98 protein-coding genes and 3 tRNA genes (2 of these 101 cut by a window edge) are annotated in these 111,372 nt (G+C 72.3%); 51 read left to right on the forward strand and 50 right to left on the reverse strand.

Translation table 11 applies throughout. From position 1 onward, the window contains the following. Window positions 1–3, reverse strand: partial view of a DUF1877 family protein gene (locus tag ACFYZB_RS24880; RefSeq protein WP_388762445.1) — the 5' portion only. 459 nt of this gene lie to the left of the window's left edge; only the first 3 of its 462 coding nucleotides appear in the window; the start codon lies at window positions 1–3; its stop codon lies off the left edge, out of view. A gap of 423 nt (window positions 4–426) precedes the next feature. Between ACFYZB_RS24880 and ACFYZB_RS24885 the strand changes: the two genes are divergently transcribed. Then, window positions 427–1,059 (forward strand): RNA polymerase sigma factor, encoded by a 633-nt coding sequence (locus tag ACFYZB_RS24885; protein WP_388762447.1) that lies wholly within the window; start codon window positions 427–429, stop codon window positions 1,057–1,059. Window positions 1,060–1,210: 151 nt separating this feature from the next. Beyond that, window positions 1,211–2,032, forward strand: coding sequence for a hypothetical protein (locus ACFYZB_RS24890; RefSeq protein ID WP_388762450.1), 822 nt, complete (start codon window positions 1,211–1,213; stop codon window positions 2,030–2,032). A 116-nt stretch (window positions 2,033–2,148) separates the two neighbouring features. Here the strand turns inward: ACFYZB_RS24890 and ACFYZB_RS24895 are convergent, their stop codons facing one another. The 3 genes from ACFYZB_RS24895 to ACFYZB_RS24905 form a co-directional block, all read right to left on the reverse strand. Continuing rightward, the gene (locus ACFYZB_RS24895) at window positions 2,149–3,345 is read right to left on the reverse strand and encodes an NAD(P)/FAD-dependent oxidoreductase (RefSeq protein ID WP_388762453.1); all 1,197 of its coding nucleotides are present in this window, start codon (window positions 3,343–3,345) and stop codon (window positions 2,149–2,151) included. 105 nt (window positions 3,346–3,450) lie between these two features. Further along, window positions 3,451–4,398, reverse strand: a complete 948-nt coding sequence (sigJ, locus tag ACFYZB_RS24900) for an RNA polymerase sigma factor SigJ (RefSeq protein WP_388762456.1) — start codon at window positions 4,396–4,398, stop codon at window positions 3,451–3,453. A gap of 10 nt (window positions 4,399–4,408) precedes the next feature. Continuing rightward, a complete protein-coding gene (locus ACFYZB_RS24905; protein ID WP_388762459.1) occupies window positions 4,409–4,837 on the reverse strand; it encodes a winged helix-turn-helix transcriptional regulator in 429 nt (142 codons plus the stop codon). A gap of 99 nt (window positions 4,838–4,936) precedes the next feature. On the opposite strand from ACFYZB_RS24905, the gene ACFYZB_RS24910 reads away from it, so the two are divergent. Beyond that, window positions 4,937–5,878 carry an NADP-dependent oxidoreductase gene (locus tag ACFYZB_RS24910; protein ID WP_388762461.1) on the forward strand — a complete coding sequence of 314 codons (942 nt, stop codon included), beginning with the start codon at window positions 4,937–4,939 and terminating at the stop codon, window positions 5,876–5,878. A gap of 160 nt (window positions 5,879–6,038) precedes the next feature. Continuing rightward, entirely contained in the window at window positions 6,039–6,548 is a 510-nt protein-coding gene (locus tag ACFYZB_RS24915) for a DUF2269 domain-containing protein (protein WP_388762463.1), read from the forward strand. 11 nt (window positions 6,549–6,559) lie between these two features. Here ACFYZB_RS24915 and ACFYZB_RS24920 read toward each other — a convergent pair whose 3' ends face one another. Continuing rightward, complete coding sequence (locus ACFYZB_RS24920) at window positions 6,560–7,333, reverse strand: VOC family protein (protein ID WP_388762466.1); 774 nt, start codon at window positions 7,331–7,333, stop codon at window positions 6,560–6,562. A gap of 191 nt (window positions 7,334–7,524) precedes the next feature. Here ACFYZB_RS24920 and ACFYZB_RS24925 point away from each other — a divergent pair, with 191 nt between their 5' ends. Then, a complete protein-coding gene (locus ACFYZB_RS24925; RefSeq protein ID WP_388762468.1) occupies window positions 7,525–8,349 on the forward strand; it encodes a hypothetical protein in 825 nt (274 codons plus the stop codon). Window positions 8,350–8,363: 14 nt separating this feature from the next. On the opposite strand, the gene ACFYZB_RS24930 is transcribed toward ACFYZB_RS24925, so the two are convergent. Next, complete coding sequence (locus ACFYZB_RS24930) at window positions 8,364–13,211, reverse strand: DNA repair ATPase (RefSeq protein ID WP_388762470.1); 4,848 nt, start codon at window positions 13,209–13,211, stop codon at window positions 8,364–8,366. A 151-nt stretch (window positions 13,212–13,362) separates the two neighbouring features. Next, window positions 13,363–15,552, reverse strand: coding sequence for a flotillin family protein (locus ACFYZB_RS24935; protein ID WP_388762472.1), 2,190 nt, complete (start codon window positions 15,550–15,552; stop codon window positions 13,363–13,365). A gap of 310 nt (window positions 15,553–15,862) precedes the next feature. Between ACFYZB_RS24935 and ACFYZB_RS24940 the strand changes: the two genes are divergently transcribed. The 3 genes from ACFYZB_RS24940 (at window position 15,863) to ACFYZB_RS24950 (ending at window position 17,851) form a co-directional block, all read left to right on the forward strand. After that, a complete protein-coding gene (locus tag ACFYZB_RS24940; protein WP_388762474.1) occupies window positions 15,863–16,942 on the forward strand; it encodes a PucR family transcriptional regulator in 1,080 nt (359 codons plus the stop codon). A gap of 94 nt (window positions 16,943–17,036) precedes the next feature. Further along, a complete protein-coding gene (locus ACFYZB_RS24945; protein ID WP_388762476.1) occupies window positions 17,037–17,510 on the forward strand; it encodes a hypothetical protein in 474 nt (157 codons plus the stop codon). Further along, window positions 17,507–17,851, forward strand: coding sequence for a transcriptional regulator (locus tag ACFYZB_RS24950; RefSeq protein WP_351213071.1), 345 nt, complete (start codon window positions 17,507–17,509; stop codon window positions 17,849–17,851). Before ACFYZB_RS24945 ends, ACFYZB_RS24950 begins: the two co-directional genes overlap by 4 nt. A 6-nt stretch (window positions 17,852–17,857) precedes the next feature. Here the strand turns inward: ACFYZB_RS24950 and ACFYZB_RS24955 are convergent, their stop codons facing one another. The 3 genes from ACFYZB_RS24955 to ACFYZB_RS24965 form a co-directional block, all read right to left on the reverse strand. Further along, entirely contained in the window at window positions 17,858–18,805 is a 948-nt protein-coding gene (locus ACFYZB_RS24955) for an MIP/aquaporin family protein (protein ID WP_388762478.1), read from the reverse strand. A 107-nt stretch (window positions 18,806–18,912) separates the two neighbouring features. Then, the gene (locus tag ACFYZB_RS24960) at window positions 18,913–19,578 is read right to left on the reverse strand and encodes an SDR family NAD(P)-dependent oxidoreductase (protein WP_351213075.1); all 666 of its coding nucleotides are present in this window, start codon (window positions 19,576–19,578) and stop codon (window positions 18,913–18,915) included. A 51-nt stretch (window positions 19,579–19,629) separates the two neighbouring features. Next, window positions 19,630–20,331, reverse strand: a complete 702-nt coding sequence (locus tag ACFYZB_RS24965; protein ID WP_388762481.1) for a DUF4328 domain-containing protein — start codon at window positions 20,329–20,331, stop codon at window positions 19,630–19,632. Window positions 20,332–20,521: 190 nt separating this feature from the next. Here ACFYZB_RS24965 and ctaD point away from each other — a divergent pair, with 190 nt between their 5' ends. Beyond that, the gene (ctaD, locus tag ACFYZB_RS24970) at window positions 20,522–22,240 is read left to right on the forward strand and encodes a cytochrome c oxidase subunit I (protein WP_388762484.1); all 1,719 of its coding nucleotides are present in this window, start codon (window positions 20,522–20,524) and stop codon (window positions 22,238–22,240) included. Further along, entirely contained in the window at window positions 22,237–22,581 is a 345-nt protein-coding gene (locus ACFYZB_RS24975; protein WP_388762487.1) for a cytochrome C oxidase subunit I, read from the forward strand. Before ctaD ends, ACFYZB_RS24975 begins: the two co-directional genes overlap by 4 nt. Before the next feature lie 7 nt (window positions 22,582–22,588). On the opposite strand, the gene ACFYZB_RS24980 is transcribed toward ACFYZB_RS24975, so the two are convergent. Continuing rightward, complete coding sequence (locus tag ACFYZB_RS24980; protein ID WP_388762489.1) at window positions 22,589–23,275, reverse strand: DUF6445 family protein; 687 nt, start codon at window positions 23,273–23,275, stop codon at window positions 22,589–22,591. Window positions 23,276–23,518: 243 nt separating this feature from the next. Between ACFYZB_RS24980 and ACFYZB_RS24985 the strand changes: the two genes are divergently transcribed. After that, window positions 23,519–24,247 carry a DUF4142 domain-containing protein gene (locus ACFYZB_RS24985; RefSeq protein WP_388762681.1) on the forward strand — a complete coding sequence of 243 codons (729 nt, stop codon included), beginning with the start codon at window positions 23,519–23,521 and terminating at the stop codon, window positions 24,245–24,247. On the opposite strand, the gene ACFYZB_RS24990 is transcribed toward ACFYZB_RS24985, so the two are convergent. From ACFYZB_RS24990 to thrS, 3 genes are all read right to left on the reverse strand, one after another. Beyond that, window positions 24,244–25,902 carry a glycoside hydrolase family 13 protein gene (locus ACFYZB_RS24990; protein WP_388762491.1) on the reverse strand — a complete coding sequence of 553 codons (1,659 nt, stop codon included), beginning with the start codon at window positions 25,900–25,902 and terminating at the stop codon, window positions 24,244–24,246. The genes ACFYZB_RS24985 and ACFYZB_RS24990 overlap by 4 nt on opposite strands. Window positions 25,903–26,173: 271 nt before the next feature. After that, window positions 26,174–27,142 (reverse strand): nucleoside hydrolase, encoded by a 969-nt coding sequence (locus ACFYZB_RS24995; RefSeq protein ID WP_388762493.1) that lies wholly within the window; start codon window positions 27,140–27,142, stop codon window positions 26,174–26,176. A 50-nt stretch (window positions 27,143–27,192) separates the two neighbouring features. Further along, complete coding sequence (gene thrS / locus ACFYZB_RS25000; RefSeq protein ID WP_388762495.1) at window positions 27,193–28,428, reverse strand: threonine--tRNA ligase; 1,236 nt, start codon at window positions 28,426–28,428, stop codon at window positions 27,193–27,195. A 409-nt stretch (window positions 28,429–28,837) separates the two neighbouring features. Between thrS and ACFYZB_RS25005 the strand changes: the two genes are divergently transcribed. After that, window positions 28,838–29,620, forward strand: a complete 783-nt coding sequence (locus ACFYZB_RS25005) for a hypothetical protein (protein WP_388762497.1) — start codon at window positions 28,838–28,840, stop codon at window positions 29,618–29,620. 12 nt (window positions 29,621–29,632) lie between these two features. On the opposite strand, the gene ACFYZB_RS25010 is transcribed toward ACFYZB_RS25005, so the two are convergent. Next, window positions 29,633–30,976: a tetratricopeptide repeat protein gene (locus tag ACFYZB_RS25010; RefSeq protein WP_388762500.1), complete on the reverse strand. Its 1,344-nt coding sequence runs from the start codon at window positions 30,974–30,976 to the stop codon at window positions 29,633–29,635. Between the two features lie 136 nt (window positions 30,977–31,112). Then, window positions 31,113–31,289: a hypothetical protein gene (locus ACFYZB_RS25015; RefSeq protein WP_388762503.1), complete on the reverse strand. Its 177-nt coding sequence runs from the start codon at window positions 31,287–31,289 to the stop codon at window positions 31,113–31,115. A gap of 22 nt (window positions 31,290–31,311) precedes the next feature. On the opposite strand from ACFYZB_RS25015, the gene ACFYZB_RS25020 reads away from it, so the two are divergent. Beyond that, on the forward strand, window positions 31,312–32,079 hold the full coding sequence (locus ACFYZB_RS25020) for a polysaccharide deacetylase family protein (RefSeq protein ID WP_388762506.1): 768 nt from the start codon (window positions 31,312–31,314) through the stop codon (window positions 32,077–32,079). 114 nt (window positions 32,080–32,193) lie between these two features. Further along, a complete protein-coding gene (locus ACFYZB_RS25025; RefSeq protein ID WP_388762509.1) occupies window positions 32,194–33,438 on the forward strand; it encodes an amidohydrolase in 1,245 nt (414 codons plus the stop codon). A gap of 9 nt (window positions 33,439–33,447) precedes the next feature. Here the strand turns inward: ACFYZB_RS25025 and ACFYZB_RS25030 are convergent, their stop codons facing one another. Then, the gene (locus ACFYZB_RS25030; protein ID WP_388762512.1) at window positions 33,448–34,620 is read right to left on the reverse strand and encodes a hypothetical protein; all 1,173 of its coding nucleotides are present in this window, start codon (window positions 34,618–34,620) and stop codon (window positions 33,448–33,450) included. Between the two features lie 83 nt (window positions 34,621–34,703). Beyond that, window positions 34,704–35,867: a PP2C family protein-serine/threonine phosphatase gene (locus tag ACFYZB_RS25035; protein WP_388762683.1), complete on the reverse strand. Its 1,164-nt coding sequence runs from the start codon at window positions 35,865–35,867 to the stop codon at window positions 34,704–34,706. 164 nt (window positions 35,868–36,031) lie between these two features. Here ACFYZB_RS25035 and ACFYZB_RS25040 point away from each other — a divergent pair, with 164 nt between their 5' ends. The 5 genes from ACFYZB_RS25040 to metG all read left to right on the forward strand — a co-directional run bounded on the left by ACFYZB_RS25040 (window position 36,032) and on the right by metG (window position 43,195). Then, window positions 36,032–36,511: a hypothetical protein gene (locus ACFYZB_RS25040; protein ID WP_388762515.1), complete on the forward strand. Its 480-nt coding sequence runs from the start codon at window positions 36,032–36,034 to the stop codon at window positions 36,509–36,511. Window positions 36,512–36,788: 277 nt separating this feature from the next. After that, window positions 36,789–37,790, forward strand: coding sequence for a hypothetical protein (locus ACFYZB_RS25045; protein WP_388762518.1), 1,002 nt, complete (start codon window positions 36,789–36,791; stop codon window positions 37,788–37,790). Window positions 37,791–37,909: 119 nt separating this feature from the next. Continuing rightward, window positions 37,910–39,853, forward strand: coding sequence for an FUSC family protein (locus ACFYZB_RS25050; protein ID WP_388762520.1), 1,944 nt, complete (start codon window positions 37,910–37,912; stop codon window positions 39,851–39,853). A gap of 73 nt (window positions 39,854–39,926) precedes the next feature. Continuing rightward, a complete protein-coding gene (locus tag ACFYZB_RS25055; protein ID WP_388762522.1) occupies window positions 39,927–41,345 on the forward strand; it encodes a VWA domain-containing protein in 1,419 nt (472 codons plus the stop codon). A gap of 134 nt (window positions 41,346–41,479) precedes the next feature. Further along, window positions 41,480–43,195, forward strand: a complete 1,716-nt coding sequence (gene metG / locus ACFYZB_RS25060; protein ID WP_388762524.1) for a methionine--tRNA ligase — start codon at window positions 41,480–41,482, stop codon at window positions 43,193–43,195. A 193-nt stretch (window positions 43,196–43,388) separates the two neighbouring features. On the opposite strand, the gene ACFYZB_RS25065 is transcribed toward metG, so the two are convergent. Then, the gene (locus tag ACFYZB_RS25065) at window positions 43,389–43,736 is read right to left on the reverse strand and encodes a DoxX family protein (RefSeq protein WP_388762527.1); all 348 of its coding nucleotides are present in this window, start codon (window positions 43,734–43,736) and stop codon (window positions 43,389–43,391) included. 190 nt (window positions 43,737–43,926) lie between these two features. Between ACFYZB_RS25065 and ACFYZB_RS25070 the strand changes: the two genes are divergently transcribed. The 3 genes from ACFYZB_RS25070 to ACFYZB_RS25080 are packed head-to-tail and all read left to right on the forward strand — an operon-like array spanning window position 43,927 to window position 45,611. Then, complete coding sequence (locus tag ACFYZB_RS25070; RefSeq protein WP_388762529.1) at window positions 43,927–44,151, forward strand: hypothetical protein; 225 nt, start codon at window positions 43,927–43,929, stop codon at window positions 44,149–44,151. 42 nt (window positions 44,152–44,193) lie between these two features. Then, complete coding sequence (locus ACFYZB_RS25075) at window positions 44,194–44,844, forward strand: hypothetical protein (RefSeq protein ID WP_388762532.1); 651 nt, start codon at window positions 44,194–44,196, stop codon at window positions 44,842–44,844. A 59-nt stretch (window positions 44,845–44,903) separates the two neighbouring features. After that, on the forward strand, window positions 44,904–45,611 hold the full coding sequence (locus ACFYZB_RS25080; protein WP_388762534.1) for a hypothetical protein: 708 nt from the start codon (window positions 44,904–44,906) through the stop codon (window positions 45,609–45,611). 25 nt (window positions 45,612–45,636) lie between these two features. On the opposite strand, the gene aspS is transcribed toward ACFYZB_RS25080, so the two are convergent. Next, window positions 45,637–47,400 (reverse strand): aspartate--tRNA ligase, encoded by a 1,764-nt coding sequence (gene aspS / locus ACFYZB_RS25085; RefSeq protein ID WP_388762536.1) that lies wholly within the window; start codon window positions 47,398–47,400, stop codon window positions 45,637–45,639. A 221-nt stretch (window positions 47,401–47,621) separates the two neighbouring features. Here aspS and ACFYZB_RS25090 point away from each other — a divergent pair, with 221 nt between their 5' ends. After that, window positions 47,622–50,027, forward strand: a complete 2,406-nt coding sequence (locus ACFYZB_RS25090; protein ID WP_388762539.1) for a SpoIIE family protein phosphatase — start codon at window positions 47,622–47,624, stop codon at window positions 50,025–50,027. Here ACFYZB_RS25090 and ACFYZB_RS25095 read toward each other — a convergent pair. Then, window positions 49,934–51,043: an AI-2E family transporter gene (locus ACFYZB_RS25095; RefSeq protein ID WP_388762541.1), complete on the reverse strand. Its 1,110-nt coding sequence runs from the start codon at window positions 51,041–51,043 to the stop codon at window positions 49,934–49,936. The two genes, ACFYZB_RS25090 and ACFYZB_RS25095, sit on opposite strands and share 94 nt — an antisense overlap. Before the next feature lie 181 nt (window positions 51,044–51,224). On the opposite strand from ACFYZB_RS25095, the gene ACFYZB_RS25100 reads away from it, so the two are divergent. Beyond that, entirely contained in the window at window positions 51,225–51,350 is a 126-nt protein-coding gene (locus tag ACFYZB_RS25100; protein ID WP_351213129.1) for a hypothetical protein, read from the forward strand. Window positions 51,351–51,495: 145 nt separating this feature from the next. Here ACFYZB_RS25100 and ACFYZB_RS25105 read toward each other — a convergent pair whose 3' ends face one another. The 3 genes from ACFYZB_RS25105 to ACFYZB_RS25115 all read right to left on the reverse strand — a co-directional run bounded on the left by ACFYZB_RS25105 (window position 51,496) and on the right by ACFYZB_RS25115 (window position 53,500). Beyond that, window positions 51,496–52,473 carry a pirin family protein gene (locus ACFYZB_RS25105; protein ID WP_351213131.1) on the reverse strand — a complete coding sequence of 326 codons (978 nt, stop codon included), beginning with the start codon at window positions 52,471–52,473 and terminating at the stop codon, window positions 51,496–51,498. A 119-nt stretch (window positions 52,474–52,592) separates the two neighbouring features. Beyond that, the gene (locus tag ACFYZB_RS25110) at window positions 52,593–53,057 is read right to left on the reverse strand and encodes an SseB family protein (RefSeq protein ID WP_031172737.1); all 465 of its coding nucleotides are present in this window, start codon (window positions 53,055–53,057) and stop codon (window positions 52,593–52,595) included. A 65-nt stretch (window positions 53,058–53,122) separates the two neighbouring features. Next, window positions 53,123–53,500 carry a hypothetical protein gene (locus ACFYZB_RS25115; protein WP_388762545.1) on the reverse strand — a complete coding sequence of 126 codons (378 nt, stop codon included), beginning with the start codon at window positions 53,498–53,500 and terminating at the stop codon, window positions 53,123–53,125. A 122-nt stretch (window positions 53,501–53,622) separates the two neighbouring features. Between ACFYZB_RS25115 and ACFYZB_RS25120 the strand changes: the two genes are divergently transcribed. From ACFYZB_RS25120 to ACFYZB_RS25130, 3 genes are all read left to right on the forward strand, one after another. Continuing rightward, window positions 53,623–55,449, forward strand: a complete 1,827-nt coding sequence (locus tag ACFYZB_RS25120; protein ID WP_351213135.1) for an acyl-CoA dehydrogenase — start codon at window positions 53,623–53,625, stop codon at window positions 55,447–55,449. A 76-nt stretch (window positions 55,450–55,525) separates the two neighbouring features. Further along, on the forward strand, window positions 55,526–56,824 hold the full coding sequence (locus ACFYZB_RS25125) for a M18 family aminopeptidase (RefSeq protein ID WP_388762548.1): 1,299 nt from the start codon (window positions 55,526–55,528) through the stop codon (window positions 56,822–56,824). A 67-nt stretch (window positions 56,825–56,891) separates the two neighbouring features. Then, window positions 56,892–57,143, forward strand: coding sequence for a DUF6458 family protein (locus tag ACFYZB_RS25130; protein WP_388762550.1), 252 nt, complete (start codon window positions 56,892–56,894; stop codon window positions 57,141–57,143). Here ACFYZB_RS25130 and ACFYZB_RS25135 read toward each other — a convergent pair. Together ACFYZB_RS25135 and ACFYZB_RS25140 are read right to left on the reverse strand one after the other, a co-directional pair. Further along, entirely contained in the window at window positions 57,131–58,972 is a 1,842-nt protein-coding gene (locus ACFYZB_RS25135) for a thioredoxin-like domain-containing protein (RefSeq protein WP_388762553.1), read from the reverse strand. The two genes, ACFYZB_RS25130 and ACFYZB_RS25135, sit on opposite strands and share 13 nt — an antisense overlap. A gap of 100 nt (window positions 58,973–59,072) precedes the next feature. Then, on the reverse strand, window positions 59,073–59,465 hold the full coding sequence (locus ACFYZB_RS25140; RefSeq protein ID WP_388762555.1) for a cupin domain-containing protein: 393 nt from the start codon (window positions 59,463–59,465) through the stop codon (window positions 59,073–59,075). A 51-nt stretch (window positions 59,466–59,516) separates the two neighbouring features. Between ACFYZB_RS25140 and ACFYZB_RS25145 the strand changes: the two genes are divergently transcribed. Both ACFYZB_RS25145 and ACFYZB_RS25150 read left to right on the forward strand, forming a co-directional pair. Further along, entirely contained in the window at window positions 59,517–60,557 is a 1,041-nt protein-coding gene (locus tag ACFYZB_RS25145) for a GlxA family transcriptional regulator (RefSeq protein WP_388762558.1), read from the forward strand. Window positions 60,558–60,588: 31 nt separating this feature from the next. Beyond that, a complete protein-coding gene (locus tag ACFYZB_RS25150; RefSeq protein ID WP_351213147.1) occupies window positions 60,589–61,083 on the forward strand; it encodes an LURP-one-related family protein in 495 nt (164 codons plus the stop codon). A gap of 7 nt (window positions 61,084–61,090) precedes the next feature. On the opposite strand, the gene ACFYZB_RS25155 is transcribed toward ACFYZB_RS25150, so the two are convergent. Further along, a complete protein-coding gene (locus ACFYZB_RS25155) occupies window positions 61,091–61,891 on the reverse strand; it encodes a carbon-nitrogen family hydrolase (protein WP_388762562.1) in 801 nt (266 codons plus the stop codon). Window positions 61,892–62,073: 182 nt separating this feature from the next. On the opposite strand from ACFYZB_RS25155, the gene ACFYZB_RS25160 reads away from it, so the two are divergent. Further along, window positions 62,074–62,898 carry a maleylpyruvate isomerase family mycothiol-dependent enzyme gene (locus ACFYZB_RS25160; RefSeq protein ID WP_388762565.1) on the forward strand — a complete coding sequence of 275 codons (825 nt, stop codon included), beginning with the start codon at window positions 62,074–62,076 and terminating at the stop codon, window positions 62,896–62,898. 132 nt (window positions 62,899–63,030) lie between these two features. Here ACFYZB_RS25160 and ACFYZB_RS25165 read toward each other — a convergent pair whose 3' ends face one another. Together ACFYZB_RS25165 and ACFYZB_RS25170 are read right to left on the reverse strand one after the other, a co-directional pair. Continuing rightward, window positions 63,031–64,338 (reverse strand): nitrate/nitrite transporter, encoded by a 1,308-nt coding sequence (locus tag ACFYZB_RS25165; protein ID WP_388762567.1) that lies wholly within the window; start codon window positions 64,336–64,338, stop codon window positions 63,031–63,033. Then, window positions 64,335–65,009 (reverse strand): GntR family transcriptional regulator, encoded by a 675-nt coding sequence (locus ACFYZB_RS25170; protein WP_351213155.1) that lies wholly within the window; start codon window positions 65,007–65,009, stop codon window positions 64,335–64,337. Before ACFYZB_RS25170 ends, ACFYZB_RS25165 begins: the two co-directional genes overlap by 4 nt. Window positions 65,010–65,197: 188 nt before the next feature. On the opposite strand from ACFYZB_RS25170, the gene ACFYZB_RS25175 reads away from it, so the two are divergent. The 5 genes from ACFYZB_RS25175 (at window position 65,198) to ACFYZB_RS25195 (ending at window position 70,000) form a co-directional block, all read left to right on the forward strand. Then, the gene (locus ACFYZB_RS25175; RefSeq protein WP_388762572.1) at window positions 65,198–66,109 is read left to right on the forward strand and encodes a D-alanyl-D-alanine carboxypeptidase family protein; all 912 of its coding nucleotides are present in this window, start codon (window positions 65,198–65,200) and stop codon (window positions 66,107–66,109) included. 273 nt (window positions 66,110–66,382) lie between these two features. Then, window positions 66,383–66,457 (forward strand) — tRNA-Arg (locus tag ACFYZB_RS25180). A 7-nt stretch (window positions 66,458–66,464) separates the two neighbouring features. Beyond that, window positions 66,465–66,536: transfer RNA gene (locus ACFYZB_RS25185), tRNA-His, on the forward strand. Between the two features lie 2 nt (window positions 66,537–66,538). Next, window positions 66,539–68,890, forward strand: coding sequence for a hypothetical protein (locus ACFYZB_RS25190; RefSeq protein ID WP_388762574.1), 2,352 nt, complete (start codon window positions 66,539–66,541; stop codon window positions 68,888–68,890). 111 nt (window positions 68,891–69,001) lie between these two features. Beyond that, window positions 69,002–70,000 carry a Bro-N domain-containing protein gene (locus ACFYZB_RS25195; RefSeq protein WP_388762577.1) on the forward strand — a complete coding sequence of 333 codons (999 nt, stop codon included), beginning with the start codon at window positions 69,002–69,004 and terminating at the stop codon, window positions 69,998–70,000. 83 nt (window positions 70,001–70,083) lie between these two features. On the opposite strand, the gene ACFYZB_RS25200 is transcribed toward ACFYZB_RS25195, so the two are convergent. The 4 genes from ACFYZB_RS25200 to ACFYZB_RS25215 all read right to left on the reverse strand — a co-directional run bounded on the left by ACFYZB_RS25200 (window position 70,084) and on the right by ACFYZB_RS25215 (window position 75,211). Continuing rightward, a complete protein-coding gene (locus ACFYZB_RS25200) occupies window positions 70,084–71,475 on the reverse strand; it encodes a dihydrolipoamide acetyltransferase family protein (protein ID WP_388762580.1) in 1,392 nt (463 codons plus the stop codon). Between the two features lie 10 nt (window positions 71,476–71,485). Beyond that, the gene (locus ACFYZB_RS25205) at window positions 71,486–72,463 is read right to left on the reverse strand and encodes an alpha-ketoacid dehydrogenase subunit beta (protein WP_351213165.1); all 978 of its coding nucleotides are present in this window, start codon (window positions 72,461–72,463) and stop codon (window positions 71,486–71,488) included. Between the two features lies 1 nt (window position 72,464). Further along, a complete protein-coding gene (gene pdhA / locus ACFYZB_RS25210; RefSeq protein ID WP_388762584.1) occupies window positions 72,465–73,673 on the reverse strand; it encodes a pyruvate dehydrogenase (acetyl-transferring) E1 component subunit alpha in 1,209 nt (402 codons plus the stop codon). Between the two features lie 389 nt (window positions 73,674–74,062). Next, window positions 74,063–75,211 (reverse strand): hypothetical protein, encoded by a 1,149-nt coding sequence (locus tag ACFYZB_RS25215; protein WP_388762587.1) that lies wholly within the window; start codon window positions 75,209–75,211, stop codon window positions 74,063–74,065. Window positions 75,212–75,464: 253 nt separating this feature from the next. Between ACFYZB_RS25215 and ACFYZB_RS25220 the strand changes: the two genes are divergently transcribed. Continuing rightward, a complete protein-coding gene (locus ACFYZB_RS25220; RefSeq protein ID WP_388762590.1) occupies window positions 75,465–76,481 on the forward strand; it encodes a phosphotransferase in 1,017 nt (338 codons plus the stop codon). A gap of 60 nt (window positions 76,482–76,541) precedes the next feature. On the opposite strand, the gene ACFYZB_RS25225 is transcribed toward ACFYZB_RS25220, so the two are convergent. Next, the gene (locus tag ACFYZB_RS25225) at window positions 76,542–78,206 is read right to left on the reverse strand and encodes a protein kinase (RefSeq protein ID WP_388762593.1); all 1,665 of its coding nucleotides are present in this window, start codon (window positions 78,204–78,206) and stop codon (window positions 76,542–76,544) included. Window positions 78,207–78,549: 343 nt separating this feature from the next. Here ACFYZB_RS25225 and ACFYZB_RS25230 point away from each other — a divergent pair, with 343 nt between their 5' ends. Further along, window positions 78,550–80,202, forward strand: coding sequence for a protein kinase (locus ACFYZB_RS25230; protein ID WP_388762596.1), 1,653 nt, complete (start codon window positions 78,550–78,552; stop codon window positions 80,200–80,202). A 166-nt stretch (window positions 80,203–80,368) separates the two neighbouring features. On the opposite strand, the gene ACFYZB_RS25235 is transcribed toward ACFYZB_RS25230, so the two are convergent. After that, a complete protein-coding gene (locus ACFYZB_RS25235; protein WP_351213177.1) occupies window positions 80,369–80,914 on the reverse strand; it encodes a bacterial proteasome activator family protein in 546 nt (181 codons plus the stop codon). A gap of 494 nt (window positions 80,915–81,408) precedes the next feature. Between ACFYZB_RS25235 and ACFYZB_RS25240 the strand changes: the two genes are divergently transcribed. Beyond that, window positions 81,409–81,807 (forward strand): hypothetical protein, encoded by a 399-nt coding sequence (locus ACFYZB_RS25240; protein ID WP_388762599.1) that lies wholly within the window; start codon window positions 81,409–81,411, stop codon window positions 81,805–81,807. 278 nt (window positions 81,808–82,085) lie between these two features. On the opposite strand, the gene ACFYZB_RS25245 is transcribed toward ACFYZB_RS25240, so the two are convergent. The 6 genes from ACFYZB_RS25245 to pdhA (ACFYZB_RS25270) form a co-directional block, all read right to left on the reverse strand. Next, window positions 82,086–83,066, reverse strand: a complete 981-nt coding sequence (locus ACFYZB_RS25245; RefSeq protein ID WP_351213181.1) for an NAD(P)H-quinone oxidoreductase — start codon at window positions 83,064–83,066, stop codon at window positions 82,086–82,088. Between the two features lie 132 nt (window positions 83,067–83,198). Then, window positions 83,199–84,548 carry a molybdopterin molybdotransferase MoeA gene (locus ACFYZB_RS25250; protein ID WP_388762602.1) on the reverse strand — a complete coding sequence of 450 codons (1,350 nt, stop codon included), beginning with the start codon at window positions 84,546–84,548 and terminating at the stop codon, window positions 83,199–83,201. Beyond that, complete coding sequence (locus tag ACFYZB_RS25255) at window positions 84,545–85,477, reverse strand: NTP transferase domain-containing protein (protein ID WP_388762605.1); 933 nt, start codon at window positions 85,475–85,477, stop codon at window positions 84,545–84,547. The genes ACFYZB_RS25250 and ACFYZB_RS25255 overlap by 4 nt, the downstream gene beginning before the upstream one ends. 69 nt (window positions 85,478–85,546) lie before the next feature. After that, window positions 85,547–87,007, reverse strand: coding sequence for a dihydrolipoamide acetyltransferase family protein (locus ACFYZB_RS25260; protein ID WP_388762608.1), 1,461 nt, complete (start codon window positions 87,005–87,007; stop codon window positions 85,547–85,549). Further along, on the reverse strand, window positions 87,007–88,011 hold the full coding sequence (locus ACFYZB_RS25265; protein ID WP_388762610.1) for an alpha-ketoacid dehydrogenase subunit beta: 1,005 nt from the start codon (window positions 88,009–88,011) through the stop codon (window positions 87,007–87,009). Before ACFYZB_RS25265 ends, ACFYZB_RS25260 begins: the two co-directional genes overlap by 1 nt. Next, complete coding sequence (pdhA, locus tag ACFYZB_RS25270; protein WP_388762613.1) at window positions 88,008–89,162, reverse strand: pyruvate dehydrogenase (acetyl-transferring) E1 component subunit alpha; 1,155 nt, start codon at window positions 89,160–89,162, stop codon at window positions 88,008–88,010. Before pdhA (ACFYZB_RS25270) ends, ACFYZB_RS25265 begins: the two co-directional genes overlap by 4 nt. 190 nt (window positions 89,163–89,352) lie before the next feature. Here pdhA (ACFYZB_RS25270) and ACFYZB_RS25275 point away from each other — a divergent pair, with 190 nt between their 5' ends. Continuing rightward, window positions 89,353–89,871 (forward strand): Lrp/AsnC family transcriptional regulator, encoded by a 519-nt coding sequence (locus ACFYZB_RS25275; protein ID WP_388762686.1) that lies wholly within the window; start codon window positions 89,353–89,355, stop codon window positions 89,869–89,871. Between the two features lie 100 nt (window positions 89,872–89,971). Here ACFYZB_RS25275 and ACFYZB_RS25280 read toward each other — a convergent pair whose 3' ends face one another. Beyond that, entirely contained in the window at window positions 89,972–90,562 is a 591-nt protein-coding gene (locus tag ACFYZB_RS25280) for a TetR/AcrR family transcriptional regulator (protein WP_388762615.1), read from the reverse strand. Continuing rightward, window positions 90,559–92,076 (reverse strand): 3-hydroxyacyl-CoA dehydrogenase, encoded by a 1,518-nt coding sequence (locus ACFYZB_RS25285; protein WP_351213196.1) that lies wholly within the window; start codon window positions 92,074–92,076, stop codon window positions 90,559–90,561. Before ACFYZB_RS25285 ends, ACFYZB_RS25280 begins: the two co-directional genes overlap by 4 nt. A gap of 160 nt (window positions 92,077–92,236) precedes the next feature. Between ACFYZB_RS25285 and paaN the strand changes: the two genes are divergently transcribed. Continuing rightward, on the forward strand, window positions 92,237–93,934 hold the full coding sequence (gene paaN, locus ACFYZB_RS25290; protein ID WP_351213198.1) for a phenylacetic acid degradation protein PaaN: 1,698 nt from the start codon (window positions 92,237–92,239) through the stop codon (window positions 93,932–93,934). On the opposite strand, the gene ACFYZB_RS25295 is transcribed toward paaN, so the two are convergent. The 3 genes from ACFYZB_RS25295 to ACFYZB_RS25305 are packed head-to-tail and all read right to left on the reverse strand — an operon-like array spanning window position 93,931 to window position 96,889. Continuing rightward, window positions 93,931–94,686 (reverse strand): TrmH family RNA methyltransferase, encoded by a 756-nt coding sequence (locus ACFYZB_RS25295; protein ID WP_388762619.1) that lies wholly within the window; start codon window positions 94,684–94,686, stop codon window positions 93,931–93,933. The genes paaN and ACFYZB_RS25295 overlap by 4 nt on opposite strands. After that, the gene (locus ACFYZB_RS25300; protein WP_388762621.1) at window positions 94,683–95,927 is read right to left on the reverse strand and encodes an HTTM domain-containing protein; all 1,245 of its coding nucleotides are present in this window, start codon (window positions 95,925–95,927) and stop codon (window positions 94,683–94,685) included. The genes ACFYZB_RS25295 and ACFYZB_RS25300 overlap by 4 nt, the downstream gene beginning before the upstream one ends. Further along, window positions 95,924–96,889: a DUF5819 family protein gene (locus tag ACFYZB_RS25305; protein WP_388762624.1), complete on the reverse strand. Its 966-nt coding sequence runs from the start codon at window positions 96,887–96,889 to the stop codon at window positions 95,924–95,926. The genes ACFYZB_RS25300 and ACFYZB_RS25305 overlap by 4 nt, the downstream gene beginning before the upstream one ends. A 355-nt stretch (window positions 96,890–97,244) precedes the next feature. Between ACFYZB_RS25305 and paaA the strand changes: the two genes are divergently transcribed. The 6 genes from paaA (at window position 97,245) to ACFYZB_RS25335 (ending at window position 102,277) form a co-directional block, all read left to right on the forward strand. Beyond that, a complete protein-coding gene (gene paaA, locus ACFYZB_RS25310) occupies window positions 97,245–98,303 on the forward strand; it encodes a 1,2-phenylacetyl-CoA epoxidase subunit PaaA (RefSeq protein ID WP_388762627.1) in 1,059 nt (352 codons plus the stop codon). Next, complete coding sequence (gene paaB, locus ACFYZB_RS25315; protein WP_190016117.1) at window positions 98,300–98,587, forward strand: 1,2-phenylacetyl-CoA epoxidase subunit PaaB; 288 nt, start codon at window positions 98,300–98,302, stop codon at window positions 98,585–98,587. The genes paaA and paaB overlap by 4 nt, the downstream gene beginning before the upstream one ends. Continuing rightward, entirely contained in the window at window positions 98,584–99,303 is a 720-nt protein-coding gene (paaC, locus tag ACFYZB_RS25320; RefSeq protein ID WP_388762630.1) for a 1,2-phenylacetyl-CoA epoxidase subunit PaaC, read from the forward strand. Before paaB ends, paaC begins: the two co-directional genes overlap by 4 nt. After that, the gene (gene paaD, locus ACFYZB_RS25325; protein WP_388762633.1) at window positions 99,297–99,848 is read left to right on the forward strand and encodes a 1,2-phenylacetyl-CoA epoxidase subunit PaaD; all 552 of its coding nucleotides are present in this window, start codon (window positions 99,297–99,299) and stop codon (window positions 99,846–99,848) included. Before paaC ends, paaD begins: the two co-directional genes overlap by 7 nt. After that, window positions 99,848–100,912 (forward strand): 2Fe-2S iron-sulfur cluster-binding protein, encoded by a 1,065-nt coding sequence (locus tag ACFYZB_RS25330; RefSeq protein WP_388762636.1) that lies wholly within the window; start codon window positions 99,848–99,850, stop codon window positions 100,910–100,912. The genes paaD and ACFYZB_RS25330 overlap by 1 nt, the downstream gene beginning before the upstream one ends. 222 nt (window positions 100,913–101,134) lie before the next feature. Then, a complete protein-coding gene (locus tag ACFYZB_RS25335) occupies window positions 101,135–102,277 on the forward strand; it encodes an acyl-CoA dehydrogenase family protein (protein ID WP_388762639.1) in 1,143 nt (380 codons plus the stop codon). 37 nt (window positions 102,278–102,314) lie between these two features. On the opposite strand, the gene ACFYZB_RS25340 is transcribed toward ACFYZB_RS25335, so the two are convergent. The 3 genes from ACFYZB_RS25340 to ACFYZB_RS25350 form a co-directional block, all read right to left on the reverse strand. Beyond that, a complete protein-coding gene (locus ACFYZB_RS25340) occupies window positions 102,315–102,644 on the reverse strand; it encodes a rhodanese-like domain-containing protein (RefSeq protein ID WP_351213232.1) in 330 nt (109 codons plus the stop codon). A 69-nt stretch (window positions 102,645–102,713) separates the two neighbouring features. Then, window positions 102,714–103,526, reverse strand: coding sequence for a hypothetical protein (locus tag ACFYZB_RS25345; RefSeq protein WP_388762642.1), 813 nt, complete (start codon window positions 103,524–103,526; stop codon window positions 102,714–102,716). A 351-nt stretch (window positions 103,527–103,877) separates the two neighbouring features. Beyond that, the gene (locus ACFYZB_RS25350) at window positions 103,878–105,275 is read right to left on the reverse strand and encodes a DUF2252 domain-containing protein (protein ID WP_388762689.1); all 1,398 of its coding nucleotides are present in this window, start codon (window positions 105,273–105,275) and stop codon (window positions 103,878–103,880) included. A 499-nt stretch (window positions 105,276–105,774) separates the two neighbouring features. Between ACFYZB_RS25350 and ACFYZB_RS25355 the strand changes: the two genes are divergently transcribed. Next, complete coding sequence (locus ACFYZB_RS25355; RefSeq protein ID WP_388762645.1) at window positions 105,775–106,563, forward strand: Fpg/Nei family DNA glycosylase; 789 nt, start codon at window positions 105,775–105,777, stop codon at window positions 106,561–106,563. A 292-nt stretch (window positions 106,564–106,855) separates the two neighbouring features. Here ACFYZB_RS25355 and ACFYZB_RS25360 read toward each other — a convergent pair. Further along, window positions 106,856–106,939 (reverse strand) — tRNA-Leu (locus ACFYZB_RS25360). Between the two features lie 562 nt (window positions 106,940–107,501). Between ACFYZB_RS25360 and ACFYZB_RS25365 the strand changes: the two genes are divergently transcribed. The 4 genes from ACFYZB_RS25365 to ACFYZB_RS25380 form a co-directional block, all read left to right on the forward strand. Then, on the forward strand, window positions 107,502–108,371 hold the full coding sequence (locus ACFYZB_RS25365) for a DUF3662 and FHA domain-containing protein (RefSeq protein ID WP_351213222.1): 870 nt from the start codon (window positions 107,502–107,504) through the stop codon (window positions 108,369–108,371). Window positions 108,372–108,381: 10 nt separating this feature from the next. Next, complete coding sequence (locus tag ACFYZB_RS25370; RefSeq protein WP_388762648.1) at window positions 108,382–108,915, forward strand: FHA domain-containing protein; 534 nt, start codon at window positions 108,382–108,384, stop codon at window positions 108,913–108,915. Window positions 108,916–109,047: 132 nt separating this feature from the next. Further along, window positions 109,048–110,592, forward strand: coding sequence for a Stp1/IreP family PP2C-type Ser/Thr phosphatase (locus tag ACFYZB_RS25375; RefSeq protein ID WP_388762692.1), 1,545 nt, complete (start codon window positions 109,048–109,050; stop codon window positions 110,590–110,592). Window positions 110,593–110,619: 27 nt separating this feature from the next. Then, window positions 110,620–111,372: the 5' portion of an FtsW/RodA/SpoVE family cell cycle protein gene (locus tag ACFYZB_RS25380; RefSeq protein WP_388762651.1), read on the forward strand. Its footprint extends 699 nt past the window's final position; 753 of the gene's 1,452 nt are visible here — the first part of the coding sequence; it begins with the start codon at window positions 110,620–110,622; its stop codon lies beyond the right edge, outside the window.

The raw sequence follows: 111,372 nt of genomic DNA on the forward strand, positions 1-111,372 counted from the left end.
CATGACCGAAGGAGCGCAGGGGGACGCCGAAGCATCACAGGGCGGGGACGGGGCGCTGCGCGCGGGGCGGCCGGGACCCTGGGCAGTGGTCGGGGTCCCCGGCCGCCCCAGCCCTCTCCGTGCCACCCAAGGGGGGAGAGGCGGGGACACGGAGAGGGGTCCGGGAAGGGCTGCGGCACCGGCGCCGGTGAGCGGCCGGCCGGCGCGGTACCGCACCCGGCACTCACCCAGCGCGCGGCCCGCGGGAAACGTCACCCGACCGCGGCCACCTGTCACCTGCGGCCCTCACCAGCGGCCCCTGGTACGTTGTGACACTTCTGTGCGGGCAGACGCTGAGCACCATGGGGCCGTCGATGCGACCGGTGCGCGACTGACGGCACGAACGGGCCACGAACGGGCCACGAACCGGCGTGAACGAGGACAATCTTGGGCCAGGTACGGCAACCCCGGCGCGTACAGGCGTACGACGGGGAACTGGGCGCGGCGGTCGCGCGGGCCCAGGAGGGCGACGAGGCCGCCTTCGCGGTCGCCTACCGGTTCGTGCAGCCCGGCCTGCTCGGCTATCTCCACGGCATCGTCGGCGACGACGCCGAGGACGTGGCTGCCGACGCCTGGCTGGACATAGCCCGCGACCTCGGACGCTTCAAGGGCGACGGCGCCGGCTTCCGCGGCTGGACCGCGACCATCGCCCGGCACCGGGCGCTGGACCATCTGCGCCGCCAGCGCGTGCGGCCCCGGGCGGGCGGGACCGAGCAGGACGTACTGGACCTGCCCGGTCCGCACAGCACCCATGAGCAGGCGCTGGAGTCCCTCTCCACCGAGCGGGCCCTGGAACTGGTCCGTGGCCTGCCGCAGGACCAGGCCGAGGCGGTGCTCCTGCGGGTCGTGGTCGGCCTCGACGGCCCCGCCGCCGCACGCGTCCTCGGCAAGCGCCCCGGAGCGGTGCGCACCGCGGCCCACCGAGGCCTGAAACGGCTCGCGCGCCAACTGGGCATCGGCGGCGAGACGGAGAAGGGTGTGACGGATGGGGCCTGCCGGACGCTGGGGGAGTCGACATGAACGACTCCTGCGACAGCGGCCGGCGGACCGGCAGCGGGGCGGGCGCACCGAAGGAACCGGTGCCCCGGACGACTTGGTGCACCGCACGCGACCTGGTGCACCGCACGAGACGAAACGGCCGGACAGGAACGGACGGGAACGGAAGACGGACATGGGTGAACGGCTGAGCGGCGACGGACGACCGGGCCGTCGACGTGGGCAGTCCGGCGCCGTGTCCAGCGCGCCGGACACGGCTGACGCCGCCGCGCTGGAGACGGCACTGGCCGCCGTCCTGCGCCCCGGCGATCTCGACCCCGGGGCCGAGCAGCGGGCCCTGGCGGCCTTCCGGGACGCCCGCGCCACGGGCGCGCACCACGCGCGTACCCGGCGGCGGGACGACTGGCGCCCGGCCGCGGAGCGGCGTACCCGACGGCCCCTGAAGATGACGTTCGGCGCGGTGTTCGCGAGCCTCGCGCTGGGTGGCGTCGCCGTCGCGGCCATCGGCTCCGTCGGCCCGTCGACGCACCGGACCGATGCCGGCTCGCAGGGCGGGCACCGCTCGGCGGTCGCCCCGGTCCGGCCGGGCGGTGCGGATCCGTCGGCTCCCCCCGGCGGCTCCCGGCGTTCGGGCCCCTCGGCCCACGCCCAGGACATCGAGGCCCACTGCCGTGCCTACGAGCAGGTCCAGGGCCGGGGCCGGGCGCTCGAGGCGCGCGCCTGGCAGCGGCTCCTCACGGCCGCCGGCGGCGAGGACAAGGTCGCCGCGTACTGCGCGGAGCAGCTGAAGCGGGCGGGCGCCGAGCCGAGCGCGCCGGCCCACAAGGGCAAGTCCGGGGCGAGCACGGGAGACGCCGGCAAGGGCACGGCGGGCGGCACCGGCACCTCGGGCCACGGCGCCTCCGGAACCGGCACCTCCGGAGACAACTCCGGCGGCACGGACGGCTCGGGCGGGAAGAGCAGGCCGAGCGGCGGAAAGAGCGGCGGGAAGCACTAGGTGTACTGGGCCCTGTCGTCGAACTCCCGCCGTCCGCCCGGAGGGCGGGCCTCGCGAGCCCCGCGATGGAGGTGCCCGGCCGAAGGCGCCGGCGGTGTGGGTGCCATGCGGCGGGGTCAGCCCCGTGCCGCGACCGTCGCGCCCGCCGCGGCCGGCTCCCGCACCACGCGGCGGCGCCGGGTCGGCATCCCGAAGGTCGGGTGGGCGACGCTCCAGGCCGCGCCCTTGCAGACCAGTTCCTTGTAGACGGCGGCGAGCCGTCCGGTCAGGGCCGCGCCGACGGCGCGGTCGTCGGCGGTGACGTACTGGATCAGGCCCTCCCTGCGGCCCAGCGAAATGCACTGGTTGTAGTAACGGATCGGTACGTTCGGGACCTTGCCGCCGGTCAGGCGGGCCGCGATGGCGTCCGCGGCCTGCCACGCGGTGAAGCCGCCCGAGGCGCACGACATCCGCAGCGGCTTGTCGCCGGGGCCCATCGCCATGGCCGCGTCGCCGACGGCGTACACATCCGGGTGCGAGACCGAGCGCATGGTCCCGTCGACCACGATCTGCCCCGTGCCGGTGACCTCCAGGGCGGTGGCCCGCGCGATCGGGTGGACGGCGAAGCCGGTGGTCCACACGGTGACCGCGGCAGGCACCCACGCACCGTCGGCGGTGGCCACGCGGTCGGCCTCGACGCCGGTGACCGCCGTGTGCTCGTGCACGGTGATGCCGAGCCGGTCGAAGACCTTCCGCAGGTGCCGGCGGCCCTTGGGCGAGAGCCAGTCGCCGAGGCCGCCCCGGGCGACGAGGGCGACGTCCAGGTCCGGACGGGCCTCGGCGATCTCGGTCGCGGCCTCCAGGCCGGTGAGGCCGCCGCCGACCACGACCACCGGCTGCCCGGCGTCCAGGCGGGCCAGGCGCTCACCCAGCCGGAGCGCTCCGGAGCGGCTCGCGATCTGCTCGGCGTGCTCCGCGGCGCCGGGGACACCCTGGTCGTCCCAGCCGCTGCCGAGGGCGTACACGAGGGTGTCGTACGGCAGTTCCTCGGCTCCGTTCGCGCCGTCGACGGCGACGGCCCTGCGGTCGACGTCGACGCCGGTGACCCTCGCGAGCTTCAGCGCGACGCCGGTGCCCGCGAACATGTCGGCGAAAGGAAGGGACGTGAGGTCCTGGCCGACCGCGAGTTGGTGCATCCGGACGCGTTCGACGAAGTCCGGTTCGGCGTTGACGAGGGTGATGGCGACGTCTTCGCGGCGCAGCCGCCTGGCGAGGCGCCCGGCGGCGACGGCTCCGGTGTATCCGGCTCCGAGAACGACGATGCGGTGCTGCATGTCCCTGCTCCTGTCCTGTCTCCTGTCCTGCGCGGACTCGCCCCTTGAACCGGGCGGCCCGCCGTTTCCTGACAGGCAGGCGATGTGAAGCACCTCACATCGGGATCAGAAGGCCTCCTCGAGCAGGGGGTCGCCGTGGTCGGTGGCCGCCCACTGCCGGGTCGCGCGTTCCAGCTTGTCGGGGTTGACCTGGTTGCGGACGGCGGCGATGCCCTCGGCGGTGACCTCCAGGCACATGACGCCCACGACCCGGCCGCCGACGACGGCGACCAGGGCGGGGCCGCCGTTGGCGGTCGTGACGTAGACCTCGGACGGGCCGCCGACCAGACGGCGCTTGGCCTCGCTGGGCTTGAACAGCCCCCGCAGGAACTTCGCGACGGCGAGGGCGCCCTCGAACGCCTTGGCACGGGCCGGGACCTTCCCGCCGCCGTCGCCGACCGAGACGGCGTCCTGGGTGAGCAGCCGCACGAGCGGCTCGGTCCTTCCGCTGGTCGCGGCCGCGAGGAACTCCTCGACGACCCGCCGGGCGGCGGCCTCGTCGACCTCGGCGCGGGCCCTGCCGTCCGCCACGTGCCTCTTGGCCCGGTGGAAGATCTGCTGGCTGGCGGCCTCGGTGAGGTCGAGGATCCCGGCGATCTCCCGGTGCGAATAGCCGAAGGCCTCCCGCAGCACGTACACCGCCCGCTCGCCCGGGGACAGCCGCTCCAGCAGGGCGAGGACCGCGTACGACACCGACTCGCGCTGTTCGGCCGTGTCGGCCGGCCCGAGCATCGGGTCCCCGGCGAGCAGCGGCTCGGGCAGCCACTGGCCCACATAGGTCTCGCGCCGCGCGCGGGCCGAGGCGAGCTGGTTGAGGCACAGGTTGGTGAGCACCTTCGTCAGCCATGCCTCCGGCACCTCGATACGCCCGACGTCGGCACCCTGCCAGCGCAGAAACGCCTCCTGCACGGCGTCCTCGGCCTCACTCGCGGAACCCAGCAGCCGATAGGCGATGGCCTCCAGCCGCGGCCTGCACGCCTCGAAGCGGTCCACGTCGTCCACGGTGAGCACCATGCCCGCGATCCTAAGACCTGATCCGTGATTCACCAGAGGGTGAACAACGAGCCGTGCGCGCGTCGAACTCCTCTCGCGCGGCCCGGATCGCGGCGATGTTCGTCTGCGACCAGTCCGTGATCTGCTGGATCAACCCGCCCACCTCCCGGCCGAGTCCGGTCAGCCGGTACTCCACGCGCGGGGGCACGGTCGGATACAGGGTGCGGGTCAGCAGGCCCTCGCGTTCCAGGGCGCGCAGGGTCTGGGTGAGCACTTTCGGGGTGACGCCGTCCAGGCGGCGGCGCAGTTCGGCGAAGCGCATGGGACGGCCGTCCTCCAGCGCCACCAGCACCAGCATGGTCCATTTGCCGGCGATCAGTTCCAGCACGGCACGGGTGGGGCAGTCGCGCAGGAAGACGTCCACGCCACCGTGTTTCCTGAGGTCGAAGCCGGTATCCATGAGGAACCTCGATATCAGACAGGTGCGTTCTTCCGCAGGTGATCGCTCGGGCCGAGCATGGAACCACCGCGAACTGCGTTCCCCTGACGAGGAGTTCCGATGCCCGGCCGCCGCATGCACGCCATCGTCCAGTCCGCCTTCGGCGGTCCCGAGGTGCTCGCCCACACCGAGACCGACGTGCCCGAACCCGGCCCCGGGGAGGTGCTGCTGCGGGTCGCCGGCGCCGGGGTGAATCCGGGGGACGCCGTCATCCGGGCGGGCAGGGTGCCGGGACTGGTGGAACTGCCGTGGACGCCGGGCAACGACGTCTCCGGCGTCGTCGAGCGGCTCGGCGAGGGCGTGACCCGGTTCGCGCCGGGTGACAAGGTGTACGGCATGCTCCCGGTCGGGCGGCGCGGTCCGTACGCCGAGTTCACCGTGGCACCGGCCGGAGCGCTGGCTCCCGCGCCCGCCAACCTCGACCTGGTGCACGCGGGGGCCGTACCCCTGGTGGCGTTCACCGCCTGGCAGGCGCTCGCCGAGCTGGCGCGGGTCCGGCCCGGCGACCGGGTGCTGATCCATGCGGCGGCGGGCGGCGTGGGGCACGTCGCGGTGCAACTGGCCAAGGAACTCGGCGGGTACGTCATCGGCACCGCGCGTGCCGCCAACCACGGCCTGCTGCGCGAGCTGGGCGCCGACGAGCTGATCGACTACACGGCCGCCGACTTCCGGACCACCGTGGCTCCTGTGGACGTCGTCCTGGACCTGGTCGGCGGCGCCTACGGGCCGCGCTCCCTCGACGTGCTCCGGCCGGGCGGCCTGCTCATCGGTGCGTCGATCGACCCGGGCACGGACGAACGGGAGGCCGCCGCGCGGGGGCTGCGCTACGTCTGGGTCACCGCCGAGCCCTCGGGGGAAACGCTGGAGCACATCACCGAACGCATCGAGACGGGCCGGCTGCGGGTCCTGCTCCAGGGAACCTACCCGCTGTCCGAAGCCGCCGCGGCCCACCGCGCGATCGAGACCGGGCGCACCATCGGGAAGATCGTCCTCGTGCCCTGACCGGAGAGCGAGCACGGTCGGGTCGCCGGGGGCCGGGGTGTCCGCCGCGTAGGCGTACTCGGCCGGGCGCAGCGGACGTTACTTCCCCCGTCGGACGCGCCGGGGCGGTGCGGCGGGCGAGTCTGGTCGGGCGCCCGGACCCGGACCTGGAGGAAGCGAAGTGAGCCGTCGATTGTCGCCACGGGCCCGCAAGAGCTGGGTCGTCGTCCATGTGGTCGCCTCGGTCGGCTGGCTGGCGCTGATGCTCTGCCTGCTCACCCTGGGGGCGACGGCACTGGCGACGGACGACGCCGGCACGCTGCGGACGGCGTACCGGGCGATGGGGATGCTGGGCGACGCCCTGGTCGTCCCGCTGAGCCTGCTCACCCTGGTCAGCGGGGTGGTGCTGGGCCTCGGCACGCCCTGGGGCCTGTTCCGCCACTACTGGGTCGCCACCAAGTTCTGGCTGACCCTCGCGGCGACGGTGGCCTCGGTCTTCGCCCTCACCGCCCGGCTGCACGACGCGGTGCGCGCGGTCGACCGGCATCCGGCCGGATCGATCGCGGCCATGCACCTGGGGGCCGTCCGTTACAACACGGTGATCGTGCCGTCCGTCGCGCTGCTGCTGTATCTGGCGCTGGTCGTGCTGTCCGTCTTCAAGCCGTGGGGGCGGCGGGGCACCGGGAGCTGAAGGAGCCCGTGTCACGGCTGCCGCGGGTCCGGCCTGAGGACCGCGAAGACCGCCTGTGCCGGGTCCGCCAGCCAGGCGATGCGGCCGACGCCGGGGACGTTCGCCGTCGGCATCAGGACCGTGCCGCCGCTGCCGCCGACGCGTGCGACGATCGCGTCCGCGTCGGCCACGGCGAAGTACGGCACCCAGCGGGCGTCCTCCCGGTCGTCCCGCAGCGGGGCCACACCGCCGAAGGAGCCCTCCTGCTGGTCGCCCTCCCCGATGCTGAGCACCTGGTACGTCATGCCCGGCGCCTCCATCTCCTGCGACCGCCAGCCGAAAAGGCCGCGGTAGAAGCCGATGGCCGCCTTCGGGTCGGGGACGTGCAGCTCCACCCACACCAGCGCGTCGTCCTCGGACGCCCGCTGCAGACCCTGCCCGGACTGCAGCACCGCGAACTGCGCGCCCTGCGGGTCGGTGAACTGGGCGAAGGTGACCCCGCCCATGCTCACCGGCTCGGCGCGCAGCCTGCCGCCCGCGTCGGTCACGGCCCGGGCGGTGGCGCGGGCGTCGTCGGTGCGGAAGTACGTCATCCAGGCGGATCTCGCCCCCGGTTCGGTCAGCGGGCCGAGGCCGGCCACCGTGCCGCCGTTCTTCTGGAAGTACCCGTAACCGCCCGCTTCCGGACCGGCGGAGGCGAAACGCCAGCCGAAGACGGCGCCGTAGAAGTCCACGGCCTCCTGTGTGTCGGGGCTGCCGAGGTCGATCCAGATGGGCGATCCGGTGCGGAACTCTGTGCCGAGCATGCGTCTCCTCCTGCCGGTCCGGTGCGGAAGCCGCCCGCCACTATGCCGACGGAAACGGCCCGGACCCGCCCGGGACACGGGAAGAGGGACCCGCAAATCTGCGCAGGAGTGCCACACGGGCTGCACACAGCCTTTCGAAAGGCTCGTTAGCGTGACCGTGGCCCGCCCCCCTGGACTCAGGAAGACCACAGATGGACTACTGCTCCTCGTGCCGTCGGCACCTCAACGGCGCCCTGGTCTGTCCCGGGTGCGGTGCCTACGCCCCGGACATAGCCCCGCCCCGCACCGACACCGGTGGCACGGCCGCACCGCTCGCGGCCGGCAGCTGGTTCGGCACCGGGGAACCGCCCACCGAGCCGGCCGCCGGTCTCGCGGACACGGACGCGGCCACGGACGTACCGTCCGCCGACGTCACCGACGCCCCGCCCGCCCCGCAGGGACGCGCGGCCCGGCGCCGGCAGCGGGCCCGCTGGAAGAAGAGCCAGCGGCGGGCCGTGGTGGCGACCGCCGTCGCGCTGGTCGGCGGCGGCCTGACCCTCGCCTCGCTGGACCGCGGCAACGGCGACCGGGCCCAGGCGGCCGGCGCCCCGGACCACCACAGCATGAGCCTGACCCAGGACCCGTCGGCCGCGCCCAGCGGCCTCGCGTCCACACCGGCACCGCCCGCCGCGACGCACCGGCACACGCCCGCCCCGCCGACGGCACGGACGGCCGCCGTCGACGTCCCCCGCACGCAGACCCTCGCGCCCGCGTCCCGCACGGCCCGGTCCGCGGTCGCCCCGCACACCGCCGCGGCACCCGCGCACCCGGCCGCGACGGCCGCACCGGCGGCCCCGGCCGTCCCGCAGCCCGCAGGCACCCCGTCGACCTCCTCCGGCACGACCGGCACGACCGGTTCCAGCGGTACGGCACACACGCCCTCCACCGGCACGGGCAGCGGCACCTCCACCTCGTCGACGTCCCCGTCGTCGACCTCCCCCAACCAGCTCTGCCTGGTCGTGGTCTGCCTCGGCTGACCGCGACCCTCCTCTCACCGCTCCCGCGCACGCTCGATGGCCGACTCCACCGCCGCGATCCGGTCCGCCAGCAGCCCCAGCGCGGCCACCGCCCGGATCACGGGGTCCTCCTCGGGACCGCCGAGGGTGCGGGCGCGCACATGGGCCGACTTCACCTCGGCCCAGCGCGCCGCCCGCCCGGCGTCGAGCGTGCCGCGCAGCTCCGCCAGTTTCAGCAGGTTGGCCTCGGCCCCCGTGGTGAGGGTCTGGGCCTCGGCCGTGTAGTGGTCGTCGACGACGGCCTCGCGCTCGGTGTCGTTCATGACCGGGCGCAGCCGTCCGGCGATCCTGTTCATGTCGCGGTAGGAGCCCTGGAGGCGGAACGGGGGTTCCGTGCGGGCGGCCTCCGCCTGGGCGGCGGAGGCGATGTAGGCCTGGTTCACCTTCAGCACCGTCTCGCGGACCGCCATCACATGCCGCAGCACGGCCACCACGCCCTCCAGTTCGGCCGCCGGCATCGGGTGGGTCAGCCGGTCGGCGTGGGCGGGCGCAGCGAGATGGGGGTCCCCCCGGACGAGGTCCGGGGGAGGTTCGGCGGCGGCAAGCCGGATGAGGAGGTCCAGGTCGGCGCGGTCACGGGAGGCGAGCGGGGCCAGCACCGGGTTGGCGGTGAGGGCGTTCTCGACGAAGCTGAGCGCGAAGGCGTCCTCCTTGCCGGTGAGGACGTCGCCGAGGTTCCACACGTCGGCGCGGTTGGCGAGCATGTCGGGGACGCGGAAGCGCTCACCGGACTCGGTGTAGGGGTTGCCGGCCATGCAGACCGCGAACCGCTTGCCGCGCAGGTCGTAGGTGCGCGGCTCGCCGTCCCACACGCCGTCCACGCGCCGGGTGGAGTCGCACAGCGGGATGAACTTCTGCAGCAGCTCGGGCGAGGTGTGCTGGATGTCGTCCACGTACAGGAGCGTGTTGTTGCCGGCCGCCAGCGCGAAGTTGATCTTCTCGATCTCGCGGCGGGCGGTGGCGTCCGGGGCGTCCGCCGGGTCCAGTGAGGTGACGGTGTGGCCGAGCGCGGGCCCGCTGACCCTGACCAGCATCAGGCCGAGCCGGTCGGCGACGTACTCCATGAGCGTCGTCTTGCCGTATCCGGGCGGGGAGACGAGGAGGAGCAGGCCGCCGGTGTCGGTGCGCTTCGACTCGCCGGTGGTGCCGAGCTGCCGGGCCAGGCTGTCGCCGATCAGCGGCAGGTACACCTCGTCGACGAGGCGGCCCCGGACGAACGCCGGCATCACCCGGGGGCGGTGGTCGTCCAGGCGGAGCCGGTCGCGCTCGGCGGACACCAGGGCCGTACGGCGGCGCTGGTAGGCGCGGAAGGCGGGCACCTCGTCGGCCGCGAAGCGGGCGGTCCGGGACAGGAACTCGTCCAGGCGCAGCGTGAGTCGGCCGCCGGTCACCCGGGGGTGGGTGCCCAGCAGGCCCTCCGCCGTCGCGGTGAGCGGGGCGTCGCCGTCGTAGCGCGGCAGGCCGGGGCAGAGCTCGGCGGCGACCGCCTCGGCCAGTTCGCCGGGCCCGGCCTCGGTGCCGGTGGCGTTGGCGTACGCGGCGAGCCAGGCGTGCACAACCTGCCGGCGCGCGGGCAGGTCGGTCAGCCCCTCCAGATCCCTCCGGTAACTCCCGTCCGCGTGCCGGAACTTCTCCAGCAGGGTGCGCGCCGTGACCCCGAGGACGAAGCCCGCCGGGCCGCCGGTCAGCTCCTCGAAGAGGTACGCGGCGGCCGGCCCGCCCGCCGTCTGCGCGTCCCAGGCCTCGATCGCCCCGGCCAGCTCCCGCTGGAGCTCCCCGATGGCCGGTACGGCACCGAAGGCGTCCCGGGCGCGGGCCAGCGACACCGCCCGCCGGGACCAGGCCGTGCGGGCCTCGTCGGTCGTGCCGTGGGCCCAGAACAGCTGGGCGGCGGCGCGGGCGGCGGGCTCGTGGCGCAGCGTGCCGGCGCCCTCGTGGAGGGGCAGCAGGGCCTGGAGCACGAGCGTCGCGTCGTGGTCGTGGACCCCGCGCTCGTAGCCCTCGTCGTACGCCTCCTGCGCCGCCCGGCGGACCAGGTCCGGCAGGTCGTCGGCGGCGGCGAGGGCGGCCGGGCCGTGCTCGGCGAGCAGGCGGGCGGCGAGGTGCTCGGCGCGGTAGACCTCGGGGGACTCGGAGGGCAGGTGGCGGTCCCAGTAGGGGCGGTACGCGGCGAAGTCCGGGTCGGCGACCGGGGCGCGGTAGTCGGTGCCGGTGACCGCGAAGGCGAGGCCGTCGCCGTGCGGGACGAGGGTGAGGTCGAGCGGCTGGGTGTTGACGGCGAAGCGGTGGCCGCCGAGCAGCAGGGTGCGGCCGTCCTCGGCGTACAGGTCGGCGCGGTCGCGCAGGGCGCGGGCGGCCTCCTGGCGGGCGGACTTCAGCCGGCCGTCGAGCTCCTCGGCGCGCACGCTGTCGCCGAGGGCGCGCAGCTCGTCGGCGGTGCGGCGGACCTTGGCGACGAGCGGGTCGGAGGCGAAGTACGTGGTGATCGCGTCCGTGTCGGACAGGGTGGCGGCCCGGCGGGCGACCGTCTGCAGCATGCGCCCCGCCGAGAGGGCGAGCTGCTCGGCGCGGCGGGCGCGGGCGTCGGCGAGGGACTGCTTGCGGGCGGCGAACGCCTCGTAGATCTCGGTGCGCCGGTCGGCGAGGTCCGCGAGGAAGTCGTCGAACTCGGCGAACCGGCCGTCCAGGTCCTCCAACCGGGCCAGTACGGAGGTGAGTTGGTCGTCGCACTCCTCGGGCGTGCCGGACGCGGCGAGCGCGGCGGTGACGGCCTGGGCGAGCAGCGCGGTCTCGGCGCCGAACTCGGCCCGGCCCTCGCTGTCCTGGAGGCTGCGGCGGCGGGCGTCCAGGGTCGCCCGGGCCCGGTTGACGCCGCCCAGCACCTCGGCGATCCGCTCCAGCACGGCCGTACGGACGACCGCGTCGGCGATGTCGAGGCCGGTCACCACCTCGGTGACCGTGCGCAGCCCGTCGGCGAGCTCGTCGAGCCGGGCGGCGACGGGCGCGCCCTGGGCCACGGTCTCGACGGCCGCCGCCTGACCGACCAGCCGCTCGACCTCCTCCTGCTGCCCCGCGAAGGCGTCCTCGCGCGCCAGGAACTGCACCGCGCGCCGCCCGAAGGAGGCGAGGTCGTCCTCGGCGGCGGCCGCCAGCTCCGCCAGCCGGGCGGCATCGACGTACCGCAGCTCCCGCAGCGTGAGCAGGTGCCCGTGCGCGTGCCGGAGTTCGGTGAGCCCGCTCACCCAGGCGGCGGCCTCGCGCGGCGCCTCGCCGCGCAGCCGGCGCACCACGGCGGCGATCCGCGCCTCGGCCTCGCCGAGGGCGTCCGCGGCGTGCCGGGTCAGCTCGCGTACGGTCTCGAACTCGCCGAGCACCTGCTCGGCAGCGGTACGGACCTCGCCCAACGGATCGGCGAGGGCGCCGAGTTCGGGATCGGTGAGCCAGTGGTGGGCGTCGGCGGCGCGTACACAGGCGGCGGTGAGGGCCCGATAGCCCTCACCGGTCTCGATGCCGTCGGTGACCAGCCGGGCCACGGACAGGCAGTCGGCGAGTCCGCGCACGAGATCCGCGTTGCCGACCCGCGCGAACGCGCCGGTGCCGGTGCGCAGCGCGGCCGCATGCGTGTCGGAGACGTACGGCGAGGTCCACCACTGCACCGGATGCGTGTGCGCGGGCTCCTCGCCGCCGTCGCGCAGCACCGCGAGCGCGCCGTCCTCGAACAGCGCCCAGCCCCGGCACGGCAGCGGGTTCGCGACCTCCTTGCGCAGGGTGTTGTACGACAGCAGCAGCGTGCGCCCCCCGGTCCGGGACCGGAAGGCGTACAGCACGTCCTCGCCGTTCGGCGCGCGGACCTCCCGCTCGAACTCCAGCCCGCTGACGTCGAGTTCGTACGTCTTGTGGGTCCCGCCCGCCAGGCAGTACCCGCCGGGGAAGACGATCCCCTGCTCCTCGGGCAGCCGCCGGCAGGCCTGCCCGATGCCGTCCAGCCGGACGACGGTCCCGGACAGCGTGTCGAACACGAGGTACCGGTCGTCCTCCTCCTTGTACGGCCGTACCCGCAGCAGCACCAGCGGGCCCACGCGGGCGTGCGAGACACCGGCGTCGGCGAGCGCCTGCAGCGGCTCCTGCACGGGCTCGGCGTACAGCTCCTCCCCTTCCGGGGTGCGCACGGTGAGGGTGCCGCCGACGGTCGACACCCCGAGCCCGCCGGGGACGGCGACGTACGGCCTCCCGCGTTCGAGGACGTGGTCCTCGCGGGTGGTCTCCGCCCAGGTCACGTCCTGGGCCGGCGGGAAGACGTCGTCGCGGTCGCCGCGCGCGTCCAGGAACGCCACCCGGCCGTCCTCGGCGAGGCTCCAGCGCAGGACACGGACGTCCTCGGCCTTCTCGCCGGTGCGGAACACCGCCAGCAGCCGGCCGTCGACCCGGCGCAGCCGCAGCAGGCTCGCTTCGCGGTAGTAGCGGTGCAGCGCGCTGATCTCTTTTGCGAACGCCGGGTCGTCGAGGAGTCCGGGTACGGCGTCCTCGGGCAGCCGCGCGCCGTCACGGTCGTACAGCGCGAGGACGTCCGCGGCTGTGCCGGTCGCGCCGAAGAGGAGCGCGTTCCCCACGGCCACGATGTCGCTCGGCACGCACGCGTGCGGCGTCCCCAGCCGGGCAGTGGCGACGAGGTCCAGTTCGGCCGACCCGAACTCCTCGCTCCGCCGCGCGTTGAGTGCGTCCGCCCTCCGGGCGAGGTCGGCGGCGTGCGCGGCGAGCCGGTCGCGGAGCACCTCGTAGGTACCGGTCTCTACGGTTGCCTGCGGCGCCTCGGCGGTGGCCATCGGGTGTTTCCTTTCATGGCTGTGCGGCTGACGGCTCGGGGCTGCGAGTCGTAGGCCGGGTGCGGGTGCGTCGTGGCTGATCGCGCAGTTCCCCGCGCCCCTGGGGAGCTGCGGTGCCCGAGCCTGCGGGGCACCGCAGCCGCGCCCCGTCTCAGCTCCCCGCACCGCTCCCGTTCAGAGCTGCGAGGGGAGTGTCGGACAGGCCCAGTTCGCTCGCCCTGTCGAGGAGTTTCTGGAGCTGTCCCGCGTTCGGGCCGCCGCCCTTGATCTGCTTCATCAGCAGGGCCGACACCGTGAGGTTCCGCACGTCGGCCGAGCCGAGGGAGCCGAGAACGCGGCCCACGTCCTCCGTGAAGCTGCCCGTGCCGTCCAGCCAGGGTCCCGCGAGGGCCTGCGCGGTGTGGGAGTTGTCGACGAATCCGTCCACGCCCTTGCCGAGGGAGATGGCGGACACCAGCCGGTCGAAGAAGACGGACTCGCCGCCGACGATGTCGATGTCGGCGTTCTCCAGACCGGTCGCCAGGACCGTCGCCTGCGCCTCGGCCACCTGCCGCTGGGTCTCCAGGCCGGCCAGCCGGATCTCCTTCTCCGCCTGGAGACGCAGCCGGTACTCCTCGTGACCCCGCGAGGCCTCGTCCAGCGCGGCCATCGCCGCGGCCTTCTCGGTCAGACCGGCGGCCTCGGCCTTCAGCTTCTCGCCGATCGCGGTGGCCTCCGCGAGCGCCCTCGCCTTGGTGCCCTCCGCCTCGGCCAGGCCCTTGGCCCGCGCGCCCTCCGCCTCGGCCTTCAGCCGCGCCTCGGTGGCCTCCGCGGCCGCTCGTGCGCCCTCGGCCTCCGCGAGGCCCTTCGCCCGCGCGCCCTCGGCCTCCGCGAGCGCCTTGGCCTGGGCGCCCTCGGCCTCGGCCCGCAGCCGTGCCTCGGTGGCCTCCGCCGCCGCGCGCCCGGCCTTGACGGTGACCTCGGCCTCCTTGTCGCGGACCTGCACGGCGGCCAGACCCTCGGCGGCGGCCTCGGCCTGGACGCCCTCGGCGAGCCGCAGCTTGGCGCGGGCGTCCATGTCGGCGGTCTTCAACCGGGCCTCGGCGAGGGTGAGTTCCTCGGCGGCGCGGTGCGTGGCCGCCTGTTCCGCCGCCTCGGCGGCCTTGATGTCCTTGACCAGCTTCTCCTGCGCCTCCGCCTCGGCGGCGATGACGAGCGCCTGCCGCTCGCGCTCCGCCTCCTCCACCACGCGCAGCTTCTTGATGGACTCCTCCTGCTCGGCGACCGTACGGTCCACCGCCACCCGCTCCCGGATGACCTCGGCGATCTCCCGCTTCTCCGCCTCGACCTCCTTCTCGGCGGCGATCTTCGTCAGCTGGGTCTCCCGCTCCCGCGCGATGACCTCCAGCAGCCGGTCCTTCTCGATGCGCTCGTTCTCGACGGCGAGGACCCGCTCGCGGTTCTTCGCGGCGACGGCGATCTCGCGGGCCTGGTTCTCCCGCTGGACCCCCAACTGCTCCTCGGTGCGCAGGAAGGCGCCCTGGGCGCGCAGCCGTTCCTCCTCCACCACGCGGGCGGTCTCGGCCTCCTCACGGGCCCGGGAGGTCTCGATCTCCCGCTTCTGCTTGATCTCGGCGTCCGCCTGCCGGCGCTCCAGCTCCAGGATGGCCTCGCGGGCGTCGACGTCCTGGCGGGTGATCTCCTTCTGCTCGTTGCGCTTGGCCTCGTTGGTGCGCACGTGCTCGATCGCCGTCAGCTCGGTGATCTTGCGGATGCCCTCGGCGTCGAGGACGTTGGCCGGGTCCATCTGGGAGAGCGGGGTCTGCTCCAGGTAGTCGATCGCCGCGTCCTCGAGGTGGTAGCCGTTGAGGTCGATCCCGATCAACTCGATGATGTGGTACCGGAGTTCCTCGCGCTTGGTGTACAGGTCGGTGAAGTCCATCTGCTTGCCGACGGTCTTCAGCGCCTCGGAGAACTTCGCGTGGAAGAGCTCCTGCAGCGTGTCCTGGTGGCTGGCGCGCTCGGTGCCCACGGTCTGGGCGACCTTGATGACGTCCTCGACGGTCTTGTTGACCTTGACGAAGAACAGGATCCGGATGTCGGCGCGGATGTTGTCCCGGCAGATCAGGCCGTCCCGCCCCGAGCGGCTGATCTCGATGGTCTTCACCGAGATGTCCATGACCTCGGCCTTGTGCACGATCGGCAGCACGACCTGCCCGGTGAAGGACACGTCGACCCGCCGCGTCTTCGACACGATCAGGGCCTGGCTCTGGTCCACCTTGCGGTACAGCCGGGAGAACGCCAGCAGCGCGAGCAGCACGGCGAGGAGACAGGCGGCGGCGAGCACGCCGAGGACTTCCATGGCACACGTCCTTGCGTCAGACGATGAAGTACGGAGCCCCCCGGGATCGCGGTGCCGGACCATGTACCGGACCCCCGTACCGGTCCTTGACCCACCGGTCGTCCGCCGGTGTCCGGCACCGCGATCCTCCGTAGTGCTCCCCGCGGACGATGGTGCGACCGGGGCGTACACCTGCGCATTGCCGGTATCCGGCAGTGTTCACTAGGGTCTTGATGCCGGACAGGCGCTAGGAAAACGTCACCGGCGCGTCAAGATCGCGTGGCACGGGGGCACGCGGCACGGGGGACAGGGACGGGGGCCGGGGCCGGCTATGGGGGACAAGCACGACATACATGACGCGTCCGAACAGTATCTGGACGGTTTCACCCGGACCCTGGCCGAGGTCTCGGCCACCGGCCGGCGGCTGACCAGGGAGGAACTGAAGACCCGGCGGACGCTGGGCGAGCAGGCCGCCGAGGCCGGGCACGGACTGCGCGCGCTGATCGTGGCCCACCTGGCCGCCACCCGCGCCGCCTGGCCGGCCATGCCCGGCTCGGCGGAGAGCGGCCTGGCCACGCTGGCCGCCGTCGAGCAGGCGATCGACGCGTTCGCCGAGGGCTACGAACGCGCCCAGCGGCTCTCCGTGCGCCGCGAGGAGGCCGCGCGCCGGGAGTTCATCGACGACCTGCTCTACGGCCGCAGCGACCTGGGCCGCCTCGTCGAGCGCGCCGAACGCTTCGGCCTGCACCTGTCCCGGGCGCACGCGGTGGCCGTCGCCGAGGGCCCGTCCGCCTACGTCGAGGGCGGCACGATCGCCCGCCGGGTCGAGGCCGCCGTGCTCGCCCGCTTCGACTCGCGCAGCATCCTGCTCACCACCAAGAACGGCCGGCTGCTGTGTGTCGCGCCCGGCGACGAGGACGAGATCCTCCTGCACTTCGCCAAGCAGGCGTACGCGGCGACGGACGGCGTCCGGGTCGCCGTCGGCCGCCCGCAGCACGGCGCCGGCGGGGTCGTGCAGTCGTACGAGGAGGCCCTCGCCGCACTGGAGATGGCCGCCCGGCTGGGCCTCGCCGGGCCGGTGCTGCGCGCCGCCGACCTGCTCGTCTACCCGGTGCTGGCCCGGGACCGGCAGGCGCTGGTCGACCTGGTGACCCACACCCTCGGCCCGCTCACCAAGGCCCGCGGCGGAGCCCTGCCCCTGCTGGAGACACTCGACGCCTACTTCGACTCCGGCTGCGTGGCCGCCGAGACCGCCCGCCGGCTCTCCCTCAGCGTCCGCGCGCTCACCTACCGCCTGGAACGCATCCACAAACTCACCGGCGCCGACCCCGCCGACCCGGCCCAGCGCTACATGCTCCAGACGGCCGTGATCGGCGCCCGCCTGCTGGACTGGCCGAGCCAGCCACTCTGAAAGTACTTGCATTTACGGAAAGTACTGTCCATGATGACACCATGACCGAGGGGCGGACCGACCAACCGCCCCTCCCCATACCGGAGGTGCACACATGGACAGCACGGGGGAACCGATGGATGCCCGGCAGGCACGAGAGGCGCTCGCCGCCGCCCGTGCCGCTCGCACAGCGGCGCGCGCGGCGGGCGAGGCGAACGAGCGCAACCGGCCCCGCGGTTACGCCATCGGCCAGGGCCTGACCTTGGCAGCCGGCTTCACGGCGCTGGGCATGGCCGACCTCGAGCCGCAGTGGGGGATCTGGCTCACGATCGTCGCCCTGGTACTCCTGACCGGCTTCTTCGTGCTGGTGTGGCTCGGCGCGCACCACGGCGGAGTGACACGCTGGATCCGCCGGGACTGCGGGCCCGGCCGCCCCACCTGGCATGCCTGGGTAATACCCTTCATCCCCCTGGCCATCAGCCTCCCGGCCGCGATCGTGTACGGCACGCCCGGCTGGCTCGTCGCCTTCGGCCTGACCCACGGCGCGGACCACATCCTGCGCGCGACCTGGCAGGCGGACACCGCATGACCGGCCCCGCACGCGGCGAGCCCCCCGCCCTCGACCGCGAACTCCACCACCCGACCCGGCTGGCCCTCGCCGCCTACCTCTCCGCGTGCGGCGAGGCGGAGTTCGCCGTCCTGCGGGACTACTGCCAGGTCTCCGACTCCACGCTGAGCAAGACCCTCTCCGCGCTGGAGAAGACGGGGTACGTCAGCATCCGCAAGGGCCACCTCGGCAAGCGCCCGCGCACCTGGGCCGCGCTCACGCTCACCGGCCGCAGGGCGCTCGCCCGCCATCTGGCGGCGCTGGAGGAGATCGCGGCGACGGCCCGCCGGGCGGCCACCGAAGCCGACAGCGGCTGCGGCTGACCCCGGTCACCCCTCGTCGGCCTCGATCACCTGCCGGGTGCGGCCCGGCTCGGGCAGCGCGGCCGACTCGGCCCGCACGAGCAGGACGTCCCCGATGAAGAGGTCGTACACGACGATCCCGACCACGCCGCCGACCAGCGGCCCGACGATCGGGATCCACCAGTAGCCGCTGTACACGCCGGACACGCTGCCCGGGAAGGCGAGGCTGCCCCAGCCCTCCGCATAGGTGAGCAGGCGCGGCCCGAAGTCACGGGCCGGGTTGATGGCATAGCCGGCGTTGGCGCCGTAGGACATGCCGATGGCGGCGACGACGAAGCCCACGACCAGCGGCCCGAGGTTGGCCTGCACGGCCTGGTTGCGCACGTCGAGGACGGCGGCGATCAGCATCAGCAGGAACGCCGTACCGACGATCTGGTCGATGAGCGGACCCCAGATGCCGCCGTGGAAGTACGCCGCCGGGAAGGTGGCGAAGATCGAGAAGGTGGCGTTCGTGTGCCCGTTCACCTTCGGCGCGGGCGAGGCGTGGTCGTAGGCGCTGATCGCGTCGTGGTACACGAGATAGACCAGCGCCGCACCGGTGAGCGCGCCCGCGACCTGCGAGAACCAGTACGGCAGGACCTTGGCCCAGGAGAAGCCGCGGCGCACTGCCATGGCCAGGGTCACCGCCGGGTTGATGTGGGCACCGCTGACCCCGCCGGCCACGTACACGCCGAAGACGACGGCGAACGCCCAGCCCCACGTGATCAGCAGCCAGTCACCGGCCGCCAGGAAGATCGTGGTGGGCGTCGCGGCGCGGCCCGAACCGGGCAGCGCCGCGACCGCCATCGCGACCACGCCGCAGCCGAAGGCGATGAGCACGAGGGTCCCGAGGAACTCCGCGAGGCACTCACCCAGCAGTCCGCCCCGCCTCCTGAGCCGGGACGGCTTGATGATCGCGGGGATTTCGACAGCCATGCCAGGCCCCCTAGAAGAGAGCAATACGGCCAACATCACCATGTTGGCGCACAAACCACCACCCCGCAGTCTGGCGGTGCCCCGTCAGACCCCGGGACCGCCGGCGGTCAGCTGTCGAGATCGTCGGCGAAGTGCCGGAAGCCGTGCCGGTCCCGGTGCATGCCCCACAGCGTCTCCGCCAGCACGGCCGGATCCTTGCGCGCGTGCCCCGGAGTGATCGCCCCCGGGATCACCAGCTGCGCGACATGGATCCCCTCACCGGCGAGCCGCTCGTGCAGCAGATGGCCGTACGCGCTCTCCGCGGCGAACGCGATGGACGTCCCGGCCCGCTCGGTGTGCGGCACGACGGCGGTCCCGCCGTTGACGAAGAGGATCGTGCCCCGCCCCAGCCGGCGCATCCCCGGCAGCACCTGCTGCACCGCGGCGACGGGACCGTACACGGAGAACTCGATGGGCCCGACCAGATCCCGGTACCGGGTCTCCAGCACGGGCCGCATGAAGTCCCGGTGCGGCACCGGACTGTACTGCAGCACCTCGACGGTCCCCACCTCGGCCGCCGCCCGCCCCAGGGCCGCGGCCAGTTCCTCCGGTCTGCGCACGTCGGCGACGAAACCCCGGGCCGCCACCCCGCTGTCCTCGAGCTCCCGCACCAGCGTGTCGAGCCGGTCCCGTTCCCGGGCGAACAGGGCCACCGCGAACCCCTCCCGCCCGAACCGCCGCGCGACGGCGGCCCCGAGCCCGGGCCCGGCGCCCACAATCGCGATACTGCTCATGCCAGACATCAGTACCGCGCCCTGCCACGCCCCACACACGGGGCCCGGCCGCTACACGGTCTCGGGCACCTGGGTGCCGGCCGTCCACTGCGCGCGGATCCGCTCCACCTGGGCGGCGGTGACGGCGTGCACGGCGAAGGCTCCGGCAACGGCAGCTGCCACGACGGCGGCGTCGGACAGCAGCAACGGCCACCCCTCGGTGTAGGCGCGCTCGATGATCCGGTCCGTGGAGTCGCGGGAGACGATCCCCACCCCGGTGATCATCCCGACCAGCCACAGTGCCCACCACACCTCGACCGAGCGGGGAAGCCTCCGCCCGGGCGCGCTGCTGCGGAACGCGTCGACGACGATCCCCCGCGGGAACCACAGATTGACCACGGGCACGACCCACCCGAGGAACACCCAGATCCCCGCGTACTTCGGCGTGTCACCCGACAGCGTCCGCGCGTTGTCCCGCAGTCTGAACAGCCAGGACAGAAAGAGCATGGCGCAGAGGAAGACCAGCACGCCGCCCGCGGACGTCACCAGGTGGTACGAGTCCTCCAGCGAGGTGAGCTGCCGGTGCACCCCGTTGCCCTGGTCCGGTGGCCCGGCGGCCGGCTCTCCGGCGACGGCGAGCCTGATCTCCCACACCCCTCGTACGACCCAGGCGAGCCCGGCGAGCAGCAGTCCCCCGACAGCCAGCTGCCCGGTCACCTGAACCGGCCGGTACGCGAGCGTACGGGCAGCCGACTGATCCATCCGTTCGGTCATCGCCCCATATTGTCGTACGAAGAGGCGCGCCACCAGCGTGAACGCGGTTGCGCCGTCCGTGTGCATCCCTCACGCGATCGGCCGCGTGTCGGCCGCTCGGGGCGTCCTGCGTCCTTGCCGCGCGGCGAGGATGGCGAGTAGCCGATGTCATGGCGTGCGCGGACCGCGAGCATCAGGAGACGGACGACTTGTGAGCATCCTCAACGAACCCCATGGTGCCGCCACGGCCGAGGACGCCTACGAGCGCGAGGTGCCGCTACGGGGCAGGCAGCCCGGCAGCGTGGTGGTGAAGTGGCTGACGACCACCGACCACAAGACGATCGGCACGCTCTATCTCGGGACGTCCTTCGCGTTCTTCCTGGCCGGTGGCGTCATGGCGCTGATCATGCGCGCCGAACTGGCCCGGCCGGGCCTGCAGATCGTCTCCAACGAACAGTTCAACCAGCTGTTCACGATGCACGGCACCGTGATGCTGCTGATGTTCGCGACACCGCTGTTCGCCGGGTTCACCAACTGGATCATGCCGCTGCAGATCGGGGCGCCGGACGTGGCGTTCCCCCGGCTGAACATGCTGGCCTACTGGCTGTACCTGTTCGGCTCGCTCATCGCGGTGGGCGGCTTCATCACCCCCGACGGCGCGGCCGCCTTCGGCTGGTTCGCCTACTCCCCGCTGACGGACGCGCAGCACTCGATCGGACTCGGCCCCGACCTGTGGATCATGGGGCTCGCCCTCTCCGGCTTCGGCACCATCCTCGGCTCGGTCAACTTCGTCACCACGATCATCTGCATGCGCGCCCCCGGCCTGACCATGTTCCGCATGCCGATCTTCGTGTGGAACGCGCTGCTGACCGCGGTCCTGGCCATCATGGTGTTCCCGGTGCTGGCCGCCGCCCTGTTCGCCCTGGAGGCGGACCGCCGGTTCGGCGCCCACGTCTTCGACGCGGCCAACGGCGGAGCCCTGCTGTGGCAGCACCTCTTCTGGTTCTTCGGCCACCCCGAGGTGTACATCATCGCGTTGCCGTTCTTCGGCATCGTCAGTGAGATCATCCCGGTGTTCGCCCGCAAACCGATGTTCGGCTACATGGGCCTGATCGCGGCCACCATCTCCATCGCCGGCCTGTCCGCGACGGTGTGGGCGCACCACATGTACGTGACGGGCGGCGTCCTGCTCCCCTTCTTCGCCTTCATGACCTTCCTGATCGCCGTGCCGACCGGGGTGAAGTTCTTCAACTGGATCGGCACGATGTGGAAGGGCAGTCTGTCCTTCGAGACACCCATGCTCTGGGCGGCCGGCTTCCTGGTCACGTTCCTCTTCGGCGGACTGACCGGCGTGATCCTCGCTTCCCCGCCGATGGACTTCCACGTCTCCGACTCGTACTTCGTGGTGGCCCACTTCCACTACGTGGTCTTCGGCACGGTCGTTTTCGCGATGTTCGCGGGATTCCACTACTGGTGGCCGAAGTGGACCGGCAAGATGCTGGACGAACGCCTCGGCAAGATGACCTTCTGGACCCTCTTCGTCGGCTTCCACACCACCTTCCTGGTCCAGCACTGGCTGGGCGCCGAGGGCATGCCGCGCCGGTACGCCGACTACCTGGCGGCCGACGGCTTCACCACCCTGAACACCGTCTCCACCATCGGCTCGTTCCTGCTCGGCCTGTCGATGCTGCCGTTCCTCTACAACGTCTGGAAGACGGCCAGGTACGGCAAGCCGGTCGCCGTCGACGACCCCTGGGGCTACGGCCGCTCCCTGGAGTGGGCGACCTCCTGCCCGCCCCCGCGGCACAACTTCGTCACCCTCCCCCGGATCCGTTCGGAATCCCCGGCGTTCGATCTGCACCACCCCGACATCGCGATGCAGGAGCACGAGCACGCGATCCCGGCGCGGCCCGACCGGGGACAGGGGTGAGCGGTCCGCCGAGGCAGGGGACCGAGGACGCGCTCGCCAACGAGGTCGAGGGCTACCTGCTCTGGCAGGCCCGCATCGCCGAGGCGGAGCAGCGCGCACGGGAGTTCACCGGGCCCCTGGAGTGGCTGACGACCGCGCAGCGCGAGGAGATCGAGCACCGCTACACCGCCGACGCCCTGGCCCGCTCCCGCGCCGACCTGGAACGCATCGCGGCCCGCTGCAGGTCCCTGCGCGCCGAGTACGAGGGCCGCTACCGGGAGCTGAAGCGCCGCTGCGTGGCCGTGGCCCTCGCGGTGTGCGCGGGCTGCACGGCCCTGGCGACGCTGCTGCTGCTCCTGTGAGCGTCCCTCACGCCATCCAGAAGAACACCGCCGTCATGCGCTTCTCCTCCAGCGTGCTGCCGCAGTAGTCCGTCGCGCTGTGGACGAGGTTGGCGTTGTAGAGGAGGAGGCGGTTGTACTTGTGGGGGACCCGGACGTCCTCCTCGAAATGGTCGGCGGGGACGAACCGCGTGCCGAGGGCCTCGACGAGGTTGTTGTGCGGGGCCTGGACGATGTTGCCGCCGAGCCGGCCGCCGGGCAGTGACTGGCGGTAGAAGGCGGTGCCGCAGTTCTTGGGGACACCGGGGTTCAGGTACAGCACGGCGGCGTACCGGCACAGCGCGCGGGAGTCGGTGTGCGGGCGGGGCTCGCTCTCGCCCGCGCCGACCACCTGCACGCAGTTGTGGTTCAACGTGCCGCCGCCGGGCGCCTGTTGCACCCAGAGCTCCTTCGCCCCCGTGGCCTTCTTCACCAGGCCCTCGATCACGGCGAGTTCGGCGGGTTCCAGGCCGGGCATGGCACGCAGACCGGGCCAGGTCTCGGAGGTGTACGGGTAGCCCTCGACCCAGTCGTCCTTGGCCAGGCACCGCTCCCGTACGGCGTCCACCTCGGGCAGGACGTCGTCGAAGACCCAGTAGTCGCGGCCCCTGGTGGGCTTGCGGTAGGGCAGGACGGGCAGCGCCGCGGGCATTCTCGGGGTGGGCTGTGGGGGCATGCGGCGAATCTATGCCAGCGTTTCGTCTCGCTTCTCCCCAGGAAGGGTCAACTCCTCTTTACCCGCTGCACAGATACAAATCTTTGCCCGCCGCACCGATACGAACGGCCCCCGCGTGCGTACTGCTGTGCGTCCGAACCGCCCTGCGCCGACGTCGTGGGCGGGATCCACGACCGGGCAGGAGGCACGGTGCGCTTTTCGCGGAACGCGACGGGAACGCTCTTCGTGGGTGGTGCGATGGCCATGACCCTCGCGGCACTCGCCTACCCGAGCATGCTCGGTCTGACCAAGGTCACCACCGCGCAGGACCGCGTCATCGCCAACACCCAGTGGGGGCCGCTCACCGAGCAGGACCGGGACTTCGTGGTGAAGGTGCGCGCCGCCGGCCTGTGGGAGTACCCGGTGGGGCAGATGGGCCTGCAGAAGGGCACCACACCGTCGGTGATCACGGCCAGCAAGCACCTGGTCGACGGGCACGCGGCCCTGGACACCACCTGCCGCAAGATCGCGCCGATGCTGAACATCACGCTGCCCAACCTGCCGAGCCCCCAGCAGCAGGGCTTCGTCAGCCAGTTGAAGGCCGACAGCGGCAGGAAGTTCGACAGCGACTTCGCCAACATCCTGCGGATGACGCACGGAGCGATCTTCAACACCATCTCGAAGATCCGCTCCACCACCAAGAACTCCCTGGTGCGTGCCCTCGCCGACCAGGCCAACGACACCGTGCTGGACCATATGACGGTGATGGAGAAGACCGGTCTGGTCGACTTCGACCAGACCATCTTCCAGCAGACGACCCCGCCCAAGCTGCCCGACTCCGACCTGACCCCGCCACCCCCGGCCGCCGGTCAGCCGGAGGTGGTGCTCACCCCGCCGCCGAACCCCACGTCGACACCCGTCGACCTCAGCGGGCTGACCGGCGGGGGCGGCGGCACGAACGCGAGTCCGGGGCCGAGCCCGACGGCGGGCTAGGCGAGCCAGACGGTCGTGTCCGGAGGCAGAGTCCGGCTGTCGGACAGCGGCGTACTGGCCAACAGCACCTCCCCCGGCGGCAGCGGCGCGGCCACCCCGCCGAGGTTGGTCACGCAGCGCCAGGCCTCCGCGCGGCGGAAGTCCAGGACACCGGCGGGGGCGTCCGGTGTCCAGGTCAGCGTCTCGCCCTCCAGCAGCTTGCGGCGCAGCCGCAGGGCCGTGCGGTACAGCTCCAGGGTCGAGCCGTCCGCCCCCGTCTGGGCCTCGACGGCGTACGACGCGAAGGACGGGGGCTGCGGCAGCCAGGCGGCGCCCGGCCCGAAGCCGTAACTGGGCCCGGTCGTCGTCCACGGCAGCGGCACCCGGCAGCCGTCGCGGCCCTTGCGGACATGGCCGGTCTGCTCCCAGATCGGGTCCTGGAGCACCTCGGTGGGCAGGTCGGCGACCTCGGGCAGTCCGAGTTCCTCGCCCTGGTAGAGGTACGAGGACCCGGGCAGCGCCAGCATGAGGAGGGTCGCGGCGCGGGCCCGGCCGAGACCCGTCCCGGGGTCGATCGCGGGGGCCCGGCCGCCGGAGAGCAGCCAGGCCCCCGGGTCGGTGCCCGGCGGGAGCATCAGGCGCGAGGCGTGGCGTACGACGTCGTGGTTGGACAGCACCCAGGTGGCGGTGGCGCCGGCGGCCCGGGCGGTGGCCAGCTCGTCGGTGATGACCCGGCGGAGCTCGTCGGCGTCCCAACGGGCCTCCAGGTACTCGAAGTTGAAGGCCTGTCCGAGTTCGTCGGGGCGGGCGTACAGCGCGCGGCGGGGGCCCGGGACCCAGGCCTCGGCGACGGCGGTGCGCGGCGGGCGGTAGGCGTCGAAGACCTTGCGCCAGTCCCGGTAGATCTCGTGGACCTCGTCGCGGTCCCAGTACGGGTGGCTGCCCGGCGCGACGAGCGGCAGGGCCTCCTCGCCGGTGGCGCCGATGTTCCCGATGTCCCGCAGGGGCTCGGCCAGGTCCTTGGCGAGGCCGTGGGCGACGTCGACGCGGAAGCCGTCGACGCCCCGGTCGGACCAGAAGCGCAGGGTGGTGCGGAAGTCGGCGCGGACGTCCTCGTCGTCCCAGTTGAGGTCGGGCTGTTCGGGGGCGAAGAGGTGCAGGTACCACTCGCCGTCCGGGGTCCGCTTCCAGGCGCTGCCGCCGAACACGGACTGCCAGTCGGTGGGCGGGAGTTCGCCGTGCGCTCCCCGGCCGGGGCGGAAGACGTAGCGCTCGCGGGCCCGGGAGCCGGGGGCGGAGCGCAGGGCCTCCTGGAACCAGGGGTGCTGGTGCGAGGTGTGGTTCGGGACGATGTCGACGAGGACCTTCAGCCCGAGCCGGTGCGCCTCGCCGACCAGGGCGTCGAAGTCGTCCAGGGTGCCGAGGCGGGGGTCGACGTCCCGGTGGTCGGCGACGTCGTAGCCGCCGTCGGCCAGTTCGGAGGGGTAGAAGGGGCTCAGCCACAGGGCGTCGACGCCGAGACCCGCGAGGTGGTCCAGGCGCTGGGTGATGCCGCGCAGATCCCCGAGTCCGTCGCCGTCGGCGTCGGCGAAGCTGCGGGGGTAGACCTGGTAGATGACGGCCTGGCGCCACCAGTCGGGGTTCCTGGAGGAGAGGTCCGGGGAGCGGTCAGCCATACGGGATCCCTTCGGGGGGTGGACGACGACACAGGGAATCTGTCCACATTGCCCGGAAAAGGAACCTTCAGCCGGTGCGCCGGACCCCGGCACGCCAGGTCCTGTCGTCACATTCCCGTCGTCCGCCCGGAGGGCGGGCCGCGCGGCGTCAGGTGCGTGCTCTCGGCATGCCGGGCCCTGACCCTCGTACTGGACGTACTTGGGTCTGGGGCCGGTGCGGCGAGAGTGCGTGCATGGCGTCGCGAGGCAGGCGGGAATGTGACGACAGGGCCTAGGGCCGCTCCACCGTCTCCAGGTACAGCTTCACGTAGCGGTCCACGTCGACCGCCAACGCCACGTCCACCAGGGCCTGTTGGCGTCTGCCCTCGTGGATCTCGGACTCGCCGGGGCGGGGCCGGCGGTCGACGACGGTCTGGCCCCGGGCCGGGCCGGGAGCCAGGACGACCTCGACCGGCAGCAGTCGGGTGGTGAGGCCGGCCGGGTCGGCGACCGCGCACACCGCGCCCGCGTCGCCGAGGCCGCCCGCCTCCTCCGCCTCCGGGGCCTCGCCCTGTGCGGCCGGCCGGTGGGCGAGGAGTTCGCCGGCCAGGCGGGTGCCTGGGTCGCGGCTCCGCCGCAGCCGGTGGACGTCCGGGGCGTCCACGACCACCTGCATGAAGACGTCGAGGCCGTACATGGTGAGGGGCACCCCGGCCGTGAGCAGGATCGCCGCCGCCTCCGGGTCGTGCCAGACGTTGAACTCGGCGACCGGCGTGGCGTTCCCGACGGCCACCGCGCCGCCCATGAAGACGATCCGCTCGATGTTGCGGGTCACCTCCGGGTGGGTGCGCAGCAGCAGGGCGATGTTGGTCAGGGGCGCGGTGGGGATCAGGGTGACCGGGCGGGGGGAGGCCAGGATCTCCCGGCGCAGGAGCGATACGGCGTCCAGCTCGGACGCCGTGCGCTTCGGTGCGGGCAGGCCCAGGTCGCCCATGCCGTCGGAGCCGTGCACGTGCTGCGCCGACCGGGCCGGTTCGAGCAGCGGGCGTTCGGCGCCCCGGCCCACCGGGATGTCCGGGGCGCCCGCCTGCTCCAGCACGGTCAGGGTGTTGCGGACCACGCCGTCGACGTCGGTGTTCCCGGCCACGCAGGTCACCGCCCGCAGATCGAGGCCCGGGTGGCGCACGGCGAGCAGCAGGGCGAGGGCGTCGTCGACCCCGGTGTCGCAGTCGATGATCACGGGGATGGGCTGACCGGTCACGGCGGACTCCTTCCGTCAGGCCGACCTTAGATCAGTGCAGAGCAGCACGGTCACTCCCACAGGGCGGTGCCGCGTGCGGCCACCCGTGCGGCGATACGGGACAGCAGCGCGGGCACCGGCAGTTCGCCCGGCCTACGGCCGTCCCGCAGCCGTACGGCGGCCAGGCCCGCCTCCGCCTCACGGGCGCCGATCACCGCCTGGTACGGCACCAGGCGGGCGGCGCGGATGCGGGCGCCGAGGGTGCCCTCGGCGGGACCGGCCAGTTCCGCCCGCAGGCCCAGCTCCAGGGCCTGCCGGACGACCGCCGCCGCCCGCTCCTCCTGCTCCTCGGCGACCGGCAGCACCACCAGCTGGACGGGCGCCAGCCAGGCCGGGAAGGCACCGGCGTGCGCCTCGATCAGGTGGGCGACGGCCCGCTCGACGCTGCCGATGATGCTGCGGTGCACCATGACCGGGCGGTGCCGGGCGCCGTCCGCGCCGATGTAGTGCAGGTCGAAGCGGGCCGGCTGGTGGAAGTCGATCTGCACGGTGGACAGGGTGGACTCGCGGCCGGCCGGGTCGGCGATCTGCACGTCGATCTTCGGGCCGTAGAAGGCGGCCTCGCCCTCCGCCTCCTCGTAGGCCACGCCGGAGGTGTCCAGGACCTCCCGCAGCAGTTCGGTGGCCCGGCGCCACAGCTCCGGATCGGCGACGTACTTCCCGCCCGCACCGGGCAGCGACAGCCGGTGCCGCACGGCCTCGATGCCGAGGTCGGCGTAGGCGCGGGCGATCAGCTCCAGCGCGGCGCGGGCCTCCTCCACGGCCTGATCCAGGGTGCAGAAGATGTGGGCGTCGTTGAGCTGGATGGCGCGGACGCGGGTCAGGCCGCCGAGGACGCCGGAGAGCTCGGCACGGTACATGCCGCCCAACTCGGCGATGCGCAGCGGCAGCTCACGGTAGCTGTGGGAGCGGGAGCGGTAGATCAGGGCGTGGTGGGGGCACAGGCTGGGCCGCAGCACGACCTCCTCGGAGTCCTCGCCGCCGGGTTTCATGGGCGGGTACATGTCGTCGCCGTAGTGGTCCCAGTGGCCGGAGATCTCGTACAGCTCCCGTTTGCCGAGCGCGGGCGAGTACACGTGCCGGTACCCGGCCCGGCGTTCGGCCTCGCGGATGTACTCCTCCAGGGTGTGCCGTACGACCGCGCCGTCCGGCAGCCAGTACGGCAGGCCCGCGCCCATCAGCGGGTCGGTGTCGAACAGGCCGAGCTCGCGGCCGAGGCGGCGGTGGTCGGGCAACGAGTCGTTCATGGCGGGTCTCCTCCGCTGCGGGAGGCGAACGCCCACGGCACGCGCAAGCCCCGGGGCGTTCGCCCCGGGGCTTCGATGCTGGTCAGGTGTCAGCGCGCCGGGACGGTCTCCGGCGTCGTCGTGCTCTTCGGGCACTGGTGGGCGCGCTGCATGGGCCGACCATAGCAACCGCCGAAGCACCGGGTCGAGGCGATTTCCGCGGGCCGCCGACCCGGGCCCGGCGGGCCGTTCACCCGGATCCGGCCGGCCGCTCACCCGGACCCTGCGGACCACTCACCCGGACGGACCGGAGCGCTGGTGGGCCGGTCGGGGCGGTGGTGCCGTGAGATCAGGCACTTCCTCAGCCGACCCCGACCAGCCCCCACCGGCCCGCAGCCCAGGAGGCACCCTCAGCCCAGGAGGCACCCTCATGACCGACGCGATACGCCCCCGCGGCCTCCGGCTCTGGCTCACCGTGGCCGGGCTCCTCGCCATGGGCGGCTGCGCGGCCCTCGGTCTGAGGCAGCCGGACACCGCGACCCCGCCCCTCCCGACGATCGACAAGCCGTCACCGACGTCGAAGGCGTCCCCGCGGGCCGACGGCTCCACCCTCACCGACGAACAGGCCCAGGCCGCACTCCTCAACGAGAACGACCTCGGCGCCCCCTGGACGGCGACGGGCGGGGCGGCCACCTGGCGGGACCAGTTGCTGAAGGCCACCACCTCGGCCGGTGCGTGCCAGCGGCTGCTGGACGCCCTGTACACCGACGAACTCCTCGGCGGCCCCGCCCGCGTCGCCGTCGGCCTGGACGACGCCGACAACGGCGCCCAGCTGCGCTACCAGATCGCCGCCCGCCGCCCCGCCGATGTGAACGCGGCGCTCGCCTGGCTGAAGACGATGCCGGCCGACTGCGCGCGGTTCACGGCCACCACGCAGACCGACATCACGGAGGACGTCCAGGTCGGCGACGCCCCGCTGCCGCAGGTCGGGGACGCGCGGCAGGGCCTGCGGGTCACCGTCGCCGCCACCGACCGCGACGGCCGGCACGCCCTGCTCACGCTGGACGTGGCCGCCGTCCGGGTCGGCCCGGACGCGTTCGCCCTCACCAACGGCGGCCTGGGCGACGTACCCAACGACGCGACCCAGGCCGCCGTCCAGATCGGCGCCCTGCGCCTGGCGGACATCCGCAGACAGGGAAGGGCGCAGGTCTGAGCCGCACGCCCGTCACAGCGGTGGCTGGGCCGGTGCCGGGCCCAGGGTCGTCGTGCCCGGGGTCGTGCGGTGGCCGAGGCCGGTGCGGTAGGCGTCCAGGGCGGCCTCGACACGGCCCGCGCGGCGCAGCAGGTCGCCGAGGAGGCGGCACAGGTCGGCCAGGTCTCCGGCGGCGCCCGCGCGTTCCAGCAGGCTGAGCGCGCGTACGTAGTGCTCCTCGGCGGCCTCGGTGTCCCGGGCGTCCTCGGCGATGATGCCGAGCAGGCGATGGGCCGCGGCGGCGTGGACCGCGCCGCGCTCGGAGGAGAAGTCGCCGAGGACGCCCTCCAGGAGTACGGCGGACTCCTCCGGCCTGCCCCGGCGGTGCAGCACGTCGGCCAGTTCCACGGCGGCCTGGCTGCGGTACAGGGCGGCCCGGCTCTCCGAGAGCATCGTGTACGCCTGGCGCAACTCGTGCTCGGCGCGCTCCAGTTCGCCGTTCTGGGCGCAGACGTAACCGCGCATCCAGTGGCAGTTGGCCAGCTCGGTGCGCAGGCTCAGCCGGCGGTACAGCTCGGCCGCCTTGGCGAGGGAGGCGTCTGCCTCGGCGACCCGGCCCTCGGCGATCAGGGTGCGGGCCACCGAGCGGTGCATCCGGGCGATCAGCGCGGGGTCGCCGGCCTGCGGCGCGAGCGCGAGGGCGAACTCGGCGGCCTGGGCGGCGCGGGCGTGCGCGCCCATGTCCATGTACGGGCCGATCACGCTGGCGTAGAGCAGCAGCAGGGCGTCGGGGTCGTGCAGTCCGCCCCGGTTCAGCTCGTCGAGGGTGGACTCCAGGAGGTAGACGGCGTACCGGAGTTCACCGGCGAGGTAGTGGGCGACGGCGCGGCCCCGGACGGCCGGTACGCGCACCGGGAGCGACTCGTCCGCGAGGTGCGCCTCGGCGCGCTCGAAGGACTCCCGGGCCCGCTCCAGCTCGCCCGTCTCCAGCGCGCATTCGCCGAGGCCGAGCAGCGCGGTGGCCTGCTCGGCGCGCAGCCCGTGGATCTCCGCCTCCGCGAGCAGCGCCGCGTACTGGCCGGCCGCCTCCTCGGCCCTGCCGTCGGCGAGGACCCGCTGGGCCTCGGTGAGGCGCAGGCGCAGTTCGGTGGCGAGGTGGGCGGGGCGGCCGACGGCCAGCTCCTCGAAGGCCACGCCGAGCCGGCCGGCGATGTGCCGCAGCGCCTCGTCGGAGGCCCGTACCCGGCCCGCCTCCACCGTGGAGATGTAGGCGGGCGTGTAGGCGGGCTCCGCCAACTGCCGCTGGGTGAGGCCACGTCGGGTGCGCAGCTGCTGCACGCGCCGCCCTATGACCGCAGGGTCGTCCCGTTCCCGCATGACCTAGGTCCCCCAACTCCCTTGGTGCCCCTTGCCGTTCGGCCCGTCCAGCCCCTAGGTTAAACGGCGGATTAAGTCTGCTTAACAGGTCGCTGTTGTGTTGCGAGGTCGCCGTGCCCGGACGTACATCCGCACCCTACGGAAACACCACCGCACGCAGGGCCGTCGCCGCCGCGGTGATCGCGGCGACAGCCCTGATCCTCGCGGCGAACGCGGGCCCGGCCCGGGCGGCGGAGCCCGGACCGGGCGCACGGGCACAGCAGGCGATCAGCATGTCCAGGTAGCCCGGATCGCCCCGGGATGCCCGAGGCACGCATCCGCCCTAAGCTCCTCATATGCCCCCCTCATCCCATCGAGGGGCTCCCCGGCCCCGGTGGGACGACGTCATCGCGCTGTTGACCGCGGCAGTGCTGGCACTCTCCCTGTCCGTCTGGGCGCCCGCACGGGCCGCAGCGCGGCCTCCTGGCGGTTCCGTGGACTGCCGTAAGGCGAAGTGCGTGGCTCTCACCTTCGACGACTCACCGAGCGCGCGCACCCCGCAGCTCCTGGACATCCTGCACCGCTACCGCGTGCACGCCACGTTCTTCACCCTGGGCGAGCACCACGTCGTGAGATATCCGGGGACGGTCAGGAGGATGGCCGCCGAAGGCCACGAACTGGAGACCCTCACCTGGTCCCACCGGATCCTCACCCGCATCAGCCCGGCCGACGTGCGCAAGGAGATCGTCCAGGGCCGCGACGCCGTGGCGAAGGTCATCGGCCGCCGACCGGTCCTGCTGCGCCCACCGCAGGGCCGCACCGATCCGGCCGTCACCGCCATCTGCCGGAAGCTCGGCACGGCGCAGGTCCTGTGGAGCGCCGGCGCGTCCGACTACCGGACGACCGACTCCGCGCTGATCACCGCCCGGATCCTGGACCAGACCCGTCCCGGCGGGATCATCCTGCTGCACGACCTGGTGGACCCCACGAACCGCGGGTACAACGGAACGATTCCCGCGGTCCCCCGCATCATCTTCGCCCTCCAGGACCGCGGCTACACCTTCGTCACGGTCACCCAGCTCCTCGCCCCGGCGAAGCCCCGGCCGGGCGCGATCTACAGGTGAGCGGCGCCCAGGCCACGGACGGCCACGTGGGTTCAGCCGTGCAGCCAGGAGCAACGACCAGGCTCCGCACAGGTGGGGGTGCCGGCGAAACCACCGGAGGCCTACGCTCCCGCCATGACCTCTGCCGCCGCCCGCACCGCCCTGGACCTGACCTCCGACCTCCCGGTGCCGGACCTGGAGGACCTCTACCGCGACCTGCACCGCAACCCCGAACTGTCCCTGCGCGAGCACCGCACTGCCGGGAAGCTCGCCGAGCGGCTGGAGCGGGCCGGGTTCGAGACCGCCCAGGGCGTCGGCGGTACCGGGGTCGTGGGCCGGCTGGCCAACGGCGACGGGCCGACCGTGCTGCTGCGGGCCGACATGGACGCGCTGCCGGTCCAGGAGGCCACCGGGCTGGCGTACGCCTCGCAGGCCGACGGGGTCATGCACGCGTGCGGGCACGATCTGCACGTCACCTGGCTGACCGGCGCCGCCGGGGCACTGGCCGCCGGGCGGGATACCTGGCGGGGCACCCTGCTGGTGGTGGGCCAGCCCGCCGAGGAGAGCGGCCAGGGCGCGGCCCGGATGGTCGCGGACGGGCTGTACGACCGCTACGGCCGGCCGGACGTGCTGCTCGGGCAGCATGCCGCGCCCGGCCCGGCGGGCCTGTACCCGCACTCCCCGGGGCTGATCATGTCCGCCGCGACCGACGTGGACATCGTGGTGCACGGCCGGGGCGGGCACGGTTCGCGTCCGGAGGCGACCGTGGACCCCGTGGTGACCGCCGCCTACCTGGTCACCCGCCTGCAGACGGTCGTCTCCCGGGAGGTCGCCGCCGGTGAGTCCGCCGTCCTCACCGTCGGCCGGATCGAGGCCGGCACCCGGCACAACATCATCCCGTCCGAGGCCCGCGTCGCGCTGAACCTGCGCACCCAGTCCGAGGAGGTACGGCAGCGGATGCTGGCCGCGATCCGGCGCATCGCGCTCGGCGAGTGCCTGGCCGCCGGCTGCCCGCGGGAACCCGGCATCACCATCGGCAACACCTTCCCGGTGACCGTGAACGACGCGCCCACCGACGCCACGGTGGCCGCCGTGCACGGCGAGGTCTTCGGCGCGGGCACGGTGTTCGACCCGGGCCCGGCGATGGGCAGCGAGGACTTCCCCATGCTGGCCCTCGACGGCGCCATCCCGTACTCGTACTGGTTCGTGACGACCACCCCGGCCGAGGTGTGGGACAACGCCCCCGGCGACACCTTCCCGGAGAAGTTCGCGGCCGTGCCGAGCAACCACAGCCCGCACTTCGCGCCGGACCTGTCGGTGATCGCCCCCGGCGTCCGCACGCTCGTCTCCGGGGCCCTCGCGCTGTTGCCGGCGGCGTGACCCGAACGCCTACGGGGCCGCCTGGAGCTGGCGCAGCTGCCGCTGGACGTTCTCCAGCGCGCCCCGCTGGCGGCCCGGCACCCGCAGCCGCAACTCCGCGAGCGCGGAGCCGAGTTCGCGGGCCTGCGCCGCGTCCGTGATCCGGCCCCACTGGTGGTGCGCCCGGTCCACGGCCGCCTCGACGGCCGGTGAGTCCGCGGCCTGCCCCGCAGCCAGCCGTACCCCGGCCACCGCGAGCCAGGCCCGGCAGCTGCGCACCGCGTCCCCCGCGAACATCGCGAGGTCCGCCCGTACTTCGGCCCAGTGCAGGGCCGCGTCGGAGGCCGGCCCCTGGGCACCCACGGCAAGCTGCTCCTGCTGAGCGGCCAGCGCATCGGCCTCCCCGTGCCGCCCGTCCTGCACCGCGGCGCTGATGGCGGCGTGGGGGTCCTGGCCGACGAGCACGGAGTCCCGCCTGCCGGCGGAGGGCTGCTGTCCGAGGCCGGGCAGGGCCTGCCGGACGGGCTGCGAAAGAGGCTGGTCGGTGGGGAACGGGGGTCTGGGGGCGGAGCCCCCGGCAATGGCCAGCACCAGGTCCCGGCCCGCACTCGCCTCCGCGATCCGAGTCATCGCCTGCTCGTGCAACTGCGCGAGCGGCGGCCTGTGCCCGCTCCTCAACAACGTGGCCACGGCCTTCATGTACGCCGGCTCGGCCACCCCCCGCCGCCCGGCCCCCGGCGCGACACGACCGTAGACGGCGGCGTTCGCACCGCAGTCCAGCCCGCGCTCGGCGACGTACTGCCACGCCTCCGCATCCCCGTGCAGGTCCAGGACCAGCGCCGTGTCCGCGGCGGAGCGCAACCGCAGTTCCTCGCGCACCCAGTGCCAGGGCAGCGCGGTGTAGCGGACCGTCGCCGCGGTGGTGCGCGCCAGCGCCAGATGCGGCAGCCGCTGCCGCCGGTCCAGCTGCAGCTGGCCGGCGATGTACAGGGTCAGCGGCCCCGGCGCGGCCGCGGCGGCGCGCAGCCGGGTCAGTACGGCCTGCGGCTCCAGCGGGTCGGCGAGTTCGACGACGTTCGCGGTGTCGGTGCCGGACAGCACGGCGGGGGCGACGGCCGCCAGCACCGGCAGCACACCGGCCGCGTCCACCAGGCGCCCCCGGCCCAGCGGCGAGGCCGCGAGCAGCAGCACGGTTCCGGGCACAGGTCCTCCCCCTCTAGCCTCTCCAGCCAGCACCGTAACCGCTGCGGCTGCAAACGCGCGCCTCAGGACGGCACAGGAAGGGGTCAGAACCGCAAACGTCCCCCTTCGTCGTCTTGGTCGTCTTCGCCCGCCGCCTGCGGCATCCGCCGCACGGCGAACACCGTGGTGTCGTCGACCAGTCGGCCGTCGCAGTGCCGCAGGACGCCGTCGCGGATCGTCCGGACCAGCAGCCAGGGGTCGGCGGGGCCCGCCCCGGCGGCGACCGCGGGCCCGAGCTCGTCGGCCAGCGGATAGAAGCCGCCCCGCCGGTCGCGGGCCTCGGTCACCCCGTCGGTGACCAGCAGCAGCGTCTCGTCGGCGGCGAACGGCACCCGGTGCACGGGCGGCAGGCCGCCCCCGAGCTCGCCGAAGCCGAGCGGCAGCCCGTCGCCGCTGGGCAGCTCGCGGACTCCGCGCGGGCCGACGGCGAGCGGGGCCTCGTGGCCGAAGTTGACGACCTCGATGGTCTCGGGGGAGTCCTCGGGGAAGCCGATCAGCACGGCGGTGGCGAACCGGTCGCCGTCGTCGCGGCCGAGGGCGGTGGTGTGCCGGCGGTGCCGCAGCATCCGGGTCTCCAGGCGGTCGGCGACGGTGGCGAGGTCCTTCTCGTGGTAGCCGGCCTCGCGGAAGGTGCCGAGCAGCGCGGCGGCGGTCTCCACCGCCCCGAGCCCCTTGCCCTGCACATCGCCGACGAACAGGCGGGTGCCGTGCAGGCCGGGCTGGATGTCGTAGAAGTCGCCGCCGACCCGGGCCTCGACGTCGGCGGCCAGATACACCCCGGCGTGCTCGAGCCCGGCCCAGCGCGGCGGCAGCGGGCGCAGCACGGTACGACGGGTGGTCTCGGCGATGTCCTGGATGTGCAGGGTCTGCCGCTCCTTGCGCAGGCGCGCGGCGCAGGCCACCACGGCCAGCGTGCCGCCGAGGGCGACCAGCACGAAGTCGCCGAGTCCGGCCTGGTACTGGCCCGGCCAGGCGCTGTCGACGACGACGTACGTCACCACCGCCAGCACGGCGAAGACGGCCGTCGTCCACACCCCGCAGATCGCGGCGGCCGTGCCGGGGACCAGCACGATCCAGGTGATGATGCGGAACCGTTCGGTCGTGTTGAGGTCCAGCAGCACGATGCCGACGAGCAGCAGCAGGGGCGGTACCCAGGCGACGTTCCGGCCCCGCGCGCGCAGCAGCTGGCGCCGCCGGCCGTACTCCATGTCCGTCACGGCGGGCAGCCCTCCAGGTCTCTCGGCGTCTCCCAGCGAAACACGGGAGAGAACCCGCCGCATCCGGGCACCCGTCACCCTCCTGGCCGACTTGCCGGGCCCTGCCCGCAGGTGTGCTCTGGAAGGCGGGGGCGAGGAGCGAGAGGAGTGCTCTCATGGCTCAAGCGGCACCCGCGCCCGGCGGCATGGCCCGCCCCGGTGGCAGGGAGATCGGAACACGGACCGCCGGTGGGCGGGCCCGTCCGCCCGACGTCTTCGACGCGCGCACCCACCGCGTCGCCCACTTCGCCGTCCCGGTCGTACTGGGCCTGATCTACGGCTACTGGGTCGCGGCCGACGCCCGCCAGGGCGGCCCCATCACCGGCGGGAACCTGCTGCTCGGCTGGCTCAGCGCGCTGGTGTTCGCGGTGGTGTCCATCGCCCTGCTGAGGCTGGCGCCGCGGATGCCGCGGGAGCTGCACGCGCTGCTGTGGTCGGCGTTCGCCGGCATCGCGTTCGGCTTCCTGTACATCCAGACACCGCACTCGGTCTGGCGGGCCGTGATGATGTCGCTGCTCATCGCGGGGTGCACCTTCGGCGCGTTCTTCTACCGCTATTACACGCGCGAGGACGCCTTCGGGCACCGGGTCCGCTGACCCGCGTCGGAACCGGGCCGGAGAGCGGAAGCAGGGGCAGGCGTGGGCGTGGGTCCCGGGCGGGCCGGGGCCCACGCCTCCCCCGTGTTCCCCACTTCCCTCACCCCGGCCCTCCTCCCCCAACACCAGGAAACACCCGTTCGGGTGAACCCTCCACCGGAGGTCGCGGTCCCCGGTTCCGCCCAGGAGTGCCCCAGTTCCGCCAACGGGCGCGGGCCTTCGCCCGAATGCACCCGCCCCGCTCGCGTCCGCGCCCCGCAGGCCGTTGCCTGGAAGCGTGCCCCCACGTCTCAGGAGCGCCCTGTCGGCCGTACTGCTCGCCCTGACCTGCCTGCTCGTGCCGTTCGGCGCGCTGGCGGCCTGGGCGGCGTACGGCCTTCTCGACACGGGCCGGTACGTCACCACGATGGCACCGCTGGCCGCCGACCCGAACGTGCGGGAGGCCGTCGCGGACACGGTCGGTGACGGCATCCTGCGCGCGGTGGACCAGCATCTGCACGTCCGCCCGGCTGGGGGCACCCCCTTCGCGGGAGGATCCGTCCGCCCGTTCGTGCGCGACGTGGTCCGCTCCTTCACCCAGACCGAGGCCTTCCGGCTGGCCTGGGACACCGGCAACCGGGTCACCCACGACGCGGTCCTGCGCGCCCTGCGCGAGAAGGGGGACGACGGTGCGGCCGGGCGGCCGGTCACGGTCGACTTCGCCCCCGTCGCCGACCAGGTCAAGCGTCAGCTGGCCCGGGACCATGTGCCGCTCGCCGCGCGCATCCCGGTGGAGCACACCGCGGTCTCCGTGCTCCCGGCCGGCCAACTGGCCTCCTTCCGGAAGGGTTTCCACGTGCTCGAACTCGCCCGTTTCTGGCTGCCGGTGGCGGCCGTCGCCTTCGCCGCCACCGGGATCGCCCTCGCCGTCCACCGCCGCCGCGCCGTCGCCGCGACCGCGCTGGGCACGGCCCTGGGCGGCGCACTGCTCGCCCTCGCGGTGACGGTCGGCCGCGGCCTGACCCTCGCCGGCCTCCCCGCCGACGTCCCCCACCCGGCGGCCCGCGCGGTCTACGACGCCCTCACCGGCACCCTGCGCACGGCGGCCTGGCTGCTGCTCGGCCTGGGCCTCACGGTGGCGCTGACCGCATGGCTGACCCACCGCCTGCGCCCGATCCGCCCCGCCGCCCCGCCCGGTGCCGGCCCCGGCCCGGACCCCGACCCGGGCCCACGTCCGACGCGCATCCGGGCTACCACCGCCGTCGTCCGTCCCCAGCCTGTGGATGACGGCGCGGGTTGAGCGGGGCCGCGGGCCGTCCGTGCCGCACCCTTCAACGACACGCCCCCTTCCGCTCAGCCCGAACCCCTCCACCGCCGCTGGCCTCGGGCCGGCCGGAACGAACCGGTGATAATGGCCGCATGGCGCGCGAGTTCCCCATCGGCCTCACCCCTCCCGACTGGCTGGTCCGGAACCTCCGCCCCCAGCAGGCCCCCGTCAACAAGGCCGCCGCCGCCCGTGCCGCCGTCGCGATGGCCCTCCCCCTGGCGGTCGGCCTCGCCACCGGCTACCCGGCGTACGGCGCCCTCGCCTCCATGGGCGCCCTGTCCGGCGTCATCGGCGACACCGCCGACGCCTACCGCATGCGCATCCTCAACATCGCCGTCCCGCAGCTCTTCGGCGCGGTCGGTGTGACGCTGGGCGCGCTGGTGTACGGCCACGGCTGGTACGCGGTGGCCACGGTGACCGGCATCGCCCTGCTCTCCGGCATGATCTCGACGATCGGCGCGGTGGCCTCGGTCTCGGGTCTGCTCCTGCTGCTGAACTGCGTGGTGGGCGCGGGCCTCCCCCTGCCGCGCCCCTGGTGGCTGGCCCCCGCCCTGATGACCGGCGGCGGCCTCCTGGTCCTCCTCCTCGCCCTGCTGGCCTGGCCGTTGCGCTCGGGCGTGCCCGAACGCGCGGCGGTGGCGGCCACGTACCGCACGGTCGCCGCCCTCCTCGCCGTCTCCGGCACGGACCGGACCGAGGCCTACGACGAGGCCCGCCACTCGGTCACCCAGTCCCTCAACCAGTCCTACGACCTGATCCTGGCCCGGCGCGCCCGCCACCACGGCCGCAGCCGCGAACTCACCCGACTGCTGGCCCAGTTGAACGCCATCACCCCGGTGGTGGAGGCGGCCCCCGCGGCCCACCTGGCGCGCCGCCCCCTGCCGGACCGGATCCCGGAGGCGGTCCACCACCTGGCCCGTGCGGTCGAAACGGGCCGCGCGGACCCGGTGGCCCTGGACCTCCCCGTGCCGACGACGGAGACGGCCCGAGCGGTGGACCACGCCCTGCGCCACACCGCCGAGGTGGTGACGGCCCCCGACGTGGATCCCCGCGGCATCGACGACCGCCTGGGCCGCCCGGCGGCGCTGGGCATCCGTACGGCTCGAGCGGCCCGCAACGTCGTACTCTCCGCCAACTCCTGGCGCTACGGCCTGCGCCTGGCGGTCTGCATCGGCATCGCGCAGGCCCTGGTCTCGCTCATCCCCGTCCCCCGCTCCTACTGGGTGGCCCTGACGATCACCTTCGTCCTGAAGCCCGACTTCGGCTCGGTCTTCTCCCGCGCCCTGCTGCGCGCCCTGGGCACGGTCGCGGGGCTGGTGATCGCGGCGGTGGTCCTGGCGGAGGTCCCGCTGGGCTGGTGGGACGTCCTCGCGATGCTGCTCCTGGCCCCGCTGATCCCGGTGCTGACCCCCCGCGGCTACGGCTACCAGACCGCAGCCATCACCCCGGTGATCCTCCTCCTCTCGGACATCCTGAACCACCAGGGAACGGCCCTGCTCCTGCCCCGCCTGACGGACTCGCTCCTCGGCTGCGCGATCGCCCTGACCGCCGGCTACCTGCTCTGGCCGGAGAGCTGGCGCACCAGGGTCGGCGACCGCCTGGCCGACGCGGTGGCGGACACGGCGCGCTATGTGGAGACGACGTTCGCCGCCGACGGGGACCCCGCCGCCCGGGCCCGCATGCGCCGCCGCCTCTACCGCGACCTGTCGGTGATCCGTACGGAGTTCCAGCGGGCCCTGACCGAACCCCCGCCGACCGGCCGACGCGCCGCCGCGTGGTGGCCGCTGGTCGTGGCGGTGGAACGTATCGTCGACGCGACGACGGCCGCCCGCGTCCGTGTGCGGCACGGGGCACCGCCCCCGGCCCAGGCCGAGATCGCCCAGGTCGTCCTGCAGCTCAGGGAGCTGTCGGAGGGCGTCCGGGACGCGGAAACCCTCACGCCGGTCCGCACGGATCTCACCGGCCCCGCGGGCAGCGTCCTGGAGCCCCTGCGACAGGAGGTCGCGGCGGCCCGGGCGATCGCTTCCCCCCACTGAGCGCTTCGCTAACCTTACGTGTCCGTCCTGGCCAGGGATCGACGTGGATCAACTCACGCGAAGGGTTGCACACATGGGCATTCTCACTCTCCTGCGGAACGCATTCAGCCGCTCCCGCAAGGGGCGCGCCACCGAGGCGGAGGGTGCGGACCGCCTGCCGGCACAACCCGAAACCCCTCTTCCCACGCCCCCCGCAGCCGACCCCACCGTCCCCGAACCCCGCCACTCCACCTCCGACGAGCACGACCTGGTGGCAGCGGCCTTCAACAACATCAAGGTCCCCCACCCGTCCAAGCCGACGGAGGAACAGCCGCCCCCGGAGACCACGGAGAAGGCCGAGGCCAAGCCCGAGCAGCAGGCCGCCCCGGAAGCTGAGGCACAGGCCGAGCCCGAGGCCGCGGAGCCGGCCGAGCCCCAGGCCGCAGAGCCGGCCGAGCCCACGGCTGAGGCGCAGGCCGAGCCCCAGGCCGCAGAGCCGGCCGAGCCCGAGGCCGCGGAGACGCCTGAGGCCGAGACGCCCACGGAGCCGGAGGCTGAGGCGCAGGAGGTCGTGGAGGTGGTGCCGGTGACGGTGGAGGAGACCGCCGCACCGACCGACGAGACGACCACCGCCCCGCAGGCCGCCGACGGCGAGGACACCCCACAGGGGCCACCCGCACCCGACGACGAAAGCCGCACGGGTGGTGCGGGTGGGAACCCGGAGGCCGAAGGCGAAGCAGAGGACTCCCACGCCGAAGCCGAAGCCCCGCAGGAAACCCACGCCGAAGCCGAGGACTCCCACGCCGAAGCTCCGCAGGAACCCGAGTCCAAGAAGACCCCCGCCACCACCCTCGCCAAGGTCAGGTCCCGCACCCCCTCCCTCACCGCCGCCTACAAGGCCGCCACAGCCGCCCTGAAGAAGACCGACCTCACCGGCACCCGCGCCAAGATCTACCTCGTGCTCGACCGCTCCGCGAGCATGCGGCCGTACTACAAGGACGGCTCCGCCCAGGCCCTCGCCGACCAGACCCTCGCCCTTGCCGCCCACCTGGACCCCGAGGCCACGGTCCACACCGTCTTCTTCTCCACGGAGATCGACGGCACCACCGACCTCACCCTCACCCCGGACCACGAGACGAAGATCGACGACGTGCACGCCGGCCTCGGCCGCATGGGCCGTACCAGCTACCACGCCGCCGTAGAGGCCGTACTCGCCCACTACGAGCAGTACGAGAAGGACACCACCCCCGCCACCCCCGCCCTCGTCGTCTTCCAGACCGACGGCGCCCCGGACGCGAAGACCCCCGCCACCCAGGCCCTCACCACGGCGGCGGACAACCACCCCGCCGTCTTCTTCTCCTTCGTCGCCTTCGGGGAGCACGACAACAAGGCCTTCGACTACCTCCGCAAGCTGAAGACCCCGAACACGTCCTTCTTCCACGCGGGCCCCACCCCCCGCGAGCTGACCGACGCCGAGCTCTACGAGGGCGTGCTCGCCACCTGGCGCCCGTAACGGAGGGTAACCACCCGTCGTCCCCGAGGCCGCTCCTTCCCACCCTGCAAAACGGGAAGCGGGCGGCCCACCCATGTCGGCTACGATTTCAAGGTTCGAAACCGCAGAAAAGCAGCGACCTGGGAGCAGCCACGATGGCTCGACACCTCATCACCAGCGCCCTTCCGTACATCAACGGGATCAAGCACCTGGGCAACATGGTGGGGTCCATGCTCCCGGCGGACGTGTACTCCCGGTACCTCCGCCAGCGCGGCCACGACGTCCTGTACATCTGCGCCACCGACGAGCACGGCACCCCGGCCGAGCTGGCCGCGAAGGAGCAGGGCCTACCGGTCGCCGAGTTCTGCGCGCAGGCGCACGACGCGCAGAAGGCGGTCTACGACGGCTTCCAGCTGGCCTTCGACTACTTCGGCCGCAGCTCCTCCCCGGAGAACCGCGAGATCACCCAGCACTTCGCCCGCAAGCTGCACGAGAACGGCTTCATCGAGGAGCGGGCGATCCGCCAGGTGTACTCGCCGGCCGACGGCCGCTTCCTCCCGGACCGCTACGTCGAGGGCACCTGCCCCCACTGCGGCTACGACAAGGCCCGCGGCGACCAGTGCGAGAACTGCACCCGCGTGCTGGACCCGACCGACCTGATCAACCCGCGCTCCGCCATCTCCGGCTCGACCGACCTCGAGGTCCGCGAGACCAAGCACCTCTTCCTCCTCCAGTCCAAGCTGGAGAACGAGGTCCGCGAGTGGGTCGCCCGGCACGACAGGGACTGGCCGCAGCTCGCCTCCTCCATCGCCCACAAGTGGCTGACCGAGGGCCTGCACGACCGCGCGATCACCCGCGACCTGGACTGGGGCGTCCCGGTCCCGGCCGACACCTGGCCGGAGCTGGCCGCCGAGGGCAAGGTCTTCTACGTCTGGTTCGACGCCCCGATCGAGTACATCGGCGCGACGAAGGAGTGGGCCGACCAGGACCCGGACAACCGCGACTGGCAGTCCTGGTGGTACGACGCCGACGAGACCGTGCGCTACACCGAGTTCATGGCCAAGGACAACGTCCCCTTCCACACGGTGATGTTCCCGGCCACCGAGCTGGGCGTGCGCGAGCCGTGGAAGAAGGTCGACTACGTCAAGGCCTTCAACTGGCTGACGTACTACGGCGGCAAGTTCTCCACCAGCCAGAAGCGCGGTGTCTTCACCGACCAGGCCCTGGACATCCTCCCGGCCGACTACTGGCGCTACTTCCTCATCGCCAACGCCCCCGAGTCGGACGACTCGTCCTTCACCTGGGAGCACTTCACCGCCACGGTCAACAAGGACCTCGCCGACACCCTCGGCAACTTCGTCAACCGCGTGCTGTCCTTCTCGAAGAAGCGCTTCGGCGAGGAGGTCCCGGCCGGCGGCGAGCCCGGTGAGGCGGAGGCGCGCCTCGGTACGGAGATCGCCCGCCTCCTCGGCGAGTACGAGGAGCACATGGAGGCCTTGCAGTTCCGCAAGGCCGCCGCGGCCCTGCGGGCCCTGTGGTCGGCGGGCAACTCCTACCTGGAGGAGAAGGCCCCCTGGCTGCAGATCAAGACCGACAAGGACGCCGCGGCCCTCACCCTGCGCACGGCGATGAACCTGATCCACCTGTACGCGGTGGTCTCCGAGCCGCTGATCCCGTCCACGGCGAAGGCGATGCGCGAGGCGTTCTCGCTGGCCGACGACACCGCGACCTGGGTCACCGCCGAAGAGGCCAAGGCCCTCGCCTCGGTCCCGGCCGGCACCCCCTTCACGGTCCCGCCGGTCCTGTTCGCCAAGCTGACCGACGAGGACCTGGCGACGTACAAGGAGCGCTTCGGCGGCGAGGAAGGCTGACGCCTCCGACACGGCTCCGACAGCGTGGGCGGGCCCGGGAAGAGACGCTCTTCCCGGGCCCGCCGTGCGTGTGCCGGGTTACTTCACGTGGGAGAGAGCAGCCACGGAGGAGTCCTCAGGGGTGTGCCGTACATGCCTTACGACTCCTCAGTGGCCGCCGTGGACACGGAAGTTGCCGCGCGGGAGGTTTTCTTCAGGCGACGTGTCCGAGCACGAGCGCGCCGACCACCGGTGCGGCGTAGACGAGCGGGAAGGGGATGTGGGAGTACCAGCGGGCGCGGGCCACGGTGACGGCGGCCCCGAGGAAGTAGAGCACCAGCCCGATCCCGGCCAGCACCCCGATCACCGGCACGAACAGTCCGACGACCAGTCCCACCGCCCCGGCGGCCTTGGCCAGCCCGAGCAGGGTCCACCACGACTGCGGCACCGAGTAGTCGGTGAGCGCCTTGACGATCCACTGGGCCCGCATGAGCAGCACGGCGCCGGAGAAACCGGCCATCAGCGCGGCGATCAGGGTGACGACGATGTGGGCGGTGTGCATGAGGGGCTCCCGTGGAGGTGCGATCGGAGTCGGACATCTCTCTGACACCGCGGCGCGGAAGTGTGTGACAGCACCCCGAAAGAATCTCCGAGAACCTCCGAGAACGAAGAACGTTTCTGCGCCACTCGAAAGACTGAACGCATCCGCATCACCGCCCCGACCGGCCCTCCGACGCCCATACGTTGCGCACATGGTCACATCCACCCACGAGGCCTCCCACCGGATCTTCCAGGACCGGCCGGAGATCCTCACCCCGGTCTTCGACCTCTTGGGAGTCCCGATGTCCGCCAAGGCATCGGTGGCGGTCCTCAGCGCCGACGTGACGGAGATCCAGCCGCTGGAGAGACGCGTGGACACCGTCCTGCGCGTCGAACCGTCCGACGGGGACCACTTCCTGCTCGCCGTCGAGACATAGCTGAAGCGCGACGAGCGCAAGACGACGAGCTGGCCGTACTACGTGACGTACTTGCAGGAGAAGTTCTGCCTGCCGGTCCTGCTCCTCGTCACCTGCACGGACCGGCGCACCGCGCGCTGGGCGACCGGACCGTTCACCTGCGAGGCCCGCGGCTGGACCACCCACAGCACCCAGCCCCTGGTCCTGGGCCCGGACAACGTACCGAAGATCACCGACCAGCGCACGGCCGCCAGGAACCCCGCCATGGCGGTGTTCTCGGCCATCACGCATGGCCGGGATCCGGAGGCCCCGGCCATACTGGAGGCCACGGCCGGCGCCCTGAAAGCAATGGAGAACAGCCAGGCCGCCGAGCACCTCGGCGGCCTGTTGGAGATCGGCCTGGGGGACACTCCGGCCCGTGAGACATGGAGAGAGCTGATGGGTTTCACCAACTTCTTCCCCGGCCGCGGCACCATGTTTGAGGAGGTCTACCTCGACGGTGAGGCCAAGGGCGAGGCGAAGGGCGAGGCCAGGGCCATCCTCCGCTTCCTGGAGGCGCGCGGCATCACCGTCCCCGAGGAGGCCCGTGAACGCATCGCCGGCTGCACGGACTTGGACCTCCTCAACCGCTGGCTGGACCGGACGCCCCACGTACAGTGCGTCCACGACCTCTTCGCCGAGGAGCCGGAGGACACCGACGCGGCGTCGGCCTGAGTGAACCGGGGGCGGGGCAGCCGTGTGCTCCGCCCCCGGTCTGGCAAAGTACCGGTCTCGTGAACCTCCCCGAACCCCACCGGCGTCTCCTCGCCGACGTCGTCACCGCGGGCGGCCCGTACGGGCTGGTGCTCGCCGGCGGATACGCCCTCCAGGCGCACGGACTGCTGCAACGTCCGCACGCCAACCTGGACTTCGCCACGGAGAGTCCCGAGGGCATGGACCGGATCGCCGCCGCGGTCGGCGCGGCCCTGGAGGCGCGGAGCCGGCAGGTGCGGACCGGAGCGGTCGCGGCGCTCACCGCGCAGCTGACCGTCACCGACCCGCCGACCGGTGAGAGTTGCGCCCTCGCGCTGCACAAGGAGGCCTTCTGGCAGGCGCCGGTGCTCACCGCGTACGGCCCGGCGCTGGACCTGGAGGACGCCGTCGGGACGAAGATCCGTGCGCTGTACGACCGGGGCGCGGCCGTCGACCTGATCGACGCGCGGGCCGCCGCGGGCCGTTTCTCCCTGCCCGATCTGGAGGAACTGGGCCGCAGGCACGCCCATGACCCCTTCGACCTGCCCACGCTGCAGTCCCGGCTGACGGGTACGGACTTCTATTCCGACGTGGACTTCCTCCGGTACGGGCTGACGGAGGAGCAGGTCATGGCCCTGCGCGCCTGGGCCCAGCGCTGGTCCGACGACATCGCCGAGCGCCTCCTGGAAGACGGCGCGTCCCCCGACATCGAGCCGGAGACGGACTCCGGCCCCGACGCGGGGGACTGACGAACGGCGCCGTACTACGGCCGTACTACTTCGGCTGCGGCTTCCTGATGTTCAGGTGCAGCTCGCGCAGGCGGGCCTCCTCCAGCTCGGTGGGGGCGCCCATCATCAGGTCCTGGGCGTTGCCGTTGAGCGGGAAGGCGATCGTCTCGCGGATGTTGGGCTCGTCCGCGAGGAGCATGACGATGCGGTCCACACCGGGGGCGATGCCGCCGTGCGGCGGGGCGCCGAAGCGGAACGCGCGGAGCATGCCGGCGAACTTCTCCTCGACGGTCTCGCGGTCGTAGCCCGCGATCTCGAAGGCCTTGAGCATGATCTCCGGCTCGTGGTTCCGGATGGCGCCGGAGGACAGCTCGACGCCGTTGCAGACGATGTCGTACTGCCAGCCCAGGATGTCCAGCGGGTCCTGGGTCTCCAGTGCCTCAAGACCGCCCTGCGGCATGGAGAAGGGGTTGTGCGAGAAGTCGATCGCGCCGGTCTCCTCGTCCTTCTCGTACATCGGGAAGTCGACGATCCAGCAGAAGCGGAAGACGCCCTCCTCGAAGTGGCCGGCGCGACGAGCGGCCTCCACCCGCACCGCGCCCATGACCTTCGAGACCTCGTCGAACTCGCCCGCGCCGAAGAAGACCGCGTGGCCGGGGGCCAGCGACAGGCGCTTGGTCAGCTCGGCGACGTTCTCCTCGGTGAGGAACTTCGCGATCGGGCCGGACAGCGCGCCGTCCTCGCCCACGCGGACCCAGGCCAGGCCCTTGGCGCCGAGCGACACGGCGAACTCGCCGAGCTGGTCGAAGAACTTGCGCGGCTGGTCCTGGACGGCCGGGACGGGCAGCGCGCGCACGTGCTTGCCGGCGAACGCCTTGAACTCCGAGCCCTCGAAGACATCGGTGATGTCGACCAGCTCCAGCTTGGCGCGCAGGTCCGGCTTGTCGGAGCCGTACTTCAGCATCGCCTCACGGAACGGGATCCGCGGGAAGGGGGAGGTGACGTGCCGGCCGCCGCCGAACTCCTCGAACAGCTCGGTCATGAGCTTCTCGATCGGCTGGAAGACGTCCTCCTGCTCGACGAAGCTCATCTCGACGTCGAGCTGGTAGAACTCGCCGGGCGAGCGGTCGGCACGGGCGTCCTCGTCGCGGAAGCACGGCGCGATCTGGAAGTAGCGGTCGAAGCCGGAGATCATCAGCAGCTGCTTGAACTGCTGCGGGGCCTGCGGCAGCGCGTAGAACTTGCCGGGGTGCAGGCGCGAGGGGACCACGAAGTCGCGCGCGCCCTCGGGGGAGGTGGCGGACAGGATCGGCGTCGCCATCTCGTTGAAGCCCATCGCGGCCATCTTGTGCCGGATCGCCGAGATGACCTGGGTGCGCAGCATGATGTTGCGGTGCATGCGCTCGCGGCGCAGGTCCAGGAAGCGGTACTCCAGGCGCCGCTCCTCGTTGACCCCGTCCTCGGTGTTGATCGTGAACGGCAGCGGGGCGGCGGCGCCCAGCAGCTCGACCTCGGCGACCTCGACCTCGACCTCACCGGTGGGCAGGTCGGGGTTGATGTTCTCGGTTCCACGTGAAACAACGCGGCCGTCGATGCGGACCGTGGACTCCTTGGAGATCTTGTCCAGGGCCTCGTACGCGGGCGTGCCGGGGCGGGCGACCAGCTGCGTGATGCCGTAGTGATCGCGCAGATCGATGAAGAGGATGCCGCCCAGGTCGCGCCGATTGTGCAGCCAGCCGCTCAGCCGGACGTCGGTGCCGACGTCAGAGGCGCGGAGCTGGCCGCAGGTGTGGGACCTGTACCGATGCATCGTCGTTCATCGTCCTTCGAGAAGAGTTGGCGTCTGCCGGGTTTGCCGCCCCGGCAAGAACGGGCACGGGGCCCGGACCCATCAAGGGTACCGGGCACCCCAAGCTCGGCTCCCCACCATTTGGCGTGCCTCCGCACTGGAGGATCCTCCGAGCCGTAGGGGGTCGGGATCCTCTGTTCCTACGGTGGCAGCTATCGGTCAGACCTTCCTAAAGTGGGCGAATGCGCACAGGCGAGCCCCTCCCGTCCGTCGGGGACGTCCTCGCCGCCCTCGCGACCGGGCTGTGGCACTGGGACACAGCCGCCCAACTGGTCACCGTGGACGCGGAGGCGGCGCGGCTGCTCGGGCTGCCCGCGGAGGCGACCACCCTCACGGAGGTCCAGACCCGGGCCCGGCTGCACCCCGAGGACTGGAACGAGATCACCGCGGTGGTCCCGCTGGCGGTCGACGAGGGCACGCTCGCCGAGGTGCGCATCCGGATCATGGACGAGCAGGGGAACGTCCTGCGCGTCGTCCGCAGCCGGTCCAAGCCGTCCTTCGATCCCGAGCGGCGGGCGTACGAGCTGATCGGCACCCTCCAGGAGGTCACCGAGCCGACCCCGGGCACCCGGGCCGCCCGCAGCGCGGTCACCGGTGACTGGCGGCGCTCGCGGGAGGCGTTCCTGCTGGACGCGGGCCGGGCGCTGGCGGAGGCACGGTCCACGGCCGAGGTACTGAGGGTGGCCGGCGGCCTGTCGATGCCGGGGTTCTCCCCGGACGGGCTCGTGGTGTTCGGGGCGGAGGGCGACCGGCTGACGATCACCGGCGAGCACGGCCACCAGCCCGGCGCCATGAACCCCTTCTCGAACATGCCGCTGACCACCGACTATCCGGCGGCCGAGGTCGTCCGCACCGGCCGCGCGGTGTATCTGTCCTCCCCCGCGGAGTACAAGGCCCGCTATCCGGCGACCTGGCCGCTCGCCCGGCACTTCGGCCGCCGCTCCTGGGCCTTCCTGCCGCTGACGGTGGCCGGCCGCACGATGGGCGCCTGGCTGGCGGCCTTCGCCTATCCGGTGTCGTTCACGCCCGACGAGCGCGCCGTCCTGACGACGGTGGCCCGGATGCTCGCCCAGGCGCTGTCCCGGGCCGGCGCCGAGGAGTCCGAGCGGGAGCTGACCGAGGGCCTGCAGCGCTCCATGCTGCCCTCGCTCGGCCCGGAGATCCCCGGGATGCAGGTGGCCGCCCGGTACATCCCGACCGGCGGCGGCCTCCAGGTCGGCGGCGACTGGTACGACATGATCCCGCTGCCCTCCGGCCGCTTCGCGCTGGCCATGGGGGACGTCCAGGGTCACGACGTACGCGCCGCGGGCCTCATGGGCCAGCTGCGCATAGCCCTGCGCGCCTACGCCGCCGAGGGCCACCGCCCCGACGCCGTGCTCACCCGCGCCTCCCGGTTCCTGCACGGCATCACCCATGACGACCAGATGACCGACCTCCGCTTCGCGACCTGCGTGTACGTGGAGGCCGACCCGGCGACCGGGATGCTGGAGATCGCCCGTGCCGGGCATCCGGACCCGGCGATCCGGATGGCCGACGGCACGGTGATGATGCGGCCGACGGCGGGCGGGCTGCCGCTGGGCGTCGACCCGGACCCGGACTATCCGACGACCCGGTTCACCCTGGAACCCGGCGAGACCCTGATGCTCTGCACCGACGGCCTGCTGGAGACCGGCGGACACGACCTCGACAGCGGCTGGCGCCGGCTGCGCGCGATCCTGGAGGCGCATCCGGGAGATGCCGGGGCCGGGGCCGATGCCGCGGCCGATGACGGGGTCGATGCCGGGGTCGACCTGGAGTCGCTGGCCGACGCGCTGGTCCAGGGCGTGCACGGACCGTCCTCGCACCACACCACCGGTCCCCTGGCCGACCGGCGCGAGGACGACATCGCGCTGCTGCTGCTCTGCCGGCAGCTGGCGGGCGCGGCCCGGCCCGCCATACGGCGCACCCTGCTGTCGGTGGCGCAGGACGAGCCGGACCGGATCGCCGAGGCCCGCCGGCACCTGCGCGAGCTGCTGCACGACTGGGCCTCGCCCGAGCAGGTCGACTCGGCGGTGCTGCTGGTCTCCGAGATGGTCACCAACGTCCTCGTCCACACCGACGCCGACGCGCTGCTGCTCGCCGAGGTGACCGGCGAGGCCGGCACGCGCGGACTGCGGGTGGAGGTCACCGACGCGGGCGACGACCTCCCGCACAAGCGCCGCCCCGGCGAACTGGCGTCCTCCGGCCGCGGCCTGATGCTCGTCGAACTCCTCGCGGACGCCTGGGGGGTGAACCCACGGGGCGAGGGCAAGAGCATCTGGTTCGAGCTGTACGAGTCGGGGGGCGCGACGGCCGCCGAGCCGAAGTGGGACACGCCGGGGGACGGCTCGGGCGGGATGCCGGAGGACGACTTGGGCGGCGGCTCGAGCGGCGATTCGGGCCGCATGTCGAGGCGTGACCCGGACGGCGCGTCGCAGGACGGTCCCGGCGCGGCGCGGGAGGCCGGTGCGTTCGGCTACGGCGCCCTGGACGATGGCGGCGCCTCGGAGGACGGCGCTTCGGAGGAGGGCGGCGCCTCGGAGGATCCCGCTTCGGAGGGCGTCGCGTAACGCGTTCGCAGTTCCTGTACGACCCCGAAGGCGGCCGCGGTCAGGGGGACCGCGAGCAGCATGCCGAGGATGCCCGCGACGGACGCACCGGCGGTGATGGCGACCATCACCACGGCCGGGTGCATCTGCACGGTCCGGCTCTGGATGGCCGGCTGCAGCACATGCCCCTCCAGCACCTGCACGGCGAGGACGAGCCCGAGCGCCCACAGCGCGATGACGAAGCCGCGGTCGGCGAGGGCGACCAGGACGGCCACCGCGCCGGAGATGAAGGCGCCGAGGTAGGGGATGTAGGCGCCGACGAAGACGAGCGCGCCGAGCCCGACCGCGCCGGGCACCCGCAGGATCAGCAGGCCGACGGTGATGCACACGGCGTCGATGAGAGCGATGAGGGTCGTCCCGCGCATGAACCCCTCGACCGCCTCGAAGGCGCGCCGGGCGACGGCCTCCACGGTGTCCGCCGTACCGCCGGGCGCGACGGCCCGCAGGGTGTCCATGGCCCGGTGGGAGTCGCGCAGGAAGAAGAAGACGAGCAGCAGGGCGAGCACGGCCATCGCGAGGGACTCGCCGACGATGCTGACCCCGCTGATGACGTTGGACGCGGCGGTGTCTCCGAACCTGCTCAGCAGTTTGCGGGAGTTGGCGGCGAGGTCGTCCAGGCCGGTGCCCGCGGCCCCGAAATGCTGCGAGACACCCTTGGCGGCGTCCCGCAGCGAGGCGATGATCTGGTCGCCGTTCCTGACGAGCGCGGCGACGACGATGTACACGGCACCGCCGACGACGGCCACGACGGCGACACAGGTGAGCCCGGCCGCCACCGAGGCCTGCACCCCGGCCCGCACGAGCCGCCGGTACAGCGGGCCGAGCAGCGCGGTGCCGAGCAGGGCGAGCAGCACCGGCGTGACGGCGGTACGGAACTCCTCGCACAGCCGCACCCCGACCCATCCCACCCCGGCGACGAGCAGCAGCACGGCACACCAGGCGCCGAGTCGGCGAACGGGGTCGGGCAACAGCTGCACGCGTCCAGCGGATCATGAGCGCCGACCGGTGTCCTGCCGCGCGGGCCCGGCAGAGTGAGGCGCCGGGGCGGTTCACTCCGCGTGTGCGTTCGGGATGCAGTCCGTGACGATCTGGGCAAGCCTGAGGGCATTCCCCCAAGACACACGTCTTGCCGGAGGACCCAGGAAGGAATCGTTCACCATGCGACACATTGCCGCGTTCTTCGCCGCTGCGCTCCTCACCGTTCTCGCGGCCCCGGCCGCCTCCGCGGGAGAGGGCGGAAACGGAATCTGCGACACCCACACGATCAGCTCACTGTGCTGGTGACCTCTCCGTGAAGGTGACCTCTCTGTGAAGGTCACCCCCTTGTGAACGGGGACAGGCCGTCGGACCCGAGATCCGCGGCCTGTCCCCCTTCATATGGCCTGAGGGGGCTTCCCTTGGCCTGAGGGGGCTTCCTTCACTGTCCCGTTCAGCCCCGCGGGCCGCTCTCCGCCATGCCGTGCACGGCCGGGATCGTGCCCAGGCGGCCCTTCTGGAAGTCCTCGAAGGCCTGCATCAGCTCTTCCTTGGTGTTCATGACGAACGGGCCGTAGTGCGCCATGGGCTCCCGGATGGGCTGTCCGCCGAGCAGGACGACCTCCAGGTCCGGGGTGTGGGAGTCCTGCTTCTCGTCCGCCCGGACGGTCAGCGCGGACCCGGCGCCGAACACGGCGGTCTGGCCGAGGTGGATCGGCCGGCGCTCCGCACCGACGCTGCCGCGGCCCGCGAGGACGTAGGCAAGGCCGTTGAAGTCCTCCCGCCAGGGCAGGGTGACCTCGGCGCCCGGGGCGACGGTCGCGTGGATCATCGTGATCGGGGTGTGCGTGATGCCGGGACCGGCGTGGCCGTCCAGCTCACCGGCGATGACGCGCAGAAGCGCGCCGCCGTCCGGCGACGTCAGCAGCTGGACGTTGCCGCCGCGGATGTCCTGGTAGCGCGGCGCCATCATCTTGTCCCTGGCCGGGAGGTTCACCCACAGCTGCAGGCCGTGGAAGAGGCCGCCGGACACGACGAGGGCCTCCGGCGGGGCCTCGATGTGCAGGAGGCCGGAGCCGGCCGTCATCCACTGGGTGTCGCCGTTGGTGATGGTGCCGCCACCGCCGTTGGAGTCCTGGTGGTCGAATATCCCGTCGATGATGTAGGTGACGGTCTCGAAGCCGCGGTGCGGGTGCCAGGGGGTGCCCTTGGGCTCGCCGGGCGCGTATTCCACCTCGCCCATCTGGTCCATCATGATGAACGGGTCGAGGTAGCGGTAGTTGATCCCCGCGAACGCCCGGCGCACCGGGAAGCCCTCGCCCTCGAATCCGCTCGGAGCGGTCGAGACGGCCAGCACCGGACGCGCCACGGCGTCGGCGGGAGCGGTCACTCGGGGCAGCGTCAACGGGTTCTCGACGGTCACTGCAGGCATGGGTCGGACCTCCTTGGGCGTTCACTTTAGTTGAGCATTGAACTTTCTGCCACCCCTAACGGAACGAGCCCGGAGGGAATTCCCTCCGGGCTCCGGGCGACGGGCGTCACATGTGCTGGCTAGCCGTACATCCGGCGCATCGCGAAGTCGACCATCTGCTCGACGGCCTTCGCGTCGAAGACCATCCGGTGCTCGCCCTCCATGTCCAGGACGAAGCCGTAGCCGGTCGGCAGGAGGTCGATGACCTCCGCCCCCGTGATCACGAAGTACTTGGACTCCTTGCCCGCGTACCGGCGCAGCTCCTTGAGCGAGGTGAACATCGGGATCACCGGCTGCTGGGTGTTGTGCAGGGCGAGGAAGCCGGGGGTGTCGCCGCGCGGGCAGTACACCTTCGACGTGGCGAAGATCTGCTGGAAGTCCTCGGCGGACATCTGCCCGGTGGTGAAGGCGCGCACCGCGTCGGCGAGGGACGGCGGGGACGGCTCGGGATACAGCGGCGGCTGCTGCCCGTAGCCGCCGGCCATCGGCTGCTGGGGTGCGGCGTACTGCTGCTGAGCACCGACGTTCTGGTCGTAGCCGTACATGGGCGCAAGAGTACCGAGCGGGAGCGGCACGATGGCGCCGGGGAAAATATGTAGCGGTCGTTAGCTCATGCTCCCGTCCCGCCCCACCCCTCTCCGACGGACCGGCCGACCGCGATGCACACGGCGATCGGCGCCGACCGTCCGGGCACGGGCAGCACCCCGCGCACCTCCAGCCACTCGAACCGGACGAGCCCCCCGCCCAGTTGGCGGCCATCGCGGACGCGCAGGGCGGTCGCCCCGCCGGCCGGCGACCGCCTGATCCCGCCCCCGGCTGCACCGTGCGGTGACGGCGTGGGCGCCCCGGTGCCCGACCGGTGCAGATACCGGGCGGTCACCCGGTGGAGATACCGGGCGGCCGCCCGGCTTTCGTCGGGCAGCCGGACCGGTGGGCGGTGCTGCTCACGGGCCCGTTGCCGGACAATGAAGAAGTAGACCCTTCTCACACTTGCACCGACCGGGGTTGCTTCTTATTACCGACGGGTAGCATCATGCGTAGCTACTTGTTGGTACGTGAACTAGGTGCGAGGAGTCAGTGCCTCGCCGATCCCTCAACGGAGCCGTCGCCATGGGGCACTACAAGTCGAATCTCCGCGACATCGAGTTCAACCTCTTCGAAGTACTGGGGCGCGACAAGGTGTACGGCACCGGCCCGTTCGAGGAGATGGACGTCGACACCGCCAAGAGCGTCCTGGAGGAGCTGACCCGCCTCTCCGAGAACGAGCTGGCCGAGTCCTTCGCCGACGCCGACCGCAACCCGCCGGTCTTCGACCCGGAGACCAACACCGCGCCGATACCGGCGTCCTTCAAGAAGAGCTACCAGGCCTTCATGGACTCCGAGTACTGGCGGCTCGGCCTGCCCGAGGAGATCGGCGGCACCACCTCGCCGCGCTCCCTGATCTGGGCCTACGCCGAGCTGATCCTGGGCGCCAACCCGGCCGTGTGGATGTACTCCTCGGGCCCGGCGTTCGCCGGCATCCTCTTCGAGGAGGGCAACGAGGTCCAGAAGCACATCGCCAAGATCGCGGTCGAGAAGCAGTGGGGCTCCACCATGGTCCTCACCGAGCCCGACGCGGGCTCCGACGTGGGCGCCGGACGCACCAAGGCGATCCAGCAGGAGGACGGCTCCTGGCACATCGAGGGCGTGAAGCGCTTCATCACCTCCGGTGAGCACGACATGTCCGAGAACATCCTCCACTACGTGCTCGCGCGCCCCGAGGGCGCCGGCCCGGGCACCAAGGGCCTGTCCCTCTTCCTCGTCCCGAAGTACAACTTCGACTTCGAGACCGGCGAGCTGGGCGAGCGCAACGGCGTCTACGCCACCAACGTCGAGCACAAGATGGGCCTGAAGGCCTCCAACACCTGCGAGATGACCTTCGGCGACCAGCACCCCGCCAAGGGCTGGCTCATCGGCGACAAGCACGACGGCATCCGCCAGATGTTCCGCATCATCGAGTTCGCCCGCATGATGGTCGGCACGAAGGCGATCTCCACGCTCTCCACCGGCTACCTCAACGCGCTGGAGTACGCCAAGGAGCGCGTCCAGGGCCCGGACCTGGCCAACTTCATGGACAAGACCGCGCCCAAGGTCACCATCACCCACCACCCCGACGTGCGCCGCTCGCTGATCACGCAGAAGGCGTACGCGGAGGGCATGCGCGCGCTCGTCCTCTACACCGCCTCGGTCCAGGACGCGATCCAGATCAAGGAGGCGAACGGCGAGGACGCCTCGGCGGAGAACGCGCTGAACGACCTGCTGCTGCCCATCGTCAAGGGCTACGGCTCCGAGAAGGGCTACGAGCAGCTCGCCCAGTCGCTGCAGACCTTCGGCGGCTCCGGCTTCCTGCAGGAGTACCCGATCGAGCAGTACATCCGGGACTCCAAGATCGACACCCTGTACGAGGGCACCACCGCGATCCAGGGCCAGGACTTCTTCTTCCGGAAGATCGTCCGCAACCAGGGCGCCGCGCTGAACTCCCTCGCCGAGGACATCAAGAAGTTCCTGGCGCTCGGCACCGGCGGCGAGGAGCTGGCCGGCGCCCGCGAGCACCTGGCCAAGGCGGCCGTGGAGCTCGAGGCGATCGTCGGCCTGATGCTGACCGACCTCGCCGCCACCGAGCAGGACACCAAGAACATCTACAAGGTGGGCCTGAACACCACCCGCCTGCTCATGGCCTCCGGTGACGTCGTCGTCGGCTACCTGCTGCTCAAGGGCGCCGCGATCGCCGCCGAGAAGCTCGCCACGGCCTCCGCCAAGGACCAGGCGTTCTACACCGGCAAGATCGCCGCGGCGAAGTTCTTCGCGGCGAACGTCCTGCCGGGCGTCACCCTGGCCCGCAAGGTCGCCTCCGGTGTCGAGCTGGACCTGATGGAGCTGGACGAGGCCGCCTTCTAGAAGGTCTTGCAGATTCCCTGTGCGGGCCCGCTCCCTTTCCGGGAGCGGGCCCGTGCACGTCGTTAAGGTGAAACCCATGAGCGCAGCAGCCCGCTTCGACCGCGGCCACACCGACGACCTGATGTCCTTCCTGGCGGCGAGCCCGTCGCCGTACCACGCCGTGGCGAACACCGCCGAACGGCTGGAGAAGGCGGGCTTCAGGCAGGTCGCCGAGACGGACGCCTGGGACGGTTCGAGCGGTGGCAAGTACGTGCTGCGCGGCGGCGCGATCGTCGCCTGGTACGTCCCCGAGGACGCCGAGGCGCACACGCCGTTCCACATCGTCGGCGCGCACACCGACTCCCCGAACCTCAGGATCAAGCCGCGCCCGGACAGCGGGTCGCACGGCTGGCGCCAGGTCGCCGTCGAGATCTACGGCGGCCCGCTGATGAACTCCTGGCTGGACCGCGACCTGGGCCTGGCCGGCCGGCTGAGCCTGCGCGACGGCTCCTCGGTCCTGGTCAACGTGGACCGGCCACTGCTGCGCGTGCCCCAGCTCGCCATCCATCTGGACCGCTCGGTCAGCAGCGAGGGGCTCAAGCTCGACAAGCAGCGCCATCTGCAGCCGGTCTGGGGCCTCGGCGACGAGGTGCGCGACGGCGACCTGATCGCCTTCCTGGAGCAGGAGGCGGGCATCGCGGCCGGCTCGGTCACCGGCTGGGACCTGATGACCCATCCGGTGGAGGCCCCGGCCTACCTCGGCCGGGACCGGGACCTGCTCGCCGGTCCACGCATGGACAACCTGCTGTCGGTGCACGCGGCCGCCGCCGCCCTCGCCGCCGTGGCGACCTCCGGCGCCCCGCTCACCCGCATCCCCGTGCTGGCCGCCTTCGACCACGAGGAGAACGGCTCCCAGTCCGACACCGGCGCGGACGGCCCGCTGCTCGGCAGCGTGCTGGAGCGCTCGGTCTTCGCGCGCGGCGGCTCCTACGAGGACCGGGCCCGCGCCTTCGCCGGCACGGTCTGCCTGTCCTCCGACACGGGCCACGCCGTCCACCCCAACTACGCCGAGCGGCACGACCCGACGCACCACCCCCGGGTCAACGGCGGCCCGATCCTCAAGGTCAACGTCAACAACCGCTACGCCACGGACGGTTCGGGCCGCGCGATCTTCGCCGCGGCCTGCGAGAAGGCGAACGTGCCCTTCCAGTCGTTCGTCTCCAACAACTCCATGCCGTGCGGCACGACGATCGGCCCCATCACCGCGGCCCGCCACGGTATCCGCACGGTCGACATCGGCGTGGCGATCCTCTCCATGCACAGCGTGCGCGAACTGTGCGGCGCCGACGACCCGTTCCTGCTGGCGAACGCCCTCACGGCTTTTCTCCAGGGCTAGGCCCGAGTCCGCCGGGTACCCGGCCGGTACCGGAGAGTCCGGTAACCGGAAGGGGAGGTGAGGCCTCATGGGACTCGGCGGATGCATCATCCTCATCGCCGTGGGCGCCATCCTCACGTTCGCCACCGACTGGCACATGAAGGGGGTCGACCTCACGGTCGTCGGTGTGATCCTCATGGCCGTCGGACTGATCGGCACCGCGACGTTCAGCGGCATCGCACGCCGCCGCCGGGTCGTGATGCCGCCGACGCCGGTGGTGGAGGAGGAACCACGCCACCACCACCACGTCGACGGCTACACGGACGGCTACGGCGTCTGAGAACCGCCCTCCTGCTCGTCCATCCCCGCGAGGACGAGCGGCAGGCGGTCCGTCGCACCCTCGGTGAGGCGGACCGGGACGCCCCAGTCCTGCTGATGGACGTGACAGGCGGGGTATGCGTTCTCGGGGTCGTCGTCACAGCTCGCCGCCATCGCAGAGACGTGCAGGACGCCCTGGGTGACGGCCGGGTTCAGTTCCAGCTCGCGGCTCAGGTCCGTGTCCGCTCCCTCGCCCTTGAGCAGCAGCTCGGGCGGGGTGGAGGAAACCAGCAGCCGGGTCGAGGGGCCGTATCTGGTGTCCAGCTTCTGGCCCGCGGGGGCCTGGAAGATCACGTCCAGACGCAGGCGGCCGGGAGCGACCTCCGTGGCCGCGCGCCGGGTGCGGTGGGCCACGGACTCCACCCGCACCGCCTCCTCGGGCAGCCGCAGCCGGGTCAGCCGGTGCCGGGCCGACTCCACGACCACGATGTCCTCGCCGACGAGCACGGCGTCGCTGGGCTCGCGCAGATCGGTGGCCAGCGTGGTGACCTCGCCGGTCGCCGGGTCGTAGCGGCGCAGGGCGTGGTTGTAGGTGTCGGCGACCGCGACCGAGCCGTCCGGCAGGGCGGTGACCCCCAGCGGGTGCTGGAACAGTGCCTGGCCGGCTGCGCCGTCCCGGTGGCCGAAGTCGAACAGGCCGGTGCCGACGGCGGTGTGGACGTGCCCGTCCAGGTCCACCCAGCGCAGGGCGCTCGTCTCGGAGTCGGCGAGCCACAGCCGCTCGGCGGTCGCGGCGAGACCGGAGGGCTGGGCGAACCATGCCTCCGCGCCGGGGCCGTCGACCAGGCCCTCGTTGGTGGTGCCCGCCGCCACGGCGACCGTGCCCGCCGCGGGGTCGTACGTCCACAGCTGGTGGACGCCCGCCATGGCGATCCACACCCTGCCGCCGAAGACCGCCACGTCCCAGGGGGAGGACAGATCCACCTCGCGAGCCGCACCGGAGGTCGCCGAACCCTGCCACCACTGCTTCCCGGTGCCGGCCAGGGTGGTCACCTCGCCGGAGACCGGATCCAGGCGGCGCAGGGCGTGGTTGACGGTGTCGGCGACGACCACCGAGCCGTCCTCCAGCAGGGCCAGACCCTGGGGCTCGTTGAAGCAGGCCCGCTCGGGGCCGCCGTCGGAGAATCCGCGCGTGCCGGAGCCGATGCGCCGTACGACGGTCTCGGCGTCCTCGGCGAGCTCCACCAGCTGGTGCCGGGTGGTGTCGCTGACCAGGAGGTTCCCCGACGGCAGCAGCAGCGCCTTCCCCGGGAAGCGCAGGGTCGTCGGCTCGGGCTCCGGCGGCACGTACGGACCGTCGCCGCGCCGCAGGGTGCCCTTCGCCGCGTGCTCGGCCTCCAGCTCCTCGACCAGCCGCTCGATCGCGTGCGCGTGCCCCTCGCCCGCGTGCTGGGCGACGACATAGCCCTCCGGGTCGATCACGACGAGGGTCGGCCACGCCCGCACCGCGTACTGCTTCCAGGTCGCGAGCTCGGGATCGTCCAGCACCGGATGCTCGACCCCATATCGCTCCACGGCGTCCACGACGGCCTGATGCCCGGCCTCGTGCACGAACTTCGGGGAGTGCACGCCGATGACCACCACCGTGTCCCGGTGCTTCTCCTCCAACGCGCGCAGTTCGTCCAGGACATGCAGACAGTTGATGCAGCAGAAAGTCCAGAAATCCAGGACGACGATGCGTCCGCGCAGGTCGGCGAGGGTGTACTGCTTCTCGCCCGTGTTCAGCCAGCCGCCCTTGCCGATCAGCTCGGGGGCGCGGACGCGGGCGCGTCGGGGTGCGGAGTCGGTCATGGGTCCAAGAGTGCCACCCGACTCCGACAGCCGTTCGGGCGCCTGTGGACAACCGGCCGGAGCCGTTCGGACGCCTGTGGAGAACTCGCTCTCGGTCCGGTCAGGACAGCGCGTGGCCCGTGGTCACGTCGACGTGGTCGGGGACCTCCTCGTGCCGGTCGCCGACCGAGAGGGTGCCGGTGGGCTCGAAGAGGAGGACTTCGGCGCGCCCGGGAGCGGACGGCTTGTGATACGTGCCGCGCGGGACGGTGAACACCGAGCCACGGGCCAGGACGACCGTGCGCTCGCCGTCCGGCTCGCGCAGGCCGAGGTGCACCTCGCCCTCGAGGACCAGGAAGAACTCGTCGGTGTCCTCGTGCACGTGCCAGACGTGCTCGCCCTCGAACCTGGCGATCCGGACGTCGTAGTCGTTGACGGTGGTGACGATGCGCGGGCTCCAGCACTCGGTGAAGGAGGCGAGCGCCTTGTCCAGGGAGATCGGTTCGCTGCTCATGCCGTCATCCTCGGGCCGGCCCGCCCGGCGCACGAGTGCTAGGAATCGCATATGCCGCAAGGATCCTCTCAGTCACCCCGCCGGACCGTGCCACCGCACCGGGTCGTCGTGATCGTGGACGCGGGCACCAACCCCTTCGAGGTCGGCGTCGCGACCGAACTGTTCGGACTGCCCAGGCCCGAACTGGGCGACCGGGGCCCGCTGTACACGGTGACGCTGTGCACGCCCACCCCGCGGATCCGGATGAACCACGGCTTCTTCACCCTGACCGGCGTACCCGGCCTGGAGGCGGTGGCAGAGGCCGACACCCTCGTCGTACCGGGCCGCCCCGACAACGTCGTGCCGCGCGGCGCCGACGTCCTGGACGCCATCCGGCGCACGCACGCGCGCGGGGCGCGCATCGTCAGCTTCTGCACCGGCAGTTTCGCCCTCGCCGAGGCCGGACTGCTCGACGGGCGCCGGGCCACCACCCACTGGATGTGGGCGGACACCTTCCGGGACCTGCATCCCACGGTGCTGCTCGAACCGGACGTCCTCTTCGTGGACGAGGGCGACATCCTCACCGCCGCCGGCAGCGCGGCCGCGCTCGACCTCGGGCTGCACCTCTGGCGCCGCGACCACGGCGCCGAGTTCGCCAACGCCGTCTCCCGGCGGCTGGTCTTCGCCTCCCACCGCGACGGCGGCCAACGGCAGTTCGTGGAGCGCCCGGTGCCCGACGTGCCCGACGAGTCGCTCGGTCCGCTGCTGGCCTGGGCGCAGGAGCGGCTGGGTGAGCCGCTGACCGTGGCGGACCTCGCCGCCCGCGCGGCCGTCAGCCCCGCCACCCTCCACCGCCGCTTCCGCGCCCAGCTGGGTACGACCCCGCTGGCGTGGCTCACCGGGGAACGGGTGGCGCTGGCCTGCCGGCTGATCGAGCGGGGCGAGGAGCGCCTGGAGGTCGTCGCGGCGCGCTGCGGCCTCGGTACGGCCGCCAACCTGCGGGCCCGGCTGCGCCGGGAGACGGGGCTGAGCCCGTCGGCGTACCGGAGGAGGTTCGGTCCGGCGGTTCCCGATGAGCACCACCCGCGGGCGCTTCGGCCGACCGGGCCGTGACGATCCGCGCGCGGCGGGGAACGGTACCCCCATGAGACTCCTCGTACACGACCGGCTGCTCGGCATCGGCGACGACTACTGGATCGAGGACGAGCACGGCCGCAAGGTCTTCCTCGTCGACGGCAAGGCCCTGCGCCTGCGGGACACCTTCCAGCTGAAGGACGCCCACGGGCGCGTGCTGATCGACATCCACCAGAAGATGTTCGCGCTGCGCGACACCATGGTGATCGAGCGGGACGGCGAGGGCCTGGCCACGATCAGGCGCAAGCGGCTGTCCCTGCTGCGCCACCACTACCGGGTGTCCCTGGTCGACGGCACCGTGCTGGACGTCAGCGGCAGGATCCTCGACCACGAGTTCGCCATCGAGTACGACGGCGAACTGCTGGCCGTGATCTCCCGCCGCTTCCTGTCCCTCCGGGACACCTACGGTGTCGACATCGTGCGCGAGGACGCGGACCCGGCGCTGCTGATCGCGGTGGCGGTGTGTGTGATCCACCTGGCGCAGAAGGAGCGGGAAGAGGACTGACCGCGGGTCAGCGCTGGTGCCGGGGCGGCTCCAGGCCCATGACGCGGTCCTTCAGCGCCGGGAACTGCTCGCGGGTGGTCGCCACCCTCGCCAGGTCGAAGTCGACGGTGAGGACCTCCTCGTCCGGGCCGGCCTCGGCGAGCACCTCGCCCCACGGATCCACCACGATCGAGTGACCCGCCTGCGGAACTCCCGCGTGGGTCCCGGCCGTTCCACAGGCAAGCACGAACGCCTGGTTCTCCACCGCCCGCGCCCGGGCCAGCAGCGTCCAGTGCGCGCGTCGCCGCTCGGGCCAGCCCGCCGGGAGCACCAGCACCTCGGCGCCGGCGTCGACGAGTCCGCGGAAGAGTTCGGGGAAACGGAGGTCGTAGCAGGTGGCCACGCCGAGCGTGGTCCCGGGCAGCCGGACCGTCACCAGGTCACGCCCGGCGCCCATCAGCACGGCCTCGCCCTTGTCGAAGCCGAAGCGATGGATCTTGCGGTAGGCGGCGGTCAGCTCGCCGGAGGGGGAGAAGATGAGAGAGGTGTTGTAGAGGGGGCCGTCGGGGTCCCGCTCGGGGATGGAACCCGCGTGGAGCCACACGCCCGTGTCACTCGCCGCCTTGGCCATGACCTCGTACGTCGGCCCTTCGAGCGGCTCGGCCTCGCGGCCGAACTCCTCGTAGGCGAAGGCCCCGGTGGTCCACAGCTCGGGCAGGACCACGAGATCGGCCCCGGCCTGCTCCCGGACCAGCGCGGCCACCCGCTGCCGCCGGGTGTCGACCGATTCGTCCTCGTTCACGGCGATCTGGATCAGCGAGGCGCGCACACTACCACCGTCCTGGCAATCGAGTCGTCCAGACAGGCCTACGATCGTCACACGAAAGCACTGCCGGGGTGCCTGCAGGCAGCGTAACTTAGCCTCCCAGACACCCGCCGAAGTGCCGCCGACGCCCGCTGGCAACGCCGCCACAACCTGCCCGTGTACCGACCGCCGAGGGGTCCCGTTCCGTGAGTCTGCATCCCACCCTCCAGCCCTACGCCGACGCCTGGACGCACTCCATCGAAGCGATATCCGAGATGGTCCAGTCGCTCGCGGAGGGCGAGTGGAACCGGCGGACCCCGTGCCCCGGCTGGTCGGTCCGGGACATCGTGTCGCATGTCATCGGCATGGACTGCGAGATGCTCGGCGACCCGCGCCCGATCCACTCCCTGCCCCGTGACCTCTTCCACGTCACGACCGAGCACCAGCGGTACATGGAGATGCAGGTCGACGTCCGCCGCCACCACACGGCGCCGGAGATGACGGCCGAGCTGGAGTACACGGTCATCCGCCGCAACCGCCAGCTGCGCAACGAGTCCCGTGACCCCGGCACCACGGTCCGCGGCCCGCTGGGCACCGAGATCACGGTGGAACAGGCCTACCGCACCCGTGCCTTCGACGTGTGGGTGCACGAGCAGGACCTGCGTACGGCCCTCGGCCGCCCCGGCAACCTGGACTCGCCGGGGGCGTACGTGGTCCGGGACGTCCTCCTGGAGGCACTGCCCAAGGTCGTCGCGAAGGACGCGGACGCGCCGCGCAGTTCGGCCATCGTCTTCGACGTGCACGGCCCGGTGGAGTTCCTGCGCACCATCCGCGTCGACATCCAGGGCCGCGGCACCCTGGAAACCGCCCCGGCCCTCGGCCCCGCCGCCACCCTCACCCTCGACTGGGAGACCTACGTCCGCCTCGCCTGCGGCCGGGTGACGCCGGAGGCGGTGACGGACCGCCTGAAGACCGAGGGCGACCCGGACGTGACGGCGGCCATCCTGCGCCACTTCGCGGTGACGCCGTAGTCCCGGTGAGGGTTGTCGGCCCGTCTGGGGGTGCCCCCTCTGGGGGAGCTTGAGCACGAGGCCCGTTGAGGGCCGAGCGGGGGTCTGGGGGCGGGCAGCCCCCAGTGAGGCCCGCACCGGCACAGGGCACCGTCACGCAGGCACGTGCACCGTCTCCACCCGGCTCGCCACCGACCGCTCACGCTCACGCCGGGCGGCCCGCCCCCGAAGCCGCAGGATCTGGCTGACACCCAGCGCCTGCAGGACGAACACCGCGCTGAACGCCACGGCGTAGTCGTCCCCGGTGGCATCCAGCAGCACCCCCACCGCGAACAACGTCGTCATCGAGGCGACGAACCCGCCCATGTTGGTGATGCCCGACGCCGTCCCCTGCCGCTCGGGCGGGTTGGCCGGCCGCGCGAAGTCGAACCCGAGCATCGAGGCCGGCCCACACGCCCCCAGCACCGCGCACAACACCACCAGCAGCCACATCGGTGCATGCGCACCGGGATACAGCAGCGTCGAAGCCCACAGCAGCGCCGTCGCCCCGACCGTGCCCAGCGCCAGCGGCAGCCGCGCCGCGTGGTGCCGGGCGACGATCTGGCCGTAGACCAGCCCGATCACCATGTTGGACAGCACGACCAGGGTGAGCAGCTCACCGGCCGTCGCCCGGCTCAGCCCCTGCGCCTGCACCAGGAACGGCAGGCCCCACAGCAGCAGGAACACCATCGCCGGGAACTGGGTGGTGAAGTGCACCCACAGCCCGAGGCGCGTGCCCGGCTCCCGCCAGGCCGCCGCGATCTGCCGGCGGACGTAGGCCGCGCCCTGGTGCGGCGCGGGACCGGGCTCGTGCCCCTCGGGGTGGTCCTTCAGGAACAGCAGTGTCAGCACGAGGACGACGACACCCGCGAGCGCGCTGCCGGCGAACGCCGGCGTCCAGCCGACGCCGTGCAGCAGCCGGGCGAGCACCAGCGTGGAGACCAGGTTGCCCGCCATGCCGACCAGCCCCGCGAGCTGCGCGACCAGCGGCCCGCGGCGGGCCGGGAACCAGCGGGTGCCGAGCCGCAGCACACTGATGAAGGTCATCGCGTCCCCGCAGCCCAGCAGGGCGCGGGAGGCGAGCGCGGTGCCGTACGAGGGGGAGAAGGCGAAGCCCAGCTGCCCGGCCGTGAACAGCACGGCGCCGATGCTCAGCACCTTCTTGGTGCCGAGCCGGTCGACCAGCAGGCCGACGGGTATCTGCATGCCGGCGTAGACCAGCAGCTGGAGGATGGAGAACGTCGACAGGGCGGACGCGTTCACATGGAAGCGGTCGGCCGCGTCCAGCCCCGCCACACCCAGTGACGTACGGAAGATGACGGCGACGAAGTAGACGGCGACGCCTATGGACCACACGGCGACGGCGCGTCGGCCGCCCGGAGGGTCACCCGGAAGGGTGACGTTCCGCGCCGGAGCGCTCATCGGACCTCACCCCGCGCGAGGTGCTCGAACCAGGTCACATGGCGGTGCACGAGTCCGACGGCCGCCTCCGCGTCCCCGGCGCGCAGTGCCTGGAGGATCTCCTCGTGCTCGGCGAGCGTCTTGGCGATCCGGTCGGGGTGGGAGTGCATGACGGCGACGCCCATCCGCAGCTGCCGGTCGCGCAACTGGTCGTAGAGCCGGGACAGGATCTCGTTGCCGCCACTGCGCACGATCTCGGCGTGGAAGCAGCGGTCGGTGACCGCGGCCGCGGCCAGGTCACCGGCGGCGGCCTGCTCCTTCTGCAGCTCCAGCAGCTCGCTCAGCCGCTCGAGCAGACCGGGCGGGGCGGGTACGGCCTTGCGGGCGGCGTGCTCCTCGACCAGCTGGCGGGTCTCCACCACGTCCGCGATCTCCTGCGCCGAGACCGGCAGGACCAGCGCGCCCTTCTTCGGGTAGAGCCGGATCAGGCCCTCGACCTCCAGCCGCAGCAGCGCCTCGCGCACGGGCGTGCGGGAGACACCCACGGCCTCGGCCAGCTCACCCTCGGTGAGCAGGGTGCCGCCCTCGTAGCGACGGTCGAGAACGCCCTGCTTGACGTGGGCGTACACGCGGTCGGCGGCGGGCGGCGGCTTGGGGTCTCGGCGGGCGGGCTGCTGTACGGCCGTCTTCATGCCCACAGGATAGATACAACACGTACGCATGGGGCAGCGCCGTCCAGCATCCGGACGTGACGCAACTCCCACCCGGCGGCCGCACAACCTTCTGTGCTACTTACGTGTCTCACACGTGCGGCCCTCTGCTCTTGCCAGCACAATTCGGCCGCATCCAGGGGCATTTACGACAATCGGGGTACATCACTTTGATTACCGGCATTAAAGGCACGCGCAGCCCGCGCATCCGCAGAGCCGCCGCCGTCGCCGTCACCTCCGGCGCGCTGCTCGCCACCGGTGCCCTCACCGCGGCGCCCGCTCAGGCGGTCACGACGCCCTCGATCGTGGCCAAGGGCGGCTACGTGATGAACAACGCGAGCGGTACGACGCTCTACACCAAGGCGGCGGACACCCAGCGCTCCACCGGCTCCACCACCAAGATCATGACCGCCAAGGTCGTGCTCGCGCAGTCGAACCTCAACCTCGACAAGCAGGTGACGATCCAGAAGGCGTACAGCGACTACGTCGTCCAGAACAACGCCTCCCAGGCGCACCTGATCGTCGGCGACAAGGTCACCGTCCGCCAGCTGCTGTACGGCCTGATGCTGCCGTCCGGCTGTGACGCCGCCTACGCGCTCGCCGACACCTACGGCTCCGGCTCCACCCGCGCCGCCCGCGTCAGCAGCTTCATCGGCAAGATGAACACCGCCGCCAAGAACCTGGGTCTGAAGAACACCCACTTCGACTCCTTCGACGGCATCGGCAACGGCAACAACTACTCGACGCCGCGCGACCTGACGAAAATCGCCAGCAGCGCGATGCAGAACTCCACGTTCCGCGCGATCGTCAAGACGAAGTCGTACACCGCGAAGACGATCACCAAGACGGGCAGCACCCGCACGATGGCCCCCTGGACCAACACCAACGGGCTCCTCAGCAGCTACAGCGGCACCATCGGTGTGAAGACGGGCTCCGGCCCGGAGGCCGGCTACTGCCTGGTCTTCGCCGCCACCCGCAACGGCAAGACGGTCATCGGCACCGTCCTCGCCTCCACCTCCATCCCGCAGCGTGAGTCGGACGCGAAGAAGCTCCTGGACTACGGCTTCGCCAAGCTCGGCTGACGCACCACCGGACAGCGGAACGGGCCCGCCGCCCGCAAGCGGCGGGCCCGTGTGCTGTCCGGGCCCAGGTCGCGGCGGCGCTCCGGACCGCACCAGCCGCGGCACCTGCCGGATCAGCCCGCCGGCCCGCGATACGACGGTCCCGGGTGGCAGGGGCGACGTCGGCGCGCTCACCGGCACAGGGCATGGTGGTCGAACGCCGCCCGCCGCCGACCGGTCGAGGCGCAAAAGTCGTTTGTGCGTACGGTTTCCCGCCGTCTACCGTCGCCCCATCGGCGTGTAGCTCAGCAGCAGAGCACCGGGCTCCTAACCCGGAGGGCGCAGGGGCGGAACCTGCCACGTCGGCCAGGAACGACGACGTGTAGCTCAGCAGCAGAGCACCGGGCTGTGGTCCCGGAGGGCGCGGGGGCGGGACCCGCCACGTCGGCTATGAACGACGACGCTGAGCAGCAGCACCTCGCACAGGCGAACCCCGGGTACGCGGCCGGTCAGCTGGCCGCCGCGTTCCGTACGGCCGCCGCACACCCGGACCCGGAGACCCGCCGACGCGGCGAGGAACGCGGCCGCAGGTGGCGTGCCGTCCTGGACGGGATGGCGGACGGACTGCTGAAGATCGGTTCCCGCACGCCCGTCGCCGGGCTGCCCGCGTGGGTCACGCCGGAGGTCCTCCGGGGCGGCTTCGCCACCGGCGAGCCGAGCGCGGGCGGCGCCTTGCTCGACTTCGAGGTCGCGACCGCGCGCCGGGCCGGTGTGCCCGAGGAGCGTCGGGCGCTGTTCGGTCACTTCCTGTCCGAGGACGGGCTCGCCCGTCTCCACGACCTGCTCGACAGCGGTCGTTACGAGGTGACCGTCCCCGAGGAGGCCGCCCTGCTCACCGTGGCCTGGCTGGTCCGGGCCGGGGAGCCGGACGCCGCCCTGGATCTGGTCGAGGAGCTGGCGCCGTTCGCCGACCGGCTGCGGTTCAGCCCGCGGCCGGCCGAGCGGCCCGCGCCCCGGCCCGACGCCGTACACCGCTCCACCGTCGGCGACGCCTCCGCGGCGCTCGCGCGCCGACGTCCCAGCACGGCCGTCGAGACCCAGCGCGAGGCCCTGGCCGTCTGGCAGCCCTTCGGCGACGAACTGCTGCTGCACTGGCTGGAGGTGACGGACGAGGAGGGACACGTCCGTGTCCCCGGCCCCGCCGACGACCGCGCCTGGCACGTCCGCTCCGCCGAACTGCTGCGCCGTTACCGCGACCTGGCCCGGCGCCACACCCACTGCACCAAGCACCTCAGGCCCAAGGAGAACCTGGGCATCCTGCGCGGCGCGCTGGAGGAGGCGGTTGCCGGACGGGACCTGGAACCGCGGCGGCTCGGACTGCTGCGGCACGCCGTCGCCTCCATGGTCCGGCGGCGAGGCCGGCCCGGCTCCGCGACGCACACCGCGCTGCGCCGGGATCAGGCTGCCCAGGCCGCGCTGCCCTCGCACCACGCGCTGGCCGGCGTGGTGCTGGCGCGGCTCTCCGCCCTGCCGCAGGACGGCGGGGTGACCGAGACCGCGCCGGTCGTCGCGCCGGTGAGCGCAAAGGAGGCCGACGAGAGCGGGGTGCCCGCGGGCGCGGCGATCCCGCCCGCAGTACGCCGGCCCGTCGAGGCGGCACTCAGCGCATCCGTCGGCACGCTCGTGGAGCGCGGCGTCGTCCCTTCGGCGGAGGTCCTGGCCGAGCTGGTCCCCCAGCTCGTCGCCGCCGCCACCGCCGCGGCCCACCCCGAGCCGGCCCTGCGCTCACTGGCCGCCGCGAACTACCGCGCGTTCCGCAACCGCCGCTCCCTGCTGCTGTTCAACCTCCAGCGGCAGGTGCGGGTGGAGGAGCTGCCGTGGGTGCGTGCCGTCGCCGCCCACCGCGTCGACGCGGGGGCGGAGGAGGTGGCGGCCGGCGTGCTGCGGGAGCTGGGCGGGCTCGCGGTACGCGCCTTCCCCGGCACGATCCTGCCCAACCCGCTGATCCGCGAACTGTCCGTACTGGCCCGGCAGGCCGAGCTGGGGGCGCCCTTCGTCGAGGAACTCGCGGCGGACATCTTCATGGGCACGTTCACCCCGAAGTTCCTGACGGCCGCCCGTGTCGCGGCCGAACTCCTCGGCGGCGGCTCGCTCTACGAGCGGTACTACGCCATCGACTACCGGGCGGTGCGCAACCTCGCCGTCGTCGAGGCGGGGGACGCGGCACTCCGGTCCCACGGTGTGCGTACATCGCCCGGGTTCGCCGCGCTGTGCCGGCAGCGGGCCGCCGAATTCGCGCCGGGCACAGACGCGGGCACGTCCGGCTCCTGGGTCGCCGGGAACGGCACGGTGATCGAGCAGGCGCAGATCCTCACCACCCACAACCTGGCCACCCTTGTCCACGGGGTCGGCATCCAGCCCGGCGCCGGCTGGGACGAGGCGGCGTTGCGCTGCTTCGACACCGTGTGCCTGCTGACCGGGCGCGTGCACCGCAACCCGCGGCCGCTCGGCACCATCAAGGACGTCGCCTACGCCTGGCGCCAGATGGTGTTCCACCTGTCGCTGTGCGCGCCGCAGGAACAGCGGCGCGTCCTGGACCTCATGACCGAGGAAACCGCCCGTCGCCCCTGGCACATCGCCGGCCGTCTCGCTCCGGCCCTCACCGGGCTCCGCCAGGTCATGGACGGCGCCCCGGCGGACGCCGGCGCGGGCCGTCGTCTGCTGGGCTGGAGCACCGGGGGCCACTGGTTCCGTGCGGACCCCGGCCCGTCTGCAAGAGGAACTGCCGTGCTACGACGTTGAGTTCCCCTGTCTGGTCTTTTCAGCAAACTTCACCCTCAATCGTGAACATCACCTTTGCAGCTGGCATATTCGAATTCCTCCGCTCTACGTTCCGCAGCGGAGGTGGTTCACATGAGCGAACCCAGCAAGCGACCCGACTCGCCCGCACGGCACGAGGCGATCGACATCAGCGACTTCGTGTACGCGGCCACAGGCGCCCGCGTGCGCCGGCTGACCATGCCGGACGGGAGCCATTGGTTTCCGGCGGTGGATGTGTGCAAGGAACTCGGGCACACGAACCCGCAAAAGGCACTCTCCGACCATGTGCCGGCCGGCCATCGAGAGTCGCTCGAGACCCTAACTGGAGGTTACGGTCTCAGCGTTCCCGCAGGTAGGGAATGGCGCCGAGACTTGAATGTCATTTCCCTCCAAGGTCTCATCCTCCTCGTCAACGCATGCACAAAACCCACCTGCGCCCCCTTCAAACAATGGGTCGCCGAGGTGATCGAGACAGTTCAGCGAGACGGTTCCTACACCCTGGAGGAAGCCGAGGTTCAGCCCGCCGGACCGGGCGCCCCGATCGCCTACGCCATGCCCGAGCAGGTGGCCGAGGCCATCGTCCGCCTGGAGGCTCACAACCTCCAGCTGGACGAGGAGTTGGCGAAGGGGCAGCGCACATCGATCGAGCTGCAGCAGGAAACGCTGGGCGTGCAACGGGAATCACTGACCCTGCAGCGGGAGATGCTGGCCACGCAGAAGGCCACCCTCGCCGTGCAGCAGGCCATGGTCCGGGCGATGGAACGGATCGCGGACCGGCTCGACGCCCTCGTGCTGGACCGCCGGAGGCCTGTCGAAGGGCTCAGGGCCCTGCCCACCACGGAAACCGTACTGGCCGACTGGCGGCAACGCCTCTCCGTGACAGAGGACGTGTGGACCGTGGCTGTGGTCATCGCCCCTGTCCTCGTCGAACAGGGCGAGCTGCGCGAGCCGCCGGCATCCATCGCGGCGCGTACGGGCCTCTCGGTGCACCGCGTCGACGAATGTCTGCGGCTGCTGCACAAGCACGCCTGCATCCGCTCCCGAGGCGGAGCCGAGGACGGGGCGCCGGTGTACGTGCTGAACCGGTCCTGAACGAACCCGAAACAGAGGGGGCGGCCGCAAGAAGAAGTTGCGGCCGACCCCTCAGGCTTTCCAACGCTACCGGTCCCGGACCGTCACGCCCAGGTGATCAGCCTCTTCGGCTGCTCCAGAATCGCCGCCACGTCCGCCAGTACCTTCGAGCCCAGCTCCCCGTCGACCAGGCGGTGGTCGAAGCTCAGCGCCAGGGTCGTCACCTGACGCGGCTTGACCTTGCCCTTGTGGACCCACGGCTGTAGCTTGATCGCGCCGACCGCCAGGATCGCCGACTCGCCGGGGTTGAGGATCGGCGTGCCCGTGTCGACGCCGAAGACGCCGACATTGGTGATCGTCACCGTGCCGCCCTGCATGGCCGCGGGGGTGGTCTTGCCCTCCCTCGCCGTCGACACCAGCTCGCCGAGCGCAGCGGCCAGCTGCGGGAGCGTCTTGTCGTGCGCGTCCTTGATGTTCGGCACAATCAGACCGCGCGGAGTGGCCGCGGCGATGCCCAGGTTGACGTAGTGCTTCTGCACGATCTCCTGGTTGGCCTCGTCCCAGGAGGCGTTGATCTCCGGGTTGCGCCTGATGGCGACCAGCAGGGCCTTGGCGATGAGGAGCAGCGGGTTGACCCGCAGGCCCTGCATCTCCTTGTCCTGCTTCAGCTCCTCGACCAGCTTCATCGTGCGGGTCACGTCGACCGTCACGAACTCGGTGACATGCGGCGCCGTGAACGCCGAGCCGACCATCGCCGCCGCCGTGGCCTTGCGGACGCCCTTGACCGGGATACGGGTCTCGCGCGTGCCGTCGTAGGACGCGACCGGGGCCGGCGTCACCGGAGCCGCAGCGACCGCGGCCGGGGCCGGCTCGGCCGGCTTCGGCGTGGCCGCCGCGTGGACGTCGTCGCGGGTGATGACGCCGTCCGGGCCGGACGGGGTGATCGTGGCCAGGTCGACGCCGAGGTCCTTGGCCAGCTTGCGCACCGGCGGCTTGGCCAGCGGGCGGGGCTTCTCGGCGACCGTGCCGTGACCATGGCCGTTCAGCTCGGTCTGGATCGCCTGGGCCGGCGCCGGGACGGTGACCTCGGGGCCCTTGCGGGGGCGGCGCTTGGTGGAGGACGTCGACACGCCGTAGCCGACCAGGACCGGCTGGCGGGCCTGCGGCTTGGCCTCGGGCTCCGGCTCCTCGGGTGCCGCCTCGGGCTGCTCGGCCGGGGCCTCGGCGGGTGCCGCGCCGGCCACCTCCACCGCGATGATGGACGTGCCCACGTCGACCGTGGTGCCCTCGGGGAAGTGGAGTTCGCGGACCACGCCGTCGTAGGGGATGGGCAGTTCGACGGCCGCCTTGGCGGTCTCGACCTCGCACACCACCTGGCCGTCGGTGACCGTGTCACCCGGCTGGACGTACCACTTGAGGATCTCGGCCTCGGTGAGTCCCTCGCCGACGTCCGGCATCTTGAACTCGCGTACGGACGCTTGCGTCATCGTCGTCACGACCCTCTCCTCAGTACGCCAGCGAGCGGTCGACGGCGTCGAGCACGCGGTCCAGGTCCGGCAGGTACTCCTCCTCCAGGCGGGCCGGCGGGTAGGGGGCGTGGTAGCCGCCGACCCGGAGCACGGGGGCTTCGAGGTGGTAGAAGCAGCGCTCGGTGATCCTCGCGGCGATCTCCGCGCCGGAGCCGAAGAACACCGGTGCCTCGTGGACCACGACCAGACGGCGGGTCTTCTCCACCGAGGCCTGGATGGCGTCGAAGTCCAGCGGGGAGACCGACCGGAGGTCCAGGACCTCCAGGTTCTTGCCCTCCTCGGCCGCGGCCGCCGCGACCTCCTGGCACAGCTTCACCATCGGGCCGTAGGCCGCCAGGGTGAGGTCGGTGCCCTCGCGGACGACCTGGGCCCTGTGCAGCGGGGCGGGGATCGCCTCGACGTCCACCTCGGCCTTGTCCCAGTAGCGCCGCTTCGGCTCGAAGTAGATCACCGGGTCGTCGCTCTGGATGGCCTGCTGCATCATCCAGTACGCGTCGGAGGCGTTGGAGGGGCTGACGATCTTCAGGCCCGCCACGTGCGCGAACAGGGCCTCGGGGGACTCCGAGTGGTGCTCGACCGCGCCGATGCCGCCGCCGTAGGGGATGCGGACGACGACCGGCATCTTGACCTTGCCCAGCGAGCGCGCGTGCATCTTCGCGAGCTGGGTGACGATCTGGTCGTAGGCCGGGAAGACGAAGCCGTCGAACTGGATCTCCACCACCGGGCGGTAGCCGCGCAGGGCGAGACCGATCGCGGTGCCGACGATGCCGGACTCCGCCAGCGGGGTGTCGATGACGCGGCTCTCGCCGAAGTCCTTCTGAAGGCCGTCCGTCACCCGGAACACGCCGCCGAGCTTGCCGACGTCCTCGCCCATGACCAGGACCTTGGGGTCCTCCTCCAGGGCGCGGCGCAGCGACTCGTTGATGGCCTTCGCCATCGCCATCTTCTCGGCCATCTCAGCGACCCCCTTCAGCGTCCGCGAACGACGCCTGGTAGGCGGCGAACTGCGCTCGTTCCTCGTCGACGAGCGCGTGCCCGTCCGCGTACACGTTCTCGAAGATGGCGAAGTGGTCCGGGTCGGGCATGGCACGGACCGCTTCGCGCACTCGTTTGCCCAACGCTTCGGACTCGGTCTCGAGTTCCGCGAAGAATCCCTCGTCCGCGTGGTTTGAGGCCTCCAGGTACCGGCGAAGGCGCAGGATCGGGTCCTTGGCCTCCCAGGCGAGGCGCTCGTCGTCGCCGCGGTAGCGGGTGGGGTCGTCGGAGGTGGTGTGGGCGCCCATGCGGTAGGTGTAGGCCTCGACCAGGGTCGGGCCCTCGCCGTTGCGGGCGCGCTCCAGGGCCCACTTGGTGACCGCGAGGCAGGCCAGCACGTCGTTGCCGTCCACGCGTACGCCCGGGAAGCCGAAGCCCTGCGCGCGCTGGTAGAGCGGAACGCGGGTCTGCTTCTCGGTGGGCTCGGAGATCGCCCACTGGTTGTTCTGGCAGAAGAACACGACGGGGGCGTTGTAGACCGCGGAGAAGGTGAACGATTCGGCGACGTCGCCCTGGCTGCTCGCGCCGTCACCGAAATAGGCGATGACCGCGCTGTCGGCGCCGTCCTTGGACACGCCCATGGCGTAGCCGGTGGCGTGCAGCGTCTGGGAGCCGATGACGATCGTGTACAGGTGGAAGTTGTTGCTGTTGGGGTCCCAGCCGCCGTTGTTCACGCCGCGGAACATGCCGAGCAGGTTGGTCGGGTCGACGTCGCGGCACCAGGCGACGCCGTGCTCCCGGTAGGTCGGGAAGACGTAGTCGTCGTCGCGCAGCGCGCGGCCGGAGCCGATCTGGGCGGCCTCCTGGCCGAGCAGGGAGGCCCACAGGCCCAGCTCGCCCTGGCGCTGCAGGGCGGTGGCCTCGGCGTCGAAGCGGCGGGTGAGCACCATGTCGCGGTACAGGCCGCGCAGGTCTTCGGGGGTGATGCCGGCGACGTAGGCGTCGTACTCGGCGTTCTTGACCCGCTTGCCCTCGGGCGTCAGCAGCTGTACGAGCTCCGGTTCGGTGTTCTTCTTCGCGCGCGTGGCGCGCCCGGCGGTGCTGCGGGTGCCGGTCTTGGTGCCGGTGGTGCCGGCCTTGCCTGCGGCGCTGCGTCGCGGCTGGCGCGCGGCACTGCTGTCCACGGTCACGTGTGCTCCTCCGTCGTTCCGGCCCCCGGGGTTGCCGGTAGGCCAGTGCGGCTCACCTGTTTCGACCACCGGGCACGGGGTGGGTGCCACTCGGCCGGGAACAGGCGTGACAGGTGCCCCGGCGAGCGCCCTGCAACCATCACGTTACCCAGTGCTCCACATTTCTGTGAAACCCCACCTGACCTGCGTTTTTGCTTGGATTTCCAAGTAAATCGAGGAGGTGGTCAAGCGTGCTGGTCACAGCCTTGCGGAAGGCCGGAGCACCCGCACGTTATCCCGCTGACCCAGGTGACGGGAAGAGTTTGTTTGCAAGACCGGCCTCGTGCGCGCGGCCGTAAATTCCGCCTAAGGAGATCACGAGTTCCCGAAGATTTCGCGACAGGTCCTTCTCAGCGCGGGCGCAGCGGTCCGGCGACCCGTTCCGCCTCGGAGCGCGGCGTGGGCCTGAGCTGCTCGGTGAAGGCGTGCACGTACGGCCACATGACCGGCTCGCGCGCGTGGACGGCCGGAGTCTGTGCCCACACCACGCCGTTGCGGTCGATCCACTGCGGCCAGTGGAAGGCGGCACCCGCGGCCACGTCGGCGCCCAGGCGCGCGACCAGGCCGTCGGGCACCCGGGCGACCCGGGGCGGCGGGGGACGCCAGTCGGGCAGCGGGCCGCGGAAGCCGACCCCGTGGCGCCGGCGCAGCAGCCAGACCTCGATCCCGGCCGTGATCGTCACGCCCACCGGACCGGCGTACAGGGCCACCCAGTAGGCGGGCAGCGGCCGGGAGCCCGGGTACGCCTGGACCGCGTCGACCAGGACGAAGTGCGCGATCGCCGTGAGCCACACCAGCGGAACACCGGCCAGCGGCCGGACCAGGGGATGGCCGCCGGTACCGAAGCTGTTGCGGTGGATCAGGAAGAGCACGGAGCCGAAGAAGACCAGGAGCCAGGGCCCGACGAACACCCCCAGGAGCACCCCGGTCACACCGTTCGGCAGATAGTCGTAGCGGCGGCTCATCCAGTACAGGAAGAGAGCGCAGAAAGCGGCCGTGACCAGCGCGGTCAGCAGCGGGCGGAGACACAGTCGCAGTACGCACGCGCGCGTGCCGGGACGGGCCAGGGCGACGAGCAGTGCGCAGGCCAGGAGCAGCGCCACCGGGCCCGTGCCGAGCATCAGCAGCGCGTCGGTGAAACCCTGCTCGACGGGTTCGAGCAGGCCGTTGCCGGTGAACAGACCGACGACGAAGGCGAGTACGCCGAGGCAGAGAAGGGTCCGGGGCAGCAGGAGCCGTTCGATGAGCGGGTCGGCAGCCTGCTCGGCCAGCGCGGACACCACCGGCCGCCCGTACGGCCCGAGGCCGCCCGCGCCCGGACCGGCGAGGCCGAGGGCGTCGCCCGCGCTGAACCGGAACATCCGGAAGGGCCCGTAGATCCGCCGGGCCAGCCGCCAGGGCAGCAGCACGTCCAGGGCCCACGCACCGGCACCGCTCAGCCCCGCGGACGCGGCAGGGACGCGGTACGGCGGCCGGTCATAGGCGTCGCTCGCGCTCATGGCGGCTCTCGCTCCCCCGAGGACGGCTTCATGATCGGAACGCGATCATCCTGGCAGGAACACCGCCAACAGCCAACGTCGGGACCCGAGTTGATATGGCGTCGAAGGTCTGCCGGATCGAGGGGAACGTGCGTCCCGGACCGTCGCGTGACCGAAAGCGACCGACGACGACTGCCTGTGACACCGCCCAGCTCACAGCCGCTTTGCGTGCCCTAACATCTGCGGCGTGCCGCGCTCATGTGTACCACCCCCTGTGCCCCAAGCGCCCCCTCTGGGCGCCTTGCTGCGCCTGTACGCCGCCGGTACCGCCCTCACCTGCGAGCCCGTCGACCAGGGCCTGCTGAACCGCGGTTACCGGCTGTGCACCACCCGCGGCCGCTACTTCCTCAAGCACCACTTCGACCCCGACACCGCCGACCCGGCCGCCATCGAACGCCGGCACCGCGCCACCCAGCGCCTGGCCGACCTCGGCGTCCCCGTCGCCGTACCGCTCGCGCACCGCGAGGGCCGTACGGTCGCCGTCGTCGGCGGCCACGCCTACGCCCTGCACCCCTGGATCGACGGCAGGCACCGGCACGGCGGACAGCTCACGCCCGGGGAGAGCGCGCGCCTCGGGGCGCTGCTGGGCGCCGTGCACGCCTGCCTGGAGCGCGTAATGCCACCCAAGGGGCGCACGCGCCCGGCCACGAGCCCTCACCCCGTGGAGAGCGCCGACCCCGCCGACACCTTCGCGCTCATCGACGACCTGCTCGCCCATGTGCGCCGGCACCGGCCCGCCGACGCCTTCGACGAGCTGGCCCGGCACCGGCTGCTGGAACGCCGGGCGCTCCTGGAGCAGCACGCGGACCGGCGCCCGCCGCGCGGCGGCTCGGTGGGCTGGGTGCACGGCGACTTCCACCCGTTCAACGTGCTCTACAAGGACGACGCCCCGGCGGCCATCGTCGACTGGGACCGGCTCGGCGTGCAGCCCCGCGCCGAGGAGGCCGTACGCGCCGCGGCGATCTTCTTCGTACGCCCCGTCGGCGCCCTGGACCTGCCGAAGGTACGCGCGTACGCGCGCGCGTACCGGCGCGCGGCCGACGCCACGCCCTCCGAGCTGGCGGCGGCCGTGCGCCGGGTGTGGTGGGAGCGGCTGAACGACTTCTGGATGCTGCGCTGGCACTACGAACGCGGTGACACGCGCGCGGACTGCCAGTTCCCGGCCGCGTCCGCGCTCGTGGTGTGGTGGACCCGTGAGTACGACGCGGTGTGCGCCGCGTTCACGGAGTGACAGCGCCCGCGCTGCCCGTACGTGCTCGAGGGACGGCGTGAAGGCCGATGCCGGGGTCCGTCAGCCGGTGGTGCCGCCGGGGTCGAGGCCGCCGTCCGCCGTGGTGCCCGCGTTCGTGCCGCCGTTCGCCGCGGTGCCCGCGTTCGTGCCGCCGGTGTTCGTGCCCCCGGTGTTCGTACCCCCGGTGTTCGTGCCCCCGGTGTTCGTACCGCCGTTCGTCGTGCCACCGGTCGTCGTGCCACCGGTCGTGCTGCCCGAGGACTGCGACGGCGAGGTCGACGGGTCCGACGGCTGGTCCGTCGGGCTCGTGCTCTGCGACTGCGAGGTCTGCGGGTCCGACGGGGTGTAGTCGGACCCGCCCGAGGTCGATCCCGAGCCGTTGTCGGTTGTCGTGTCCGAGGGCTGGTCCGTGGTGCTGTCCGACGGGGTCGGTGAATTCGAGTCGTCCTTGGTGCTCTGGGAGTGCGCCGTCGGCGGTGTGGTGTGGGTCCCCGTACCGCTGCCACCGGTGTTGTGCTTCAGCGCGAACGCGACGCCCGCCGCGATGGCGATGACCGCGAGGACGGCGAGGATCCACAGCTTGCCACGGCCGCTGCCCCTGTTGCCGTGGCCCTCGAAACCGCCGTCGTCGCCTCCGTAGCGCTGCGGCAGGATCGGCTGGGGGATCTGCGCGGTCCCGGCGCCGAAGTCGCCCGGGTGCTGCATCGCGGTCGTCCCCGTGAAGCCGCCCGGCGGGGTGTGCCGGCCGTCGTGCGGCGCCACCGGGCCGGTGTTCCACGTGCCGGTGTGCCCGCCCTGCTCGTAGAGCATCTGCAGGCCGTACTGGACCAGGCCGCGCATCTCCTCGGCCGTCTGGAACCGGTCGTCCGGCTCCTTGGCGAGCGAACGCATGACCAGGCCGTCCAGCTCCGGCGGGCATCCGTCGGCGACCTCCGAGGGCGGGGTCGGGATGTCCTGGACGTGCTGGTAGACCACCGACAGCGGGGTCTCGCCGGTGAACGGCGGCCGCAGGGCGAGCAGTTCGTAGAGCAGGCAGCCGGTCGCGTACAGGTCGGAGCGGTGGTCCACGGCCTTGCCGAGCGCCTGTTCCGGGGACAGGTACTGCGGCGTGCCCATGACCATGCCGGTCTGTGTCATCGTTGTCGACGCGCCGTGCAGGGCGCGCGCGATGCCGAAGTCCATCACCTTGACGGCGCCGCTGTTCGTGATGATCACGTTGGCGGGCTTGATGTCGCGGTGCACGATGCCGTGCTGGTGCGAGTAGGCGAGCGCGTCCAGCACCCCGGAGACGATGATCAGGGCCTGCTCGGGGCCCGGCGCCTCGGCGTTCAGCAGCAGGTCGCGGATGGTGCGGCCCTCGACCAGCTCCATCACGATGTACGGCACGGACTGGCCGCCGACGAAGTCCTCGCCGGAGTCGTACACGGCGACGATCGCGTGGTGGTTCAGACCGGCGACGGACTGCGCCTCGCGCGTGAAGCGGGCCTTGGAGACCGGGTCCTCCGCCAGGTCCGCGCGGAGCAGCTTCACCGCGACGGTACGGCCCAGCCGGACGTCCTCGGCCGCGAACACCTCGGCCATGCCGCCCCGGCCCAGCCGGTGCGTCAGCCGGTACCGGCCGTCGCCGACGAGCCCGCCGTTGCCCCACATCTCCGGCGCGTCCGACATACCGCCGCCACTCGCCTCGGGGTCGGACGGGCCCTGGGCGCGCTGCGTCTGGTCCATCAGTCCTCGCCGTCGTTTCTGCCCGCGGTGCGCGCGGTGTTGTCACGGTCTCCGTCGGCCACGCTACAGCCTCGGCATGAGCCACCGGTCCGGAACCGGAACCCGTACCGGCCGAAGCCTGACCGGCCATGAAACCTGTAGCACGCGCTGTCGTGCAAATTCTGTGGACCGGTCGTACGCCCCCTGTAACGCTTGCGCGACGCTTCTTGCGCGTACGGTCACGGAACGGGCACCGAGCTTGACGTGTCAGTGCCCTGGGGCAGACTTGGCCGGGAATGACACATTCGATCAAGGCCCGTGCGATGAGCGAAGGCGCCGGACGGCCAATGGGGGACACGGAGAGATGAGCCAGGACGGCGCACACGGCCGGTACTCGGGGCAGTCGCTGGCCGGCGGCCGCTACCAGCTGCGCGACTTGCTCGGCGAGGGCGGCATGGCCTCGGTGCACCTGGCGTACGACGCCGTGCTCGACCGCCAGGTCGCGATCAAGACGCTCCACACGGAACTCGGCCGGGAACAGGCGTTCCGCGAGCGCTTTCGCCGCGAGGCCCAGGCCGTGGCCAAGCTCACGCACACCAACATCGTGTCGGTCTTCGACACCGGCGAGGACGACCTGGGCGGTCTGACGACGCCCTACATCGTCATGGAGTACGTCGAGGGCCGCCCGCTGGGCTCGGCCCTCGAGGAGGACATCCGGCAGTACGGCGCGATGCCCGCCGACAAGGCGCTGAAGGTCACCGCGGACGTGCTGGCCGCCCTGGAGATCAGCCACGAGATGGGGCTGGTCCACCGCGACATCAAGCCGGGCAACGTGATGGTGACCAAGCGCGGTGTGGTCAAGGTCATGGACTTCGGCATCGCCCGCGCCATGCAGTCCGGTGTGACGTCGATGACGCAGACCGGCATGGTCGTCGGCACCCCGCAGTACCTCTCGCCCGAGCAGGCCCTCGGCCGTGGCGTGGACGCCCGTTCCGATCTGTACTCGGTCGGCATCATGCTGTTCCAGCTGGTCACCGGGCGGCTGCCGTTCGACGCGGACTCCCCGCTGGCGATCGCGTACGCGCATGTGCAGGAGGAGCCGGTCGCGCCCTCCTCGATCAACCGCTCGCTGCCGCCCGCGGTGGACGCGCTGGTCGCCCGCGCGCTGAAGAAGAACCCGAACGAGCGTTTCCCGAGCGCCGAGGCCATGCGCGACGAGTGCCTGCGCGTCGTCGCCTCCTTCCAGGCGGCCGCGCCCAGCATCGTGCCCGGCACCGGGCCGACGCAGAGCGGCGCCGGCGTCGGCTCCGCGGTGTTCCCGCCGGTCGACCGGACCGCCCAGCCGGCCCCCGGGCCGGTCCAGACGCCGTACCAGCCGGGCCCGTACGGCGCCCCGCAGACGCCCGCCCCGGCCTACGGCTATCCGCAGCAAGGGCAGCAGGGCGGCTATCAGACGCCGCCTCCCACGGGCGGCTACGGCCCGCAGGCCGCGTCGACCCCGCCGCCGTACACGATCTCGCCGCAGACGGCCCCGCAGCCGTCCGCTCCGGGCTCCGGCGGGGGCAAGAGCAACAAGCCGGTGATCATCGGCTCGGTCGCGGTGTCGGCCATCGCGGTCATCGGCCTGGTGGTCGCGATGACGCTGAACAACGGCGGCGGTGACGACAAGGGCGGGGGCGGCGGCGCGAGCACCTCGGCGTCCGCGTCCACCTCCCACTCGGCGGGCTACCGCGGGCCGGACCGGACCCGTGTGATCGACAAGTCCAAGTGCACCGATCCGACCGAGTCCTGGAACGACTCGAGCAAGATCGAGCTGCCCGACTTCCGGTACAAGGACATCAACTCGGTGAAGGCGTGCTTCCAGGCCGCGCACTGGCAGTACTCGATCAAGTCCGTGAACGACAACACCTGGGGCGACGGCACCGTGCTGGACCAGTTCCCCTCCGCGGACACGGAGGTCGACCCGAAGAACCCGGGCACGATCGAGCTGAGCGTCTCGAACGGCAATCCCGCCTGAAACACCGTGCGGACCGAAGGAGTTGACGCCTCCTCACCGCTCCGACGGTGCGCCCCGACCGGAATGCCGGTACTGACAGGCTTCCCGGACAAGGCCGGGCCCGGCACTTTCCGTGCCGGGCCCGGTCGTTTCAGGTACGCCGCTACGGGTACAGGTACGGCGCTCGCTACAGGTACGGCCCGCCGGAGCGGCCCGCGGCACGCTGGTCGTCGCCGCCCTCATGGCCGGACACGCCCGGCGGGAGCGCCCGGCGCATCTGCTCCAGCTGGGCCCGCGCGGCCATCTGCTGGGCGAACAGCGTTGTCTGGATCCCGTGGAAGAGGCCTTCCAGCCAGCCCACCAACTGTGCCTGGGCGATGCGCAGTTCCGCGTCGCTGGGCGTGACGTCGTCGGTGAACGGCAGGGAGAGCCGCTCGAGTTCCTCCACCAGCTCCGGCGCGAGGCCGTCCTCCAGCTCCTTCACCGAGCTGGCGTGGATCTCCTTCAGCCGCACCCGGCTCGCCTCGTCCAGAGGAGCCGCGCGCACCTCCTCCAGGAGCTGCTTGATCATGCTGCCGATCCGCATGACCTTCGCGGGCTGCTCGACCTGCTCCGTCACCGGAATCTCGCGGGAGTCGTCGTCCCCGTTGCCACCGCCGAGCGCCATCCCGTCCTGGCCCACGACGAGGATCTGCGGATTCTCCGGCGACCGTTCGTTCCTCGGCATCTCCATGCCGCCATTCTCTCGCACCCGTACACCTCATCACCGTGGTGCCCCCTCACGAGGCTGATCCACCGTTTAGACCCGACGGCCCCCTCTGAAATGCCCTCTTTGTCCATGAATGTGAGGCTTATTTCTGTCGGTCATCCATCGATCACGACATCGGGCTCCGGGAGGTCACCGACGTGACTCCATGGCTGCGCATCACGCCCCGCCACATACGGCTGCTGCTCGCCCTCGCGGTGACCCTGCCCGCGTACGGCACCGTCGCCGCGCCTGTCACGCCCGCGTACTCCGCCGAGCCCGCCCCGAGCGCTTCCCCCCGCCCCGCGCCCGGAGAGGCGGGCCGCACGACGCACCCCGGTCGTCCGGAACACGCCGGCAGTCACGGCCATGGTCACGGACATGGACACCGACACGACGACTTCCCTGCGGCCGACCCCTCCCCCATACCGCTGCCCATACCGCCAAGGCCTCCCATACCCCCCATACCCCCGCTCCCTCCCATGCCCTCCGATTCCGCTTCTGCCTCGTACCGTCCGGCGGCCGTCGAGCCGACCCGTGCGGGCAGCCGGGCCGGCGAGGGGCGGATGCGGCCGGGCCGACCGGACGGCCCTGCGGCCGAGGTGGAGGGCGACGACGACCCCGTGCCGACGCAGGCTCCCGGCACCGGCCGCGCGGAGGAGCCGGAGATCGCGGACCTCCCCACCGCGACACCGCCGACCTCGACCGTCCCCGGCGAGACCGGTCTCGGCCACCCCCCGGCCCCGGCCCAGAACCCCGCCCGACCGGGCTCGAACGCCTCCGATCCGGTCCTGCAGATCCTCCCCCTGGGCAGCGGCCTGATCCTCATGGGCCTGGGCCTGGCCCTGGCCCTCCTGGGCCTCAGACTCCGCAGAAACTGACCCGCCCGCCGCCCGCCTCCGCGCGACCGCGGCACACCGGACGACGCCAGGTGCCGGCAACCGCGCCACCGGACGCCATCCCGGCGTAGCTGCGGGCAGTCGTGCCACCTGGGGCGGCACGGGTGGGCGCAGCGGCACCTGCCGACGCCGACGAGCGACTCCACCCCCGGCCAGCACCAGCACCGGTACTCGTGCAGCACCGGGCACCCCGGACAGCCAAAACCTCACCGCACGGGGCCCCGCTCCAGCCCCCCCCCCGGCGCTACGACGTCACCACGCTACGACGTCACCAGCAGCACCTTCCCCACGTGCCCACTGGCCTCCACCACCCGATGCCCCTCGGCCGCCTCCGCCATCGGCACCTCCCGATCCACCACCGGCCGCACATGCCCCCCGGCCAGCAACGGCCACACATGCTCCTGCACAGCCGCCACGATCGCCGCCTTCTCACTCAGCGGACGCGCCCGCAGCGAGGTCGCGCTGATCGCGGCCCGCTTGCTCAGCAACGTGCCGATGTTCAGCTCCCCCTTCACCCCACCCTGCATGCCGATGATCGCGAGCCGCCCGCTCACGGCGAGTGCCTGGACATTGCGGTCGAGATACTTCGCACCCATGTTGTCGAGGATGACGTCAGCCCCCGCACCCCCGGTGGCCTGCTTGATCTCGGCGACGAAGTCCTGCTCGCGGTAGTTGATGAGGATGTCCGCGCCCAGCTCGGCACACCGCTCCAGCTTCTCCTTCGTGCCGGCCGTCACCGCGACCTTCGCCCCGACGGCCTTGGCGAGCTGAATCGCCATGGTGCCGATGCCGCTGGACCCGCCGTGCACGAGCAACGTCTCACCGGGCCGCAGATGGGCGACCATGAACACGTTGGACCAGACCGTGCAGACGACCTCGGGCAGCGCGGCCGCCTGCTTGAGGTCGACCCCCTCGGGCACCGGCAGCAACTGCCCGGCCGGTACGGCGACCTTCTCCGCGTAACCGCCACCCGCCAGCAGCGCGCACACCTCGTCGCCGACGGCCCAGCCGGACACCCCGGGTCCGAGCGCGGCGATCCTGCCGGAGCACTCCAGGCCGGGGTAGGGGGAAGCACCCGGCGGGGGATTGTAGAAGCCCTGCCGCTGCAGGATGTCGGCACGGTTGACGGCGCTGGCCACCACCTCGACCAGCACCTCGCCCTCGCCGGGCGCCGGATCGGGGGCCTCTGCCCACACCAGCGCCTCGGGACCACCAGGTTCGGGAATCGTGATCGCATGCATGCCCGCGACGCTACTCCCCGCGAATGGCGTCTCCGGGTCAGACCCGCTCACTCGGGGAGGCCCGGAACGCCGCGTCGGTCGCCGGCCGGGACCGGGTATCCGGGGCGACCTGGGCGACCTGGCCCGGACGTTTCACGTGAAACACACCTCGATCCCGGCGGTCGCCCACGGTAGGTCCAGCAGCTCGGCCTCCTCCCCCTGCCGGGCTCCGCCGGGCGGTACGACCGCCAGCGCATCGGCGGCGGCGATGCCGCGGAGCATGGCCGGACCGTTGTAGTGCAGCGGTACCGCGCGGTCACCGCGCAGCACCACGGGGATCAGCCGGGTGTCGTACGGATGGCCCTGGACCGCCTCGCTGAGCGGCAGCGTGTACGGCTCGGGGGCCGGATGTGCGGCCAGAGTGCGCAACAGCGGCTCGGCGAGTGTGAGCAGGCCGGAAATGGCTGCGAGGGGGTTGCCGGGCAGGCCGACGAGGTGCTGGGCGTCCTTGGTGCGGGCCAGCAGCATGGGGTGGCCGGGCCGTACCTTGACGCCGTCGACGAGGAGCTCGGCGTCGATGCGTTCCAGGACGGGGTGCACGTGGTCGACGGGACCGCCGGCGGTACCGCCCGTGGTGACGATCAGGTCGGCCTCGGAGCCGGTGACAGCCCGGAGCAGGGCCTTGGCGTCGTCACCGATCCGGCGCACCTTGATGACCTCGGCGCCGAGCGCGCGCAGCCACGGCGGCAGCATCGGGCCGAGCGCGTCCCGGATCAGCCCGTCACGCGGCAGTCCCTCGGCCAGCAGCTCGTCACCGAGCACGAGGACCTCGGCACGGGGCCGCGGTACGGCGGTGACGGCGTCGTATCCGGCCGCCGCGGCGAGCCCCAGGACGCCGGGGGTGACCCGGGTGCCGACGGGCAGCAACTGGTCGCCGCTGCGGCACTCCTGGCCGCGCGGGCGGATGTCCTGGCCATGGACGATCTCCCGCGTGGCGTGCAGCCGCCCCTGTGCGTCGGTGCGGCCGTGTTCGCTGCGCAGGACGGCGGTGGTGTCGGCCGGGATGCGGGCGCCCGTGGCGATCCGGACCGCCTCGCCGTCGGTGAGCGGCTCGGGCTGGGCATGCCCGGCGAGCACACCCTCATCACGCACCTCCCAGGGGCCAGGTCCGGCGACCGCCCAGCCGTCCATCGCGGAGGTGTCGAAGGAGGGCAGGTCGGTCAGCGCGTCCAGCGGGGCGGCCAGGACCAGGCCGAGGGCGTCGCCGAGAGGCACGGAGACGGGGGCGCGGCGGGTCCGTGCTCGCGCGGCGCGAGCGGCGGTCTCGCGGGCCTCGGCCCACGGCGTGGCCCGGTGCCGCTCCCCCTGTGCTTCCGCCGCCGGAGCGGGAACCTGGCCCTCACGGTCGTCCTTGGCTTCCCTCACGAGGGCCAGGGCCTCCTCGACGTCGAGGTCGTCGCTGTCCTCCGCGGGCGCTCCCGCCCGGGTTCCGGGGGCGGTCATCCGGCGTCCGGGGCGCTCGGCCCCCCGCTGTTCCCGTTCCCGCCCCCGCCGTTGTCCTTCCCGCGCCCGTCGTTCTCTTCCTCCCAGCGCAGCGCGAGCGCGGCCGCCTTGCGGGCTGCGTCGGCGACCGCGTCGGGGCCGCCCTTGCCTTGGGCCGCGGCATAGCCGACGAGGAAGGTGGTCAGCGGGGCGGCGGGGCGGGCCACGCCGTGCGCGGCGTCACGGGCCAGGTCGAGCAGGACGCCGGTGTCGACGTCCAGGTCGATGCCCAGCTCGTCCTTGACTGCGGAGATCCATTCATCCAACACGTGACCATGCTCCCTGATGCGTGCCCTGGCGTTGACGAGGTCGTCCCAGGTGTCGCAGTCGAAGGACGCGAGCGGGTCCGGGACGCGGGTGAGGCTGAGGGCGCCGGTCAGCCGGCGCAGGGGCAGTCCGGTCAGGCCGTCGGGTCCGGCCGTGAGGGCGGCCAGCTCGCGGCGGAGCGCGGCGGTGCGATAGGCGGCCACAAGCGGCTGGTCACGGCCGTCGGCGTCGGTGAGCAGCGCCCCTTCGGCGCCGGTGTCGCCCAGGGCGGTCAGCAGCTGCCGCAGCGTGGCCGGTGTGAGGAAGGGCAGGTCGGCGGAGAGGACGACCGCGTGCTCGGCTGTGGTGAGCCGCAGACCGGCTTCCAGCGCGGCGACCGGTCCGGCGCCGGGCGGCTCCTCGCGCGCCCAGCGCACCGGCCGCGCCGTGGGCCGCCGGTCGGCCACCACGACGGTCGTCCCGGCGTCCGCGCAGGCCGCGAGTACCCGGTCGAGCAGCGCCCGGCCCCCGACCCGCAGACCGGGCTTGTCGGCCCCGCCGAGCCGCCGGGCGGCGCCGCCGGCCAGCACGACGGCGTCGTACAGCACGGGCGTCCCGGGAGCGGCGGGGGCGTTGTCGGTCACCCCCCGAGTATGTCCCGAGGGGCCCCGCTCGTGTCTTCCGCGGGGCCCTCCTTCCGGGCCCCGCGTGCGTCACAGGGTGCGCAGGAGCACCGCCGGCTGTTCCACGCAGTCCGCGACGTACCGCAGGAAGCCGCCCGCCGTGCCGCCGTCGCACACCCGGTGGTCGAAGGTGAGCGAGAGTTGCACGACCTGACGCACGGCCAGCTCGCCTTCGTGCACCCAGGGCTTGGGGACGATCCGGCCGACGCCGAGCATGGCCGCCTCGGGGTGGTTGATGATCGGCGTGGAGCCGTCGACGCCGAAGATGCCGTAGTTGTTCAACGTGAAGGTCCCGCCCGTGAGTTCCCCGGGCGTGAGTGTCCCGGTGCGGGCGGCCTCGGTGAGGCGGGCGAACTCGGCGGTCAGCGCCTCGGCGTCGCGCGCGTGGGCGTCCCGGACGACCGGCACAACGAGCCCGCGTTCGGTCTGCGCGGCGAACCCGAGGTGGACCTGGTCGAGCTGGACGATCTCGCGGGCCTCGGTGTCGACGTAGGAGTTGAGCTCCGGGAACCGGGCGAGCGCTGCCGTGCAGATGCGGGCGAGCAGCGCGAGCAGGGAGATCTTCGGCCCGCCGGCCGCGTTCATCGCTGCTCGCGCGCGCATGAGCTCGGTCGCGTCGGCATCGACCCAGCAGGTCGCGTCCGGGATCTCCCGGCGACTGCGGGAGAGCTTGTCGGCGACCGCGCCGCGCACGCCCTTCAAGGGGATGCGGGTGCCTGCGGCGCGCGTGGCCGAAACGGCGGCGGATGCCGACGGGGCAGCGGCGGGGGCCGCCGCGGCGGGCGCCTCGGCCGTACGGCTGCCGACGGCCGCCATGGCCCGCAGGGCGTCCTCGACGTCCGCGCGCAGGATCAAGCCGTCCGGGCCCGAGCCGGCCAGCTGCCGCAGGTTCACACCGCCCTCGCGGGCCAGTCGGCGGACCAGGGGGGAGATCACGGGGACCGGCCCCTCGGCGTGGAGCGCGTCCACGCGCGCCTGGGCCGTGCCGGTGGGCGCCGTACCGTTGTGGGCGGCTGTTCCGTCCGCTCGCGCCGCCCCGGAGGCCGCGGCCGGACTCCGCCGCCCGTCCGGGCCCATGCCGGAGGACGCGCCGCTGGTCCGGGCGCCGTCCGCGCCGGTGCTGCCGTTCGCGGCACCCGTCGCCAACGGCGTGGGGCGCACCCTCCGGCGCCGGACCGGGGCTTCCGAAGTGCCGTATCCGACCAGGACGTTGCCCGACCCCTCGCTGTCCCCCGCCGGGGCCTGCGGTCCCACCGCCACCGTCAGCAGCGGCGCGCCGACCGGCAGTTCGGTGCCCTCCTCGCCGAAGCGGGCGGTCACCACACCGCCGTACGGGCAGGGCACCTCGACCATCGCCTTGGCCGTCTCGACCTCGACGACCGGCTGGTCGACGGCGACGACGTCACCGACCTGGACCAGCCAGCGGACGATCTCCGCCTCGGTGAGTCCCTCACCGAGGTCGGGGAGCTTGAACTCCAGCACCTGTGCCATCAGCCCTGGGCCTCCCACTGCAGCCGGGCCACGGCGTCCAGGATGCGGTCGACGCCGGGCAGGTGGTGCCGCTCCAGCATGGGCGGCGGGTAGGGGATGTCGAAGCCGGCCACGCGCAGCACCGGCGCCTCCAGGTGGTGAAAGCAGCGCTCGGTGATCCGGGCCGCGATCTCGCCGCCCGGCCCGCCGAACCCGGTGGACTCGTGCACGACGACCGCGCGTCCGGTGCGCCGTACCGCAGCGCAGACCGTCTCGTCGTCGAACGGCACCAGCGAGCGCAGGTCGATCACCTCCAGCTCCCAGCCCTCGGCCTGCGCGGCCTCGGCGGCCTCCAGGCAGACCGGCAGGGAGGGACCGTAGGTGATCAGCGTGGCGCTGCGGCCCGGCCGGCGCACCACCGCGCGGCCGATGGGCTCCACGTCCGTGGGGTGCTCGGGGTTCCAGGAGTCCTTCGACCAGTACAGCCGCTTGGGCTCCAGGAAGACGACCGGGTCGTCGGAGGCGATGGCCTGGCGCAGCAGGCCGTAGGCGTCGGCGACGGTCGCCGGCGTGACCACGTGCAGTCCCGGCGTGGCCATGTAGTAGGCCTCGGAGGAGTCGCTGTGGTGCTCGACGCCGCCGATGCCGCCGCCGTAGGGGACGCGGACGGTGATGGGCAGGGGCATCCGGCCGCGCGTGCGGTTGCGCATCCGCGAGACATGGCTGATGAGCTGCTCGAACGCCGGGTAGGCGAAGGCGTCGAACTGCATCTCCACCACCGGACGCAGGCCGTACATGGCCATGCCGACGGCGGTGCCGAGGATGCCGGCCTCGGCGAGCGGGGTGTCGGTGCAGCGGTCCTCGCCGAACTCCTTGGCGAGGCCGTCGGTGACCCGGAAGACCCCGCCGAGGGTGCCGACGTCCTCGCCCATGACGTGCACGCTCGGGTCGGCGGCCATCGCGTCGCGCATCGCGCGCGTGAGAGCCTGCGCCATGGTGGCGGGCTTGACGGCGACGGTGGTCATCGGACGCCGCCTTCCTGCTCGCCGTGCTGCTCCTGCTCGGCTTCCAGCTCGGCCCTGAGGAGGGCGCGCTGTTCGCGGAGCTGGGCGGTGGTCTCGGCGTAGACGTGGTCGAAGAGGGCCATGGGTTCCAGTTCGGGGTCGCGGTTCATGCGTTCACGCAAGGAGGCGGCCATCGCTTCGGCGTCCTTCCTGGCAGCCTCCATGCCGGCCTCGTCGAGCAGGCCGCGGGCGGTCAGCTCCTGCTCCAGCAGCTCGATCGGGTCGTGGGCGCGCCAGGCCTCCACCTCGGCGTCACCGCGGTAGCGGGTGGCGTCGTCGGCGTTGGTGTGGGCGTCGATCCGGTAGGTCACCGCTTCCACGAGGGTCGGTCCGCCGCCCGCGCGCGCGTGCCGTACGGCGTCGCTGAGGACCTCGTGGACGGCCACCGCGTCATTGCCGTCGACCAGCCGGCCCGGCATGCCGTACCCGACGGCCTTGTGGGCCAGGGAGGGCGCGGCCGTCTGCTTGGCCAGCGGGACGGAGATGGCGAAGCCGTTGTTCTGCACGAGGAAGACGACCGGCGCCTGCCAGACGGCGGCGAAGTTCAGCGCCTCGTGGAAGTCGCCCTCGCTGGTGCCGCCGTCGCCGACCAGGGCGAGCGCGACGACGTCGTCGCCCTTGATGCGGGCGGCGTGTGCGAGGCCGACGGCGTGCGGCAGCTGGGTGGCCAGAGGGGTGCTGAGGGGGGCGACCCGGTGGGCGTAGGGGTCGTAGCCGCTGTGCCAGTCGCCGCGCAGCAGGGTGAGTGCCTCGACGGGGTCCACGCCCCGGGCGACGACGGCGAGGGTGTCGCGGTAGCTGGGGAAGAGCCAGTCCCGCTCTTCGAGGGCCAGGGCGGCGGCGACCTCGCAGGCCTCCTGGCCGGTGCTGGAGGGGTAGACGGCGAGGCGGCCCTGCTTGGTGAGCGCGGTGGCCTGCGTGTTGTAGCGGCGGCCGCGCACCAGCTGGGCGTAGAGCCGGCGCAGCAGGTCCGGGTCGGCCTTGGCGGCCGCCTCGGTGCCGAGGACGCGGTAGGGCTCGGCGTCGGGCAGCAGCGGCGCGGGGTCCATACGGGGCTGCCAGGCGGGCGGCGGGGATGGCCGGTAAGCGCCCCGCTGCTCCATGACCGTCATGACGGCACCTCCTCGTGGGAGCGGCTACGGGAGGCGCGTCGACTGTGAAGCGCCTCACCAACCGATTGTTCGGTCGTCGGCACATTTTGGCTACAGGCGCCTCCAGGCTGTGGACAAACGGTTCTCCACAGCCTGGAATGAACGCAGGACGTCCACGTCGAGGGAGCGGGGGGCAATGGCATCTGAACAAATGGCCGACGGACCGCAGGACGGCCCCGCGCTCGCGCCCCCACGCCCGCTGGACGGCGCCCAGCTGCCGCCGCCGCGTCCGCTCGACGCCATCGATCAGGACATCCTGAAGATCCTCCAGGCGGACGGCCGCGCCTCGATACGGTCCGTCGCCGAACGCGTCCACGTCTCGCGCGCCAACGCCTACGCGCGCATCAACCGGCTCGTCGAGGACGGGGTGATCCGGGGCTTCAGCGCGCGCGTGGACCACGAGCGGGCGGGGCACGGCACATCGGCGTACGTCACGCTGAAGATCGTGCAGAACACCTGGCGCACGGTCCGTGAACAGCTCAGGCAGCTGCCCGGCGCCTCCCACATCGCGCTGGTGGGCGGCGACTTCGACGTGCTGCTGCTGGTGCACACGCCCGACAACCGGGCGCTGCGCGAGCTGGTCCTCACCCGGCTCCAGGCGATCCCCGAGGTGCTCAGCACCCGCACGCTGCTGGTGTTCGAGGAGGAGGACCTGGAGCCGGAGGCGTAAGGAGAGGGGTGTGCCGGAGGCGTAAGGAGAGGGGTGAGCCGGAGGCGTAAGGAGAGGGGTGAGCCGGAGGCGTAGGAGAGGGGTGTGCCGGAGGCGTGAGCTAGGCGTCCTTGCGCAGTCCCGTGAAGACCAGCCTGGCCACCGCGTCGGCGACCTCGCGCTCGCCGGCGCCCCGCGGGTCCGGCCGGTACCACTCCACGATCGAGTTGATCATTCCGAAGACCAGCCGGGTGGCCAGTCTGACCTCGACGTCGCCGCGTACGTCCCCGTCGGCCGCCGCCGCCTTCAGCAGTTCCGCGACCCGGTGGTCGAAGTCGCGCCGCCGCTCCAGCGCCCACCGCTCGGTGGCGGTGTTGCCGCGCACCCGCAGCAGCAGCGTCACGTACGGCAGCTCGCCCATGAGCACCTCGACCATGCGCCGTACGACGTGTTCCAGCCGGTCGACGGGCCGCCCCACGCGCGCGTGCTCCTCGTCCAGGATGGCGAACAGGCCGTCCAGGGCGCGGCTGACGGCCCGGCGCAGCAGTTCCTCCTTGCCTCTGACGTGGTGGTAGATCGACGACTTGGAGATCCCGGCCGCCTTGGACAGGTGCTCCATGGAGGTGCCGTCGTATCCGCGCTCGTTGAACACCTGGACGGCCACGGAAAGCAGCGTCTCGGGGGTGTAGGTGTCGCGCTTGGCCGTGGTCATGACCGGCCCTCCCGCTTGTCGTCGATGGCGTACGCGTGGCGGTAGAGGGCGAGGGAGGGCGCGTAGCGTCCCGAGGGGTCGCGCTCGTGCATCTCGTCCAGGACGTCGAAGGCGAACTCGCGGCCGAGCCTGCGGTCCCACTCGAACGGGCCGAGGGGATAGTTCACCCCGAGGCGCATCGCCGTGTCGATGTCCTCCTGGGTGGCGACGCCCTTGGCGACGGCGTCGTGCGCGAGGTCGATGATCCGGGCGACCGTGCGCGCGACGATCATGCCGGGCACGTCGCCGATGACGCTGACGTCCTTGCCGAGGGCCTGGAAGAGGCCGGTGGCCTCGGCGAGGGTCTGCGGCGAGGTGTCCTTGGAGGCGGACAGGGCGACGCGGGTGGCGGTGCGGTAGTCGAGGGCGAGGTCGAAGTAGACGACGTCGCGGAACTCCACGGAGGTCTGGCCGTCGGCGAGCACCAGCTGGCCGCCGCTGGGCAGCACCAGGCGGGTGCCGTTGTCCTCGTCCTCCTCGCGGACCTGGATGCCCGCCTCGCGGATCAGCGCGAGCAGCTCGGCCGCGGGGCCGAGACCGCCCTCGGCGACGACGTGGGCGGGCGGCTGCTCCTTGTCGGCGGTGTGCGGCTCGGGCCGCTCGGCGTCCCCGGTGTGGTCGTACCAGCCGTGCCCCGTCTTGCGGCCGAGCCGGCCGGACTCCACCAGCCGGCGCTGGGCCAGGGAGGGGGTGAAGCGCACGTCCTGGAAGAAGGACTGCCACACCGAGTGGGTGACGGACTCGTTGACGTCCTGCCCGATCAGGTCGGTCAGCTCGAAGGCACCCATCCTGAACCCGCCGGACTCGCGCAGGACCGCGTCGATGGTGGCCGGGTCGGCGGCCTGGGCCTCGTAGACGGCGAAGGCCTCGGCGTAGAACGGCCGGGCGATCCGGTTGACGATGAAACCCGGGGTGTCGGCGCAGGCCACCGGGGTCTTGCCCCAGGCGCGGGCGGTCTCGTACGCGCGCGTGGCCGACGTGACGTCGGTCGCGAACCCGGAGACGACCTCGACCAGGGGCATCAGCGGGGCCGGATTGAAGAAGTGCAGGCCCACGAAGCGGCCGGGCCGGCGCAGGGCACCGCCGATGGCCGTCACCGACAGCGAGGACGTGTTGGTGGCGAGCAGGCAGTCCTCGGCGACGATGTCCTCCAACTCGCCGAAGAGCTGCTGTTTGACGTCCAGCCGCTCCAGGACGGCCTCGACGACCAGCGTGCAGTCCGCCAGCTCCGCAAGGCTCTGCGCGGGCTTGAGGCGGGCACGGGCCGCGTCCCGGTCGGCGGCGGCGAGCCGGCCCTTCTCCACGAGCCGGTCGAGGCGGGCGCCGATCGCCGCGGCCGCGTCCCGGGCACGCCCGGCGACGGTGTCGTACAGCCGCACGGGGTGGCCGGCGACCAGAGCGACCTGGGCGATGCCCTGGCCCATGGTGCCGGTGCCGACGACGGCCACAGGGCTGCTGAGGTCGAGTGCTGTCATGTGCGCGATCCTCCCGCACGGCGTTTTCCACAGATGCGGCAGGCCCCCTTGTCCCGACCGATCGTTCGGTTACTCTAGCTCTGACCGCCCGATCCCGCTGCTCTTTCCGCCAGGTCGACGAACTCGACGAAGAGTTCCACAGACGAGGAGTTGGTCCCGCATGGCCACCGCCGAACTGACCACCGACGAGCTGATCGCCAAGCACCGGCCCACCCTTGACCAGGCGCTGGAAGCGATCCGCACACGCGCGTACTGGTCCCCGCACCCCGAGCATCCGAAGGCCTACGGCGAGAACGGCAGCCTGGACGCGGCGACGGGCAAGGCCGCCTTCGACGCCCTGCTGGGCAACCGCCTCGACTTCACCGACCAGCCGGGCACCGACGACTGGGTGGGCGGCGAGGTCTCCCCGTACGGCATCGAGCTGGGCGTGACCTACCCGCACGCGGACATCGACGTACTGCTGCCGGCGATGAAGGCCGGGCAGCGCGCCTGGCGGGAGGCGGGTCCGGAGATCCGGGCCATGGTCTGCCTGGAGATCCTCAAGCGCATCAGTGACCGCACGCACCAGTTCGCGCACGCCGTCATGCACACCAGCGGCCAGGCCTTCATGATGGCGTTCCAGGCCGGCGGCCCGCACGCCCAGGACCGCGGCCTGGAAGCGGTGGCGTACGCGTACGCGGAGCAGATCCGCACGCCCGAGACGGCCGAGTGGACCAAGCCGCAGGGCAAGCGTGACCCACTGGCCCTCACCAAGCAGTTCACGCCGGTCCCGCGGGGCCTCGCCCTGCTCATCGGCTGCAACACCTTCCCGACGTGGAACGGCTATCCGGGCCTGTTCGCCTCCCTCGCCACCGGCAACGCGGTCCTGGTCAAGCCCCACCCGCGCGCGGTGCTGCCGCTCGCGCTCACCGTGCAGATCGCGCGCCAGGTGCTCACCGAGACGGGCTTCGACCCGAACCTGGTGGCACTGGCCGCCGAGCGCCCCGGCGAAGGCATCGCCAAGACCCTCGCCACCCGCCCCGAGGTCCGGATCATCGACTACACCGGGTCGACGGCCTTCGGTGACTGGCTGGAGGCCCATGCCCGCCAGGCGCAGGTCTACACCGAGAAGGCCGGCGTCAACACGGTGATCGTGCACTCCACCGGCGACTACAAGGGCATGCTGTCCAACCTGGCGTTCTCCCTGTCCCTGTACAGCGGCCAGATGTGCACCACCCCGCAGAACCTGCTCATCCCCCGGGACGGCATCCGCACCGACGAGGGCCCGAAGACCTTCGACGAGGTCACCGCCGACCTCGCCCGCGCGGTCGACGGCCTCCTCGGCGACGACGCCCGAGCGAACGCCCTGCTGGGCGCGATCGTCAACCCGGACGTCAAGGCGCGTCTGGAAGCCGCCGCCGGCCTCGGCGAAGTGGCCCTCGCCTCACGGGAGATCAGCAACCCGGACTTCCCGGGCGCGGTCGTGCGCACCCCGGTCATCGTCAAGCTGGACGGCGCCAAGCCGGACGACGAGGCCGCCTACATGAGCGAGTGCTTCGGCCCCGTCTCCTTCGCCGTCGCGGTCGACTCGGTGAACGACGCGGTGGAGCTGCTGCGCCGCACGGTCCGCGAGAAGGGCGCGATGACGGTCGGCGCCTACACCACCGACGGCGAGGTGGAGCGGGCCGTCGAGGAGGTGTGCCTGGAGGAGGCGGCCCAGCTGTCGCTCAACCTGACCGGCGGGGTGTTCGTGAACCAGACCGCCGCGTTCTCCGACTTCCACGGCTCCGGCGGCAACCCGGCAGCCAACGCCGCGCTGTGCGACGGGGCGTTCGTCGCCAACCGGTTCCGGGTGGTCGAGGTGCGCCGGGAGGCCTAGGAAGCCGCAAGCGCGCCCCCGGTCGCGCTCCAGTGGTACAGCGTCATCGCCACGCTGGTGGCGAGGTTGTAGCTGGAGACCTGGGGGCGCATCGGCAGCCGCAGCAGCTGGTCGGCACGCGCGCGCAGCTCGGCCGACAGCCCGCTGCGCTCGGAGCCGAAGGCGAGAACGGCGTCGTCCGGAAGCTGCACGTCCCGGATGTCGTCGCCCTCGGGGTCCAGCGCGAACACCGGCCCCGGGGGCAGCTCGTCGACGCCCAGCCGCTCCACGGCCGTCGCGAAGTGCAGGCCGGCGCCGCCGCGCACCACCGTGGGATGCCAGGGGTCGAGGGTGCCCGTGGTGATCACACCGGTCGCCCCGAAACCGGCGGCCAGCCGGATCACGGCACCGGCGTTGCCCAGGTTGCGCGGGTTGTCCAGCACGACGACGGGCGCGCTGCGGGGCATCTGCGCGAGCCTGCGCAGGTTGGCCTCACGGGACGGCCGTACGGCGAGCGCGGCCACGCCGGTCGGGTGGGGCCGCGGCACGAGCGAGGCGTACGTCGGCGCGGACACCTGCCACAGCAACGCATCGAGCGCGTCGCGCACGTCCCCGGCCAGTTCCTCGGCGAGAGCGAGCGCCGCCTGCCGGTCGGTGGTGACCGCCACCGGGATCTCGGCCCCGAAGCGCAGCGCGTGCTTGAGGGCGTGGAAGCCGTCGAGCAGCACGGCGCCATCGGCGTACTCGCGCCAGCGGGTCAGCGGGTCGGTCATGCGCCAGGCCCTCCCCCACGCTCGGCCACGCTCGCGCGGGGGGACCCCCATCGGCCCTGCGTGCTCTCCGCGGAGCTCTCTTCAGGGGCGCGGGGCGCGGGCACCGTAAGAGCGTCATGCCGGACGAGCCGCCCACGCGCGCGTGCCACCAGCGCACCCGCCCGGCGCAGGAACGCCGTCGGCAGGAAGACCGCGTCCGCGGTGATCATCGCCATCGAGAAGAACGGCAGTCCGAGCACGACCGCGATCACCGCGTGCTCGGTCATCATCAGCACCAGCAGGACGTTCTTCACCCGCCGGTTGAACAGGGTGAACGGGAAGGCGACCTGCACCATGACCGTGCCGTAGGCGACGACCGTCATGATCGTGCCGCTGGAGGACATCAGGTCGGCGAGGCCGGGCCAGGGCGAGAAGTAGTCCAGGTGGAGCGGGTAGTAGACGGCGGTGCCGTCCTGCCAGCGCGAGCCCTGGATCTTGTACCAGCCGGCCGTCGCGTAGATCAGACACGCCTCCGCCATGATCACGAACAGGGCGCCGTTGTGCAGGACGTTGGCGACGACGTCCAGCAGGATCCGCGGCTGCTGCGACTTCGCCCAGCGGCCGACGGCCCACCACAGGCCGAGCACCACCCAGGCCGTCCACAGCAGCGCGGGGATCAGCCAGCCGTTGTCGAACCGGCCGGTGAACGTCGCCATGAGCAGCGCCAGGCCGAACACCGCCCACAGGACCGCCCCGACCCGGTCGACGGGGATCCGTTCCCCACGCGCGCGTGCCGCGCGCCGCGCGTCCAGGGACCACACCTGTGCGCAGCGCGTGAACACGAGGTAGAAGGACATCAGGTGCAGAACGTTGTCGCCGCCGTCACCCACGAAGACGCTGCGGTTCTGCAGCGACAGCACGCCCACCATGAACAGCACGGACGCCGTCCGGGTGCGCCAGCCGAGCATCAGCGCCGCGCTGGCGAGTATCGCCATCAGGTAGAAGCACTCGAACCACAGCTGTCCGTCGGACCACAGCAGGGCCGTGAAGGCGTGGTTGTCGGCGGCCAGCTCCTTGGCGAGGTTCCAGCCCCAGGGCCCGGCCGGGCCGTACAGCTCCTGGCGGTGCGGGAACTCGCGCAGCAGGAACAGCAGCCAGGTGCCGGCGAACCCGATGCGGATCACCGCGCTCTGGTACGGCCCGAGAGCCGACTCGGTGACTTTGGCGATACCGCGCGAGAGAGTCAGGGAGAGCCTGTTCACCGCACACCTCCCGCTGCCTCGTCGGCCGTCACGGTCCACCAGGGGAGCACGCGGTAGACGGGCTTGTCGGACACGCGCTCACGACTCCACTCGGGCGGCTGCACATTGGTGGTGCTGGACCGGATCTGCACGCGCTGGATGACGCCGTCGCGGTCGGCCGGATAGGTCCGGTACAGGCGCATCACCACGATCCGGCGCAGGTACTGCTCGGAGAGGGAGCCGCGCATGCCCACGCCTCGGTTGTCGGCGCTGTGGGTGGCGGTGAAGAAGTCCCAGGCGCGGCGGAGCTCGTTCTGCTGGGTGTGGCTCGGCACGAGGTTGCCGTCGATGGCGGCGCCGTCCTGGGCGGAGAGGTCGGTCCACCCGGTGGTGCGCAGCCCGCCGTCCTTCACGCGCACCACGGCCCGCACCTGGACGGCGATGTTCTGCTGCAGCGGGTTGGGCGCGAACAGCTTCCAGTTCTGCTCGAACTCCGGGTACACCCATTCCTCGACGGCCTTGCCGTGCTGCTTGGTCACGGTGTTCGTGGGGGCGAGGCTGAGGAACACCATCACCAGATGCACACAGGCGGCGACACCGACCACCGCGAGCGCCAGCGCCGCGGCGACCTGGTAGCCGGGGGAGAGGGCGGCCACGCCGGTACGGGGCGCGGTGGGCGGCACCGCGGCGGCGGCCCCGTCGTCCATGAAACCCGCACCGCGGGCCGCAGCCGCGCCCGCCCGGGAACCGGCGCCCGCCCGGGAACCCGCGTCGGCCCGCGGATCCCTGCCCGCCTCGGAATCGGCGTCGGCCCGGCCGTCCACATCGGCCGGGCGGCCGACGCCGGCCCGGGACTCCATGCCGGTCGAGGGGTCCACGTCGCTCGAGGAGCCCACATCGGTGGGGGAGCCCTCCGGCAGACGCGCCCGGGCCGACCCGCCGGGGTCGGGTCGGGCCCCCGGATCCTCGTCGTACGCGTCCATTCCGCCCCGTCCCCCGTTTCGGTCAAGTCGTTCGGTCCAGTGGTCCAGCTCAGTGATGCGGCGCCCGCCACGAGTGCCCCACCGTCCACGTACGCCACTCGGCGTCAGCACGGAACGGTACTCAGCCCCGGCCGCCCGGCGCAGCCCCGGGTACGGGCCACGGCCGTGGTCCTCGCCACGCGGCACGGCCCGACACTCCGCCCTACCGGAGCTCCAGCCCGTTGTCCACAGGCTGCCCGCCGGAGTTTTCCACAGCGGTTGACACCCCACGGCGCCCCGGCACACCATTGACTACGCACGGACCGAACGATCGGTCGGGACAATTCACCGCAGAGCCCGAAGTCAGGGGGAGCGCATGGCCACAGCAGCCGCGCAGCGCACGGCCCGCACACAGGCGGACGGCGCACCGGACACCGCCGGCACGGCGGCCTACCAGCACGCCTTCGACGCGGCCGTGGCCGCCGACGAACGCATCGAACCGCGCGACTGGATGCCCGACGCCTACCGCGCCACCCTGGTCCGGCAGATCGCCCAGCACGCGCACTCCGAGATCATCGGCATGCAGCCGGAGGCCAACTGGATCACCCGCGCACCCTCCCTGCGCCGCAAGGCGATCCTCATGGCCAAGGTCCAGGACGAGGCCGGCCACGGCCTGTATCTGTACAGCGCGGCCGAGACCCTCGGCACCAGCCGCGACGAACTGCTCGACAAGCTCCACAACGGCCGCCAGAAGTACTCCTCGATCTTCAACTACCCGACCCTGACCTGGGCCGACGTCGGCGCGATCGGCTGGCTCGTGGACGGCGCCGCCATCACCAACCAGGTCCCGCTGTGCCGCTGCTCCTACGGCCCCTACGCCCGCGCGATGGTGCGGATCTGCAAGGAGGAGTCCTTCCACCAGCGTCAGGGCTACGAACTGCTGCTGGCCCTCAGCAAGGGCACACCCGAGCAGCACGCGATGGCGCAGGACGCGGTCAACCGCTGGTGGTGGCCCTCGCTGATGATGTTCGGCCCGCCCGACGACGAGTCCCAGCACTCCGCGCAGTCGATGGAGTGGAAGATCAAGCGTCACTCCAACGACGAGCTGCGCCAGCGCTTCATCGACATCTGCGTCCCCCAGGCCGAGTCCCTCGGCCTCACCCTCCCCGACGCCGACCTGCGGTGGAACGAGGAACGCGGGCACTACGACTCCGGCCCGATCGACTGGACCGAGTTCTGGGACGTCCTCAAGGGCAACGGCCCGTGCAACGAACAGCGGATCACCCAGCGCAGGCGCGCCCACGACGAGGGCGCATGGGTACGGGAAGCGGCCGCCGCCCACGCGGCCAAGCACAACCGCGTCACCGGCGACACCACCGGCAGCAGCGCGACGGCACACGAGACAGGCCACGAGACAGAAGCGGAGCGAGCATGAGCACCACCGACTGGCCCCTGTGGGAGGTCTTCGTGCGCTCCCGGCGCGGCCTCTCCCACACCCACGCCGGCAGCCTGCACGCCCCCGACGCGGAGCTCGCCCTGCGCAACGCCCGCGACCTGTACACCCGCCGAGGCGAGGGCGTGTCGATCTGGGTCGTCCCGGCCACCGCCATCACCGCGTCCTCGCCGGACGAGAAGGACCCCTTCTTCGAGCCGGCCGCCGACAAGCCCTACCGGCACCCGACCTTCTACGAGATCCCGGAAGGAGTGAAGCACCTGTGACCGCCACCGTCCCGGTGACCGCCGCCCTCGCCCTCGGCGACGACGCCCTGGTGCTCTCCCACCGCCTGGGGGAGTGGGCCGGGCACGCCCCCGTCCTGGAGGAGGAGGTCGCCCTCGCCAACATCGCCCTCGACCTGCTCGGCCAGGCCCGGATGCTGCTGTCCATGGCCGGCGACGAGGACGAACTGGCCTACCTACGTGAGGAGCGGGCCTTCCGCAACCTCCAGCTGGTCGAGCAGCCGAACGGCGACTTCGCCCACACCATCGCCCGCCAGCTGTACTTCTCCACCTACCAGCACCTCCTCCACGGCGAACTGGCCACCGGAGACGGCCCGTTCGCCCCGCTCGCCGCGAAGGCGGTCAAGGAGGTCGCCTACCACCGCGACCACGCCGAGCAGTGGACCCTGCGGCTCGGGGACGGCACGCAGACGAGCCACGAGCGGATGCAGCGCGCCTGCGACGCACTGTGGCGGTACACCGGCGAACTCTTCCAGCCGGTGGAAGGGCTCGACGCCGACTGGCCGGCCCTGGAGACACGCTGGCTGGAGTCCGTCCAGGACATCCTCGGCCGGGCCACGCTCACCCTCCCCGAGGGACCGCGCACCGGCGCCTGGTCGGCCGGCGCAGGCCGGCAGGGCCTGCACACCGAACCCTTCGGCCGGATGCTCGCCGAGATGCAGCATCTGCACCGCAGCCACCCGGGGGCGACATGGTGACCGCCACCGCCCTGGAGACGGAACTGCTGGAGCTGGCCGGCTCGGTGCCCGATCCCGAACTGCCGGTGCTCACACTCCAGGAGCTGGGCGTGGTGCGCGCCGTGCGTCTCCACGGCCCCGGCACGGTCGAGGTCGACCTGACCCCCACCTACACCGGCTGCCCCGCCATCGAGGCCATGAGCGTGGACATCGAGAGAGTCCTGCGCGCCCACGGCATGCACGAGGTCACGGTCCGCACGGTACTCAGCCCCGCCTGGACGACCGACGACATCAGTCCCGAAGGCCGTCGCAAACTCCAGGAGTTCGGCATCGCTCCCCCGCGCGTGCGCTCCGCCCCCGGCCCCGTGCCGCTGGCCCTCGGCCCGACCCGGACCACCTCCGAGGCCACGAGCCGCACCGGCGACGCACTCACCGAGCCCGTCCGCTGCCCGCACTGCGGCTCCGCCGACACCGAGCTGCTCAGCAGGTTCTCCTCCACCGCGTGCAAGGCACTGCGCCGCTGCCTCGCCTGCCGTGAACCGTTCGACCACTTCAAGGAGTTGTGATGGCACGCTTCCACCCGCTCCCGGTGGCCCAGGTCGACCGGATCACCGACGACTCCGTCGCCCTCACCTTCACCGTCCCGCCCGAACTGCGCGAGGAGTACCGGCACGCACCCGGCCAGCACCTGGCGCTGCGCAGGCAGGTCGACGGCAGCGAGATACGGCGCACCTACTCGATCTGCTCCCCAGCGCCCGACCCGGTCGGCGCGGGCCCCGGCACCCTGCGGGTGGGCGTCCGGCTGGTCGAGGGCGGAGCCTTCTCCGCCTACGCGCTGAAGGAGATCGACGTCGGCGATGTGCTGGAGGTGATGACCCCGGCCGGCCGCTTCACCCTGGAACCGGCACCGGGGCTGTACGCGGCGGTCGTCGGCGGCAGCGGCATCACCCCGGTGCTGTCCATCGTCTCCACACTGCTGGCCCGCGAGCCGGCGGCCCGGTTCTGCCTGATACGCAGCGACCGCACGGCCGCCTCGACGATGTTCCTGGAGGAGGTCGCCGATCTGAAGGACCGCTATCCCGAGCGACTTCAGCTGGTGACCGTGCTCTCCCGCGAGGAGCAGCAGGCGGGTCTGCCGTCCGGCCGGCTCGACCGCGAGCGGCTGACCGGGCTGCTCCCCGCGCTGCTGCCGGTCGGCGAGGTCGCGGGCTGGTTCCTGTGCGGGCCGTACGGGCTGGTGCGGGGCGCCGAGCAGGCGCTGCGCGAGCTGGGCGTGGACCGGTCGCGCATCCACCAGGAGATCTTCCATGTGGACGCGGGCTCGTCCCCGGCCACCACCGCTCAGGCTCCCGCGCACAGCACGGTCACCGCCCGGCTCGACGGACGCGGCGGCACCTGGCCGGTCCGCGACGGCGAGACGCTGCTGGAGACGGTCCTGCGCAACCGCTCCGACGCCCCCTACGCCTGCAAGGGCGGCGTGTGCGGGACGTGCCGCGCCTTCCTGGTCTCCGGTGAGGTTCGCATGGACCGCAACTTCGCCCTGGAGGCGGAGGAGACGGAAGCCGGCTATGTACTGGCCTGCCAGTCGCATCCGCTGACGGAGCAGGTGGAACTGGACTTCGACCGCTGAGGGCAGCGTCAGCCGCCTCGGCGGCAGCCGACTCGGCGGGAGCCAATCCGGCGGGAGCCAATCCGGCGGGAGCCAATTCGGCGGAGGGGCCGGGTGGGGGGAGGGGGAGGGGGAGGGCCCCAGAACACCGGCAACACCGGGACCCCATGCCATTCCCTTCTCCTAGAACCTGTTCTATCTTGACGCTCCGTCAGATCACCGACCCCGTCGAAGGGACAGGCCGTGGACTTCACCTTCACCGAGGAGCAGCGGGCGGCGGCCGAGGCGGCGCGCGGGGTGTTCGCCGGCGTGGTACCGGACGCGGTGCCCAGCCCGGCGCTCACCACCGGTGCCGTGGCCGAGGACTTCGACCGGGAGCTGTGGTCCCGGCTGGCCGACGCGGACCTGCTGAGCCTGCTGCTCGACGAGGCGCACGGCGGTTCGGGTCTGGACGCGATCGCGCTGTGCCTGCTGCTGCGGGAGTCCGCCAAGGTGCTCGCCCGGGTGCCCCTGCTGGAGCACAGCGCGGCAGCGGCGGCCGTACAGGCCTACGGTGGCGCGGAGTTGGCGGACCGTGTGCTCGCGCGGGCCGGGCGGGGTGAGCTGGTGCTGACCGTCGCAGCGAACGGCCGTACCGGCCATGACCCTGCCGAACTGTCCGTCGCTGCACGACGGGACGGTGCGGTCTGGGTGCTGGACGGGGTGCAGACCGCGGTGCCGTGGGCGTACGACGCGGACCTCGTCGTCGTACCGGCGCACCTCGAGGGCACGGCCGCCGAGCGGACCGTGCTCGCGCTGGTACCGCGCGAGCAGGACGGGGTCGTGCTCGCCGAGCAGGTGTCCACCAACGGGGAGCGCCTGGCCGAGCTGCGGCTCACGTCCGTGCGGATCGCCGCGGACGACGTCATCGAGGCCGAGGGCGCCTGGGCGTGGCTGCACATGCTCCTCACCACCGGCAGCTGTGCGCTGGCGCTCGGGCTGGGCGAGCGGGTGCTGACGATGACCGCCGAGTACACCGGCAAACGGGAGCAGTTCGGGTATCCGATCGCGACCTTCCAGGCGGTGGCCGTGCAGGCCGCGGACCGGTACATCGATCTGCGGGCCATGGCGGCCACCCTCTGGCAGGCGGCCTGGCGGATCGCCTCGGGGGCGCAGGGGGCGCTGCCCGCCGCCGGGGATGTCGCGGTGGCGAAGATCTGGGCGTCGGAGGGGGTGCGCCGGGTGGTACAGACGGCACAGCATCTGCACGGCGGGTTCGGTGCCGACACCGACTACCCGCTGCACCGCTATCACGCCTGGGCCAAGCACCTGGAGCTGGCGCTCGGCCCGGCGGCGGCGCACGAGGAACGGCTCGGGGATCTGCTGGCCGCCCATCCGCTGGGCTGACCGTGCGGCCCCCTCCACCAGGGCAGCAGGGATCGGGCTACAGGACGAAGCCGGGCCGGCCGTCGTCGGTGATCACCGGGCGGCCCGCGGTCTGCCAGATCTGCATGCCGCCGTCGACGTTCACGGCGTCGATGCCCTGCTGGACCAGGTACATGGTGACCTGCGCCGAACGGCCACCGGAGCGGCAGATGACGTGCACACGGCCGTCCTGCGGTGCGGCCTCGGTCAGCTCGCCGTAGCGGGCCACGAACTCGCTGATGGGGATGTGCAACGCTCCCTCGGCGTGGCCCGCCTGCCACTCGTCGTCCTCGCGGACGTCCAGCAGGAAGTCGCCGTCCTTGAGGTCCGTGACCTCGACCGTGGGCACACCAGCTCCAAAACTCATGTCCCCGACGCTACCCGAAGAACCGCCGGGGCCGGCCGGACGAGCCGCGGCTCAGGCCTGCTCCAGCAGGGCCGCCAGCTCCGCCTCCCGCTGCGCGATGTCGGCGCGCAGCCTGGCGGCGATCTCCTCGAGCAGCCCGTCGGGATCGTCGGGGGCGAGCCGGAGCATGCCGGCGATGGCGCCCTCCTCCAGTTCGCGGGCGACGAGGGTGAGCAGTTCCTTGCGCTGGGCGAGCCATTCGAGGCGGGCGTACAGCTCCTCGGCCGGGCTCGGACGCCGCTCCGGCGGCACCGGGCCGGCCGCCCATTCCTCGGCCAGTTCCTTCAGCAGCGTCTCGTCACCGCGGGCGTAGGCCGCGTTGACGCGGGTGAGGAATTCCTCACGCCGCTGCCGCTCCTCTTCGTCCTGCACGAGGTCGGGGTGCGCCTTGCGGGCCAGCTCACGGTAGAGCTTGCGGGCCTCCTCGCTGGGCCGTATCCGCTCGGGGGGCCGTACGGCCTGGTCGGTCAGCATGGCGGCGGCCTCCGGGAACAGGCCGTGGCCGTCCATCCAACCGTGCAGCAGCTCTTCCACACCGGGGATCGGCAGGATGCGCGCGCGGGCCTCCTCGGCGCGGCGGATGTCCTCCGGGTCACCGGTGCGGGCGGCTCTGGCCTCGGCGATCTCGGCGTCCAGCACCTCGATGCGGGCGTAGAGCGGGCCGAGCCGCTGTTCGTGCAGCCGGGAGAAGTTCTCGACCTCGACGCGGAATGTCTCCACGGCGATCTCGTACTCGATCAATGCCTGCTCGGCGGCCCGTACGGCCTGCTCGAGCCGTTCCTCGGGCCGCGGCGCCTGGGACTGTTCGGCTTCCGGGGTCGTCACCCGCCCAGCGTAGCCGCTGCGCTCGGCCCGGGCCGGGATGCGGTGCCCCGCCGTGGGCTACCGGCCGTCGCCGGGCGCGGGTCCCTCGTGGGGCTACCGGCCATCGCCGGGCGCGGGTCCCTCGTGGGGCTACCGGCCATCGCCGGGCGCGGGTCCGCCGTGGGGCTACCGGCCATCGCCGGGCGCGGGTCCGCCGTGGGGCTACCGGCCATCGCCGGGCGCGGGTCTGTGGTGGGGCTACCGGACGGGCACGGATCCCTCGTGGTTGCCCGCGCCCCAGGCCGCGGAGCCACCCATCGGTTCAGCCTCGCCCCTGCCTGGACGCCGCAGTTCCGCCCCTGGGAAGCCCCCTCACACGCCCAGCTCCGCCGCGATCCGCCCTGCCCGGATGCCGGTGACCAGTGCGGCGTGGTCGGCCTCGGTGCGGTCGGCGTAGGTGACGGCGAAGGTGGCCATCGCCTCGTCCAGTTCCTCGTTCTTGCCGCAGTAGCCGGCGATCAGGCGCGGGTCCGCGCCGTGGGAGTGGGCGCGGGCCAGCAGGGCGCCGGTCATGCGGCCGTAGTCGTCGATCTGGTCGCCGGCGAGGGCGGCGGGGTCGACGCTGCCCTTGCGGTTGCGGAACTGGCGGACCTGGAAGGGGCGGCCGCAGACCGTGGTCCAGCCGAGGAGGATGTCGCTGACCACCTGCATCCGCTTCTGGCCGAGGACGACCCGGCGGCCCTCGTGTTCCACCTGCGGCGCCTCGAAGCCGGCCGTGGCCAGATGCGGGACGAGCGCGGAGGGGCGGGCCTCCTTCACCTGGAGGACCAGGGGCTGCTCGCGGTGGTCGAGGAGCAGGACGACGTAGGACCGGGTGCCGACACTGCCGGTGCCGACCACCCGGAAGGCCACGTCGTGCACGGCGTGCCGGGCGAGCAGGGGGTGCCGGTCCTCGCTGAGCGTGTCGACGTACGCCTCCAGGGACGCGGCGACCGCCGCCGCCTCGGCGTCCGGGATGCGGCGCAGGACCGGTGAGGCGTCCACGAAGCGGCGTCCGCCGTCCGCCGCCGCCTCGGTCGACTTCGCCGCGAAGCGGCCGCTGGTGTTGGCGCGGGCCTTCTCCGAGACCCGCTGCAGGGTGCCGAGAAGATCGTGGGCGTCGGTGTGGGAGACCAGTTCCTCGTCGGCGATGGCGTTCCACGCGTCCAGCACCGGCAGTCTGGCGAGCAGGCGCATGGTGCGGCGGTAGGCGCCGACCGCGTCCTGTGCGGCCGCGCGGCAGGTGTCCTCGTCGGCGCCGGCCTCCCGGCCGGCGAGCACCAACGAGGCGGCGAGACGCTTCAGGTCCCACTCCCAGGGGCCGTGCACGGTCTCGTCGAAGTCGTTGAGGTCGATGACGAGGCCGCCGCGGTGGTCGCCGTACAGGCCGAAGTTGGCCGCGTGCGCGTCTCCGCATATCTGGGTGCCGATCCTGGTCATGGGGGTGCGGGCCAGGTCGTACGCCATGAGTCCGGCCGAGCCGCGCAGGAAGGCGAAGGGGGTCGCGGCCATCCGTCCGACGCGGATGGGGGTCAGCTCCTCTATACGGCCGGCGTTGGACTCGATGACCGCGCTCACCGCGTCGGGGCGGGAGGCGTCCAGGTCGAGCGTGCGGTGCGCGCTGCGCGGCACGCCCGTCCGCAGCGCCTTGCCCTCCTCCTTGGGCGAGCCCTGCCGCGGCCACTGCGCGAACCCGCGCACCCACGGCAGCCGGCGCGTCTCCCGGTCCATCGCGTCCGCCGGCACTTCCCGACCGGTTCCGGTCACCGCGACCCCTCCCCCGAACGCCCTTCGGCACGAACATCGACACCAACATCAACTCGTGCAGACCGTACAGCCGATGCCCGGAGCGCGTCAGGCCCTGTGGATGACGCCCTGTGGACAACCTGCTCCGTGCAGAGGGCCATCGACTCGCGTGTGAGGAGAGGAAGAGAGAGCGGGCGGAGCGGGGAGAGCGAGCGGTACGAACGGCGCCGCGCAGGGCACTCGGAAGGGCGGCCGGTCAGTGCCGGCCTCGGCACAGGCACGAGCACCGGAACCGGCACGGGCACCGGCACCGGCACAGGTACGAGCACCGGCTCGGCATCGGCCCAGCGCAGCAAGGAGGACGCCGTGGACCTGAGGCGGAAACGAGCGTCCGCGACCGCATCCGCCCCGGCCCCCACCCGGGCTCAGGCGGCTCTCCCCCGCAACCCGCCGAGCGTCGTCCCCGGGCGCAGAGGCGTCCGCCGTGCCTGAGCTGCCGGACGTCGAAGGTTTCCGCAGGGTGCTCGTGGCCTGCGCGAAGGGCAGGGTGATCCGCCGCGTCGACGTGCGCGACGCGGGTGTCCTGCACGGCATGAGCGCACGGCGGCTGCGTGACGCGCTGGAGGGCCGGCGGTTCACCGAGCCGGAGCGGCACGGCAAGTGGCTGCTCGCCCGCACCGGCGGTCCCACCCTCCTGCTGCACTTCGGCATGACCGGCCGGCTGCTCTGTGCCCGCCCCGACGACGCCGTGCAGGCCCACGACCGCGTCCTGTTCGACCTGAGCGGCGACCGCCGGCTCCGTTACCGCGACCAGCGCAAGCTCCAGGGCCTCTGGCTGGCCGACGACGACTCCGACGTAGCCCGGCTGCTGGACCATCAGGGGCCCGACGCGCTGGCCGTGGGCCGTGGGGACTTCGAGGCCGCGCTCGGCGCACGCCGCGGTCACATCAAGACCGCGCTCACCGACCAGTCCGTCCTGGCCGGTCTCGGCAATCTGCTCGCCGACGAGATCCTGTGGCGTGCCGGGCTGCACCCCGCGGCCCGGGTCGGCGACCTGACGGAGAGCGAACGCCGGCAGCTGTACACCCACATGCGGCGCACTCTGCGTTCCGCGGTCACCGCCGGCTGCGTCCCACCGCGCGGTGCGTGGCTGACCGGCCACCGCGACGATCCCGACCCGATCTGCCCCCGCTGCCACACCCACCTGCGCCGATCCCGGATGGCAGGCCGCGGCACGGTGTGGTGTCCGAAGTGCCAACCGGGCGAGACATGAGCCCATACAGCCGGATGAGCCCAAACAGCCAGATGAGCCCCAACAGCCGGACGAGCCGAAACAGCCACAGCGCGGCCACCCCAGAGCCCAGGAGGCTGCCCACCGATTCCGTGAGATAGCTCACCGCCATCCCCTGGGCTCCACCCGTCCACAGGCTGTGCGATGCCTCACTCTCGCCGTCACGACTCACGGACCACGAGCCACGGGCCACGAGCCCCCGACAGCGACGTACAACGCGAGACGGGCCCCTGCCGGTGACTTCCGTCACCGGCAGAGACCCGTCTCGTCTCTGTGCGCGAGGGGGGAGTTGAACCCCCACGCCCTTGCGGGCACTGGAACCTGAATCCAGCGCGTCTGCCTATTCCGCCACCCGCGCATTGGGTGTGTCCTCCGGTTCCGGCCCTTTCGGGCTGGCCCCTTCCGACACCCAGAACATTAGCACGCCGTACGGGGTGGCTTCACATCCCTTCTCTCCAGCCCGAGACCGCCCCGCCCCCGCCCCCACCGGCAGCCGAAGCAGCCCCCACCAGCCCCCGGACACCCCCCGGCCCCACCACCGGCCACCTGCGCCCCCACCACCGGAACCGCCACCCAGACCCCACGGGCCCCAGCCGCCCCACGCGCCCTGCACCACCCGCCCTCGCCACCACGTATCAACGAGACCCGGTTCACGTATCAACCTCGTACCGGTCCCCCGCATCTGCCCAGGAGGCGGACCGGGTCCACAGTCAGGTGCGGGACACTGGTCTGCGCCCCCCTCTACGATCCATGGCAGCAGGAGTGCGTATCAGGAGTTCGAAGGGGAGACGCTGGGGGAACCGGCTGATTGCCGGGCGCGTAGATACGATCAGTGAGCAGTACCAGCGGAACGAGCAGTACAGGCAAGGCAGCGGCCACACAGCAGGGCAAGGCAACGGCAGGAACGGAGGAGGTGCCCCATGGGAGTCCTGAAGAAGTTCGAGCAGCGTCTCGAAGGTCTGGTGAACGGCACCTTCGCCAAGGTCTTCAAGTCCGAGGTCCAGCCCGTGGAGATCGCCGGCGCGCTCCAGCGTGAGTGCGACAACAACGCCACGATCTGGAACCGCGACCGGACCGTCGTACCCAACGACTTCATCGTGGAGCTGAGCGCGCCGGACTACGAGCGCCTCAGCCCCTATTCCGGGCAGCTCGGCGACGAACTCGCCGGCATGGTGCGCGACTACGCCAAGCAGCAGCGCTACACCTTCATGGGCCCGATCAAGGTCAACCTGGAGAAGGCCGACGACCTGGACACCGGTCTGTACCGGGTGCGCTCGCGCACCCTGGCCTCCTCCAGCAGCCAGCAGGCGGCACCGCAGGCCCCCGGCGCCGCGGCGCCCGGCCGCCCCGGACAGGGCGCTCCGGGCGGCGGCTACGGCTACCCGCCCGCCACGCCCGCCGGCGCGCCCCCGATGCCGTCCGCGCCACCGCCCGGCGCCCGGCCCGGCGGCTACGGCTACCCGCAGCCCGCCACCCAGCGGCCCGCGGCCGCCCCGATGAGCGGCGGGCGCACCCGCTACTGGATCGAGATCAACGGCACCCGCCACCAGATCTCCCGCCCGACGCTGGTGCTGGGCCGCAGCACCGACGCCGACGTGCGGATCGACGACCCCGGCGTCTCCCGCCGGCACTGCGAGATCCGGACCGGAACGCCCTCGACGATCCAGGATCTCGGCTCCACCAACGGCATCGTGGTGGACGGGCAGCACACCACCCGCGCTACGCTCCGCGACGGCTCGCGGATCGTCGTGGGCAGCACCACCATCATTTACCGGCAAGCCGAAGGGTGAAGCGGGGGCAATGTCAGAGCTGACCCTCACGGTCATGCGGCTGGGTTTCCTGGCCGTTCTGTGGCTGTTCGTGATCGTGGCCGTGCAGGTCATCCGGAGCGACCTGTTCGGTACGCGCGTCACCCAGCGCGGATCGCGTAGGGAGGCCGGGCGTGCTGCCCAGCAGCAGGGCGGCCGGCAGGCGGCCCGGCAGCAGTCCGCGCCCCCGCAGCAGCGGGGCCAGCAGGGCGGCGGCCGGCGTGGCCGCAACGCCCCCACCAAGCTGGTGGTGACCGAAGGCACACTGACCGGCACCACGGTCGCGCTCCAGGGCCAGACGATCACGCTGGGCCGGGCGCACGACTCCACGATCGTGCTGGACGACGACTACGCCTCCAGCCGCCATGCCAGGATCTACCCGGACCGCGACGGCCAGTGGATCGTCGAGGACCTCGGCTCCACCAACGGCACCTACCTGGACCGGTCCCGGCTGACGACCCCCACGCCGATCCCGCTGGGCGCGCCGATCCGCATCGGCAAGACCGTCATCGAGCTGCGGAAGTAGTACGACAATGAGCGAGCGGAGCGAGCACGCAGCGGCAGGCCGCCACCCGGCCGCCGGCGCGCTCCCGACCGGAGGGTGGGCAGTGTGGCTCGACACGACCGGCTGTACCCGGAGCCGATGGGCGAGGTGGGCATGAGTCTGTCACTGCGCTTCGCCGCCGGATCGCACAAAGGCATGATCCGCGAGGGCAACGAGGACTCCGGTTACGCCGGTCCCCGTCTGCTCGCCATCGCCGACGGCATGGGCGGACAGGCGGCCGGCGAGGTCGCCTCCTCCGAGGTGATCTCCACCCTGGTCACGCTCGACGACGACGTGCCCGGCTCCGACATCCTCACCTCGCTCGGCACGGCCGTGCAGCGCGCCAACGACCAGCTGCGCGCCATGGTCGAGGAGGATCCTCAGCTCGAGGGCATGGGCACCACGCTGACCGCCCTGCTGTGGACCGGGCAGCGGCTCGGTCTCGTGCACGTCGGCGACTCGCGCGCCTATCTGCTGCGTGACGGAGTTCTCACGCAGATCACCCAGGACCACACCTGGGTGCAGCGGCTCGTGGACGAGGGCCGGATCACCGAAGAGGAAGCCACCACCCACCCGCAGCGCTCCCTGCTGATGCGCGCCCTCGGCAGCGCAGAGCACGTCGAGCCCGATCTGTCGATCCGCGAGGTGCGGGCCGGCGACCGCTATCTGATCTGCTCCGACGGGTTGTCCGGGGTGGTCTCCCACCAGACGCTGGAGGAGACCCTCGCCAGCTACCAGGGCCCGCAGGAGACCGTGCAGGAGCTGATCCAGCTCGCGCTGCGCGGCGGCGGCCCCGACAACATCACCGTCATCGTCGCCGACGTCCTGGACCTCGACACCAATGACACGCTCGCCGCGCAGCTGTCCGACCAGCCGGTCGTGGTCGGCGCGGTCGCCGAGAACCAGCACCACCTGCACGACAACGGCATCATGCAGACCCCGGCCGGACGCGCCTCCCACCTGGGCCGCAGGCAGCCCGGGCACGGCGGCGGCGAGTTCGGCCCGCCCGGCTCCGGCGACACCACCGGCTACATCCCGGCGGGCAGCTTCGGCGACTACGCCGACGGCGACCTCACCAAACCGCGCGGCGGACGCAGGTGGCTGAAGAGATCCCTCTACAGCGTGCTCGCCCTCGCCGTGATCGGCGGCGGCCTCTACGGCGGCTACCGGTGGACGCAGACGCAGTACTACGTCGGTGCCAAGGGCGAGCACGTGGCGCTGTACCGCGGCATCAGCCAGGACCTGGCCTGGGTGTCGCTGTCGAAGGTGGAGAAGGACCACCCCGAGATCGAACTCAAGTACCTGCCGCCCTACCAGCAGAAGCAGGTCAAGAACACGATCACGGCGGGCGGTCTGCAGCAGGCCCAGGCGAAGATCGATGCACTGTCGGTGCAGGCCTCCGCGTGCCGGAAGAAGGCGGAGCGCCAGGCCGCCGAGTCCCAGCGGAACGCGAAGACGGGCCAGGGCGAGGCCGGAGGCACCACGGGAACCACCCGTACCGCCTTCACGTCCAAGGCATCACCGACTCCGCACCCATCCACGACGGCGCCCGCTACGAAGACCCCTTCGAAGTCCCCGTCCGCGACCGCCACTCCGAACCCCGGCCCGAGCCTCTCCGAGGATGAGCAGAAGGTCGTCGATCAGTGCGGCAAGCAGTAGCCGAGCCGCGAGAGGCCCTGTCACACGATGAGCAGTACGACTAACTCGCCGACGCACCACACGTCCACGATCGGCGCGATCGGCGCGCCGAGCCGCCGCAACACCGAGCTGGCCCTGCTGGTCTTCGCCGTGGTCATCCCGGTGTTCGCCTACGCCAACGTGGGCCTGGCCATCAACAACTCGGTGCCCGCCGGGCTGCTGTCCTACGGCCTCGGTCTCGGTCTGCTGGCCGGCGTCGCCCATCTCGCCGTACGCAAGTTCGCGCCGTACGCCGACCCGCTGCTGCTGCCGCTGGCGACGCTGCTCAACGGGCTCGGGCTGGTCGTGATCTGGCGGCTGGACCAGTCGAAACTGCTGCAGTCACTCAAGGGCTTCGCCCCGGCCGCGCCCCGCCAGCTGCTGTACAGCGCACTGGGCATCGCCATGTTCGCCGCGGTGCTGTTCTTCCTCAAGGACCACCGCGTCCTGCAGCGCTACACGTACATCTCCATGGTCTGCGCCCTGGTCCTGCTGATCCTTCCGCTGGTGCCGGGCCTCGGGGCCGACATCTACGGCGCGAAGATCTGGATCAGGGTCCCCGGGCTGGGCTCCCTCCAGCCCGGTGAGTTCGCGAAGATCGTCCTCGCCGTCTTCTTCGCCGGCTATCTGATGGTGAAGCGCGACGCCCTGGCCCTCGCCAGCCGCCGCTTCATGGGCCTGTACCTGCCCCGCGGCCGTGACCTCGGTCCCATCCTGGTCGTCTGGGCGATGTCGATCCTCATCCTCGTCTTCGAGACCGAC

Source organism: Streptomyces sp. NPDC001852 (assembly GCF_042891825.1).
Lineage (GTDB): Bacteria > Actinomycetota > Actinomycetes > Streptomycetales > Streptomycetaceae > Streptomyces.

What these genes read in the sequence shown, in the direction of transcription:
- ACFYZB_RS24890 (WP_388762450.1), top strand. Translation starts at nt 1,211, where the DNA reads ATGGGTGAACGGCTGAGCGGCGACGGACGACCGGGCCGTCGACGTGGG.
- ACFYZB_RS24895 (WP_388762453.1), bottom strand. Translation starts at nt 3,345, where the DNA reads ATGCAGCACCGCATCGTCGTTCTCGGAGCCGGATACACCGGAGCCGTC.
- sigJ (WP_388762456.1), bottom strand. Translation starts at nt 4,398, where the DNA reads ATGGTGCTCACCGTGGACGACGTGGACCGCTTCGAGGCGTGCAGGCCG.
- ACFYZB_RS24905 (WP_388762459.1), bottom strand. Translation starts at nt 4,837, where the DNA reads ATGGATACCGGCTTCGACCTCAGGAAACACGGTGGCGTGGACGTCTTC.
- ACFYZB_RS24910 (WP_388762461.1), top strand. Translation starts at nt 4,937, where the DNA reads ATGCCCGGCCGCCGCATGCACGCCATCGTCCAGTCCGCCTTCGGCGGT.
- ACFYZB_RS24920 (WP_388762466.1), bottom strand. Translation starts at nt 7,333, where the DNA reads ATGCTCGGCACAGAGTTCCGCACCGGATCGCCCATCTGGATCGACCTC.
- ACFYZB_RS24925 (WP_388762468.1), top strand. Translation starts at nt 7,525, where the DNA reads ATGGACTACTGCTCCTCGTGCCGTCGGCACCTCAACGGCGCCCTGGTC.
- ACFYZB_RS24930 (WP_388762470.1), bottom strand. Translation starts at nt 13,211, where the DNA reads ATGGCCACCGCCGAGGCGCCGCAGGCAACCGTAGAGACCGGTACCTAC.
- ACFYZB_RS24935 (WP_388762472.1), bottom strand. Translation starts at nt 15,552, where the DNA reads ATGGAAGTCCTCGGCGTGCTCGCCGCCGCCTGTCTCCTCGCCGTGCTG.
- ACFYZB_RS24940 (WP_388762474.1), top strand. Translation starts at nt 15,863, where the DNA reads ATGGGGGACAAGCACGACATACATGACGCGTCCGAACAGTATCTGGAC.
- ACFYZB_RS24945 (WP_388762476.1), top strand. Translation starts at nt 17,037, where the DNA reads ATGGACAGCACGGGGGAACCGATGGATGCCCGGCAGGCACGAGAGGCG.
- ACFYZB_RS24950 (WP_351213071.1), top strand. Translation starts at nt 17,507, where the DNA reads ATGACCGGCCCCGCACGCGGCGAGCCCCCCGCCCTCGACCGCGAACTC.
- ACFYZB_RS24955 (WP_388762478.1), bottom strand. Translation starts at nt 18,805, where the DNA reads ATGGCTGTCGAAATCCCCGCGATCATCAAGCCGTCCCGGCTCAGGAGG.
- ACFYZB_RS24960 (WP_351213075.1), bottom strand. Translation starts at nt 19,578, where the DNA reads ATGAGCAGTATCGCGATTGTGGGCGCCGGGCCCGGGCTCGGGGCCGCC.
- ACFYZB_RS24965 (WP_388762481.1), bottom strand. Translation starts at nt 20,331, where the DNA reads ATGACCGAACGGATGGATCAGTCGGCTGCCCGTACGCTCGCGTACCGG.
- ACFYZB_RS24980 (WP_388762489.1), bottom strand. Translation starts at nt 23,275, where the DNA reads ATGCCCCCACAGCCCACCCCGAGAATGCCCGCGGCGCTGCCCGTCCTG.
- ACFYZB_RS24985 (WP_388762681.1), top strand. Translation starts at nt 23,519, where the DNA reads ATGACCCTCGCGGCACTCGCCTACCCGAGCATGCTCGGTCTGACCAAG.
- ACFYZB_RS24990 (WP_388762491.1), bottom strand. Translation starts at nt 25,902, where the DNA reads ATGGCTGACCGCTCCCCGGACCTCTCCTCCAGGAACCCCGACTGGTGG.
- thrS (WP_388762495.1), bottom strand. Translation starts at nt 28,428, where the DNA reads ATGAACGACTCGTTGCCCGACCACCGCCGCCTCGGCCGCGAGCTCGGC.
- ACFYZB_RS25005 (WP_388762497.1), top strand. Translation starts at nt 28,838, where the DNA reads ATGACCGACGCGATACGCCCCCGCGGCCTCCGGCTCTGGCTCACCGTG.
- ACFYZB_RS25010 (WP_388762500.1), bottom strand. Translation starts at nt 30,976, where the DNA reads ATGCGGGAACGGGACGACCCTGCGGTCATAGGGCGGCGCGTGCAGCAG.
- ACFYZB_RS25020 (WP_388762506.1), top strand. Translation starts at nt 31,312, where the DNA reads ATGCCCCCCTCATCCCATCGAGGGGCTCCCCGGCCCCGGTGGGACGAC.
- ACFYZB_RS25025 (WP_388762509.1), top strand. Translation starts at nt 32,194, where the DNA reads ATGACCTCTGCCGCCGCCCGCACCGCCCTGGACCTGACCTCCGACCTC.
- ACFYZB_RS25035 (WP_388762683.1), bottom strand. Translation starts at nt 35,867, where the DNA reads ATGGAGTACGGCCGGCGGCGCCAGCTGCTGCGCGCGCGGGGCCGGAAC.
- ACFYZB_RS25040 (WP_388762515.1), top strand. Translation starts at nt 36,032, where the DNA reads ATGGCTCAAGCGGCACCCGCGCCCGGCGGCATGGCCCGCCCCGGTGGC.
- ACFYZB_RS25050 (WP_388762520.1), top strand. Translation starts at nt 37,910, where the DNA reads ATGGCGCGCGAGTTCCCCATCGGCCTCACCCCTCCCGACTGGCTGGTC.
- ACFYZB_RS25055 (WP_388762522.1), top strand. Translation starts at nt 39,927, where the DNA reads ATGGGCATTCTCACTCTCCTGCGGAACGCATTCAGCCGCTCCCGCAAG.
- metG (WP_388762524.1), top strand. Translation starts at nt 41,480, where the DNA reads ATGGCTCGACACCTCATCACCAGCGCCCTTCCGTACATCAACGGGATC.
- ACFYZB_RS25065 (WP_388762527.1), bottom strand. Translation starts at nt 43,736, where the DNA reads ATGCACACCGCCCACATCGTCGTCACCCTGATCGCCGCGCTGATGGCC.
- ACFYZB_RS25070 (WP_388762529.1), top strand. Translation starts at nt 43,927, where the DNA reads ATGGTCACATCCACCCACGAGGCCTCCCACCGGATCTTCCAGGACCGG.
- aspS (WP_388762536.1), bottom strand. Translation starts at nt 47,400, where the DNA reads ATGCATCGGTACAGGTCCCACACCTGCGGCCAGCTCCGCGCCTCTGAC.
- ACFYZB_RS25090 (WP_388762539.1), top strand. Translation starts at nt 47,622, where the DNA reads ATGCGCACAGGCGAGCCCCTCCCGTCCGTCGGGGACGTCCTCGCCGCC.
- ACFYZB_RS25100 (WP_351213129.1), top strand. Translation starts at nt 51,225, where the DNA reads ATGCGACACATTGCCGCGTTCTTCGCCGCTGCGCTCCTCACCGTTCTC.
- ACFYZB_RS25105 (WP_351213131.1), bottom strand. Translation starts at nt 52,473, where the DNA reads ATGCCTGCAGTGACCGTCGAGAACCCGTTGACGCTGCCCCGAGTGACC.
- ACFYZB_RS25110 (WP_031172737.1), bottom strand. Translation starts at nt 53,057, where the DNA reads ATGTACGGCTACGACCAGAACGTCGGTGCTCAGCAGCAGTACGCCGCA.
- ACFYZB_RS25120 (WP_351213135.1), top strand. Translation starts at nt 53,623, where the DNA reads ATGGGGCACTACAAGTCGAATCTCCGCGACATCGAGTTCAACCTCTTC.
- ACFYZB_RS25125 (WP_388762548.1), top strand. Translation starts at nt 55,526, where the DNA reads ATGAGCGCAGCAGCCCGCTTCGACCGCGGCCACACCGACGACCTGATG.
- ACFYZB_RS25130 (WP_388762550.1), top strand. Translation starts at nt 56,892, where the DNA reads ATGGGACTCGGCGGATGCATCATCCTCATCGCCGTGGGCGCCATCCTC.
- ACFYZB_RS25135 (WP_388762553.1), bottom strand. Translation starts at nt 58,972, where the DNA reads ATGACCGACTCCGCACCCCGACGCGCCCGCGTCCGCGCCCCCGAGCTG.
- ACFYZB_RS25140 (WP_388762555.1), bottom strand. Translation starts at nt 59,465, where the DNA reads ATGAGCAGCGAACCGATCTCCCTGGACAAGGCGCTCGCCTCCTTCACC.
- ACFYZB_RS25145 (WP_388762558.1), top strand. Translation starts at nt 59,517, where the DNA reads ATGCCGCAAGGATCCTCTCAGTCACCCCGCCGGACCGTGCCACCGCAC.
- ACFYZB_RS25150 (WP_351213147.1), top strand. Translation starts at nt 60,589, where the DNA reads ATGAGACTCCTCGTACACGACCGGCTGCTCGGCATCGGCGACGACTAC.
- ACFYZB_RS25165 (WP_388762567.1), bottom strand. Translation starts at nt 64,338, where the DNA reads ATGAGCGCTCCGGCGCGGAACGTCACCCTTCCGGGTGACCCTCCGGGC.
- ACFYZB_RS25170 (WP_351213155.1), bottom strand. Translation starts at nt 65,009, where the DNA reads ATGAAGACGGCCGTACAGCAGCCCGCCCGCCGAGACCCCAAGCCGCCG.
- ACFYZB_RS25190 (WP_388762574.1), top strand. Translation starts at nt 66,539, where the DNA reads ATGAACGACGACGCTGAGCAGCAGCACCTCGCACAGGCGAACCCCGGG.
- ACFYZB_RS25195 (WP_388762577.1), top strand. Translation starts at nt 69,002, where the DNA reads ATGAGCGAACCCAGCAAGCGACCCGACTCGCCCGCACGGCACGAGGCG.
- ACFYZB_RS25205 (WP_351213165.1), bottom strand. Translation starts at nt 72,463, where the DNA reads ATGGCCGAGAAGATGGCGATGGCGAAGGCCATCAACGAGTCGCTGCGC.
- ACFYZB_RS25215 (WP_388762587.1), bottom strand. Translation starts at nt 75,211, where the DNA reads ATGAGCGCGAGCGACGCCTATGACCGGCCGCCGTACCGCGTCCCTGCC.
- ACFYZB_RS25225 (WP_388762593.1), bottom strand. Translation starts at nt 78,206, where the DNA reads ATGGACCAGACGCAGCGCGCCCAGGGCCCGTCCGACCCCGAGGCGAGT.
- ACFYZB_RS25230 (WP_388762596.1), top strand. Translation starts at nt 78,550, where the DNA reads ATGAGCCAGGACGGCGCACACGGCCGGTACTCGGGGCAGTCGCTGGCC.
- ACFYZB_RS25235 (WP_351213177.1), bottom strand. Translation starts at nt 80,914, where the DNA reads ATGGAGATGCCGAGGAACGAACGGTCGCCGGAGAATCCGCAGATCCTC.
- ACFYZB_RS25240 (WP_388762599.1), top strand. Translation starts at nt 81,409, where the DNA reads ATGCCCTCCGATTCCGCTTCTGCCTCGTACCGTCCGGCGGCCGTCGAG.
- ACFYZB_RS25245 (WP_351213181.1), bottom strand. Translation starts at nt 83,066, where the DNA reads ATGCATGCGATCACGATTCCCGAACCTGGTGGTCCCGAGGCGCTGGTG.
- ACFYZB_RS25250 (WP_388762602.1), bottom strand. Translation starts at nt 84,548, where the DNA reads ATGACCGCCCCCGGAACCCGGGCGGGAGCGCCCGCGGAGGACAGCGAC.
- ACFYZB_RS25260 (WP_388762608.1), bottom strand. Translation starts at nt 87,007, where the DNA reads ATGGCACAGGTGCTGGAGTTCAAGCTCCCCGACCTCGGTGAGGGACTC.
- ACFYZB_RS25265 (WP_388762610.1), bottom strand. Translation starts at nt 88,011, where the DNA reads ATGACCACCGTCGCCGTCAAGCCCGCCACCATGGCGCAGGCTCTCACG.
- pdhA (WP_388762613.1), bottom strand. Translation starts at nt 89,162, where the DNA reads ATGACGGTCATGGAGCAGCGGGGCGCTTACCGGCCATCCCCGCCGCCC.
- ACFYZB_RS25275 (WP_388762686.1), top strand. Translation starts at nt 89,353, where the DNA reads ATGGCCGACGGACCGCAGGACGGCCCCGCGCTCGCGCCCCCACGCCCG.
- ACFYZB_RS25280 (WP_388762615.1), bottom strand. Translation starts at nt 90,562, where the DNA reads ATGACCACGGCCAAGCGCGACACCTACACCCCCGAGACGCTGCTTTCC.
- ACFYZB_RS25285 (WP_351213196.1), bottom strand. Translation starts at nt 92,076, where the DNA reads ATGACAGCACTCGACCTCAGCAGCCCTGTGGCCGTCGTCGGCACCGGC.
- paaN (WP_351213198.1), top strand. Translation starts at nt 92,237, where the DNA reads ATGGCCACCGCCGAACTGACCACCGACGAGCTGATCGCCAAGCACCGG.
- ACFYZB_RS25295 (WP_388762619.1), bottom strand. Translation starts at nt 94,686, where the DNA reads ATGACCGACCCGCTGACCCGCTGGCGCGAGTACGCCGATGGCGCCGTG.
- ACFYZB_RS25305 (WP_388762624.1), bottom strand. Translation starts at nt 96,889, where the DNA reads ATGGACGCGTACGACGAGGATCCGGGGGCCCGACCCGACCCCGGCGGG.
- paaA (WP_388762627.1), top strand. Translation starts at nt 97,245, where the DNA reads ATGGCCACAGCAGCCGCGCAGCGCACGGCCCGCACACAGGCGGACGGC.
- paaB (WP_190016117.1), top strand. Translation starts at nt 98,300, where the DNA reads ATGAGCACCACCGACTGGCCCCTGTGGGAGGTCTTCGTGCGCTCCCGG.
- paaD (WP_388762633.1), top strand. Translation starts at nt 99,297, where the DNA reads ATGGTGACCGCCACCGCCCTGGAGACGGAACTGCTGGAGCTGGCCGGC.
- ACFYZB_RS25330 (WP_388762636.1), top strand. Translation starts at nt 99,848, where the DNA reads ATGGCACGCTTCCACCCGCTCCCGGTGGCCCAGGTCGACCGGATCACC.
- ACFYZB_RS25350 (WP_388762689.1), bottom strand. Translation starts at nt 105,275, where the DNA reads ATGGACCGGGAGACGCGCCGGCTGCCGTGGGTGCGCGGGTTCGCGCAG.
- ACFYZB_RS25365 (WP_351213222.1), top strand. Translation starts at nt 107,502, where the DNA reads ATGGGAGTCCTGAAGAAGTTCGAGCAGCGTCTCGAAGGTCTGGTGAAC.
- ACFYZB_RS25370 (WP_388762648.1), top strand. Translation starts at nt 108,382, where the DNA reads ATGTCAGAGCTGACCCTCACGGTCATGCGGCTGGGTTTCCTGGCCGTT.
- ACFYZB_RS25375 (WP_388762692.1), top strand. Translation starts at nt 109,048, where the DNA reads ATGAGTCTGTCACTGCGCTTCGCCGCCGGATCGCACAAAGGCATGATC.